This is a genomic window from Hyphomicrobiales bacterium (assembly GCA_016125495.1).
GTDB lineage: Bacteria > Pseudomonadota > Alphaproteobacteria > Rhizobiales > RI-29 > RI-29.
In genome coordinates this window covers 228,731-342,142 of record WGLQ01000007.1, presented here as the reverse complement: position 1 = coordinate 342,142, position 113,412 = coordinate 228,731, and the positions used below count along the sequence as shown (strand labels likewise).

Annotated in this window: 106 protein-coding genes (2 of these 106 only partly in view); 70 read left to right on the top strand and 36 right to left on the bottom strand. The window is 67.5% G+C overall.

Translation table 11 applies throughout. From position 1 onward, the window contains the following. A protein-coding gene (gene petA, locus GC150_06995; protein ID MBI1384640.1) for a ubiquinol-cytochrome c reductase iron-sulfur subunit crosses the window boundary here: on the bottom strand, positions 1-510 show its 5' portion. The gene continues 63 nt to the left of window position 1, outside the view; 510 of the gene's 573 nt are visible here — the first part of the coding sequence; it begins with the start codon at positions 508-510; the stop codon falls past the left edge of the window. A gap of 210 nt (positions 511-720) precedes the next feature. Between petA and GC150_06990 the strand changes: the two genes are divergently transcribed. The 3 genes from GC150_06990 to GC150_06980 all read left to right on the top strand — a co-directional run bounded on the left by GC150_06990 (position 721) and on the right by GC150_06980 (position 2,937). Continuing rightward, a complete protein-coding gene (locus GC150_06990; GenBank protein MBI1384639.1) occupies positions 721-1,194 on the top strand; it encodes a tRNA methyltransferase in 474 nt (157 codons plus the stop codon). A gap of 2 nt (positions 1,195-1,196) precedes the next feature. Continuing rightward, a complete protein-coding gene (locus GC150_06985; protein MBI1384638.1) occupies positions 1,197-2,432 on the top strand; it encodes a winged helix-turn-helix domain-containing protein in 1,236 nt (411 codons plus the stop codon). 106 nt (positions 2,433-2,538) lie between these two features. Next, complete coding sequence (locus GC150_06980) at positions 2,539-2,937, top strand: DUF2177 family protein (protein ID MBI1384637.1); 399 nt, start codon at positions 2,539-2,541, stop codon at positions 2,935-2,937. A 24-nt stretch (positions 2,938-2,961) separates the two neighbouring features. Here GC150_06980 and GC150_06975 read toward each other — a convergent pair whose 3' ends face one another. The 6 genes from GC150_06975 to GC150_06950 all read right to left on the bottom strand — a co-directional run bounded on the left by GC150_06975 (position 2,962) and on the right by GC150_06950 (position 9,876). After that, complete coding sequence (locus GC150_06975) at positions 2,962-3,267, bottom strand: c-type cytochrome (GenBank protein ID MBI1384636.1); 306 nt, start codon at positions 3,265-3,267, stop codon at positions 2,962-2,964. Between the two features lie 196 nt (positions 3,268-3,463). Continuing rightward, on the bottom strand, positions 3,464-4,537 hold the full coding sequence (potA, locus tag GC150_06970; protein ID MBI1384635.1) for a polyamine ABC transporter ATP-binding protein: 1,074 nt from the start codon (positions 4,535-4,537) through the stop codon (positions 3,464-3,466). A gap of 85 nt (positions 4,538-4,622) precedes the next feature. Next, complete coding sequence (locus tag GC150_06965; GenBank protein MBI1384634.1) at positions 4,623-5,522, bottom strand: ABC transporter permease subunit; 900 nt, start codon at positions 5,520-5,522, stop codon at positions 4,623-4,625. A gap of 5 nt (positions 5,523-5,527) precedes the next feature. After that, on the bottom strand, positions 5,528-6,415 hold the full coding sequence (locus GC150_06960) for an ABC transporter permease subunit (protein MBI1384633.1): 888 nt from the start codon (positions 6,413-6,415) through the stop codon (positions 5,528-5,530). 356 nt (positions 6,416-6,771) lie between these two features. Further along, a complete protein-coding gene (locus GC150_06955; GenBank protein MBI1384632.1) occupies positions 6,772-7,851 on the bottom strand; it encodes an extracellular solute-binding protein in 1,080 nt (359 codons plus the stop codon). A gap of 171 nt (positions 7,852-8,022) precedes the next feature. Beyond that, positions 8,023-9,876, bottom strand: a complete 1,854-nt coding sequence (locus GC150_06950; GenBank protein MBI1384631.1) for an ATP-binding cassette domain-containing protein — start codon at positions 9,874-9,876, stop codon at positions 8,023-8,025. Between the two features lie 293 nt (positions 9,877-10,169). On the opposite strand from GC150_06950, the gene hemF reads away from it, so the two are divergent. The 18 genes from hemF (at position 10,170) to GC150_06860 (ending at position 33,213) form a co-directional block, all read left to right on the top strand. After that, the gene (hemF, locus tag GC150_06945; protein ID MBI1384630.1) at positions 10,170-11,108 is read left to right on the top strand and encodes an oxygen-dependent coproporphyrinogen oxidase; all 939 of its coding nucleotides are present in this window, start codon (positions 10,170-10,172) and stop codon (positions 11,106-11,108) included. 146 nt (positions 11,109-11,254) lie between these two features. After that, the gene (locus tag GC150_06940; GenBank protein MBI1384629.1) at positions 11,255-11,563 is read left to right on the top strand and encodes a hypothetical protein; all 309 of its coding nucleotides are present in this window, start codon (positions 11,255-11,257) and stop codon (positions 11,561-11,563) included. Positions 11,564-11,716: 153 nt separating this feature from the next. After that, positions 11,717-12,535 carry a pyrroline-5-carboxylate reductase gene (locus GC150_06935; protein MBI1384628.1) on the top strand — a complete coding sequence of 273 codons (819 nt, stop codon included), beginning with the start codon at positions 11,717-11,719 and terminating at the stop codon, positions 12,533-12,535. Between the two features lie 106 nt (positions 12,536-12,641). Then, positions 12,642-13,352, top strand: a complete 711-nt coding sequence (locus GC150_06930; protein ID MBI1384627.1) for a TetR/AcrR family transcriptional regulator — start codon at positions 12,642-12,644, stop codon at positions 13,350-13,352. A gap of 51 nt (positions 13,353-13,403) precedes the next feature. Beyond that, complete coding sequence (locus GC150_06925; GenBank protein MBI1384626.1) at positions 13,404-13,766, top strand: tRNA-binding protein; 363 nt, start codon at positions 13,404-13,406, stop codon at positions 13,764-13,766. Between the two features lie 117 nt (positions 13,767-13,883). After that, on the top strand, positions 13,884-18,086 hold the full coding sequence (locus GC150_06920) for a BON domain-containing protein (protein ID MBI1384625.1): 4,203 nt from the start codon (positions 13,884-13,886) through the stop codon (positions 18,084-18,086). 343 nt (positions 18,087-18,429) lie between these two features. After that, entirely contained in the window at positions 18,430-21,291 is a 2,862-nt protein-coding gene (locus tag GC150_06915; protein MBI1384624.1) for a hypothetical protein, read from the top strand. 201 nt (positions 21,292-21,492) lie between these two features. Next, positions 21,493-22,800 carry a serine hydroxymethyltransferase gene (locus tag GC150_06910; protein ID MBI1384623.1) on the top strand — a complete coding sequence of 436 codons (1,308 nt, stop codon included), beginning with the start codon at positions 21,493-21,495 and terminating at the stop codon, positions 22,798-22,800. Positions 22,801-22,863: 63 nt separating this feature from the next. Continuing rightward, on the top strand, positions 22,864-23,394 hold the full coding sequence (gene nrdR / locus GC150_06905) for a transcriptional repressor NrdR (protein ID MBI1384622.1): 531 nt from the start codon (positions 22,864-22,866) through the stop codon (positions 23,392-23,394). Between the two features lie 61 nt (positions 23,395-23,455). Continuing rightward, positions 23,456-24,628: a bifunctional diaminohydroxyphosphoribosylaminopyrimidine deaminase/5-amino-6-(5-phosphoribosylamino)uracil reductase RibD gene (ribD, locus tag GC150_06900; GenBank protein MBI1384621.1), complete on the top strand. Its 1,173-nt coding sequence runs from the start codon at positions 23,456-23,458 to the stop codon at positions 24,626-24,628. 42 nt (positions 24,629-24,670) lie between these two features. Beyond that, positions 24,671-25,285 (top strand): riboflavin synthase, encoded by a 615-nt coding sequence (locus GC150_06895; GenBank protein MBI1384620.1) that lies wholly within the window; start codon positions 24,671-24,673, stop codon positions 25,283-25,285. Positions 25,286-25,335: 50 nt separating this feature from the next. Further along, complete coding sequence (locus tag GC150_06890) at positions 25,336-25,809, top strand: 6,7-dimethyl-8-ribityllumazine synthase (GenBank protein MBI1384619.1); 474 nt, start codon at positions 25,336-25,338, stop codon at positions 25,807-25,809. Positions 25,810-25,812: 3 nt separating this feature from the next. Further along, entirely contained in the window at positions 25,813-26,346 is a 534-nt protein-coding gene (gene nusB, locus GC150_06885; GenBank protein ID MBI1384618.1) for a transcription antitermination factor NusB, read from the top strand. Positions 26,347-26,369: 23 nt separating this feature from the next. Further along, positions 26,370-27,407, top strand: a complete 1,038-nt coding sequence (thiL, locus tag GC150_06880; GenBank protein ID MBI1384617.1) for a thiamine-phosphate kinase — start codon at positions 26,370-26,372, stop codon at positions 27,405-27,407. A gap of 36 nt (positions 27,408-27,443) precedes the next feature. Further along, the gene (locus GC150_06875; protein ID MBI1384616.1) at positions 27,444-28,808 is read left to right on the top strand and encodes an MFS transporter; all 1,365 of its coding nucleotides are present in this window, start codon (positions 27,444-27,446) and stop codon (positions 28,806-28,808) included. A 237-nt stretch (positions 28,809-29,045) separates the two neighbouring features. Next, positions 29,046-31,175 (top strand): sodium-translocating pyrophosphatase, encoded by a 2,130-nt coding sequence (locus tag GC150_06870; protein MBI1384615.1) that lies wholly within the window; start codon positions 29,046-29,048, stop codon positions 31,173-31,175. 242 nt (positions 31,176-31,417) lie between these two features. Then, positions 31,418-31,942 carry a hypothetical protein gene (locus GC150_06865; protein MBI1384614.1) on the top strand — a complete coding sequence of 175 codons (525 nt, stop codon included), beginning with the start codon at positions 31,418-31,420 and terminating at the stop codon, positions 31,940-31,942. Positions 31,943-32,337: 395 nt separating this feature from the next. Continuing rightward, the gene (locus GC150_06860; protein MBI1384613.1) at positions 32,338-33,213 is read left to right on the top strand and encodes an amidinotransferase; all 876 of its coding nucleotides are present in this window, start codon (positions 32,338-32,340) and stop codon (positions 33,211-33,213) included. Positions 33,214-33,324: 111 nt separating this feature from the next. On the opposite strand, the gene GC150_06855 is transcribed toward GC150_06860, so the two are convergent. From GC150_06855 to GC150_06805, 11 genes are all read right to left on the bottom strand, one after another. Continuing rightward, positions 33,325-34,596: an NAD(P)/FAD-dependent oxidoreductase gene (locus GC150_06855; GenBank protein ID MBI1384612.1), complete on the bottom strand. Its 1,272-nt coding sequence runs from the start codon at positions 34,594-34,596 to the stop codon at positions 33,325-33,327. A gap of 33 nt (positions 34,597-34,629) precedes the next feature. Further along, on the bottom strand, positions 34,630-35,370 hold the full coding sequence (locus GC150_06850; protein ID MBI1384611.1) for a c-type cytochrome: 741 nt from the start codon (positions 35,368-35,370) through the stop codon (positions 34,630-34,632). After that, positions 35,367-36,554: a c-type cytochrome gene (locus tag GC150_06845; protein ID MBI1384610.1), complete on the bottom strand. Its 1,188-nt coding sequence runs from the start codon at positions 36,552-36,554 to the stop codon at positions 35,367-35,369. Before GC150_06845 ends, GC150_06850 begins: the two co-directional genes overlap by 4 nt. Beyond that, complete coding sequence (soxC, locus tag GC150_06840; GenBank protein ID MBI1384609.1) at positions 36,538-37,830, bottom strand: sulfite dehydrogenase; 1,293 nt, start codon at positions 37,828-37,830, stop codon at positions 36,538-36,540. Before soxC ends, GC150_06845 begins: the two co-directional genes overlap by 17 nt. Positions 37,831-37,960: 130 nt before the next feature. Then, positions 37,961-39,655, bottom strand: coding sequence for a thiosulfohydrolase SoxB (soxB, locus tag GC150_06835; GenBank protein ID MBI1384608.1), 1,695 nt, complete (start codon positions 39,653-39,655; stop codon positions 37,961-37,963). A gap of 157 nt (positions 39,656-39,812) precedes the next feature. Further along, on the bottom strand, positions 39,813-40,427 hold the full coding sequence (gene soxX / locus GC150_06830; protein ID MBI1384607.1) for a sulfur oxidation c-type cytochrome SoxX: 615 nt from the start codon (positions 40,425-40,427) through the stop codon (positions 39,813-39,815). A 17-nt stretch (positions 40,428-40,444) separates the two neighbouring features. Next, positions 40,445-41,254, bottom strand: coding sequence for a sulfur oxidation c-type cytochrome SoxA (gene soxA / locus GC150_06825; protein ID MBI1384606.1), 810 nt, complete (start codon positions 41,252-41,254; stop codon positions 40,445-40,447). An 83-nt stretch (positions 41,255-41,337) separates the two neighbouring features. Further along, positions 41,338-41,661, bottom strand: a complete 324-nt coding sequence (gene soxZ, locus GC150_06820; protein MBI1384605.1) for a thiosulfate oxidation carrier complex protein SoxZ — start codon at positions 41,659-41,661, stop codon at positions 41,338-41,340. Positions 41,662-41,682: 21 nt separating this feature from the next. Further along, a complete protein-coding gene (gene soxY / locus GC150_06815) occupies positions 41,683-42,138 on the bottom strand; it encodes a thiosulfate oxidation carrier protein SoxY (GenBank protein ID MBI1384604.1) in 456 nt (151 codons plus the stop codon). A 273-nt stretch (positions 42,139-42,411) separates the two neighbouring features. Beyond that, entirely contained in the window at positions 42,412-43,047 is a 636-nt protein-coding gene (locus GC150_06810; protein ID MBI1384603.1) for a thioredoxin fold domain-containing protein, read from the bottom strand. Between the two features lie 68 nt (positions 43,048-43,115). Further along, entirely contained in the window at positions 43,116-43,847 is a 732-nt protein-coding gene (locus GC150_06805) for a cytochrome c biogenesis protein CcdA (protein ID MBI1384602.1), read from the bottom strand. 237 nt (positions 43,848-44,084) lie between these two features. Between GC150_06805 and GC150_06800 the strand changes: the two genes are divergently transcribed. The 3 genes from GC150_06800 (at position 44,085) to GC150_06790 (ending at position 46,172) form a co-directional block, all read left to right on the top strand. Next, positions 44,085-44,423, top strand: coding sequence for a transcriptional regulator (locus GC150_06800; protein ID MBI1384601.1), 339 nt, complete (start codon positions 44,085-44,087; stop codon positions 44,421-44,423). A gap of 150 nt (positions 44,424-44,573) precedes the next feature. Then, on the top strand, positions 44,574-44,942 hold the full coding sequence (locus GC150_06795) for a metalloregulator ArsR/SmtB family transcription factor (GenBank protein ID MBI1384600.1): 369 nt from the start codon (positions 44,574-44,576) through the stop codon (positions 44,940-44,942). Positions 44,943-45,074: 132 nt separating this feature from the next. Then, entirely contained in the window at positions 45,075-46,172 is a 1,098-nt protein-coding gene (locus GC150_06790) for a YeeE/YedE family protein (protein ID MBI1384599.1), read from the top strand. 56 nt (positions 46,173-46,228) lie between these two features. On the opposite strand, the gene GC150_06785 is transcribed toward GC150_06790, so the two are convergent. Next, the gene (locus GC150_06785; GenBank protein ID MBI1384598.1) at positions 46,229-47,260 is read right to left on the bottom strand and encodes an MBL fold metallo-hydrolase; all 1,032 of its coding nucleotides are present in this window, start codon (positions 47,258-47,260) and stop codon (positions 46,229-46,231) included. Positions 47,261-47,443: 183 nt separating this feature from the next. Between GC150_06785 and GC150_06780 the strand changes: the two genes are divergently transcribed. The 5 genes from GC150_06780 to GC150_06760 all read left to right on the top strand — a co-directional run bounded on the left by GC150_06780 (position 47,444) and on the right by GC150_06760 (position 51,105). Continuing rightward, the gene (locus tag GC150_06780) at positions 47,444-48,196 is read left to right on the top strand and encodes a methyltransferase domain-containing protein (GenBank protein ID MBI1384597.1); all 753 of its coding nucleotides are present in this window, start codon (positions 47,444-47,446) and stop codon (positions 48,194-48,196) included. Positions 48,197-48,318: 122 nt separating this feature from the next. After that, complete coding sequence (locus GC150_06775) at positions 48,319-48,627, top strand: DUF2282 domain-containing protein (GenBank protein ID MBI1384596.1); 309 nt, start codon at positions 48,319-48,321, stop codon at positions 48,625-48,627. Positions 48,628-48,760: 133 nt separating this feature from the next. Continuing rightward, the gene (locus GC150_06770) at positions 48,761-49,684 is read left to right on the top strand and encodes a DUF692 family protein (GenBank protein ID MBI1384595.1); all 924 of its coding nucleotides are present in this window, start codon (positions 48,761-48,763) and stop codon (positions 49,682-49,684) included. After that, positions 49,671-50,495, top strand: a complete 825-nt coding sequence (locus GC150_06765) for a DUF2063 domain-containing protein (protein MBI1384594.1) — start codon at positions 49,671-49,673, stop codon at positions 50,493-50,495. The genes GC150_06770 and GC150_06765 overlap by 14 nt, the downstream gene beginning before the upstream one ends. Before the next feature lie 34 nt (positions 50,496-50,529). Then, a complete protein-coding gene (locus tag GC150_06760) occupies positions 50,530-51,105 on the top strand; it encodes a DoxX family membrane protein (GenBank protein MBI1384593.1) in 576 nt (191 codons plus the stop codon). Between the two features lie 61 nt (positions 51,106-51,166). Here the strand turns inward: GC150_06760 and GC150_06755 are convergent, their stop codons facing one another. After that, positions 51,167-51,859, bottom strand: coding sequence for a hypothetical protein (locus tag GC150_06755; protein MBI1384592.1), 693 nt, complete (start codon positions 51,857-51,859; stop codon positions 51,167-51,169). 162 nt (positions 51,860-52,021) lie between these two features. On the opposite strand from GC150_06755, the gene GC150_06750 reads away from it, so the two are divergent. Next, positions 52,022-52,972: a DUF459 domain-containing protein gene (locus tag GC150_06750; protein MBI1384591.1), complete on the top strand. Its 951-nt coding sequence runs from the start codon at positions 52,022-52,024 to the stop codon at positions 52,970-52,972. Between the two features lie 195 nt (positions 52,973-53,167). Further along, a complete protein-coding gene (locus tag GC150_06745) occupies positions 53,168-54,850 on the top strand; it encodes a hypothetical protein (protein MBI1384590.1) in 1,683 nt (560 codons plus the stop codon). Positions 54,851-54,918: 68 nt separating this feature from the next. Here GC150_06745 and GC150_06740 read toward each other — a convergent pair whose 3' ends face one another. After that, a complete protein-coding gene (locus GC150_06740; protein ID MBI1384589.1) occupies positions 54,919-55,818 on the bottom strand; it encodes a LysR family transcriptional regulator in 900 nt (299 codons plus the stop codon). 166 nt (positions 55,819-55,984) lie between these two features. Between GC150_06740 and GC150_06735 the strand changes: the two genes are divergently transcribed. The 7 genes from GC150_06735 to GC150_06705 all read left to right on the top strand — a co-directional run bounded on the left by GC150_06735 (position 55,985) and on the right by GC150_06705 (position 63,845). Next, the gene (locus GC150_06735; GenBank protein MBI1384588.1) at positions 55,985-57,328 is read left to right on the top strand and encodes an FAD-dependent oxidoreductase; all 1,344 of its coding nucleotides are present in this window, start codon (positions 55,985-55,987) and stop codon (positions 57,326-57,328) included. A 136-nt stretch (positions 57,329-57,464) separates the two neighbouring features. After that, complete coding sequence (locus tag GC150_06730; GenBank protein MBI1384587.1) at positions 57,465-58,505, top strand: extracellular solute-binding protein; 1,041 nt, start codon at positions 57,465-57,467, stop codon at positions 58,503-58,505. A 54-nt stretch (positions 58,506-58,559) separates the two neighbouring features. Beyond that, positions 58,560-59,693: a polyamine ABC transporter ATP-binding protein gene (gene potA / locus GC150_06725; GenBank protein ID MBI1384586.1), complete on the top strand. Its 1,134-nt coding sequence runs from the start codon at positions 58,560-58,562 to the stop codon at positions 59,691-59,693. Between the two features lie 38 nt (positions 59,694-59,731). Further along, entirely contained in the window at positions 59,732-60,613 is an 882-nt protein-coding gene (locus GC150_06720; GenBank protein MBI1384585.1) for an ABC transporter permease subunit, read from the top strand. Continuing rightward, positions 60,613-61,428 carry an ABC transporter permease subunit gene (locus GC150_06715; GenBank protein ID MBI1384584.1) on the top strand — a complete coding sequence of 272 codons (816 nt, stop codon included), beginning with the start codon at positions 60,613-60,615 and terminating at the stop codon, positions 61,426-61,428. Before GC150_06720 ends, GC150_06715 begins: the two co-directional genes overlap by 1 nt. A 21-nt stretch (positions 61,429-61,449) precedes the next feature. Beyond that, on the top strand, positions 61,450-62,619 hold the full coding sequence (gene argE / locus GC150_06710) for an acetylornithine deacetylase (GenBank protein ID MBI1384583.1): 1,170 nt from the start codon (positions 61,450-61,452) through the stop codon (positions 62,617-62,619). 26 nt (positions 62,620-62,645) lie between these two features. Next, positions 62,646-63,845: an aminoacetone oxidase family FAD-binding enzyme gene (locus GC150_06705; GenBank protein MBI1384582.1), complete on the top strand. Its 1,200-nt coding sequence runs from the start codon at positions 62,646-62,648 to the stop codon at positions 63,843-63,845. A gap of 24 nt (positions 63,846-63,869) precedes the next feature. Here the strand turns inward: GC150_06705 and GC150_06700 are convergent, their stop codons facing one another. Continuing rightward, positions 63,870-65,048, bottom strand: coding sequence for a TIR domain-containing protein (locus GC150_06700; GenBank protein ID MBI1384581.1), 1,179 nt, complete (start codon positions 65,046-65,048; stop codon positions 63,870-63,872). Between the two features lie 97 nt (positions 65,049-65,145). On the opposite strand from GC150_06700, the gene GC150_06695 reads away from it, so the two are divergent. The 6 genes from GC150_06695 to chrA all read left to right on the top strand — a co-directional run bounded on the left by GC150_06695 (position 65,146) and on the right by chrA (position 74,310). Beyond that, positions 65,146-67,191, top strand: a complete 2,046-nt coding sequence (locus GC150_06695; protein ID MBI1384580.1) for a hypothetical protein — start codon at positions 65,146-65,148, stop codon at positions 67,189-67,191. Continuing rightward, positions 66,701-69,358: a hypothetical protein gene (locus GC150_06690; protein ID MBI1384579.1), complete on the top strand. Its 2,658-nt coding sequence runs from the start codon at positions 66,701-66,703 to the stop codon at positions 69,356-69,358. Before GC150_06695 ends, GC150_06690 begins: the two co-directional genes overlap by 491 nt. Before the next feature lie 195 nt (positions 69,359-69,553). Continuing rightward, positions 69,554-71,014, top strand: coding sequence for a YcjX family protein (locus tag GC150_06685; GenBank protein MBI1384578.1), 1,461 nt, complete (start codon positions 69,554-69,556; stop codon positions 71,012-71,014). Continuing rightward, positions 71,011-72,105 carry a TIGR01620 family protein gene (locus tag GC150_06680; protein MBI1384577.1) on the top strand — a complete coding sequence of 365 codons (1,095 nt, stop codon included), beginning with the start codon at positions 71,011-71,013 and terminating at the stop codon, positions 72,103-72,105. Before GC150_06685 ends, GC150_06680 begins: the two co-directional genes overlap by 4 nt. A 76-nt stretch (positions 72,106-72,181) precedes the next feature. Next, the gene (locus tag GC150_06675; protein ID MBI1384576.1) at positions 72,182-72,706 is read left to right on the top strand and encodes a hypothetical protein; all 525 of its coding nucleotides are present in this window, start codon (positions 72,182-72,184) and stop codon (positions 72,704-72,706) included. A 284-nt stretch (positions 72,707-72,990) separates the two neighbouring features. Beyond that, positions 72,991-74,310 (top strand): chromate efflux transporter, encoded by a 1,320-nt coding sequence (gene chrA / locus GC150_06670; GenBank protein MBI1384575.1) that lies wholly within the window; start codon positions 72,991-72,993, stop codon positions 74,308-74,310. Between the two features lie 8 nt (positions 74,311-74,318). Here chrA and GC150_06665 read toward each other — a convergent pair whose 3' ends face one another. After that, positions 74,319-75,737 carry an amidase gene (locus tag GC150_06665; GenBank protein MBI1384574.1) on the bottom strand — a complete coding sequence of 473 codons (1,419 nt, stop codon included), beginning with the start codon at positions 75,735-75,737 and terminating at the stop codon, positions 74,319-74,321. 423 nt (positions 75,738-76,160) lie between these two features. Between GC150_06665 and mraZ the strand changes: the two genes are divergently transcribed. The 5 genes from mraZ (at position 76,161) to GC150_06640 (ending at position 81,603) form a co-directional block, all read left to right on the top strand. Then, a complete protein-coding gene (gene mraZ / locus GC150_06660) occupies positions 76,161-76,658 on the top strand; it encodes a division/cell wall cluster transcriptional repressor MraZ (GenBank protein MBI1384573.1) in 498 nt (165 codons plus the stop codon). Beyond that, positions 76,655-77,689: a 16S rRNA (cytosine(1402)-N(4))-methyltransferase RsmH gene (gene rsmH / locus GC150_06655; GenBank protein ID MBI1384572.1), complete on the top strand. Its 1,035-nt coding sequence runs from the start codon at positions 76,655-76,657 to the stop codon at positions 77,687-77,689. The genes mraZ and rsmH overlap by 4 nt, the downstream gene beginning before the upstream one ends. A gap of 36 nt (positions 77,690-77,725) precedes the next feature. After that, the gene (locus GC150_06650; GenBank protein ID MBI1384571.1) at positions 77,726-78,088 is read left to right on the top strand and encodes a hypothetical protein; all 363 of its coding nucleotides are present in this window, start codon (positions 77,726-77,728) and stop codon (positions 78,086-78,088) included. After that, positions 78,085-79,839 (top strand): penicillin-binding protein 2, encoded by a 1,755-nt coding sequence (locus GC150_06645; protein ID MBI1384570.1) that lies wholly within the window; start codon positions 78,085-78,087, stop codon positions 79,837-79,839. The genes GC150_06650 and GC150_06645 overlap by 4 nt, the downstream gene beginning before the upstream one ends. Before the next feature lie 255 nt (positions 79,840-80,094). Further along, complete coding sequence (locus tag GC150_06640; protein MBI1384569.1) at positions 80,095-81,603, top strand: L,D-transpeptidase family protein; 1,509 nt, start codon at positions 80,095-80,097, stop codon at positions 81,601-81,603. 68 nt (positions 81,604-81,671) lie between these two features. On the opposite strand, the gene GC150_06635 is transcribed toward GC150_06640, so the two are convergent. After that, positions 81,672-82,394 carry a polysaccharide export protein gene (locus GC150_06635; protein ID MBI1384568.1) on the bottom strand — a complete coding sequence of 241 codons (723 nt, stop codon included), beginning with the start codon at positions 82,392-82,394 and terminating at the stop codon, positions 81,672-81,674. Between the two features lie 151 nt (positions 82,395-82,545). On the opposite strand from GC150_06635, the gene GC150_06630 reads away from it, so the two are divergent. Further along, a complete protein-coding gene (locus GC150_06630; protein ID MBI1384567.1) occupies positions 82,546-84,924 on the top strand; it encodes a hypothetical protein in 2,379 nt (792 codons plus the stop codon). Between the two features lie 182 nt (positions 84,925-85,106). After that, positions 85,107-86,162 (top strand): polysaccharide deacetylase family protein, encoded by a 1,056-nt coding sequence (locus GC150_06625; GenBank protein MBI1384566.1) that lies wholly within the window; start codon positions 85,107-85,109, stop codon positions 86,160-86,162. Positions 86,163-86,215: 53 nt separating this feature from the next. Here GC150_06625 and GC150_06620 read toward each other — a convergent pair whose 3' ends face one another. Then, positions 86,216-86,461, bottom strand: coding sequence for a DUF2842 domain-containing protein (locus tag GC150_06620; protein ID MBI1384565.1), 246 nt, complete (start codon positions 86,459-86,461; stop codon positions 86,216-86,218). A 246-nt stretch (positions 86,462-86,707) separates the two neighbouring features. On the opposite strand from GC150_06620, the gene GC150_06615 reads away from it, so the two are divergent. Continuing rightward, a complete protein-coding gene (locus GC150_06615) occupies positions 86,708-87,862 on the top strand; it encodes a heme A synthase (GenBank protein ID MBI1384564.1) in 1,155 nt (384 codons plus the stop codon). Positions 87,863-87,884: 22 nt separating this feature from the next. On the opposite strand, the gene GC150_06610 is transcribed toward GC150_06615, so the two are convergent. After that, on the bottom strand, positions 87,885-88,934 hold the full coding sequence (locus tag GC150_06610) for an N-acetyl-gamma-glutamyl-phosphate reductase (protein MBI1384563.1): 1,050 nt from the start codon (positions 88,932-88,934) through the stop codon (positions 87,885-87,887). A 255-nt stretch (positions 88,935-89,189) separates the two neighbouring features. Here GC150_06610 and GC150_06605 point away from each other — a divergent pair, with 255 nt between their 5' ends. Further along, positions 89,190-90,491, top strand: a complete 1,302-nt coding sequence (locus tag GC150_06605; protein ID MBI1384562.1) for a glycosyltransferase — start codon at positions 89,190-89,192, stop codon at positions 90,489-90,491. Between the two features lie 43 nt (positions 90,492-90,534). On the opposite strand, the gene GC150_06600 is transcribed toward GC150_06605, so the two are convergent. The 4 genes from GC150_06600 to GC150_06585 all read right to left on the bottom strand — a co-directional run bounded on the left by GC150_06600 (position 90,535) and on the right by GC150_06585 (position 93,023). Beyond that, a complete protein-coding gene (locus tag GC150_06600) occupies positions 90,535-91,203 on the bottom strand; it encodes a methyltransferase (protein ID MBI1384561.1) in 669 nt (222 codons plus the stop codon). A gap of 172 nt (positions 91,204-91,375) precedes the next feature. Further along, positions 91,376-91,861 (bottom strand): 30S ribosomal protein S9, encoded by a 486-nt coding sequence (gene rpsI, locus GC150_06595; protein MBI1384560.1) that lies wholly within the window; start codon positions 91,859-91,861, stop codon positions 91,376-91,378. 49 nt (positions 91,862-91,910) lie between these two features. Beyond that, positions 91,911-92,378, bottom strand: coding sequence for a 50S ribosomal protein L13 (gene rplM, locus GC150_06590; protein MBI1384559.1), 468 nt, complete (start codon positions 92,376-92,378; stop codon positions 91,911-91,913). Between the two features lie 189 nt (positions 92,379-92,567). After that, positions 92,568-93,023 carry a phenylacetic acid degradation protein gene (locus tag GC150_06585; protein MBI1384558.1) on the bottom strand — a complete coding sequence of 152 codons (456 nt, stop codon included), beginning with the start codon at positions 93,021-93,023 and terminating at the stop codon, positions 92,568-92,570. A 146-nt stretch (positions 93,024-93,169) separates the two neighbouring features. Between GC150_06585 and GC150_06580 the strand changes: the two genes are divergently transcribed. From GC150_06580 to GC150_06570, 3 genes are all read left to right on the top strand, one after another. Beyond that, positions 93,170-93,898, top strand: a complete 729-nt coding sequence (locus GC150_06580; GenBank protein ID MBI1384557.1) for a hypothetical protein — start codon at positions 93,170-93,172, stop codon at positions 93,896-93,898. A 77-nt stretch (positions 93,899-93,975) separates the two neighbouring features. Then, positions 93,976-94,797, top strand: a complete 822-nt coding sequence (locus GC150_06575; protein MBI1384556.1) for an enoyl-CoA hydratase — start codon at positions 93,976-93,978, stop codon at positions 94,795-94,797. Between the two features lie 10 nt (positions 94,798-94,807). Then, entirely contained in the window at positions 94,808-95,335 is a 528-nt protein-coding gene (locus GC150_06570; protein ID MBI1384555.1) for a CoA-binding protein, read from the top strand. A 25-nt stretch (positions 95,336-95,360) separates the two neighbouring features. Here GC150_06570 and GC150_06565 read toward each other — a convergent pair whose 3' ends face one another. Further along, complete coding sequence (locus GC150_06565; GenBank protein ID MBI1384554.1) at positions 95,361-96,065, bottom strand: hypothetical protein; 705 nt, start codon at positions 96,063-96,065, stop codon at positions 95,361-95,363. Further along, a complete protein-coding gene (locus GC150_06560; GenBank protein ID MBI1384553.1) occupies positions 95,965-96,900 on the bottom strand; it encodes an N-carbamoyl-D-amino-acid hydrolase in 936 nt (311 codons plus the stop codon). The genes GC150_06565 and GC150_06560 overlap by 101 nt, the downstream gene beginning before the upstream one ends. A gap of 84 nt (positions 96,901-96,984) precedes the next feature. On the opposite strand from GC150_06560, the gene GC150_06555 reads away from it, so the two are divergent. From GC150_06555 to smpB, 5 genes are all read left to right on the top strand, one after another. Next, complete coding sequence (locus GC150_06555; protein MBI1384552.1) at positions 96,985-98,376, top strand: aminotransferase class III-fold pyridoxal phosphate-dependent enzyme; 1,392 nt, start codon at positions 96,985-96,987, stop codon at positions 98,374-98,376. A gap of 121 nt (positions 98,377-98,497) precedes the next feature. Beyond that, positions 98,498-99,676, top strand: a complete 1,179-nt coding sequence (nuoE, locus tag GC150_06550; GenBank protein ID MBI1384551.1) for an NADH-quinone oxidoreductase subunit NuoE — start codon at positions 98,498-98,500, stop codon at positions 99,674-99,676. Between the two features lie 138 nt (positions 99,677-99,814). Then, positions 99,815-100,132 (top strand): hypothetical protein, encoded by a 318-nt coding sequence (locus GC150_06545; GenBank protein ID MBI1384550.1) that lies wholly within the window; start codon positions 99,815-99,817, stop codon positions 100,130-100,132. Positions 100,133-100,373: 241 nt separating this feature from the next. Next, positions 100,374-101,255: a 4-hydroxy-tetrahydrodipicolinate synthase gene (locus tag GC150_06540; GenBank protein MBI1384549.1), complete on the top strand. Its 882-nt coding sequence runs from the start codon at positions 100,374-100,376 to the stop codon at positions 101,253-101,255. Positions 101,256-101,313: 58 nt separating this feature from the next. Further along, positions 101,314-101,787, top strand: coding sequence for an SsrA-binding protein SmpB (smpB, locus tag GC150_06535; GenBank protein ID MBI1384548.1), 474 nt, complete (start codon positions 101,314-101,316; stop codon positions 101,785-101,787). 51 nt (positions 101,788-101,838) lie between these two features. Here smpB and GC150_06530 read toward each other — a convergent pair whose 3' ends face one another. From GC150_06530 to GC150_06520, 3 genes are read right to left on the bottom strand one after another with little or no spacing between them, the layout of a single operon-like run. After that, the gene (locus GC150_06530) at positions 101,839-102,627 is read right to left on the bottom strand and encodes a hypothetical protein (protein MBI1384547.1); all 789 of its coding nucleotides are present in this window, start codon (positions 102,625-102,627) and stop codon (positions 101,839-101,841) included. After that, complete coding sequence (locus GC150_06525) at positions 102,624-103,331, bottom strand: uracil-DNA glycosylase (GenBank protein ID MBI1384546.1); 708 nt, start codon at positions 103,329-103,331, stop codon at positions 102,624-102,626. The genes GC150_06530 and GC150_06525 overlap by 4 nt, the downstream gene beginning before the upstream one ends. 32 nt (positions 103,332-103,363) lie before the next feature. Beyond that, a complete protein-coding gene (locus GC150_06520) occupies positions 103,364-103,972 on the bottom strand; it encodes an NYN domain-containing protein (protein ID MBI1384545.1) in 609 nt (202 codons plus the stop codon). Positions 103,973-104,271: 299 nt separating this feature from the next. Here GC150_06520 and folK point away from each other — a divergent pair, with 299 nt between their 5' ends. The 9 genes from folK (at position 104,272) to GC150_06475 (ending at position 112,884) form a co-directional block, all read left to right on the top strand. Then, positions 104,272-104,802, top strand: a complete 531-nt coding sequence (gene folK / locus GC150_06515; GenBank protein ID MBI1384544.1) for a 2-amino-4-hydroxy-6-hydroxymethyldihydropteridine diphosphokinase — start codon at positions 104,272-104,274, stop codon at positions 104,800-104,802. A gap of 145 nt (positions 104,803-104,947) precedes the next feature. Continuing rightward, positions 104,948-105,352, top strand: a complete 405-nt coding sequence (locus GC150_06510) for a DNA-directed RNA polymerase subunit omega (GenBank protein ID MBI1384543.1) — start codon at positions 104,948-104,950, stop codon at positions 105,350-105,352. A gap of 175 nt (positions 105,353-105,527) precedes the next feature. Continuing rightward, positions 105,528-107,909, top strand: a complete 2,382-nt coding sequence (locus GC150_06505) for a RelA/SpoT family protein (GenBank protein MBI1384542.1) — start codon at positions 105,528-105,530, stop codon at positions 107,907-107,909. A 364-nt stretch (positions 107,910-108,273) separates the two neighbouring features. After that, positions 108,274-109,005: a DUF2062 domain-containing protein gene (locus GC150_06500; GenBank protein ID MBI1384541.1), complete on the top strand. Its 732-nt coding sequence runs from the start codon at positions 108,274-108,276 to the stop codon at positions 109,003-109,005. Continuing rightward, entirely contained in the window at positions 108,998-109,804 is an 807-nt protein-coding gene (locus GC150_06495) for a pyridoxine 5'-phosphate synthase (GenBank protein MBI1384540.1), read from the top strand. The genes GC150_06500 and GC150_06495 overlap by 8 nt, the downstream gene beginning before the upstream one ends. Continuing rightward, a complete protein-coding gene (locus GC150_06490) occupies positions 109,801-110,214 on the top strand; it encodes a holo-ACP synthase (protein MBI1384539.1) in 414 nt (137 codons plus the stop codon). The genes GC150_06495 and GC150_06490 overlap by 4 nt, the downstream gene beginning before the upstream one ends. 164 nt (positions 110,215-110,378) lie before the next feature. Then, the gene (lepB, locus tag GC150_06485) at positions 110,379-111,137 is read left to right on the top strand and encodes a signal peptidase I (GenBank protein ID MBI1384538.1); all 759 of its coding nucleotides are present in this window, start codon (positions 110,379-110,381) and stop codon (positions 111,135-111,137) included. Between the two features lie 3 nt (positions 111,138-111,140). After that, a complete protein-coding gene (gene rnc / locus GC150_06480; GenBank protein ID MBI1384537.1) occupies positions 111,141-111,857 on the top strand; it encodes a ribonuclease III in 717 nt (238 codons plus the stop codon). Continuing rightward, positions 111,850-112,884 carry a GTPase Era gene (locus GC150_06475; protein ID MBI1384536.1) on the top strand — a complete coding sequence of 345 codons (1,035 nt, stop codon included), beginning with the start codon at positions 111,850-111,852 and terminating at the stop codon, positions 112,882-112,884. Before rnc ends, GC150_06475 begins: the two co-directional genes overlap by 8 nt. A gap of 49 nt (positions 112,885-112,933) precedes the next feature. On the opposite strand, the gene GC150_06470 is transcribed toward GC150_06475, so the two are convergent. Further along, positions 112,934-113,412 carry the end of a 2Fe-2S iron-sulfur cluster binding domain-containing protein gene (locus GC150_06470; GenBank protein MBI1384535.1) on the bottom strand. Its footprint extends 1,234 nt past the window's final position, so only the last 479 of its 1,713 coding nucleotides appear in the window; its start codon lies beyond the right edge, outside the window — the gene reads right to left on this strand; it ends in the stop codon at positions 112,934-112,936.

The following is a 113,412-nucleotide window of genomic DNA, read 5'->3' as shown; positions in this document are numbered from 1 at the left end:
CGCGGGGCCTTTGCGGATCCGCCCCGAAGTGTCGTAGTGCGAGCCGTGGCACGGGCAGAACCAGCCCTTGAACTCGCCGCGGTTGTCACCGAGGCGCTGGCCCTTGGGGATGCAGCCGAGATGCGTGCAGATGCCGATCAGCACCAGCCACTTTTCCTCGCCTGATTTGACCCGGTTCTCGTCGGAGGCAGGTGCGTCGTCGTCAGCGAAGGCGCTGCGGGCATAGCCATCCGGCAGTTCGTCGAGCGACACCGTTCGGGCCGCCTCGATCTCGGCGGTGGTGCGGTGGCGGATGAAAACCGGCTTGCCGCGCCACATCACGGTCATGGCCGCGCCTTCGGCCAGGGAACTCACGTCGACGTCGATGGAGGCGAGCGCCTGGGCGCCGGCATCGGGGTTCATCTGATCGATCAGCGGCCAGAGCGCGGCAGCGCCGCCAACCGCCAGGAACGCGCCGCTCGCGACCATCAGGAAATCGCGGCGGTTCGCATCGCCCGCATCGTGTGCCAAGGTTCAGCCTCCATTCGCGCTCCATCGTCACCGACCGACCGGGCAACGATGGGAGTGCCAGCTTTATAGGATTCTCGACTAGGACATATCGCCACGCGCGTGTTTAATTGCGGCGGGCCGTGCGTTCAACCCCATATCAATCGGCCGACGAGCGCAAGTGTGCGTAGTCCGCGGACAAGTGTGACCGCCGGACCGCGCGGCGGGGGCGAAATGGTACGTGTCGCGCTCTTTCAGCCGGACATCCCTCAGAACGCTGGCACCATCCTGCGGATGGGCGCCTGCCTCGGCGTCGGCGTAGACATCATCGAGCCGGCGGGCTTTCGCTTGAGCGATGCCGCGTTCCGAAGGGCGGGTCTCGACTATCTTACCGCTGCCGACTGGCGGCGGCACGGCTCGTTCGAAGCGTTCGAGGCGGTGCGCCGCGCGGAGGGCCGTCGGCTGGTCCTGCTGAGTACCACCGCCGAGACGACCTACACCGATTTCGAATTCGGCCGGTCCGATACGCTGATGGTCGGGCGCGAGAGCTCGGGGGTACCGCCCCATGTGCATGCTGCCGCCGATGCGCGCGTGCGCATCGCGCTCGCCCCCGGCATGCGCTCACTCAACGTGGCGGTGGCGCTGGCCATGGTGCTCGGTGAGGCCTTGCGCGTGACGCGGGCGGTGGCGACGGGGGGCGGGCATTGAAGGTGCGGCGTCTCGATGCGGGCGCGGCGCGCCGGCTGGCACTGCGGGCAACCGGTCTCGATCGCGGGCGGCGCGGCGAGGTCGGGCTCGCGGATGTGTGTCGCCTCGTCCGGCGTCTCGGGGTGCTCCAGATCGACAGCGTCAACGTCCTCGTCAGGGCGCACTACCTGCCGCTCTTTTCCCGCCTCGGAGCCTACGACATGGGGCTTCTCGACAAGGCCGCCTCAGGGCGCCGCCGTGCGCTGTTCGAATACTGGGGGCACGAATGCTCGCTGCTGCCGGTCGAGAGCCAGCCGCTGTTTCGCTGGCGCATGGCGGACGCGGCGCAGGGCAAGGGCATCTATCGCGAACTCGCACGCTTCGGGAGGGAACGGGCGGATGTCGTGGCGCGCACGCTCGAGCGGGTGCGGACCGAGGGGCCCCTCAGTGCGGGCGCATTCGCGGAGGACGACAGGGGGCCCGGCGGCTGGTGGGGCTGGGGCGAGGCCAAACATGCTCTCGAGCTGCTGTTCTGGCGCGGCGAGCTGACGACCCGGGAACGGCTCGGTGCGGGATTTGCTCGGGTTTACGACCTTTCCGAGCGTGTCCTGCCGGCAGCGGTGATGGCGGCGCCGACGCCGGAGCGCCGCGATGCGATACGCGCCCTCGCGACGTCGGCGGTGCGCGCGCTCGGTGTGGCGAGCGTCGCGGACGTCGCGAACTATTATCGGCTTGCCTCGAGTGAGGCGGGGGCCGCGCTCGAGGAGGCGCGCGAGGAAGGCTCGATCGTGCCGGCCGAGGTCGCGGACTGGTCTGGTCCCGTCTACATCGACGGCAGCGATACGCGGGTGCCGCGCGCGGTCGAGGCACGGGCCCTACTGGCGCCATTCGATCCGCTGGTCTGGGATCGGGCGCGCGCCGAGCGCTTGTTCGGCTTTCACTACCGCATCGAGATCTACACCCCCGCCGAGCGCCGCAGGCACGGCTACTACGTGCTGCCCTTCCTGCTCGGCGACCGGCTGGTGGCGCGGGTTTGCCTCAAGGCCGATCGCAAGGTGAACGTGCTGAAAGTCAATGCCGCCTTCCACGAGCCCGGGGAGTTGGCGGCGGCCCTGGCGCGGCCCCTCGCCGAGGAACTCGAGCAACTGGCCGGCTGGCTCGACCTCGAAATGATCTCGGTCGGGGATGGTCCGGCGCGTGGGCGCGAGGACACAGTACATCTCACGGACGATCTCGCATCACGCATGATAGCCGCATGATCAGCTTGGCGCCCCCGTGCGTAGTCGCATTGGTCGGCAAGCGGAACGGGTGGCCGTCGGTCGCTGGCCGCGACACCAACGAGCGAAAGGGAGGGGGAAGGTCGGGATGCAGAGTGTGACGGCATATCTCGCCACGGCGGCGGTGTTCCTCGCCATCGACCTCATCTGGCTCTCCGCCGTCGCGACGGAGTTCTACCGGCGCCAGATCGGTCATCTCCTGGCGGGTGAGTTCAATCTGCCGGCGGCGGGCATCTTCTATCTCTTCTATGTCGCCGGCATCGTGTTTTTCGCCGTGGCTCCGGCGCTCGCGGCGGGCGACTGGACGACGGCGGCGATCAATGGCGCGCTCTTCGGGTTCTTTTGCTATGCGACCTACGATTTCACCAACCTGGCGACGCTGCGGGACTGGCCGGTTGCCATGGTGGTGGTGGACGTGGCGTGGGGCACGACGCTCACCGGCCTCTCGGCGACCCTCGGCTACCTGTTGACGAGGCTCGTCTACTGAACGCCGCCGCGTGCGCGCAACCGGCTATCGTGTGAGATCGTCGAGGTAGGTCAGGAGATCGGTGATCTCCTCGGGTGGCAGGACGAACTCCGGCATCGCCGGGTGCCCGACCGTGATGCCTTCCGCGAACGCCTCGGCCAGCCCCTCGACGGGATAGCGCGCGACGATCTCGTGGAAGGGCGGCGCCTCGGGGAACGGGCTCGCGCCGTCGCGCCCGACGGCATGACAGCGTGCACAGCGCTCCTCGACCAGCAGCCGGCCACGCTCCACGGCGTCTTCGTACTCATCGGACAATGCCATCGAGGGGGCTGCGAGCAACGCCAACAGCATCACGAAAAGCGCCGCTGCCGTACCGGTGACGAGTGACGGTCGGCGGGCCTTCGGGTTCGCTGCCGGATCGGTCATGGTCGTTACTCCTGGTGGCGGCGGGCGGGGGCCATGGTGCCCGGCCAGTTGTGCCGTTGATAACGGACACGTCCTTGACCAAGGTCAATCGGAGCGGTTTGGCGAAACGAGGGCGTGCCGCCTACTCGGTCAGGATCAGCGCGTCGTTCGGGCTCCAGGCGAGCCAGACCTCGTCGCCGATGTCGATCGAGTTCATGGTCTCGCGCGTCTCGTTCTGGAGGGTGACCGCGAGACGCACACCGCCAGGATCGGAGGCGATGTACATGTGGCTGACGTCGCCATAGTAGGCCCAATCGGTCACCCGGCCGTGGGCACTGAGGACATCGCCGGCGGGCTTGGTCTTGCTGATCTGGATCTTCTCCGGCCGGACCGCGAGTGCGACCTTGCCGCTCGCCCTGCCCTCGAAGGGGACCGCCATGCGTCCGAGCCCTGCGACATCGAGCGCCACCTTGCCACCCTCGACCCCTTTGACCTCGCCGTCGAGCAAATTCACCTTGCCGATGAAGTCGGCGACGAAACGGTTCGCCGGCCGCTCGTAGAGGTGGCCGGGGCTGGCGATCTGGCGGACCTTGCCGCGCTCCATGACGGCAATGCGATCAGCCATGGAGAGGGCCTCGTCCTGGTCGTGGGTGACGATCACGAAGGTGATGCCGACGCGCTGCTGGAGGTGGGCGAGCTCCAGCTGCATCTGTTCGCGCAACTTGGCATCTAGGGCGGACAATGGCTCGTCGAGCAGCAGCACCTTGGGACGCTTGACGAGGGCGCGGGCGAGGGCGACGCGCTGGCGCTGGCCGCCCGAGAGCTGGTGTGGCTTGCGATGCGCGAATTCGGCGAGCTGGACCATGTCGAGGCCGGTTCGGACCGCTTCCTCGATCTCGGAGCGCGGCCGCCCGACGACCTTGAGGCCATAGGCGATGTTCTCGGCCACGGTCATGTGTGGAAAGACCGCGTAGGACTGGAACACCATGTTCACGGGGCGGCGGTTGGCGGGAACGGCGGTGACGTCCTGCCCGTCGATGAAGATCGCGCCCTCGGTCGGCACCTCGAGGCCCGCGATCATGCGCAGGAGCGTCGTCTTGCCGCAGCCGGACGGGCCGAGGAGGGCGAAGAACTCGTTCTGGCGGATTTCGAAGTTGACGTCGTCGACGGCGGAAAACGAGCCGAAACGCTTCGATACGGCGGAAATGGCCACCATCGGATTGGCGGATGTCTTGCTGGTCTCCTGCACGAGCACTCTCCGGTTGGGGCGACCGCCGCGCGCGGGGGCGCGGCGGCAGCGCTCAGGTCTTGTCGGGCGCCTGGAAGCGCATGGCGATGAGGGTGGCGATCATGGTGATCACGATCAGAATGGTCGAGGCGGCATTGACCTCGGGCGTCACCGAGAAGCGCACCATCGAGTAGACCTTGACCGGGAAGGTCACCGTCTCCGGCCCCGAGGTGAAGAAGGTGATGACGAAGTCGTCCAGCGAGAGCGTGAAGGCGAGGAGCGCGCCGGCGATGAGCCCCGGGCGCATGTAGGGCAGGATGACGTTCACGAAAGTCTGCCATTCCGAGGCCCCGAGATCGCGGGAGGCCTCCTCGAGTTCGCGGTTGAAGCCCATCATGCGCGAGCGCACGACGACGGCGACGAACGGGAAGGCAAAGGCGATGTGGGCAATTGTGATGGCCGAGAGGTTGAGCGGCCAGGGCAATCCCGAGGGCCAGCCGATGCGGGCAAAAAAGACGAGCATGGCGACGCCCATGCAGATCTCGGGGATGACGATCGGCAGGGCCATGAAGCCCTCATAGGCGCCCTTGAAGGGAAAGCGGAAGCGCCAGAGCAGGAGACCGACGGTGGCGCCGAGGATGGTCGCGACGATGGTGGTCATGACCGCGATGGTCAGCGAATTCACGAAGGCCTGAAAGAGCGCTTCGTTGTTCCAGGCCTGCACGTAGTACTTGGTCGTGAAGCCGCGCCAGACGATGTTGCGCTTGGAATCGTTGAAGCTGAAGACCATCAGCGTGATGATGGGAGCATATAGCAGGATGAAAGTGATCGCGAGGAAGGCGCGCATCCAGAGCCGCTTGGAATAGGCGAGGGGCTCGACGAGGCGCTTTGGACCGAACAGGCCGGAGGGGCTGCGGCGCGGGGCGATGGTATGGTTCGACGGTGCGGTCCCGGGGCTGGTCTGCTGGGTCATGGCGGTCAGATCTCCATGCCTTGCTTGCGGCCGGCGAACACGGCGCGCAGGGCGAGCGCGCCGAACGTCACATACATCAGCAGGAACGAGAGCGCGGCCCCGAACGGCCAATCGTTGGCCGCCTTGAACTGTCGCTCGATGACGTTGCCGATCATGATCGCATTGGTGCCGCCGAGGAGGTCCGGCGTCAGGAACGATCCGAGGCAGGGAATGAAAACGAGGATGATGCCCGAGACGATGCCGGGCATGGTGAGCGGCACCGTGACCTTGAAGAAGGTCGTCCACTGCGAGGCACCGAGATCGAGGCTCGCCTCGAGGTAGGATTTATCGAGCCGTTCGACCGTCGCATAGAGCGGCAGCACCATGAACGGCATGAAGACATAGACCAGCCCGACGATCACCGCGAAGTCGTTGTAGAGGAGCTGCAGCGGCTGGAAGGGCCCGAAAAGATGATGGAGCCCGAAGGTGGTGTAGAGCCATTCGAGGCCGAAATTGGCGAAGCCGCGCGTGCGGAACACCGCGATGAGCGCATAGGTGCGGATCAGCAGGTTGATCCAGAACGGCAGGATGATCGCAACGAGGAGGAGCGATTTCCAGCGCGGGCTCGCGAACGAGATCGCGAATGCGACGGGGTAGGCGATCACCAGGCAGAGGAAGGTGGCGATGGCCGAAACCCAGATCGATTTCCAGATGATCTGCAGGTAGATCGGATCGGCGGCGCGCAGGTAGTTCGAGAGGGTCCCGGTGATCTCGATGTCGACCAGGGACGTCTTTGTGCCGAACGACAGGATCCAGATGAGCGCGAGCGGTGCGATGAAGAACACGACCAGCCAGAACGTGCCCGGCAGCGCGAGAATGAGGAAGGCCAGGCGGTTCTTGGTCCAGTTCTCCATCTCGCCACGTCCTTCCTGGTCCACTCGTTCGATGGCCGGCTGACCGATCGTCGCGCCTCGGCCGGTCCCCCGACGCCGCCGGCGTGCCGGTATGCCGGCATCTGACGGACCAATCGATGGGTGCGCCGGCTCGCCGGTTGGAGAAGGCCCGCAGGCGGTTCGCCAGACGGGAGGTTCCCTCGGATCGGATCGCGGACGGACTGGCCGTTCGAGAAAACAATCGCGCGTCGGCCTGCTCAGCCCGGGCGGGTGTTGCCGGTTCGCGCTCGGGGTGTCGCACCTCGCCGCGCGAACCTTTTCGTCCGCTGAGAGCCGGCGAGCGCACAGGGCGTGCCGGCTCCCAGGTTCTGTGGTTGTCAGGCGGCCTGCACGCGGGTCCAGGCCTCGTCGACCATGCGGACCCGGTCCTCGCCGAGGTAGAGCTGCGGCTCGGACTTGGCGAGCGCCTCGTCGGACGGGAAGATCGCAGGGTTGTTGTTGTACTCGTCCGAAAGGAGCTTGCGGGCGGCGCCGTTCGCCGTCGCGTACTGGATCGTGTCGGCGATGTGCGCGCCGGCCTCGCCGTCCAGGACGAAGTTGAGGAAGGCGTGCGCATTCTTGGGATGCGGGGCGCCCTTGGGGATGCACATGCAGTCCTGCCAGAGGAGGCCGCCTTCCTTGGGCAGCGCGTAGCCGACATCCTCGTCCTCGCCGGCGACCTGGAGGATGTCGCCGTTCCACTCCTGCGCGAGGTCGACCTCGCCCGAGGCGAGCAGGTCCTGGCCATTGTCGTCGGCAAAGACCTTGATCGACTTCTTGTTGGCGATGAGCAGTTCCTCGGCCTGCTTGATCTGGGCGGCGTCGGTGGAGTTCAGCGAGTAGCCGAGATACTTCAGCGCCATGCCGATGACGACCTGACCGTCGCCGAGGAGCGCGATGCGGCCGGCCATGCCCGGGTTCTCATAGACGGCCTTCCAGCTGTCGGGCGCGGGCGTGACCTTGCTCTTGCGATAGCCGATGCCGATGGTGCCCCACATGTAGGGGATCGAGTGCTTGCGGCCCGGATCGAAGGTCGCATCCTGGAAAGCAGGTGAGATGTTCGACATGTTCGGGATGAGGGCGTGGTCGAGCGGCTCGAGCATCTTGGCCGTCAGCATGCGTTCGACATAGTCGTTCGTCGGCACGATCACATCGTAGCCGGGATTACCTTCCTTCAGCTTGGCGAACAACTCGTCGTTGTCGGCAAAGAGGTCCATCTTGGCCTCGATGCCGGTCGCCGTCTGGAAGTCGGCGAGGGTCGTTTCGCCGATGTAAGTGTCCCAGTTGTAGAAATTCAGCTTCTTCTCCTCGTCGGCGAGGAGGCCGCGCGGCATGAACGTCAGGCCCACGGCGAGAGCGCTGGCGCCCCCGAGGAACTGGCGCCGCGATGCGAGCATGCGAAAACTGCGTGCAGCCATTGCAGGTAACCCTCCGAATTGTAACGCGCATTTACCAGCGCTTTTGGTATTCCCCGGCGCCGATGCAGCGATCGCTGCCGGTTCGCCGAGCCTCCAGCAGCGAAGGGACCACAAGATGGTGGCCGCGACAAGGGTGTTTGCTGGCGAAGGGCGGGCGAGGCGTGGACGGTGCTATTGCGCCGCCTCGGCGCCGAGATCGAGGAAGCCGCCGGACTGGCGCTGCCAGAGGCTGGCATAGAGGCCGCCGCCCGAGATCAGTTCCTCGTGAGTGCCCTGCTCGACGATGCGGCCGGCATCCATCACCACGAGACGATCCATGGCCGCGATGGTCGAGAGGCGGTGGGCAATGGCGATCACGGTCTTGCCGGCCATCAGATTGTAGAGCTGCTCCTGGATCGCGGCTTCGACCTCGCTGTCGAGGGCGCTCGTCGCCTCGTCGAGCACCAGGATGGGGGCGTCCTTCAAGAGCACCCGGGCAATGGCGATGCGCTGGCGCTGGCCACCCGAGAGCTTGACGCCGCGCTCGCCGACATGGGCGCCATAGCCGGTGCGGCCCTTGAGGTCCTCGAGCTTCTCGATGAACTCGTGGGCGTGGGCCTTGCGGGCGGCGGCCATGGCTTCCTCGAGGGTCGCACCCTGGCGCCCGTAGACGAGGTTGGCGAGCACGGAGCGATGCAGCAGGGAGGTGTCCTGTGTCACCATGCCGATGTTGGCGCGCAGGCTTTCCTGTGAGACGGCCGCGATGTCCTGGCCGTCGATCAGGATGCGGCCGCGCTCGACGTCGTGGAACCGCAAGAGCAGGTTGACCACGGTCGACTTGCCGGCGCCCGAGCGCCCGACGAGGCCGACCTTCTCGCCGGGCCGGATGTCCAGGGTGAAATCCTCGATGACGCCCTTCTCCTTGCCGTAGTGGAAGGTGACCGCCTCATAGCGGATCGCGCCCTGGCGAACGACGAGAGCCGGCGCGCTCGGGCGATCGACCACGGCGCGGTCGCGCGAGATCGTCTCGATGCCATCTTGGATGACGCCGATGTTCTCGAAAATCGCCGCGACCTCCCAGAGGATCCATTGGGACATGCCCTGGAGGCGGATGACGAGCCCGAGTGAGAAGGCGACCGCGCCGGCCGTCACCGCCTCGATCTGCCAAAGCCAGATGCCGAGGGCGCCGACCGAAAAGACGAGCAGGCTGTTCATGATGGCGAGGATGGTGACCATCCAGGTCACCTGGCGCATCTGGCGGTTCACCGTTTCGAGGAAGCGCGTCATGCCGCCGTGGGCATAGCGGTCCTCGCGATCGGCGTGGGCGAACATCTTTACAGTGGCGATGTTGGTGTAGCTGTCGACGATGCGGCCGGTGACGACGCTGCGCGCTTCGGACTGCTCCTGCGAAACCTTGGCGAGGCGTGGAACGTAGTGGCGCAGGACGAGTCCGTAACAGGCGAGCCAGCCAAAGAGAGGTGCCGAGAGGCGGATGTCGCTCGCCGCGAACATGACGAGTGCCGCGGTGAAATAGACCAGCACGTAGACCATCACGTCCATCAGCTTCATCACCGTCTCGCGAACGGCGATGGCCGATTGCATCACCTTGGTGGCGATGCGGCCGGCGAAGTCGTTCTGAAAGAAGCTCATGGACTGGCGCAGGACGTAACGGTGCGCGCGCCAGCGGTTGGCCATCGCGAAATTACCGAGCAGTCCTTGATGGACCACGGTCTCGTAGGAGAACTTGAGCAGCGGCAGGATGATGACGACCAACACGCCCATGGCCATGAGGACGTCGGCGTGCGCCTGCCAGAAGTCCTCGCGGCGCCCGGTATTCAGCCAGTCGATGATGTCCCCGACGAAGGAGAAGACCAGGACCTCGAGAACCGCGATCACGGCGGCGAGGACGGCCGACGTCAGGAGCAGCCAGCGGAATGGCCAAGCGTAATGGCGAATGAACGCGAACAGCCCCTGTGGCGGCTTCACCGGCTCCTCGAGCGGGAAGGGATCGGTCAGTTGCTCGATGCGCTCGAAGAGATTCGTCAGCACGGTTACTGCTCCTGGCGGCGCGGTCGCGACCCGCAAGGCCGTTCTCGGCCATGGGCGCGCGCACGGGTCGGGGGGACGCGGCGGCGTCCTTGCGGTACGCTCGCGGCTCCGTCGCCGATGACGCGGTCAGCGCTCCGAGGGCCGCAAGCCATCGGGCGGAGCCGGCGCCGCGGTTCGGGACGGCAAGCTTTCCAAGTCCGGTCGGGCTCCTCTATACCCCAGCCGGGTCGGCGAAACAGCGCCAGCGCGAACGCTTTTTCGGGCGTCTGCGGGCGAACGGAGGCGAGGACGTGACGGGATTGGAGCAGCCAGACACCGGGCGGCCAGCGGCCGGCACCGTCGACGCGGCGGCCATCGAGCAGCGCAAGGGGCGCGCGGAGCAATGGTTCCGCGCATTGCGCGACGATATCTGCGCGGCATTCGAGACGCTCGAAGACGAACTCGACGGTCCGCTCGCGGGCGGTCGGCCAGCCGGCCGGTTCGAGCGCCGTCCCTGGGAGCGCACGGACCACACCGGCGCCAAGGGTGGCGGTGGCACCATGGGGATGCTGCGCGGCGGGCGCGTCTTCGAAAAGGTCGGTGTGCACACGTCGACGGTGCACGGCGAGTTCTCGCCGGAATTCCGCGGCCAGATCCCCGGTGCGGCGGAGGACCCGCGCTTCTGGGCCTCGGGCATCTCGCTCATCGCGCACATGCAGAACCCGCACGTGCCGGCGGTGCACATGAACACGCGCTTCGTCGTTACAACCAAGGCTTGGTTCGGCGGTGGTGCCGATCTCACGCCCGTGCTCGATCGCCGACGCACGCAGGACGATCCCGATACGATCGCGTTCCACGCCGCGATGGCGAGCGCCTGCCGACCGCACGCTGTCGCCGACTACGACCGCTACAAGGCCTGGTGCGACGAGTACTTTTTTCTCAAGCATCGCAGCGAGCCGCGCGGCATCGGGGGCATCTTCTACGATTATCTCGAGAGCGGCGACTGGGAGGCGGATTTCGCCTTCACGCGGGACGTCGGGCGCCAGTTCCTGGCGATCTATCCGCAACTCGTGCGGGCCAATTTCCGCACGCCGTGGAGCGAGGCCGACCGCGAGGAGCAGCTCGTGCGACGCGGTCGCTACGTCGAGTACAACCTGCTCTACGATCGCGGCACCATCTTCGGCCTCAAGACCGGCGGCAACGTCGACAGCATCCTGTCGTCCATGCCGCCGATCGTCAAATGGCCGTGAGCCGCCGCAGGCTGCCCGTACGCCGCGACGCGTGCTTGGAAGGCAACAGGTGCGCGGTGGCGTCCACCTTGCGGCCAGCAAGGCATTGCAGTGGTGGCTCGATGCGCTGACACTGTCGCCAACTCGAGGCAGGATGGGAGACGAGGATGCGGGGGCTCCGTTCGGCAGGTCTCTTGGCGATCGCGGTGGCGTTCGTTGCTGCGAGCCTCTCTGCGGCCATGCCGACGGGTGCATCGGCCGACGTCGGCGCACCGGTGCAGATTGCCACGAAGAACTGCCAGACGGTCCTGCAGTGCAATTTCAGGCGCAACGGCCGGCCTCGGGGCTGCACGTCCAGCTACGCCTGTCGCGCCTGCAGCTTCGTTCGCGAGTGCCGGCGCGAGGACGGTCGGCGGGTCTGCGAGCGCGTGATGCGTTGCTTCTGGGGCGGTCCACCCGATCCGGGCGTCAGCTGAACCAGAACGCCCGCTCCGAACGGCCTGGGACGGCGAGGTGGCATCTCCGGTGAAGGGAGATGCCCGATGGATCTTGACCCGTGCCGCCGGCAGGGCGATCGTCCGGCGCGACAAGCGCGCGGCACGGCGCTCGCGCCCGGAGGAGCCTTCCCAATGACGAACGGATTTCCGCGCAGCCTGGCGCTCATCGGATGCGGCAAGATGGGGGGAGCGCTGCTGTCCGGCTGGCTCGGTGCCGGGCTTGCGCCACAGCATGTCGCCGCCGTCGATCCGGCACCGCCGGCCGACGTCGCGGCGGTGCTCGAGGGGGCCGGCATCGTGGCGAGCGATCGCTATGGGGGCGGTCCCGCCGAGGTCGTGGTCCTCGCCGTCAAGCCGCAGATCATGGACGCCGTCCTCCCATCGACCGTCCCGGCCGTGGGCGCCGGCAGCCTCGTCATCTCGGTTGCGGCCGGACGAACGCTGGCCAGTCTCGCGGCCGGTTTGCCAGCCGGCACCGCGATCGTTCGGGTGATGCCGAACACGCCCTCCTCGGTCGGGCGCGGCATGTCGGTGCTCGCGGCCAATGCCCACGTCACGCCTGCGCAGCGCGAGCAGGCCTCGCGTCTGCTGGCGGCGGTCGGTGCGGTCGCCTGGGTCGAGGACGAGGGGCTGATGGACGCGGTCACCGGCGTCTCGGGATCGGGGCCGGCTTACGTATTCTACATGGTCGAGTGCCTCGAGAGGGCGGGTATCGCGGCAGGTCTGCCGGCCGAGCTGGCGGGTGTCCTGGCGCGCCAGACGGTGGCGGGGGCCGGGGAACTCCTCTATCAGAGCCCGGAGCCGGCGGCAGTTCTGCGCCAGAACGTCACCTCGCCGAACGGCACGACGGCGGCCGGGTTGGCCGTGCTGATGGCGGACGACGGGCTCGACGGGCTCGTCGAGCGCACCGTGGCGGCCGCGACGCGGCGGTCCCGCGAACTCGCGGGCTGAGGTGATCCGGCGGCCGGGCGGCGCGTCGTACCAGGGAGCATCCGACGAGCCGGTCGCAGTGACGGGCGAGGGCATGCCGTTGCGGCAACCATTTCCGGAGGACCCGATGAGTGAACTCGAAGACGTTCGGCGGCGTGTCGTCAACGAACTGCTCGTGCAAGCCGAGCAGCGGGACTGGTCGGAGCTGACGCTCGCCGAACTGGCGCGTGGCGCTGGCATCGACCTTGCCACCATGCGCCGCGCGTTCCCGAGCATGGCGGCCGTGCTCAAGGCCTATGTGCGCCGGATCGACGACACGGTGCTCGAGCGGGCGAGCCGGGAACTGGATGCGAGTGCGGAGCCCCGCGAGCGGCTCTTCGACGTCGTCATGATGCGGTTCGAGGCGATGGCCGGGGATCGCGCGGCGATCGGGCGCATCGTGCGAACGGCCGGACTGCAGACGGACCTCGTCAAGCCGCTGCTGAATTCGCAGCGCTGGATGCTGGCGGCGGCGGGGTTTCCGGTGGACGGCCCCGGCGGGCTCGCGCGCACGCTCGGACTGGCGGCCATTTACAGCGATGCCTTCGGCTGCTGGCTCGACGACGACGATCCCGGCATGGCCCGGACGATGGCGCGCCTCGACAAACGCCTGCGGCGCAGCGAGCAGCTGGTGCGCAATACCTGTGATGCGGCCGGAGGCCTCGTGCGGTTGGCGTGCGAGGCCTTGGGCGGGGCACGGCGCGCGCGCCGGGCGAGCGAGGCCGGCGATGGCGGGCCGACGGGCGAGGCCGCGGGCGGCGGCGAGGGGCCGACCGGCGCTGCCGGGGCGGCTGCGTGAACACGGTCGGGTCGCAACATCGGCGCCGGCGCAACGGATCGAGGGGATGGCATGAGCAGCGACAGTAAAGGCCGGAGCGGCACGATCGATTTCGAGACCTTCCTTTCAGTCGACGTGCGTGTCGGCACCGTGGTCGAGGTCGAGGCGTTCCCGCAAGCCCGCAAGCCCGCCTACAAGCTCCGGATCGATTTCGGTCCCGAGATCGGCGTCAAACGCTCTAGTGCGCAGATCACCGTCCACTACACGCCCGAGATGCTGGTCGGTATGCAGGTCGCGGCGGTGGTCAATTTTCCACCACGCCAGATCGGTCCGTTCATTTCCGAAGTGCTCACACTGGGCTTTGCCGACTCGGCCGGCGCCGTCGTGCTCGTGCGCCCGGAACGGCCGGTTCCGAACGGTTCGCGGCTCCACTGACGGGCGATCGCCAGGGACGTTCAGAGGGGCATCTGGCGTAACTTCTTGGCACGATTGGACGCTATGAAAAGACCAATGCTACCCCTATAGTCCGACCGCGTTCGGGCCAGCCGAACGATGTCACATGCCATTGGGCCGACGGTGCTATCGAGGTCCTGTTCACCCTCGCGGCCGCCGGTCCGGGGGCGGCGTGATGCTCGGGCTGGTCAGGACGCTCGGGAAGTTCGAGGGAGCACTGACATGCGTTGGAGACCGTCCCGGCTACTGTGGGGTGTCCTGCCGCTGCTGCTGGTCTACGGCATCGTCAACATCGCCGAGCGGCCACGTATCGAACAGGAGCTGACGGTCCGCATCAAACAGACGCTCGATCAGGCCGGGCTCGGTTGGGCCGAGCCGGGCTTCGAAGGGCGAGACGGTCGCCTCGGCGGGCGGGCGGTCAGCGAGGCGGAACGCCGGCGCGCGGTCACCATGGCCGAGCGCTTGCACGGCGTGCGCATCGTCGAGGATCGGGCCGAGCTCATTCCGGAACGTTCGCCCTATGGTGTCACGCTCAGCCGGGACGAGAATCGCATCAAGCTGAAGGGCTCGGTGCCCGACGAGGCGACCCGGAACGACATCATCGGCATGGTGCGGGCGGCCTTTCCGAGTTTCGCGATCAACGATCGCATGGAACTCGCCCGCGGTGCCCCGCCGCGCGATGTCTGGCTCGGGGGCATCAGCTTCGGCGTGCGCCAGCTCGGTGGTCTGACGGAAGGCGAGGTGTCACTCACCGACGCCTCGATCGCGATTCACGGTCGGGCTCGCGACAGCGCGAGCTACACCGGCATCCGACGCGACTTCGAAGGTGGCTTGCCAGCCGGCGTCCAGCGGGGATCGGTCTCGATCCTACCACCGCGAATCAAGCCGTTCCCCTGGAGCGCGCGTTGGCGCGACGGCAGGTTGGTGTTGAGCGGCTATGTTCCCGACGACGAGGCGCGGCTCGCGGTCATCGAAGCCGCGCGCGCGGCCTTCGCTGGGGCCGAGATCGTCGATCAGATGGCGGACGGGGACGGCGCGCCGCGCGGCTGGGTGGAGGCGGTGGGCCGAGCGCTCGCCGAGCTGGGGCGGCTCAACGCGGGCAGCCTCGACTTCGCCGATACGGCCATCACATTCGAGGGTATCGCACAGACCGAGGAGACGGCGAAAGACATACGCGGCAATCTGCCGAGGCGACTGCCGGAGCGCTACGCCGTGGGCGCGAACGTCCAGTTCGTCGAGCGCGAGATCGCGACGGCAAAGCCGTTCACGCTCGCTATCGAGAGCGCCGGTGATGCCGTGGTGCTGTCGGGGCACGTACCCGACGAGGCGACGCGTGAACGGCTTCGAAGCGAGGCGGCGCGGCTCTTTGCCGGACGTCGGATCGATGACCGCATGGCGCTGGCGCGCGGCGCGCCAGAGGGTTGGGCAGTGGCCGTCGAGCGCGGGCTGGCCGGCCTTGCATTGCTCGAGGGGGGGCGGCTCGCGTTTTCGGATCGGCAGGTCTCGCTCGAAGGGGAAGCGGTGAAGGAAGCGACGGCGCGTGATCTCGAAGCACGGTTCGGCGCCGAAATGCCCGGCGGGTTCGGCGCAAGGACGCGCATCGCGTTTCGCGAGCCGATCATTCCGACGGTGGTTCCCTATGCCTGGGATGCCTTTTTCGATGGTGGCCGGTTCGTGTTGCGCGGCCACGTGCCCGACGAGGCGACGCGTGGGCGCCTGCTCGCGGCGGCGCGCGCGGCGCGGCCGGGTGTCACGATCGTCGACGAGATGACCTTGGCGAACGGTGCTCCGGAGGGTTTCGAGGCGGCGGCCGATGGGCTGCTCGCGCGCCTCGGCCTTCTGGAAAGCGGGCGCGCGGTGCTGACCGACAAGAGCGTCGATTTCAGTGGGCGCGCGCGCGGGGAGGCGACGGCGCGTGAGTTGCGCGAGGGTGCCGGTGTCGGTCTGCCCTCGGGCTTTGCGGTCGCCGCCGACGTCGACTTCATCGAGCCCGAGGTGCCGACCGTCTCGCCGTTCGAATTCGCCGTGTTCTTCGATGGTAAGCGCTTGCGCATGGCCGGGCACGTGCCGAGCGAGGAGGCGCGCGGGCGGGTGCTCGAGGCGCTGGCGACGCAGTTCCCCGGGGCCCGGATCGAGGACACCGCAACGGTGGCGCGTGGTGCCCCGGAGGGCTGGGAAGGCGCGCTGCGGATCGCGCTGGCGCAACTCGCCCGCCTCAACGAAGGAGCGCTCTCGATGCGCGACGGCGCGCTCGATCTCGTCGGGAGGGCGCAGAGCGAGGCGACGGCGCGTGACGTCGGGACCGCGATCGGCGGCCTCCTGCCGGCGGGCTTTTCGGCGCAACCCGAAATCGGTTTCGTCGAGGCGGACCTGCCGGTCGCCGACCCCTTCACGTGGCAAGCCGAACTCACGGGTGACGAGTTGGTGTTGAGCGGTCATGTCCCCAGCGAGGAGGCGCGCGACCTCGCGCTCAGTCTGGCGCGTGGCGCGCATCCCGGCCGCCGGATCGTCGACCGCATGGTGCTGGCGCGCGGTGTGCCCGCGACGGGGGATTGGGCGACCGCCATGCGCTATGCGATCGCGCGCCTCGGTGACCTCGAGATGGGATCGGTCTCCCTCACCGATCTCAGCCTCAGCATCTTCGGGCGTTCGCGCGACGGCGATGCGGACGCAGCGCTCCGTGGGGCCCTCGGCTCGAGCCTGCCCGGCGGCCTCGAACTGGCGGTGAACAACGTCGAGCCACCTCTCGCCGATCCGTTCCGCTGGTCGGCCAGGATGGCGGGCGACACCATCCTGCTCGACGGCTTCGTGCCGAGCGAGCGGGCACGAGGTGACGCGCTCGGGGAGTTGGCGCAGCTCTTTCCGGGCTTTCGCATCAACGATCGCATGCGCCTCGCATCCGGTATGACCGGGGGCGAGGACACCTGGCTCGCCATGGTCTGGGGCGCGCTCGGGGCGTTGGACGAGATCGGCAACGGCAGTGCCGAATTGAACGGGGCCGAACTCACCGTGACAGGGCGGGCCGCGCGCGAGGCGGATCGCTCGCGGGCGCTCGAGCGGGTGCGCGAGATCGCCGGCCTCGGGCTCGCCACGCGCGATGAGATCGAGGTCGAGACGCCGCCCGAGCCGCGCTTCAAGTGGCGTGCGGCGCTCAGCGAAGGCGGCGTAGAATTGACCGGAGGCGTGCCGGACGAGAGGAGCCGCGATGCGCTGGTCGCCGAGGCGCGCCGGCTCTTTCCCGGGCGCAAGCTCAGCGTGTCGCTCGACGTGCGCGGTGGGCGGGCGGACAACTGGCTGGCAAGCGCCAGGGCAGGCCTTTCTGCGCTGGCCAGATTGAGCGAGGGCGAGGCCGTGCTCGACGATCAGCAACTCGCGGTGCGCGGGACGGCGAGCGACAGCGCGGCGGCCGAGGCCGCGCGAGGCTTCACTTCGGCCGCGCTGGGCGCCGGTTACAGAGGTCGCGACGAAATCGCCCTGAGGCCGCCGGCACCGGTGGTCGAGGCGCTGCCCGTCGCCGCTCCCTACCGGTTGACGGCCGAGCACCGCGACGGCCGGGTCATCCTCGAGGGCGTGGTGCCGAGCGAAGTCGTGCGCAATGCCCTGGTCGATCTCAGCCGGCGGCGGTTTCCCGCGAGCGAGGTGGTCGACCGGCTGACGCTCGCGCGCGGCGAACCGGAGCAGTATCTGCGCGCCGCCAGCGTCGCCATCGGCCAGCTCTCGCGCTTGCAGAACGGGGTGGCGACCATCGAGGGGACCAAGGTCACGCTGAGCGGCGTCAGCCCCTCGCGCGAGGCGAGCGACAAGGTGCGCACCGCGATCGACAATGCCATGCCGCTCTCTTACCGGGCGAACACGGCCGATATCGTCGAACCCCAGCGGGTGCTTCCGAAGGTGAACGTCGAGGAGGTCCTGGCGAGCACGGGTGTCATCGCGAACGACGTCTGCGAGGTCGTGCTCAACACCGCGGCGCGCGAGGGGACCATCAACTTCGCCAAGAACAGCGCCGTTCTCGAGGCCGAAAGCGAACCGACCTTGCGCACTCTCGCCGACGTCGCGAAACGCTGTCCGGACGCCACCATCGAGATTTCGGGCCATACCGACTCGGACGGGGAGGAGCGCTACAACAGGCGCCTATCGGACGAGCGCGCGGATTCCGTCGTGCGCTATCTGGCGAACGCGGGGATCGAGCGTGAGCGCATGGTCGCCCGGGGCTATGGCGAGACGCGGCCCGTGGCTCCCAATACGACGGCCGCGAACAAGCGGCTCAACCGGCGGATCGAATTCACGGTGTTGCTGGAATAGGCACCGTGTGTCGTTCGCGGGCGCGGCGACCGGTCGTGCCCGCGTGGCGCCGAGCCGCCATCGCCCCGAGGCATGGGTGGCGGCCGGGCCCCGGTTCCAAGGTGAGGTGGTGCAATGGTCTATCTGATCGAGCAACTGGCGCCATACGTTGCGCTCGTTTTCGTGATCGGACTGGTGCTCGGCTGGTATGCCGGCTCGCCCCGCCGCGACGACCGCTGAGGCCGCAGGCTGGCGATCCGGCCGTGGCAGGGGAGCGGTCTTCATGCCAATGATGGGGCGCCGGTCGCGGTTCCGGGGAGGGCCGCGCGCTGAGCGATGGTGATCGTTAACAGGGGCTAGGGCCATGACGTACTACGCGTTCCAGACTGCCATCATTCTGCTGGCCGTGTTTCTCGTCGGCGCGCTCATCGGGCTCATGCTCCGGTTGTGGTTCTTTCCCGCGCGGCAAGATGCACTCGAAGCGGCGGCCGATCCGCGTGGTCGCGCCTATACGCCCGAGGCACGTCGGCTCCAGCGCCAGCAGCACGATACGGCTCGCGCGGGAGGTGTCGGGGAGGCGTCGGCTGCGGTGGCCGCAGGGGCGGCAGTCGTGGCGGGTACGGCCAGCGCGCTGCGGGACGACGGTGCCATCGACCGCGTCTCCGCCTCGACGGAGCGTTCGGTCAGCGAGGTCGTGGCGAGGGCGCAGGATGGTGTCGAGGCGGCCGGCGCGCAGGCCCGTGCGTCCCTGGAGCAGATGGAGTCGGGGCTCGGAGGCGCCACTCCCTCTCGGGGCGTCGACGAGGCCCCGGCTCCGCAGGCCGTGGTTCCGTCCGATCGCGATGTGCAGATGGCCGAGGTCGATCTAGCCACCGGCCGAAGCGCGGCTGCGGGCGGCGCCGACGTCGCTGGCGGGGCCGAGGAAGTCGACGACATGGCACATGCCCGGGCCTTGGCGGCAGCGGCCGATGCCGCGCGCGCGGCCGGAGCTGGCGTGAACCAGGGCGCAGGCCCCGTGATCGAGAGTCGGCCGACGCTGTCGGAGGTGATCCCGGCGACCATCGCCACGGTCGCGACCGTTGGCGGTGAACGCAGCCACGAGGGGATCGGTGGCGACGACGCGGCCGTTGCGCTCGCGGCTGCCGCCGCCGCTGCCGCCGCGATGCGGCCCGCTGCAAACGTCTTGGCCGCCGATGTGTCCTGGATCGGCGATGTGCCGCAGGTGACGCCCGCGAGCGGGCGAACCGACGATCTCACACGAATTCGCGGTATCGATGCCGACACCGCCCGCCGCCTCGCGGAGTTGGGGGTGACTGGTTTCGATCAGATCGCTGGTCTCGATGCGGTTCAGGTCGACGGCCTCGACCGCGTCTTCGGCCATGGCCGCATCTCGCGCGAAGGCTGGATCGAGCAGGCTGCCGTGCTCGAGAGGGGTGGCACGACGCACTTCGTGCGCCGGCGTGATCTCGGTGCGCTGAAGATCGCGGAAGTCGAGCAGGGCGCAGCGCATGCAGGCAGCGCGCCGCGCGGGGCGAGCGTGCTGGCTGCGGCCGCGGCGGCCGCGGTCGCGCGCGGCTTCGAGGGAACCCCATCGGTGGCCGAGGCCGAGAGCGTCGCCACCGTTGAGTCGACCGCCGAGATCACCAGCTTCGAAGACGTTCGAGAGGCCAATGGCAACGAGGCGCCCGGCTGGGATGTCGGTCCGGCGCCCATTCCGATGCCCGACGAACAGGATGGAGACGACGACGTCGCCGTCGACGAGGAGGGCAGTGCGGGAGAGCCCTTGGACGAGACGCACGAGCCTCTGCGTGGCCACGTGGTCGCAGATGCCGACGACGATTATGACGATGAGGACGAGGGCGACGACGAAGAAGACGAGGACGAGGACGACGAAGACGACGAAGACGACGATCGGGACGATGAGGACGAGCCGGACAGCGACGACGACGAAGAAGAAGACGAAGACGAAGACGAAGACGAAGACGACGACGATGATGATCATGACGATGACGACGATGACGACGAGGACGATGGCGTCTTTCGGCATCGCGACCGGATGCGCTCGAACGCCGATGACGATCTGATCCGCGAAGAGGTGCTGCAGGGCGCTGACGACGACGAGGATGCGGAAGTGGTCGACGAGGCGATCGCCCGCATCGATTCCGCGGAACCGGACGCGGCCCCGATCGAGGATTGGCGCGCGCGGACCGCGGGTCGGGAAGAAGCCGATCTCGACGCGACCGTCGAGGATGAAGGGACGAGCGGCGGGACCGACATTTCCGATACGGCGCTGGCCATAGCGGCGGCGGCGGCCGGATCAGGCGTCGCCGTCGCCACCCAGCAGGGTTCCGCTTCGGCCGGCCCCGCCATGGCACCGGGCGAGGATGATCTCACCCTCGTTGCCGGTATCGATGCCTGGACGGCTTCGATGCTGGGTGGGCATGGCATCACCACCTATGCCGATATCGCCGGCCTCGAAGCCGAGCATGTGCGCGCGCTCAATGCGGCGCTGGGCGAACGTGGCCGCGTCGAGCGTCAGAACTGGATCGAGCAGGCGGCCGTATTGGCGAGAGGCGGGCAGACGCTCTATGCGCGGCGCGTGCTTGCCACGAGACACCAGGAAGCTGGCGCGGCGTCGCCGCCGGCGGACGAAGCGGCGATGCAGAGCGCAAGCGCGGCCGCTGCACTGGCCGCAGCAGCCGCCGTCGCGGCCACGAGCGAGACAGCCGACTCGAGCGAGACGAGGCTGAAAGGGGCGGCGCGCGAGGTCCTGACCGAGGTGGAACCGGCGTTGTCGAGCGGTGCCCATGTCGAGCCAGAGGACGGCGAAGGGGGCGACGATGCCGATCGTTCGGGGGAGGCAGGAGCGGGGCGGGTGCGGCGCAATTTCGCCGGACTGCGCTCAGTTCGCTCGGAGGCTCTTCGTGGCGAACAGGGTTCGGGCCGCCGGGTCATCGGGCAGCGGGCGCCGTCCGCGCCGGACGACCTCAAGCGGATCCGCGGTATCGGCGTGGTGATCGAGCGCAAGCTCTTCCAGATGGGGATCACCCAGTATCGCCAGATCGCCGACTTCACGGAAGCCGACATCGAATCGATCAGCGAGCAGCTCGATTTCAAGGGTCGGATCGAGCGCGAGAACTGGGTGGGGCAGGCCCGCATTCTGGCCGGTGGCGGCATCACCGATTTCGCACGGCGATTCGACCGCGGCGAATCCGAGGGCCGTTGAGGTCGCGAGGCGAGGCGGCTCACGCGGCGCCGCCTCGGTTTTGCGGAAATTGTTTCCGAAATCTCCCTCGAGGCCATTGGCAAGGGCGCGGCGAGCCGTTATCAGCGGCGGCAACCTCGCCCGGATCCGCTGGCGCGCGCCGCCGTCGCGCCGAGCCGGCGGAGCCGCGCGAGCAAATCCCGCTATCTGGAGGTCAATTCGATGACGAAGAGTGCCGCGCCGGCCAGCCGTCACATGGTCCCGTCCTTCTTTTCGGCGTCGGTCTGCGAGACCGATCCCGAGATCGCAAAGGCCATCGGTCTCGAACTCGGCCGCCAGCAAAACGAGATCGAACTCATCGCCTCCGAGAATATCGTCTCGCGCGCGGTGCTCGAGACGGCGGGCAGTGTGCTGACCAACAAGTACGCCGAAGGTTATCCCGGCAAGCGCTACTACGGCGGCTGCCAGTTCGTGGACATCGCCGAGCAACTCGCCATCGACCGGGCCTGCAAGCTTTTCAATTGCAGCTATGCGAACGTGCAACCGCATTCGGGGTCACAGGCCAACCAGGCCGTGGCGCTCGCGCTCCTGAAGCCCGGTGACACCATCCTCGGCCTCAGCCTCGATGCCGGCGGCCACCTGACCCACGGCGCCAAGCCCAATCTCTCGGGCAAGTGGTTCGACGCCGTGCAGTACGGCGTCGATCCGACGACCCAGCAGATCGATTTCGACCAGGTCCGCAAGCTCGCCCACGAACACAAGCCCAAGCTCATCATCACTGGCGGCTCGGCCTATCCGCGCCAGATCGATTTCGCCACTTTCCGCCAGATCGCCGACGAGGTTGGGGCCTACTTCCAGGTGGACATGGCCCATTTCGCCGGCCTCGTGGCCGCCGGCCTGCACCCGAGCCCGTTCCCGCACGCGCACGTCGCCACCACCACGACCCACAAGACATTGCGCGGTCCGCGCGGTGGAATGATCCTTTCCAACGACGAAGACCTCGGCAAGCAGTTCAACTCGGCGATCTTTCCGGGTCTCCAGGGGGGCCCGCTGATGCACATCATCGCGGCCAAGGCGGTGGCGTTCGGCGAGGCACTCCAGCCCTCCTTCAAGGCCTACATGCAGGCGGTGGCGGAAAACGCCAAGGCGCTCGGCGAGGAGATCACGAAGGCGGGCTATGCGCTGGTGACCGGCGGCACCGACACGCATGTGCTGCTCGTCGACCTTCGTCCCAAGGGGCTCAAGGGCAGTGATTCGGAAAAGGCCCTCGGTCGTGCTCACATCACCTGCAACAAGAACGGCGTGCCGTTCGATCCGGAAAAGCCGACGGTCACCTCCGGTATCCGTCTCGGCTCGCCGGCCGCCACCTCGCGCGGCTTCGGGGCCGAGGAATTCCGCGAGGTCGGGCGCATGATCAGCGTGGTACTCGACGGGTTGGTGAGCAACGGGCCGGCCGGCAATGGCCAGGTCGAGGAGCGCGTCAAGGGCGAGGTCAAGACGCTCTGCGATCGTTTCCCGATCTATTCCTGATCGGCTATAGAGGGTGGGGGCGGCGCGGCCGTCCCCGTTCCCTCGATGGCCGAGAACCGTTCCATGCGTTGTCCGTTCTGCTCGAGCACCGACACCCAGGTGCGGGATTCGCGTCCGACGGACGATCATGCCGCCATCCGTCGGCGCCGTGTGTGCACCGACTGCGGCGGGCGGTTCACGACCTTCGAGCGGGTCCAGCTGCGCGAATTGATGGTCGTCAAATCGTCCGGGCGGCGGGTGCCTTTCGATCGCGACAAATTGCAGCGCTCCGTCGACATCGCGTTGCGCAAGCGCCCGGTCGCGGCGGACCGGGTCGAGCGCATGGTGAGCACGATCGTGCGCGACCTCGAGGCGAGCAGCGAGGGCGAAGTATCGTCTCAGCAGATCGGCGAGATGGTCATGGATTCGCTGAAGGAGCTGGACGGTATCGCCTACGTCCGCTTCGCCTCGGTCTATCGTAACTTCCGCGAAGCGAGCGACTTCGGGGCCTTGCTGAGTGAGCTTTCCGAGGCGCCGGGGGGCGCTGACGGGTCGGCAAGTGGTGAGGCGAGCCGAGCCGCCACGAGGCCGGACGAGGACGCCAGTGGACGGTGAGGCGGGAGCGCCCGCACAAGTGGCATGCCCGGCCGTTGCAGGGTGCCCGGGTGGGACCAGCATGAAGAACGAGGAGGATCGGGTCTGGCTTGCCGGCGCGCTCCGGCTCGCTACAAGAGGGCTCGGTTCGACGTCTCCCAATCCGGCGGTCGGCGCGGTGCTCGTCAAGGACGGTGTGCTGCTCGGGCGCGGCGCGACCGAGGCTGGCGGACGGCCGCATGCCGAGGCGGTGGCGATCGCGATGGCGGGCGTGGGGTCGGCGGTCGACGCGACGCTCTACGTGACGCTCGAGCCCTGCGCCCATCTCGGGCGTTCGGGCCCATGTGCGGGGCGCATCATCGAGGCGGGCATCGCACGGGTGGTGACGCTGGCCCGCGATCCCGACCCGCGAACGCGTGGGCGGGGCATCGCCTGGCTGCGAGCGGCCGGTGTCGAGGTGGCGCTCGAGGCGCAAGGGGCGCTGGCCGAGGCGGCGCGCTGGCAACTGGCGGGCCATGTGCTCGCTACGGTGCGTGGTGGGCGCGGTTTCACGCAGGCCAAGATCGCCGTTTCGGCGGACGGACGCTTTCTCGCCGGCGACGCGGGGCCGGTCTGGGTGACAGGACCCGAGGCGCGCATGCACGGTCACCTGATGCGTGCGCGCGCCGATGCGATCGTGATCGGGGCCGGGACGCTGAGGATCGACGATCCGGCGCTGACGGTCCGTGTGCCCGGGCTCGAGGCGCGGTCACCGCGACGCGTGGTGGTGGCCGGCCGGCGTGCGATCGACCCGGCAGCCCGTCTCTTCGTGGATGGCGCAGGGCCGGTGGCGATCGTGCGTACGGCGGCAGCCGCCACGGCGTGCTTGCCCGGGGTGGGCCTGGATGAGATCGTGCTGGCGGACCTCACGGATGCCAGCGGCGCGGTCGATCCCGGAGGGTTGGCGAGCGCGCTCAGGGCGCGCTACGGGGCGACGCGGCTGTTGATCGAGGGTGGACCGAAGCTCGTTGCGAGCATGATCGAGCGCGGACTCGTCGATGAATTGCTGGTCTACCGGAGTGGTTCGGTACTCGGTGAACGGGGCTGCGAGCCGCCTGCCCCTCTCGGCTCGATGCTTTCGGATCGGTCGGGAGCGGACTGGTATGTCGCGGGGCGGCGCCAGCTCGGAAAGGACGAATTGACAGTGCTGCGTTCGCTGGAGACCGCGCGCGTCATCAGAGAGGCGACGGTGCCGGACGGTTTTGCGGCGCAATGATCGAACGGGCCGTCGGCGACGACCGTATTGGAGCGTAATGATATGTTCACGGGCATCGTCACGGACGTCGGTCAGGTCGTCGGTCGCACGTTGACGCACGAGGGCGGGACATTCTCGATCGCGAGCCGGTTCGAGGCTGGCGGGATCGCGCTCGGCGCCTCGATCGCCTGCGCCGGCTGCTGCCTTACGGTGACGCGCGTTGTGCCGGCAAGCACGGGCGGTGCCGTGTTCGACGTCGATATTTCGAACGAGACCCTGTCGCGTACCACGCTCGGGGGCTGGCGCGAGGGCACGCGGATCAATCTCGAGCGCTCGCTGACGCTCGGCACCGAACTCGGCGGGCATATCGTCACGGGCCACGTCGACGGCCTTGCCGAGATCCTCGCGCGGCGCGAGGATGGAAACTCCGAGCGCTTCTCGTTCGCCTGCTCGGACGAACTGGCGCGCTATGTCGCAACGAAGGGCTCAGTGACGCTCGACGGCACGTCACTCACTGTCAACGAGGTGGCGGGAACGACTTTCGGCGTCAATCTGATACCCCATACGCTCTCGGTCACGACATGGGGCGAGCGGCGCGTCGGGGACCGCGTGAACCTTGAAGTGGACCTGCTCGCCCGGTATGTCGCACGCATCCTCGGTCGCGAGGAAACGCGCTGAGGCGCCGGGGCAGGCACGACGGCTCGAACACCAAAACGGAGTGAGGCGCAATGCCGGCTAGCAGCAAGAACCGCATCCTCATCGTCGAGGCGCGGTTCTATCAGGACATTTCAGACGAACTGGCACGGGGCGCGATCGCGGCGCTCGATGAGGCGGGCTATGGATACGACCGTTTGGCCGTGCCGGGCGCGCTCGAGATCCCGCCGGCGATCGCCATGGCGGTCGATGCCGGGCTGTTGCCGTTCGGCGCGGCACGCTACCGCTACGACGGGGCGGTGGCGCTCGGCTGCGTGATCCGGGGCGAGACGACGCACTATGAGACGGTTGCCAACGAATCGGCGCGCTGGCTGATGCAGATCGCAACGACCAGCCTTGTGCCGATCGGCAACGGCATCCTCACGGTCGAGAACAGCAAGCAGGCCTGGGCCCGAGCCGAGGGCGGTACGGCGAGCAAGGGCGCGGATGCGGCCCGTGCCTGCATCCGTCTCGCCGAGCTGATGCGCCAATTCCACAAGCAGGCCTGAGCGATGGTGAACGATCTGCCAGAGGGCGGCGGAGAGAACGGCCGTGAGGGCAACCCGGCAGCGCGCACCGGTGGGCCGCGCAGCGTGGCGCGTCTGGCGGCCGTGCAGGCGCTCTATCAGATGGAGATGACTGGGGCGGACCTCAACGCGGTGATCGAGGAGTTTTTCGTCCATCGCTTTCCGAGCGAGGGGGCACGTGACACCTACGAAGGCGCCGACAAGGCCTATTTCGCCAGCCTCGTGCGCGGCGTCGTCGAGCGCCAGAGAGAGATCGATCCGCTGATCAACGGCCTGCTCGCGCAAGGCTGGCGGCTCGCGCGATTGGACAGCATCCTGCGGGCCATCCTGCGGGCCGGAACGCTGGAACTCCTCGGCCACCGCAGCGTGCCCGCGCCGATCGTGATCGACGAATGGATCAACGTCGCGCACGCGTTCTTTTCGGGCGAGGAGCCGAAGGTGGTGAACGGCATCATCGACAAGCTGGCGCGCCGGCTGCGGGCCGAGGAAATGGTGCCGGCGCCGGTGCGTGAAGGCTGACGTCGACACGAAGCGGAACCGCAATGGAAACGTCCGCGAATGCGAGCGATCCGATCGGCTCGGAGGACGAGCTGATCGCGGACTACCTGCGCCCACTCGCCCATCCGGGCGCGCTGGGGTTCCGGGACGACGCCGCCGTGTTGGCTCCGCCCGAGGGGTGCGACCTCGTCATCACCACGGATGCCATCGTCGCGGGTGTCCATTTCTTTCCAGAAGACCGGCCCCAGGACATCGCCGCAAAGGCCGTCGCGGTCAACCTCTCGGACCTCGTCGCCAAGGGCGCCTGGCCGGTCCTCGGATATCAGATGGTGCTGGCACTGCCGAAGGGTACGACGCGCCAGTGGATCGCAGGCTTCGTCGAGGGGCTGTCGGAGTGGATGGCGCCCGGGGAGAACTTCGGGCTGCTCGGTGGCGACATCGTCTCGACGCCCGGACCGCTCACGATCACCATCACCGCCATCGGCCGCATACCCAAGGGGCGGACGGTGCGGCGCACCGGGGCGCGACCGGGCGACCGGATTTTCCTCTTCGGGCAACTCGGCGGCTCCTCCCTCGGGCTGCGCTATTTCCGTGATCCCGCTGCCGCCAAGCGGCACGGGCTCGTCGCGGGCGAACTGAGGGAACTCGTTCGCCTCTACATGGCGCCACCGGTCGTCTTTCCGGACATCCTCGCTGCCGCGATCCGTGAGTTCGCGAGCGCGTCGCTCGATCTTTCCGATGGATTCGTGCGTGACCTCGGCCGGCTCTGCCGCGCTTCGGGGGTCGGTGCGGAAATCGACGCCTCGCGTGTCCGGCTCCATCCGGTTGTCGCGCGGTTGGTCGAACAGGGGCACGTGCCGCTCATGGACGTCCTGACCGGCGGTGATGACTATACCCCCCTCTGTACCGTGCCCGAGGAGCGGATGGCGGCATTCCTGGCACACCGGCAAGCCAATCCGCTGGGATTTTCCGCCAGTGACGAGATCGGGCGGATAACGGAGCCGGAGGCGGGACTGAGGCTCCTCGATGCCGACGGCGCCGTGATCGCCCTTCCCGAGCGCACAGGCTGGGACCATTTCTGAACGATCGATGCCGGTATCGACGGTTGATGTCGATCAATGAAAGGGCGCCATGCGGCCGCTATCAATCACCGATTGCAGGTCGCGGAGATGGCCATGTGTCACACCCTGGAGCCCGTGGCCGCGGCGCCGTTGACAGGAAGCGGCTCTCGGGTCCATTGCGACGCGATGCAGAAGATGACGGCGGAGACCGCGACGGCCGCGGGTCACGACTGGTTGGCCCGGCGCAACGCCGTGTTGCTCGCCCTGGCGCAGGCCTGCGTCGGCATCTCCGTGATGACGGTCGTCATGATCGGCGGGCTTGCGGGCAACGTGCTCGCGGACAACCCGATCTATGCAACCCTTCCGGTGACGTTCGCGGTCGTCGGCAGCTTCCTCGCATCGGCACCGGCCTCGCTCCTCATGCAGCGCTTCGGCCGGCGGCCGATCTTCATGCTCGGTGTCGGGATCGGGGCGATCGGCGGGTTGGTCGCGGCCAAGGGCGTGTTGGATGGCAGCTTCTTCCTGTTGTGCCTCGGTACGGGTCTGGCCGGCATCGCGCAGGGGACGGCGACCTATTTCCGGTTCGCGGCCGCAGACAACGTGCCGCCGTCGTTCCGGCCGAAGGCGATCTCCTGGGTGCTGGCGGGCGGCGTGCTGGCGGCGCTACTGACGCCCGAGATCATCGGGGTGACCAAGGAGTGGCTGGCGCCCGCTTTCCATGCCGGCATCTTCCTCGGCAACGCGCTGGTGCTGGCGGTCGGGGTGATCATCCTCGCGTTCGTGCGCATTCCGCGGCCAGCCTCCGTGGCGGAGGGCGGCGTCGGGCCGCGTCCGCTCTCGGTGATCCTCGCCCAGCCGCGCCTGCTCGCGGCCATCGCCTCGGGGGCGATCGCCTATGCCATGATGTCGCTGGTGATGACCGCGACGCCGCTCGCCATGGTCGCCTGCAGCTATTCCGATCTCGAGGCGGCCGACACCATCCGCTGGCATGTGCTCGCCATGTACGGGCCGAGCTTTTTCACGGGCAATCTCATTGCCTGGATCGGGCGCGAACGAATCGTGTTGATCGGCCTGGTGATGCTGCTGGCCTGTGCCGGGGTCGCGCTCGCCGGCATCGATCTCGCCAACTTCAAGATCGCGCTCGTCCTGCTCGGGCTCGGCTGGAACTTCGGCTACATCGGGGCCACGACAATCGTCGCCGAGTGCCATACGCCCGCCGAGCGGGGCAAGGTGCAGGGGCTGAACGATGCGACAGTGTTCGGCTGTGTCGCCCTGGCCTCGTTCCTTTCGGGCAACCTGCATGCGACGCTCGGTTGGGACGGCATCCACCATGTCCTCATCCCGGTCACCGGGGCGGCGATCGTGCTCGTCGTCCTGCTGATGCGCCAAGCGGTCCGCAAGGATGCGGTCACCGCAAGCTGACCGGCGGTGTCGCGGAACGCCGGCGCCGCAATGGGGCCCGGCGGTCAACCATGGCCACCGCAAGCTGGTGATTGAACCAAAGAAACGCTGCCTCCTTATTGCCACGGTTTGGCAATTGCGGCATGGTCCGCGCGCTTTTCCACGGCTTGGGCAGGGGGCTACGGGGGGTCGGCATCGTCCGGCGGGGTCCTTTCGTGCTCCGAGCGCTCAGCGGAACAACGAGAGGAACGTTCGACCATGGACCTCAATACGGTACTCTGGGCGATCATCGGCGGTGGGGCACTCTCCATCGTCTACGGCATCTGGGCCGTGCGCTCGGTCATGGCGGCCGATGCCGGCAACGCACGCATGCAGGAGATCGCCGCGGCTATTCAGGAGGGGGCACAGGCCTACCTGACGCGGCAGTACACCACGATCGCCATCGTCGGCGTCGTGATCTTCGTGCTGGTCGCCTACCTGCTCGGCATTCTGGTGGCCGTCGGCTTCCTGGTGGGCGCGGTGCTTTCGGGGCTTGCCGGCTTCATCGGTATGCTGGTGTCGGTGCGCGCCAATGTGCGCACGGCGCAGGCCTCGAGCCAGAGCCTCGCCGAAGGGCTCGGCATCGCGTTCAAGTCGGGTGCGGTGACGGGGCTGCTCGTTGCCGGCCTCGCGCTGCTCGGCGTTGCGGTCTACTTCGGGATCCTGACGCGCGGCCTCGGGCTCGCGCCGACCGATCGCACGGTGATCGACGCGCTCGTCGCGCTCGGCTTCGGCGCTTCGCTGATCTCGATCTTCGCGCGCCTCGGCGGCGGCATCTTCACCAAGGGTGCGGACGTCGGTGGTGACCTCGTCGGCAAGGTCGAGGCGGGCATTCCCGAGGACGATCCGCGCAACCCGGCAACCATCGCGGACAACGTCGGCGACAACGTCGGTGACTGCGCCGGCATGGCGGCCGACCTCTTCGAGACCTACGCCGTGACCGTTGTCGCCACCATGGTGCTGGCCTCGATCTACTTCTCGGGCCAAGGCATCGTCGAGAACCTGATGCTCTATCCGCTCGCGATCGGCGCGGTCTGCGTTGCGACCTCGATCGTCGGCACGTTCTTCGTGCGTCTCGGCTCCAACAACTCGATCATGGGTGCCCTCTATCAGGGCTTCATCGCCACGGGCGTCCTCTCGCTCGCCGCGCTCTGGCCACTCACCGACCGGCTCATCGGCATGGACACGGTGATGACCGGGCGGACGGGTGCGACGTTCACCGGCCAGGACCTCTTCTGGTGCGGTGTCGTCGGCCTCGTGGTCACGACCCTCATCATCATGATCACGGAGTATTACACCGGCACGGGCTATCGACCGGTCAAGTCGATTGCACGTTCCTCGCAGACCGGTCACGGCACGAACGTGATCCAGGGCCTCGCGATCTCGCTCGAGGCGACGGCGTTGCCGGCCCTCGTCATCATCGCCGGCATCATCGTCACCTTCCAGCTCGCTGGCCTCTTCGGCATCGCGATCGCGGTTTCGACCATGCTGGCGCTGGCCGGCTTCGTCGTCGCCCTCGACGCCTTCGGTCCGGTGACGGACAACGCAGGCGGCATCGCCGAGATGAGCGATCTGCCGGCCGACGTTCGCAAGACGACCGACGCGCTCGATGCGGTCGGCAATACCACGAAGGCGGTCACCAAGGGCTATGCCATCGGCTCGGCCGGCCTCGGTGCGCTGGTGCTGTTCGCGGCCTACTCGGAGGACCTCAAGTTCTTCATCTCGCAGGCTCAGCCAGGCACCACCTTCCACAACCTGCAAATCGACTTCGCCCTCTCCAACCCCTACGTCGTCGTCGGCCTGCTGTTCGGCGGCCTGCTGCCTTATCTCTTCGGCGGCATTGCCATGACCGCGGTCGGGCGCGCGGGTTCGGCGGTGGTCGAGGAGGTGCGCCGTCAGTTCCGGGAAAAGCCCGGCATCATGGCGGGCACCGAGCGTCCGGACTACGGCGCGGCCGTCGACATGCTGACCAAGGCGGCGATCAAGGAGATGATCGTGCCGTCGCTCTTGCCGGTGCTTTCCCCGATCGTGTGCTTTTATGCGGTCACCGCGATCGCCGGCACGGAGAACGGCTTTGCCGCGCTTGGCGCCATGCTGCTCGGCGTGATCGTCACGGGCATGTTCGTTGCCGTCTCGATGACGGCGGGGGGCGGGGCCTGGGACAACGCCAAGAAGTACATCGAGGACGGCAACTACGGCGGCAAGGGCTCGGAGGCCCACAAGGCGGCCGTGACGGGTGATACGGTGGGTGACCCCTACAAGGACACCGCCGGCCCGGCCGTGAACCCGATGATCAAGATCACCAACATCGTGGCGTTGCTGCTGCTGGCGGTGCTGGCGCACGGCTAGGCGAAATCGCCCACCATCTTTGGTGCGACAATGGGGTCCGGCGGCAACGCCGGGCCCCTCTTTGCTTCGTCGGCGGGTGGCGGCGCAGCGAAAGCCTATGCTTTGCCCCGCTTCGACGACGGTCTTCCACCGGCTTTCCTCTGAGCGTTCCACTGTTCAGATCGAAGTCATTTTGTCCTGCTAATCTCCGGCGATGGAATCCGAGGGGCGAGCAGGGCAACGACCCGGAGGGGAGAAGCGAGATGTCGATCATCATGGGATTGCTGGCGGCGGCTGGTGTGGTCATCGGCCTGCTTTGGCGGCTCGAGGTTGCCGCGCGTGCTTCGCGCGAGGTGATCGGCGTGGCCGATGACGCGCGCGGGATGTTCCGGCGCTGGCGCTGGCAAAAGAAGTTTGCCGCCGATCGTCTCAGCCTGATGGAAGACCCCCGCGAGGGTGCCGCCGCGCTCATGGTGGCGCTCGCCCAGTCCGATGGACCGATGACGGGGCGTGAACACGAGGCGATGACCACGGCCCTGACGGGCGTGATGGAGATCCCCGCAGGCAAGTCCGAGGAGATGATCGCGCATGCGCGCTGGATGGCCGGCGAGCATATCGATGCCTCCGAGGTCGTGCGCCGGATCGCGCCGAAGCTGCGCGAGGCATGCACACGTGAGCAGCTCGCCGACATCGTTGCCATGGTCGAAAGCGTGGCCGGTGCGGAGGGCGAGATCGGGCTCGCCGAAAGGGATGCCATCGAGCGGCTGAAGCGCGCGTTGAAGGCCTGACGGTCGGGATGACGAGCGCCGCCCTACACCGCGCCGCACTCTCGTGAACCCGGAAGTACTCACTTGAAAGCCCGCCCGGCGCGCCGTGGCGGGCTTTCGGTTCTCGGGCACTGCGATGCCTGCCAGCGCGCCTGCCCCACCTTCCTCGACCCGAACGCACGTCCCCTTGCAGGTCGCTGTTGCCTGCCGGACGGGCCTGGCCCAAAGATGGACCGTGGATCGATGGTCCGTCGCCCGATGGAGCGGGCCGCTGCCGTTCGGCACGACCGACGAGGGCAGCTGCGGACCGGAGTGAGAGGGAGGTTCTTTTGGCGACACGCAAGACCAAGCAGGTGAATGGCAAGGCAGGCACCGTACCGCTCCGGGCTCGGCACGAGGGCGGCGGAACGCCGCGAATGGAAAACTGGGGCATCAAGTCGGAGGCAGGCGTGCTCACCGACGTGCTGCTCGGCCCGGCGGAAGGCTTTCGCTGGATGGGGGAGGAGAATGCCGCCTGGTCGTCGCTGGTGCGCGATACCATGCGCAAGGGGCTCGTCTTCGACAAGCAACTCGCGATGCGCCAGCACCGCGAGATGGTCGAGGCCTATGGGGAGGCGGGCGTCAAGACGCACTTCCTGCCGCTCGACGAATACAACCCGTACCAGGTCTATGCCCGCGACAGCTCGTTCATGACGCCCTACGGCGCCGTCATCTGCCAGATGGCGAATCCACGGCGGCGCGGGGAGTACGCGGCCTGCATGCGCTTCTATATGGAAGCCGGCATTCCGATCTATGATCTCGTCTCCTCCGGCAACTTCGAAGGCGGGGACTTCAATCCCATCGCCGAGGACTGTGTGCTGCTCGGCTATACGGATCATCGCAGCGAACTGGTGGCGGCCCAACAGATCGCGGGCTGGTTCGAGGCGGAAGGCTGGGAGATCAAGTGGGCGCCGATCGATCAGTTCTACGTGCACATCGATCTCATGGTGTGCATGCTGAACGAGCGCTGCGCGGCGGTGTGCCTCGACACGACGGAGGATGATATCATCGACTGGCTCAAGGCCAAGAAGATCGAGATCATCCCGGTGAGCTTCAAGGAAACGATGGCCCTCGGCTGCAATGTCGTGGCGCTCGGGCGCGACCGCATCCTCTCGACGGCCGGCGCCAAGGATCTCAACAAGAAGCTCCGGGCAGCGGGGTTCTCCGTCTACGATCCGGAAATGACCATGTTCACGTGGGCGGGGGGCGGCGTGCACTGCATGGCGCAACCGCTGCGCCGCGAGGCGGCCTGAAAACGGGTTGCCCGGCCCTCGGAGAAGGCGGCACGAAAAAGCCCCGGCGGACACGATCCCGCCGGGGTCCATCATCGGGGGACGCGGCCATGCGCGCCCCCGGTCATGGCGTCATGCGCCGAACATGTCGGCCGTGATGCCGGCGTACCAGCCGAGGCTTTCCTCGAAAGTCGCCTTGCGCAGGGCCGCGTCCTCGCCCGTCTTGGAAATGAAGCTCGAGGACGAGGCGATCTTTTCGTCCGTCGGCTCATAGCTCGCACCAACCTTGATGCCGTCCTCCGTCTCGATGAGGCTCCAGCAGGTGTTGGAGTACTTCGCCGGAAAGACACGGCTGCCGGTCAGCGCACCACGGATCGCCATGGCCGCCACCTTGGCCTGGCTGTTGGCGGAATAGCCCGACTTCGGCATGTCGCCGGCGATGCAGGCGTCGCCGATGACGTAGATGTTCTCATCCATGCGGCTCTGCATGGAGGCCGGTACGATCGGGCAGAAGCCGCTGTCGTCGGCAAGGCCCGCCGAAAGCGCGATGCTGCCCGCCGACTGAGCCGGGATGATGTTGCCGAGCCCGGCCTTGAATGTGTCGAGCGAGGTGGTGACGGTACCAGCGGCCGGGTCGACGCTCTCGATGCCGCCGTGGATGGACGCGGGGATCCACTCGACCATGCCCGGATAGTGCTTCTCCCACCCCTCGGCAAAGAGGCCTTGCTTCGAGTACTTCTCCTTCGGGTCGAGGACGATCACCTTGGAGCGCGTGCGCCCGCTCGCCTTCAGAACGTGGGCCATCATCGAAACGCGCTCGTAGGGTCCGGGCGGGCAGCGGTAGGGGTTCGGCGGCGCCACCATGACGATGTTCTCGCCGTCCGCCAGGGCGTCGAGCTTGGCCTTGAGGAGCTGGGTCTGCGGACCTGCCTTCCAGGCGTGCGGCATGATCTCGCTGGCGGCTTCGGAATAGCCCGGAACGCTCTCCCACTTGAGGTCGATGCCGGGAGAGACCACGAGCCGGTCGTAGCCGAGGCTCGAGCCGTCGGAGAGTGCGACCGTGCGGGCGTCGCGGTCGATGGCGCTCGCCATGGCGTGCACGACCTTGATGCCGAAGGTGCCCTCGAGCGTCTTGTAGTCGTGTGTGATCGATTCGAACGTGCGGTAGCCCCCGAGATAGAGGTTGGAGAAGAAGCACGTGGTGAACTGCGGTTCGGGCGTCACCAGCGTGACATCGAGGGCGCCTTTGGAGTCCTTGGCGAGATAGCGTGCGGCCGTTGCCCCGCCCGCGCCGCCGCCGATGACGACGACGCGCGGATTGGCGCCGCGAACGATGGACGGCAGTGCCAGGGTTGCGGCAGCTGCGCTGGCCGAGGCCAGCAGGCTGCGTCTGGTCAATCGCATGTCAGTCCTCCCAACTGGGCACCGAAGGCCGGCCTACGGTTTGCCCTTTTCAAAGTAGGCGGCGAGCGCGGCGATTTCTTCCGGGCTCAACCGTCCGGCGATCATCTGCATGACGGGATGCTCGCGCTGGTTCGTTCGATAGGCATAGAGGGCGCGCGCGAAGTCCGCGACCGGCCAGCCGACAATGGAGGGAATTCCCTTGTCGGCACCGGAGGCCTGGTGACACGTGAGGCATTCGCTCGAGAGGTATTCCCCGAACTCGGCATCACCGACGAGGCCGATGAATTCGGCGGGGAGATCGGGATCACGCACGGCCGCCTGGCCAGGCTGCGGCGGTGTCTCTGGAATGTTGCTGGGGCCGGGCGAAAAGGCCTGGAGGTAGGCGATGACCGCCTGGCGGTCGGCTGGATCCGTGATGCCGCGAAAACTCATGCGCACACCGGGGATGAAAGCGTCCGGATCGGCTATGAGGGCCTCGAGGGTCTCGCGGTTCCAGACGAGACCGAAATTGCCCTGCTCGCGCAGCGCGCTCGAATAGCGCGGCCAATCGAGAGTTCCGGCGGTGCGTCCGAAAATCTCATTGAGGTGCGGTCCGATGCGGTTCGTCGCGCCGTCGCCGATCTGATGGCAGGCCGTGCAGCGGCGAAAAACCTCTCCACCCCGGCGCACGAGATCGCTCTCCTCGGAAGCCATTGCGCTCGGGCACGAGGCCGCGATGTGGCTCAGTGCGAGAAAAGCGATCGCCGACAAGGAGAGGGCAAATCGTCGCGTCATTCGATTGCGCCCTGTCCCGCTCCGTCGTCATCGGGCGTGACGTCGAGAACCCGGGCCCGCCCGATGACCTCCGCCGTGCCCGGACGGCAATTCTCCATGCAGGGATCGCGCGGTTTGGCGAATGGCTCCGAATCGCGGTCGTCCATGTAGAAGCTGGCTTCGTTGGGGAGGCGAACGGTAGCGAAATTCTCGTGATTGAGCTCGAAGTTCTCGTCCGTGACGACGTCGTTCATGTAGAGCAGGTAGGCGGTGACCGCGTAGACCTCGTCGTCGGTCAGGGATTGGGCGTCCCCGAACGGCATCGAACGGTGAATATAATCCCAAACCGTCGAGAGATATGGCCAGAACGAGCCGACCGTCTTTTCGGGTCGCTCGGATTTGAGGGTGTCCTGGCCGCCGGCGAGGACGGGCCAGCGGTCGACGCCTTCGCCGAAGTCGCCGTGGCAGACGGCGCAACGCTCGGCGAAGATCACTTCGCCGTCGGCCACCGTACCGCGTCCCTCGGGCAGTCCCGCGCCATCCGGGCGCACGTCGATGTCCCATGCGGCGATCTCGGCAGGTGTCGCGAGTCGCCCGAGCCGCATCGGGCCGGTACTCAGGGGCATGGCGGGCGCGGAATCCGTCGGAGCGCTCGCCGGCGGCGTCTCGACCGCAGCGGTCGCAGTGGTGGTGCTGGCTCCGGTTCCGTTGGACGAAGAACCGGTGGATCCGCCCGAGGCCGGGGCCGGCGCATCCTGTTGGGCGGGTGCCGCTGCCGAGCCGGGAGAGAATGTCGCGAGATAGGCGATGACGTCGGCGAGTTCTTCCGGTTTCTTCAGGCCGACGAAGGACATGCGATTGCCCTTCATGTAGCCGCGCGGATCCGCAAGGTAGCCCGAGAGTGTTTCCGTGGTCCAGACGAGGCCGCCTGCACCGGCTTCCTTCATCGCGTTCGAGAACTTGAAGCCTTCGAGCGAACCGCTGGTGCGCCCGAAGATGTCATTGAGGTGCGGACCGACCCGGTTCTTTGCTCCTTCGCCGACCATGTGGCAGGCGGAGCATTTCTTGAAGACCGTGGCGCCCTTCGCCGCATCACCGGCAACAGCGACGGATGGCAGGCTCGAACCGAGGCCCAGGGACAGGGCGAACGTTGCAGCGCACAGCGCCAGCCGGAGCCGCCGGACGCGTTCAGGAGATCTCGACATTTTCCACGCTCCCGTCGGATTTCACGGCCCAGGTCTGAATGCCGTTGTTGTGGTAGATCGAGTTGACGCCACGCACGGCGCGCAACTCCTCCTTGGTCGGCTGCACGTAGCCCGTCTCGTCGATCGCGCGGGACTGGAGGTAGAGTGGGGAGCCGTCCCAGTCGAAATCGAGGTAGAAGCGGTGCAGCGCCCGGTCGAGGCTCGGACCGTCGAGCCGAGCGGTGCGCCAGTTCCGGCCGCCATCGAGGGAGACGTCCACCCTCTTTATCTTTCCGTGTCCGGACCAGGCGAGCCCGGTGACGACGGTGCGGCCGCGGCCGTGGGTGATCGGTGCCTGAGGTGACGGGCTGGTAATGACGGATTTGCAGTCCATTACCCATGTGAAGCGGCGCGAGCGCCCGTCGGCGAGGAGGTCGGTGTACTTCGAGGTCTCCTCGCGCGCGTGCCACGGCTCGTCACCGACTTCGATGCGGCGGATCCACTTCACCCACATGTTCCCTTCCCAGCCCGGCACGACGAGGCGGAGCGGATAACCCTGCTCTGGCCGCAACGCCTCGCCGTTCATCTTGAAGGCGAGGAGACAATCGCCGAGCGCCTTTTCCATCGGGATGGAACGGTTCATGGCGGCGGCGTCGGCGCCTTCCGGCATGATCCATTTCGCATTGGTCTTGAGGCCGGCCTCCTCGAGGACGTGGGCGAGGCGCACGCCGGTGTACATGACACAGTGCACCATGCCGTGCGTGAACTGGCAGCCGTTGAGCTGAGCGCCGCGCCATTCCATTCCCGAATTGGCGGCGCACTCGAGGAAGTATACGTGGTTCTCGCGCGGGAAGCGTTTCAAGTCCGCCATGGTGAAGACCAGGGGCCGGTCGACCAGGCCATTGATCATCAAGCGGTAGTTGGCCGGATCGACCGCGGCGACGCCCGAGTGGTGGCGCTCGAAGCAGAGGCCGTTCGGGGTGATGATGCCGTCCAACTCGTGGAGGGGGGTGAAATTCACGGAACTCTCGCGCGAAGCCGTCAGCCATTCGACGTCGCGGCGCACGACATGGCTCTCGTGCTCGGAGGGCTTGCCGTAAGGCGCGGCGGCAACGCCATCGCCAAGGGCCGTGCTCCAGCTCGGCAGCTCGAGAATGGCGGGATCGCCTTGCGCGGCCCCGGCATGGCCTGCGGCAGCCGCGACGCCGAGCGCCGCACCCGCGCCGAGGCCCGCCTTCAGCACCTGTCGGCGGGTGGTGTGACGGCCCGTGGCCGCGTCATCATGACCTTTGCTCATCGAAGTCTCCCGGCTCTGGTCTCACCGTGGGGAACGGGCGTGGAGTGGAATGCCGCGCCGCGCACCCGCTATTCATCGTGCTTTGTGGACCGGTCTCCTCGTGGGACCCGATCCATGTGGTCCGCCCGTTTCAGGGTGCCAATCGAACGGAGGTGTTCTCGGGGAGGCGCACGACCGGGTTCTTGGCGAGATGTTTCTCGACGAGTTCCCAGACGGGCGGTCCCTCCACCCCTTCGTTCACCGAGGCCCAACCCGCGACGACGTACTCGCCCAATGGTTCGATCGCAGCGCCGGTCGACAACAGCGTCATCTCGGAAATGCGCGAGCCGATCTCGGCCCCGACGTCGATCCGGTAGCCCATGCCGCCGATGCGGACCATGTCGCCGCCCTGCTGATAGTATGGGTCGGGGTTGAAAAGGTTGTCGGCCACGTCCTCGATGATGTCCTTGAGCTGCTGGCCGGTGAACGTGAGACGATAGACGCTCGGATAGCTCATCGCGCACGCGTTGAAGACGTCCTCGCGCGTGATCGGCTGGCCAGCCGGAAGTGACGTGCCCCAGCGAAAGCCCGGGGAAAGGGCGATCTGGGCATCGCGCTCGGCGAGCAGCGCTTGGCAGATGAGATCGTCGAAGGTGCCGTTGAAGTTGCCGCGGCGATAGAGGAGGGATTCGGTGTCGGCGAGTTTTTCACCGAGGAACGCCTCGTGCGGTGCGCGCACGCGATCAATCAGCGCGGCCATCTCCGGATCGGGTGCGATGATGTCGGAGAAGATCGGAATGAGGCGATAGCGGTAGCCGCGCAGCGCCCCATCCGCGATGTCGAGGTCGAGGCGAGAGAGGAATTTTCCGTTGGAGCCGCTCGCGATGACAAGGGTCTTGCCGACCAGAACGGGTTCGGGCAGGGCGTCGTGGGTGTGGCCGGTGAGGATGACATCGATGCCCGGGACGCGGGCGGCGAGCTTGCGGTCGACGTCGAAGCCGTTGTGGGAAAGGAGGACCACCACCTCGGCGCCATCCGAGCGCGCGATCTCGACATGCTTGGCAATCTGCTCCTCGCGGATGCCGAACGACCATTTCGGGAACATCCAGCGCGGGTTGGCGATCGGCGTATAGGGAAACGCCTGGCCGATGACGGCGATCTTGGCGCCTCCGCGCTCGATCATGCGCGTCGCCTCGAAGGCGGGCTCCTCCCACTCGCTGTCGAAGATGTTGCTGCCGAGGAAGGGGAAAGAAAGTCCCTCGATGATCTCCTGGACGCGCTCGGCGCCGAGGGTGAATTCCCAGTGACCGGTCATCGCGTCGGGCGCGAGAAGCTCGAAGGCCTCGACCATGTCGGCTCCGGCGGACTTCATGGCCGTGTAGCTGCCCTGCCAGGTGTCGCCACCGTCGAGGAGGACGACGCGATCCGGACGCTCGGCGCGGATGCGCCGGACGACCCTGGCGATGAGGTCGAGGCCGCCCATACGCCCGTAGCTTGCGGCGAGTGCCTCGAAGTCCTCGGAGGTGAGGGCATAGGCCTCCCGGCTGCCGGGGGCGATGCCGTAGAGCTTCAGGAAGTCGGCGCCGGTGATGTGTGGTGGAAGGCCGGCGGCTTCGCCGACCCCGAGATTGATCGAGGGCTCGCGAAAGAAAATCGGCTTCAGCTGGGCGTGCACGTCGGTGATGTGGAGCAGCGTGACGTTGCCGAAATCCTCCGCGCCGAGCAACTGATCCTCGGTGAGCGCCTGCTGGGCGGCGAGCCGTGATATATTGCCGCTGGCGCCCATGGCGGCGGAGAGCGCGAGGCCGGCGGCAACGAATTCGCGACGGGTGAAGTGGGTGGCCATGGGCTGCTGATCCAATTCTCGATGCTGTTCCGGCACCTCGGCTGGGCCGGCCGAGCGGCCGGCGACCCAGGCGGTCGGCATGGCGGATCAGTGTCCGCGCGCCGCCGCTCCGGCTCGCCGTCTCGCGCGCTTCGTGTGCCCGGTTGCGCCGGATGCCCTACTTGTTCACCGGGCTGTCCGGATGCAGGAGCATGGCGACATAGTCGCGGATCTGCTCCGGCGTCAGGTAGCCGTTGTGACCGAGGCGTGGCATCTGGGAGCAGGCGAGAACCGCCTGGGGATTGTAAATCTTGTCGTAGGTCGCCTTGATGATCTCGGCGTCGATGGTGCGGTCCTTGCCGTAGCCGGTCAGACTCGGACCGAGGTTGCCGTAGGCGACTTCGTCGGGCGCCAGCTGGTGGCAGGCATAGCAGTTGCCGCCGACGACGCGCTCGGCCTTGTCGCGCATGCGCCAGCCGTAGCCGTTGTTGGCCTCCTTCAAGGCAACCTGCCAGTCGCCCATCAGATTTCCGTCCGCCGGGTAGACGATGCTCGCCATTTCCCTGGCGACGATTGCGTCGGCGACGTCGGCGGGTGGATTGTCGCGGTATTTCGAGCACTCGGCCTGCGTCTGGTCCTGGTCCACCCGCTTCTGCAACTCCGGCGGCAGGTTCGGGAAGGCGGCCGCGACGATGGCATCGATCTTTGCCTGATCGACGTCCTGCGACAGTGCGGACGTGCCGGCGGCGGCAACGAGGCCGATGACGGCAGCGATTCTGACGATGTTCCTCATGTGCGCTCTCCCCGTGCTCAACGCTTCAACCCGGGAGACGCCATTGCCGTGCCGGAGGCGTTCCGCGAAAGGTAAGTGACGAGCGCGATCGTGGCGTCCGAACCGAAGGCGATGTCGGGCATGCGCATCTGCCACTGACAGTCCCACATTCTGTGCTGCATCGTGCGCACGCTCTCGTGGCTGACGCGGTAGGTCGGCCAGGAGGCCATGACGGGGCCTGCTTCGGCGGATTCGGTCAGATTCGAGAGCTCTTGAAGGCGGATGCGCGCGCCGGTGTTCCCGTGGCAGGTCGCGCAGGAATAATCCAGCATGGACGACCGCCGGTAGAACAACGCTTCACCGATCGCGTAGGCCTCGAGTTCCTTCGGGTGCGACATCGGCGTTGCGATCTCGACGCCTTCGGACTTGGAAGCCACGTAGACGGTCAGTTGCTCCATCTCGGATTTTTTGCCGCGCTTGGAGAAGGCGGTCTTGGCCGTGTCCGCAAAGGGAATGCCCTGCAGGGTCTCGCGGCACCAGGCGATGCGGGTGTCGGCGTCCATCACCCGATCGGCGTCGGCGAAATAGCGCGGGAGCTGCGCATAGGCGCCTTCAACGACGCCGGCCCCGAGGCCGAGATCACATTGCTCGAGCGAAGCATTCTTGGGCCCCGCCGGCGTATTCCAGAGTGCCTCGCCCTCGTCGGCGTAGAGCCAGCCGGGGTTGGCGAAAGGATCGGCCAGCATCCTCTTGTAGGTCTCGAGTTCATCGGCGATCGCCGGAGCGAGCCAACACGTCATCGCGATCGCCGCGGTGGCGAGGCGGATTCCCCACGTTGAACGTCCCATTCCCATCCTCCCAGGACTTTCGTTGTCTTCTCGTTGCCGCTGCTCGGCCGCATGGCGCTCGGCGGTCGCGGTTCAGCTCCCTGTTACTTGACCTCGATCGCATGCTCGGACGTGGTCACGGTCGAATCGTCGTCGACCCACGTGAACTTGAATGTTCCGCTCTCGGTCACCTTTGCGGTGAACTCGAGATAGGGGTTCGCTGAAACGGCCGGCTCGATGTCGCAGGAGAAGATGAGCTGGCCGTTGAACTCGCAAGAGAACTTGTTGATGATCTGGCGGGGGATGGTGTTCCCGGCGCCGTCCTTGCGCTGTCCCGACTCCATGGGATGGGAAATCAGGGTCTTGATGGTGATGACCTCGCCCGCCGCTGCGGTCTTGGGCACCTTGACACGTGGCTTGGCTGCCATTTCGAATTCCTCCTTCGCCGATCAGCCGCCGCAGCCGCCGATGGTCACTTTCACATTCTTGGTGTCGATGAAGACCGAGCCGTCGTTCATTCTTGCGATGGCGACGACGTCTTGCGTCCTTGCAAGGCGAATGCGCGTCGTGGCGCTGGCCTGGCCGCTTGCCGGAGAGAAATGGAAGGTCGCGACGCCCGGACGCGGGTTTCCGGCGGCGAGCAGCATGACTGCGGCGACATGGGATTCAGCCGTCATCGGGCTCTCGACGGCGATGGCGACCGGAACGGAATTACCGTTCTCGGCGATCTCGGGCGCGGTCAGCGCGATGCGACCGGATTCGGGCTTCTTGCCGCCAGTGAATTCGGCGATCAGCTTGTCGACCTCCGCCTGATCGGCGAGCGCCTCGAAGCCCGGCAGGCCGATCAGCGTCAGGGCAGCTGCGCCGGCTCCGAGCTTTAGGGCGCTCCGTCTCGTTACCTGCATCTCGATAATCCTCCTCCTGTCGTCGTGCGCGGCTGCCATGCCATCCCTGGCTGGCGAGCCGCGCTCATGCTCGCCTGTCGGTGGGCCGCCAGGGCCGATGACGCGTTCTGCAATGCGGTGGTCGGGCCACCTGCCCACAAGGCTACTCTCAACGACGAGCGCCGATCAATAGATAAATTCGATTATGTGCATGTGTATGGCGGTCGTGGCCTTTCGGGGGCTCGGGTCGGCGGCCTCGTGTGCCCGCCGTGCCGCTGCGCGGCGAGCAGAGCTTCAATCCGTGCTCCCGTTCGCGGGCCGCTCCTCGAGCTTGCGGGCATGGTACTTCTGGAAGTGCTCCTCGCCCTCGTAGCCTCTCTCGCGCACCCACTGGAACATGTGCAGGAACGTCTGCTTGCCGAAGGCGCCCGGCATGGTGGCGACGGCGGCGTCGAGCAGCGAGCCTTCGGCAGGGGCGGTCTCGGGCAGGAAGATGACGGTCGGCGTGTAGACGACGCGCCAACGCCGCGCCGCGGTCTTTTCGGTCAGCGCCTTGCCGTCGAGATCGGTGACCTCCTCGTCGCCGAAGAGATTATATTGCACGATCATGAAGTTGTCGCGCACGTAGTCGCGAATGGCCGGGTCGGCGAGCAACTCCTCGTGCAGCTTGCGGCAGTAGATGCAACCGCGCTGCTCGAAGACGATGGCGAGGCGCTTGCCCTGGGCCGCGGCACTCTCGATGTCTTCCCTCATGTCCCGGAAGGTGATGGCGAACCAGGACTGCTTGTGGAGGCCGTCCTCGCCGATGGTGGATTCGCTCGCTCGGGCCGCAGGCGCGGCGATCGGGGCGGCGAGAATGGCGATCAATCCGAGCGCGGTGGCGATGGCGCGGGCGGCGGTCACGCCTCGCTCGATGCTGGACTTGGGCATGGCTCCCGGTCTCCTCTTGCTTGTGGTCCGGTGTGGCAGGCTTGGCCCGATCCGCCACTCCGTTCCCGTCATCCGAATGTACCGAGGCCGGGGAAGGCCTCGAGCAACCAGTAGGCAATCGTCTTCATCTGGCCAGTCATGAACAGGAGCCCGGTTACCACCAGGAGCGCGCCGCTCACCTTCTCGATGGTGCCGAGATGGCGGCGCATACCCTTCGACCAGCGCATGAAGGGGCCCGTGAACGCGGCGGCGACGAGGAAGGGAATGCCGATGCCGAGCGAATAGGTCGCTAGCAGCGCCGCGCCGCGCAGGGCTGTCTCCTCGGCCCCCGCCACGAAGACGATGGCGGCGAGAACCGGGCCGGCGCAGGGCGTCCAGCCGAAGGCGAAGGCAAGCCCGATGAGATAGGCACCGATGAGCCCCGGGGGCTTGCGGGCAATGTGCACCCGGGCCTCGCGGTAGAAGAGGCCGATGCGCAGGAGGCCGAGAAAATGAAGGCCGAACAGCAGGATTATGGCTCCGGCGATGACGGCGAGCGTATCCATGTGATCGACGAGCGCCTGGCCGAGTGCGCTCGCGGTCGCGCCCAGCAGGACGAACACCGTGGTGAAGCCGAGCACGAAGGCGATGGCCGCGCCCATGATCCGCCGGCTGGGCCCCGACGAGGAGCCCGGTCCCGTCATCTCTTCGGCCGAGAGCCCGGCAAGGAAGGCCAGATACGGGGGAACGATGGGAAGCACGCACGGCGAGACGAAGGACAGCAGTCCGGCGATGAAGGCAGCTCCGAATGTCGCGTCCATCGATCGGTTCCGGTATTGTGCGGCCGATTGAAGAGCGCCGCGACGCCGGGCCGTTTGAAGCGTGATGGCGTGGCGCCTATATGGTAATATGCGCATATGTGGATGTGTGTCGCAACACCCGTTGCCCGGATCGTCGACGATCGATCGGGAGCGGGGGAGACGGATGGAGGCTCCATGAGGCGGTTCGGCGTGGTCGGTCGCTGGCAAGCCGTGCGGATCGGCGCCGCGCTGATCTGCATGCTGTCGGCGGCGGTTGCGATGCCGGCGTCGGCGCGTGCGGCGGAGCTGGTGATGCTCGAGTCCTATGGGTGCGGCTGGTGTCTTCGCTGGCATGCCGAGATCGGTCCGATCTATCCGCGCACCAGCGAGGGTGCGCTCGCCCCGCTGCGCCGGGTGGACCTTGCTCTGCCCTGGCCGGACGATCTCGCGGGGGTCGCCAAGGAGCGGTTCACGCCGACCTTCATACTGATGGACGAGGGGAGGGAAGTCGGCCGCATTCGCGGCTATCCCGGGGAAAGCTTCTTTTGGGAGTTGCTCGGCGAGCTGATGCAGCGGATGGCCAAGGAGGGTGGGTGAATAGCGCAAGCGAAAAACCGATATCCGGGGTAAGCTCGCGGTTCCTCGTGAACCGCGTTAGAATGCCCCGATTTGCCGGCGCTTTCGCGCTGCCGAATGCGTTCCGAGCGTGACGACTGCAACGCTGAACACAGCACCGGACGACGATCAATGAACGATCAGCAGCCGCTCAGGCTGGCCAACCCGGCCGACGGCATCGACATGGCGACGCTCGCGCAGCATGCACGGCGCACGAGCGACATCCTCAAGGCGCTGGCCCATGAAAGCCGGCTGATGATCCTCTGCATCCTGAGCGGTGGGGAGCGCTCTGTGAGCGACATCGAGGCGATGATCGACCTGCCGCAGCCAACGGTCTCCCAGCAGCTCGCGCGGCTCAGGGTCGACGGATTGGTGACGACGCGCCGAGACGGGCGGATGATCTATTATGCGATCGCCGACGACGAGATCTCCGGGATCATCCAAGCGCTGCACGATCTCTTCTGCAAGAACGTGAAGGACGGCGGCGGCAAGGGCGAATGAGCGTCCAGTACCGGGCGATCTGACGAAATCCGTTGCGCCAGCAGCCATGGCGGCGATAGCCTCGGTTGCACATTGGGCACCCTGCACGCACCGCTGCGTCGTGCAGCGTGGCGGGCTGTCCGAGGGCACGACATGATCGCACTCGATGAACCCCTGCTGCTGCCGCTTTCCGGCCTCGCGGTCGGTGCCATCATCGGCTTTGCCGCGCGCTCGGCACGATTCTGCACGCTCGCCGCGATCGAGCGCTACTGGTATGGGGGCGACAGCGGTGGCCTAAGGGGTTGGGCGCTGCTGACCGCGACGGCGACGCTGGCGACGATGGCGCTCGCGCTGTCCGGTGTCATCGATATCACCAGCACGCATTTCGCGTCGGCGCCGTTCAATCCCATTGCCGTCCTCGTCGGGGCAACGGCATTCGGCTTCGGCATGGCGTTGGTCGGGACTTGCGGCTTCGGGGCGGCGGTGCAGCTCGGCGGCGGCAGTCTGCGGCATCTGGTGGTGATCGTGATCATCGCTCTCGCCGGGCTGTCCATGCAGTTCGGGGCGCTCGCCAACATGCGTTTGGCGCTGTTCGAGCCATTGGCGATCACCGGCGGTGGCATGGGCGGGCTCGTGGACTGGCTCGAGCCGGTCGTGGGGCGGACGGGCGGGCTGGTCGTCGGGCTCGTGATCGCGGCGGCGGTTGCGGTCTGGGCTTTGTCGGGGCGGGCTTTGAGGGAGCAGCCGAGACTGCTCGCGGCCTCGCTGGTCATCGGGTTCGCCGTCGCCGCGGGTTGGTGGATCACGACGTTCCTCGCCGATCGTTCGATGCATCCACAGCCGATGGAGTCGGCCTCCTTCATCGCGCCCTTCGGCGAACTCGTGATGAGCCTCGCTCTGACGATCGGGCGGGCGCCGGGTTATGCCGCCGGGTTGGCGCTCGGCGTGGTGGTCGGGGCGGCGATCGCGGCGGTCAGATGGGACGACGTGCGCTGGGAAGCGTGCGACGATGCGCGCGAACTCGGGCGGCATCTGGTCGGGGCGAGCCTGATGGGGGCGGGCGGCGTGCTGGCGCTCGGTTGCACCATCGGGCAGGGGGTCACCGGCTTCACCGTGCTCGCGATTTCGGCGCCGATCGCGCTCGCGGGGTTCATCATCGGGGCGCGAATGGGGCTGGCGATGCTGATCGAAGGCTCGGTGTTCCAGGCCTTCGCCGCGACGCGCCGACGCGAGCCGCAGGCGGGCGAGTGAGCCCGCGGCGGGTCCTTCGATGACCGTTCGGCCGGAAGTCCCCGCGCCGGCTGGGCTCAATCCACGACGAAGCGGTAGGCGCCTGCGCTCTTTTCAACGCGTCCGAGGCCCGGGAACGGCAGGTGGAAGCCGAGCAGCGCCGCCTTTTCGAGGGAGAGTTTGTCGAGCAGGGCCAGGCGGCTGGCTATGCCGGCATCGGCGTCGGTGTCGGTGCCGCTGCGCCATCGTGGGTGGGCAAAGGACACGAACGGGTTCGTCAAGACGTCGCCGCCGATGACCAGGCCACCGCTGGCGCCCGCGAGCTCGTAGGAGAGGTGGCCGGGCGTGTGACCGCTGGTGTCGATGGCCATGATGCCGGGCAGGACCTCCTCGCCGGGCTGGACCGTGCGGATGCGATCGCCGAGTGCCTCGAAACGGGCGCGGGCACCGACGACGAAGACTTCACGGTCGGCACCAACGGCCGCCATGGCCTGGTCGGAGCGCCAGAAGTCGATCTCCGCCGCCGCGATGAGGTGCTCGGCATTCGGGAACATGAGTTCGTCGAACTCGTCGATGGCGCCCCAGATGTGGTCGGGGTGAGCGTGGGTGAAGAGCACGTGGGTGACGGCCTCCCGGTCGATGCCGGCGGCTTCGAGGTTGGCGGGCAGGCGGCCGGTCGAGGCCATGAAGTTGCTCCCGGCCCCCGCGTCGAACACGGCCAGCGTCTCGCCACGGCGCAGCACGGGCAGGTTGCAGGCGGCGGTGAAGGCCTCCGTCGACTGGCCGTTGGCCGTGAGGAAGGCATTCAGTTCCTCGATCGGCACGTCGGGCAGAACGAAGCGCAACGGCAGCGTCAGGCCGCCGTCCGAGACGATTTCGAGGCTGCCGTCGGCGAGGGCGACGGTTGCCGCATGGACGGGCGCGGCAGGAAGACCGATTGCGGCCACGGTGATGGCGCCGGCGGCGAGTCGGATCAGCGCGCGGCGCGACGGTGTCGCCAATTCCGCTGCGAGAGGATTATCGGTCAACGGTGCCTGCGGCATTGGGGTTCCCCCTGATCGAATTGATGCGAGCCACGGCGCCATCCTCGCGGGCGAGGCTGGCGGCATGGATTGGGCCCGCCGGGCGGTCTCCAGCCCAACATATAACGAAACACGAATGTATGACAGGCCAACTTCGCTTCACCGCGATGGTCGTTGGGCGGCAGGCGGCCCGCAGTCGCCTTAAGGCAATGCTCATCCTGCCGCGATAGTTTCCCGGGGCCCGATCCGCGGGCGGAGGAGCTGTCGGACATGCAGCAGGGGAACGTGGGTGTAGTCGCGCGCCAGGCACATTCGACATCGCGACCGGCTGGGCGTCCGCCGGTTGGCGCGGAGCGCCCGGAGCACGTGCTGGCGGCGGATTATGCGGGCAAGAGCGATGCCTACTTCGTCGGCGCCCGGCGCGACTTCATCATGGCCCTCGAGCGCAACCCCGAGGCGCGGATCCTCGAAGTCGGCTGCGGCAGCGGCGAGACGGCAGCGATCGCCTTCGAAATGGAGCGTTGCGGCAGCTACATCGGCATCGAGCTCGATCCGGCCGCGGCCGAGCGGGCCCGCCGCTTCATTCCCGATGTCCGGGTCGGCAACGTCGAGACGATGGCGATCGACATTCCTGCGGCGAGCCTCGATGCGGTCATCCTCTCGGAGGTGCTCGAGCACCTCGTCGATCCTTGGTGCGTGGTCGCGCGGCTGGCGGAGCTCCTGCGGCCGGGTGGGGTCATGCTCGCCAGTTCGCCGAACGTGGCGCACTACGGCTTCGTGCTGCAGTTGCTGCGCGGTGAATGGCGGCTCGCGGACAGCGGGCCGCACGACCGCACACATCTGCGCTGGTTCACGCCGGTCTCCTATCGGGCGATGTTCGAGGAGGCTGGCCTCTCGGTGCGACGCCTCGGCCCCGTTGCCCCGCCCGGGCCAAAGGCGCGCATCCTGTCGCGGCTGTCGGCTGGCCGACTGGATCATCTCCTGATGCGCCAGATCGCCGTCGAGGCGGTTCGCGGCGGCTGAAGAGACGGACAAAAACCGCTAACGGCGATGTGAACGGGCGTGTTTTGCCGCATGCGCCGGAATGGGCTTCTATACCTCCTGCGGGTGGCGCGCATCACCCGGCACAATGGAGGATTATCCGAATGAGCAGATCTCTGACGTCCGCCGCCCTCGTGGCGGGTGCCCTCGCGGTCGCTGCGACCTGTTTCGCATCCACGCCCTCGACGGCCGCCGACGGCGAAAAGTGCTATGGCATCGCACTCGCCGGAAAGAACGACTGCAAGGCCGGCGCCGGCACGACGTGCGCGGGCACCTCGAAGGTCGACTACCAGGGCAACGCCTGGACGATCGTTCCGGCCGGCTCCTGCGAAGGTCTCGCCTGGGACAAGGTTCTGCCGGATGGCCGCAAGGGCAGCCTGACCGAACTCGACCGCGATCTGCCGAAGGCCTGAGGCCCCGACATCCTCGTGGCACCGCAGCGGGCCCGAAGCGGTTTGCTGCGGTGTCGTCGTTTGCGATTGATGATTTTTCCCAATGGGATATCCGTCAGTCCGGCAGTCGAGATGGGCGTGGAAAGGAATTCGGATGAAGGCTCCGGAAAGGAATGATGCGAGGAATTCACGCAAGAGGGAGGGTGGGGATCGATACTCTCTGCCAGCCCGTGCGGGTGTCAGCCTCAAGCCGGACCACTACGAGATCATCCTTGCCGGGGCGCCCGACGTCGGCTTTTTCGAGGTGCATCCCGAGAACTACATGGGCGATGGCGGGCCACCGCACCATTTCCTCTCGCGCGTGCGCGAGCGCTACAGTCTTTCGCTGCACGGAGTGGGACTTTCCATCGGTGGCGCGCGCGATCTCGACCGCGACCACCTGGCAAGGTTGAAGACCCTCATCGCGCGGTATCGGCCGGCGCAGCTCTCGGAGCACCTGGCCTGGTCGACGCACGACACCGGCTTCATGAACGATCTTCTCCCCCTGCCCTATACCGAGGAGACGCTCGCCATCGTCTGTCGCCACATCGACGAGGTGCAGGATGTCACCGGTGTGCGCATGCTGCTCGAGAACCCCTCGACCTATGTCGCGTTCCGCGAGAGCGACATGGACGAGATCGACTTCCTCGAGGAGGTTGTGCGGCGCACGGGCTGCGGCCTCCTGCTCGACGTCAGCAACGTTTTCGTCTCCTCGACGAACCGGGGCATCGACCCACAGGCCTATCTCGAGCGCTTCCCGCTCGCGCATGTCGGGGAGGTCCATCTCGCGGGACATGCCGAGGATGTCGACGACGACGGCGCGCGGCTGCTGATCGATTCGCACGACCGCAGTGTGATCGACGCCGTCTGGGAGCTTTATGGCGGCGTCGTCACGCGCATGGGCCCGGTCCCGACATTGATCGAGTGGGACGAGGAGATTCCCTCCTGGGAGGTGCTTTTCAGCGAGGCGCGCACGGCCGAAGCGGTGATGCGAGAACGCGCCGCACCTGCATCGGAGACGCTCGATGCCGTGGCTTGATGAGCAGGCTCACTTTGGGCGCGCGGTGCGCGATCCGGCGGCCGGTGTGCCGGGGAGTGTCGCCGCGACACGTGGCGGGCGCCGGGCGGACAAGCGTTTTGCTGTCTATCGCAACAACCACGCCGTCGGCCTCGTCGATGCGCTCGCAGCCCGCTTCGAAGTGTCGGCGCAATTGGTGGGGGATCGATTTTTTGCCGCCGCCGCACGGGCCTTCGTTGCCGAACACATTCCGCAGAGCCCGGTCCTCCTGCACTACGGTCGCGGTTTTCCGAGCTTCCTCGCGGGGCTGCCGGGAGCCGAGAAGTTGCCGTTCCTCGCCGCTGTGGCGGAACTCGAGTGGCGGATCGGGGAGGCTTATCATGCCGCTGACGCGGCACCGATCGGAGTCGCCGAACTCGGTGCATGCGATCCGGAGCTGCTGACCCGGGCGGCGCTGTGCATGCATCCCTCCCTCCGCCTCATCAAGTCGGAATGGCCGGTCCTGTCGATCTGGAAGGCGCACAAGACGTGCGATGTCAGGGGTGCGCTCGAGGCCATTTCCTGGCATGGTGAAGTCGGAATGGTCATTCGCCCGCGTCTCGATGTCGAGGTGATACGGCTGGCCCCCACGGCGTTCGAGTTCATCGCGGCGCTGGTCGAGGGGGCAACGCTCGATGCAGCGGCTGGGCGGGCCGGCATCGCGCAAGCAAGCGAACTCGGGCAACTCGTCGGCTTCGTCCTCCAGGCCGGGGTCGTGGTCGGTCTCGAGGGCGGCAGTTCGCGGGCCGCCGCCGACCCGGAGCCCGGAGTGGAGAAAACCAATCCTCGATGAAAACAAAAGCCAAGCAGGAGCATGGGGCAGGGAGATGATCAGGGGACTTGCGAACCTCCACGACGCGGTGTTCGGCGGCATCGAGCGGGCGACCGCCGGTTGGCTGCCGGGGCTCGTGATGCGGCTCGGGCTGGCGAGCGTACTGCTCGTTTATCTCCTCAATTCGGCGGCAACGAAGGTCGGGAGCGGATTTCCGGGCTCGCTCGTGCCGACCATCAGCGCCTATGCCCAGATGCTGCCGCCGGTGGCCGAGCAGGCCGGCTACAACGCCGACAAGATCGCGTTCCTGCCGCATGGGCTCATCGTCTATGCGGGAACCTATGGCGAGGTGCTGCTGCCGCTGCTGGTGGTGGTCGGGCTCTTCACGAGGATCGCGAGCCTCGGCATGCTCGCCTTCATCGCGGTGATGACCTACGTCGACATCAACTTCCACGGGGTCGACGCCAAGACGATCGGCGACTTCTTCGATGTGGTGCAGGACAGCCCGATCGCCGATCAGCGGTTGCTCTGGGCGCTGCCGCTCATTTATCTCGTCCTGCGCGGGCCCGGGGCGATCTCGCTCGACGGGCTGCTCGGCGGGCTCGTCAAGCGTAACGCGTGGGAGCGTTGAGGACGGGGCACGATTGGCAGCGTCCGTGCGCTGCCAGTGATGGCGGGGGGCAGGCCGGTCGTCACCTGGTGGTGACGGTCGCCGCGTAGGGGGCCTCGGCACGGATCTTGGCCCAGAGATAGCGGTAGCCTTTCGGCTTGAAATGCTCCCCGTCGCCCGTGCGCATCGCGCGACTGCAGATCGTATCGTCCCGCAAGCTGACATACTGGATCGCCGAGGCCCCGAGGCGCTCGGTGAGATAGGCATCGATGCGCTCGGCGGCGGCGTCCCACTTCTTCAACACGCACGGCAGGCCCATCCAGACGACGCGGTGGCCGGACGCCTCGAGGTGGCCGATCGCGCGCTCGAGGAACGGCTTCAAGTGGGCGACGGGCGCTGCGCCGTCGTTGAGGCCGGCGCTGACGATGACGACGTGGCCGGCGGGCACTTGCTCGAGCTGGCGGCGAATGTCGTGGCGGCGGACGCTGAAGCTGGTGCGCGCGACGGTCCTCAGACCGACGGTCTTGGCCATGTCGTCGCCGATGCTGTCACCGATCACCGTCGCCTCTCCGGCGTTGGCGGGTCTTGCGGCCAGCGGGCCCGCGAGGAGTGCGGCGAGCGTGAGGAGCACGGCCGCGAGGCAGGCGATGCCCGAGCGGCTCGCAACGGGGGTCGGGCGTGCGGCGCAGTGTGATCGTTGGCCACTGGTGTGTGGTGGGACCGCCAGATCGTGTCGGGCGCGCGCGACAGGAACTTGGCTGAAACGAAGAGACATGCTGCCCGCATCTCGTTCGTGTGATCCGGCGCCTGCGGCCGATTTGCCATTCCGTCGATCGGATCGCCGATCTCGAGCAGATGGAATGCTTAAACTCACGGTAAAGTATTCTATGACGAATTGAGAGGGTTGGGATCGGTTTCGTTGTGGTGAGGAGACAGCGTGTTGCTTGATGGGCACAAATTGCGCAAGGCCACTGCCGTGGCGGCGCGTTGCGTTGCACTGTCGCTGTCGCTCTGGGTCGCCACGCTCGGTCTCCTGCTGGTCGGCGGTGGCTTCCTGGCACTTGCACCATCGGGCGGTGTGGTCTTTGCAAGCGAGGCCGATCCGGGCGGCGAGGCGGGGCCGCGCCGGATCCTCATCATCGGGGATTCGCTCGGCGGGCAGCTCTACATCGGGCTCTATGAGGCCTATCGCGGCGACAAGACGGTCAAGATCGATCGGCTGACCAAGATCTCCAGCGGCATGGTCCGCGACGACTTCTACGACTGGAACAAGGCCGCCGAGGAGATCGCCGAGCGCGAACGGGCCGACATCGTCATCATGATGCTGGGTGGAAACGACAACCAGCCGATCCGTGTCGAGGGGCAGCGCTACCGCGAGAAGCTGCTGACCGATCTCTGGAAAGAGACGTATGCAGCTCGCGTCGAGGCGCTCATCCGGTCGTTCACCTCGCGCGGGGCACGGTTCTACTGGGTCGGGATGCCAATTCAGAAGAACGCCCGCGACGACGCCGTCGGGCAGGCGATCAACGGCATTTTCAGCGCCGAGAGTGCGAAGGCGGGCAGTGGCTACATCGACACCTACGAGCTCTTTTCCGGTCCGGGCGGGACCTATGTCACACACCTCACGGACGATCAGGGCAATCGCAAGCTGATGCGCGAGAGCGACGGCATGCACTTTTCCAATTCGGGCGTGAAGTGGCTCGGTCGGGTCGTGAAAGCGATCATCGCGCGTGACGACGCGGCCCTTGCCGCAGCGGTAACGGAGCCCGCGACCGAACCACAGGCTGGCGACAGCGATGGCGCGGATCCCGCAGTGGCACAAAAGCCGGCGGGAGGGACCGGACAGAGTGCGGCTGCGCCACGAGCCGGTGGCACCTCCACCCCGTAGGTCGTGATGGCACCGGCGGAACCCGCCGTTGCCCTCCACTCGAGGCGATCCGCCGAAGGGGCGTTCCAGTCAAGAGCGCCCGTAAGCGCCACATTAACGGTCGTTTCCTAAGCTAGCTGCCTCGAGCGCGGTGTCTCGCGGTGCCGGCTTCGACGAAGTTCCGGCGGAACCCGGGGGCTTGGAAAGGGTGGAGCGATGGGAGGGGCGAGGTGCCGTCTGGCGATGACAGCCGTCGTTGCCCTCGCGCTCGCCGCCGTCGGCGGATGCAACCTCGAGGTCGCCAGCCCACGCGATGACGACCGGTCCGGCCGGATTGTCGATCGCAACGGCAGCTCGCGCGCTGAGAGCCCGAGCCATTTCGAGGTCAGCAACAGTGCGGCGAAGTCCGCACGGCTGGACTGGCGCGGGCCCGTGGCTGCTCCGGCACAAGCGGCCAGGGTGGGGCTTACCGGACCGACCTTCGAGGGGCTTTTCGATGTACCGGAGCCGCGCCCTGCGAGCGCGCTCGCATCGGCCGAGGCGCGCCATGCGCCGGTCGGGCTCAGCGCGGTGCGCCGGGAACCTGGCTTCGACATTCCGCCCGGCTCGACGGCCGAGCGCATCGCCGAAGCGTTCGACGTGCCGACACCGGTTCTCTTTGCGCGCCCGCCGCTGCCTCTGCGACTCGCACGGGCGGAGCCGGCGACACTCGGCGAACCGTTCGGAGAGAGCGCGGCGCGGCCCGACCGGCGGTCGATCGGGGCGCTACGGTCGTTCCATGCGGCGCTGCGCGATCTCGAGAGCGGGGTGCGCACGCGGCCGCTGCGAATCCTCCACATGGGTGACAGCCATATCGCCAGCGACCTCTTTCCGGATGCCCTCCGGCGGCGCCTCCAGGAGCGGTTCGGGGACGCGGGGCGCGGCCTCATGCAGCCGCCCAAGGCGTTCCGGTGGCACCGTGTTGCGGGCATGGAGACGAGCGCGAGCGATGGCTGGCATTTCGCCAACAGCCTCACGGAAAAATCGGGGGCCTATGGGCTCACCGGCGTTAGGGCGACGAGCGATCGCGACGGTGCGGTCCTCGCGATCGACGCCAAGGGCGAGCGTTTCGAGCGTGCGAGCGTGCACTATCTGAGGCGACCGGGCGGTGGGCGTTTCGAGGTCACGCTCGGCGGTGCGGGGGCAAGCGTTGCGACATCCGACGGCGATGGCCCGGTCGGAATCGTCAGCGTCGAAGGGTCGTCTTCGTTACTCAAGCTGCGCACACTCGGTGGTGGACCGGTGACGGTGCTCGGATGGTCCCTGGAGAAGGCCCGAGCCGGCATCCAATACGTCAACCTCGGCATACCCGGCGCGGCGGTCTACAGCGCGCGGGTCTGGACACCCGAGGTCATCGCCGCCGACGTCCGAGCCCTCGAGCCCGACCTCGTCATCCTCGGCTACGGATCGAACGATGCCTTCAACAGCGGGCTCTCGCGAGAGGGCTACGAGGGCCACGTCCGCCATCTGCTCGACCAGCTCGTGGCGGCGGCGCCGCAGGCTTCCGTTCTCGTGCTCGGACCGCCCGACGGGGCGCGACGTGCCGGCAGCGGGCCGCATGCGGAAAGCCGCTGTCCGAGCCGTGTCGGTGGCACCTGGCATCCGTTGCCGCGCATGGGACTGGTGCGCGAGGTGTTGCGCCAGGTCGCACGCGATCTCGATGCCGCCTACTGGGACTGGGCCGATGCGATGGGCGGTGCCTGCTCGATCGGCCAGTGGGCGTCGCTCAATCCGCCGCTCGCAGCACGCGACCATCTGCATCTGACGACGGCCGGCTATCAACGCAGCGCCGCCGCGCTCTTCGGCCATCTGATGCGCGGCTACGAAGCGTCGCAGGTGGTCGCCTACGGCGCCGATTGAGCCACCACCGCGTCGATCGGATGCCGGGACCGGTGCTCCGCCGGCGCCATCCACGCCTGTCGCGATGCTCAGTTCTGGTCGACGAACGTCTTCAGGCGCATGCACAAGAGATCGAGGAAGCGGGCGACCGAGGGCGGCATCTCCGCATTCCTCAGATAAACGATGGCGAACTCGAAAATAATGGTCGGCTCGAACGGGCGCGCGACGACATCGTCGCCGAGTTCGGGGCGCGCGTTCACCCGATCGATGATCGCGATGCCGGCACCCGCCCGCGCCATGTTGCGCGCAATGGCGAAGTAGGAGCAGGTGATCCGCCGCTCGAACAACACATCGGCATCGAAGAAGGCCTGCTCCATCTGGCGGTCGACGCTGTGATCTCCGGTGATGCCGATCATCGTGCGCCCCTCGAGGAGTTTCGGAGTCAGCACGGGGTGGGCCGCCAGCGGGTCGTCGGCGCGCAAGAGCACTTCGCAGGGGATTCGGAAGGTTTCGACCTCGAGTCCCGCGACCGGGGCGGGCGCATCGATGAGCCCGAGATCGACGACACGCTCGCCGACCCAACTCGCGATGGTGCGTGTGTCGCGCAGCTTCAGATCGATGGTGACGTGGGGGTGGGCGGCGGTGAACTCGGCGATCACCCATGGCAACAGGTTGATGGCGACAGCGCCGTTGCTCGCCATGGTGACGGCGCCGATCGTGCCGGCGCGGATGCTGCGGGCGCGGCTCTCGAGCCGGTTGAGTGAAAGCAGGCTCTGCTCGGCCTCCGCATAGAGCAGGACCGCCTCGTTGGTCGGCGCGAAGAAGCCCTTCGAGCGGTGGAAGAGCTTGAAGCCGACCTCCTGCTCGAGGTTGGCCAAGGCGACGCTGACGGCCGGTTGCGAGAGGTTCAGCCGCTCGGCGGCCTGCGAGACCGAACCCGCCTTCATCAGCGTGTGGAAGACCTCGATCTGGCGGAGCTTGAGATGCATGCCGGTGGCCTCCGGGGGGGTGTCGGTTGCCCCTATCCATAAAAACTTTGAAAGAATCGATTGCAAGATTTCAATTGATCTAATTCACGGCCGGCCCCGATGATGCGCTCGGCGATGATCTGCAGGCCGACGGCTGGCCTCGAGGTTGGCGGGGCGCGGGAGAGACGTGGCGCAAGTGCTCGACAGAACCCCGGTCTGGTGGACCGATACGGTCTTTCCGAAAGTGCCCGAGGTGACACCTTCGGGTGCGTACGACGTCGTCGTGATCGGTGCCGGGTATACCGGGCTCAACGCCGCCCTCGAGACCGCACGGGCAGGACGCTCGACGCTCGTGCTCGAGGCCAAGACCATCGGGACCGGGTGCAGCAGCCGTAACGGTGGGCAGATCGGGACCAGCCTCAAGCCGGACTATGCGACACTGGCAAAGCGCTATGGCATCGCGCGGGCAAACGCCATCACGGAGGTGCCGCACGAGGCGCTCGACTGGCTCGAGGGCTTCCTCGCGCGTGAGGCGATCGCCTGCGATTTCGCGCGCGTCGGACGGTTCCACGCGGCGCACACGCCGCGGCACTTCGATTGGCTGGTCGACAAGGCGCTGGGGCGGTCCCTGCCGGCCGGTGCCGAGGTGCGCAAGGAGGGGGTGGAGGTCGTCGCCCGCAAGGACCAGGATGGCTACATCGCGACACGCGCCTACTTCGGTGGCGTGCTCTTGAAGCGCCATGCGAGTCTACAGCCGGGGCAATACCTCGCCGGCCTCCTCGGGCGGGCGCTCGCGGCGGGTGTCGCCGTCAAGGAGGGGGTGGCGGCGCGGGGGATCGAGCGAAGCGGCGACGGGTTCCTGGTTCGCACCGGGGCCGGCGACATCCGGGCACGTGACGTGCTCGTTGCAACGAACGGCTATTCCGGCAATCTGGTGCCATGGCTCGCCCGGCGCATCATTCCCATCGGCAGCTACATGATGGCGACCGAGCCGATCGCGGCCGACGTCATGGACCGCCTGATGCCGCGCGCCTACGTCTTCACCGACACGCGCAAGGTGGTCTATTATTATCGTCCCTCGCCCGACCGGCGGCGCATCGTGTTCGGCGGCCGTGTCTCGTCGGGTGAGGTCGATCCGGCGGTCACGGGGCCGTTGCTGCGAGCCGAGATGGTGCGGCTCTTTCCGGAACTCGCCGGCATCGGGCTCGCGCATTCCTGGATGGGGACGGTCGCCTACACGTTCGATGCGCTGCCACATACCGGGGTCATCGGCGGCATCCATTATGCGCTCGGCTACTGTGGCTCGGGCGTCTCGATGGCGAGCTATCTCGGCATGCGCGCCGGCCAGCGCATCCTCGGCAAGGCCGAGGCGCGCACCGCGTTCGACGATCTGCCCTTCCCGACACGGCCACTTTATTCGGGCAAGCCTTGGTTTCTGCCGGCGGTCGTGGCGTACTACCGCATGCGGGACCGCCACGAGACCCGGCAGGCCTCGGTGGCCGAGAGGCAGGACGGAGCAATCTCGCCATAGCCGGCGGGAGCAACGGGGTCGAGGCTCGCGACCGCGCCGGGTGCAGTGAGAGGGAGCGAAATCCGCGCGCCGAGCGAGCCGGCGGACAAACCAGCAGGGACCTCAAAAGCAGGTCGCAACACAGGGAGAGGACGTAATGAAGCTCAAGTACATGCTGGCTGCGGCAGCGATCGCTGCCTGGCCGGGGGCGGCACTCGCCGATGGGCAGATCACCATCGCCTCGTGGGGCGGTGCCTATCAGGACGCCCAGAGCAAGGCGCTGTTCGTGCCGGCGGCCAAGGCCATGGGCATCACCGTCAACGAGCAGACCTACGGCGGCATGTCCGACGTACGCCTGCAGGTGCAGACGGGAGCGGTCACGTTCGACATCGTCGTCAGCGGCTCGGGCAGCGCCGCGCGCGCCGCTGCAGAAGGACTCCTCGAGCCCCTCGACTACAACGTCATCGATGTCTCGACGTTCTATCCAGGCCTCTACATTCCGCATTGCGTCGGCGGCGACGTGTTCTCGGTGGTGGCCGCCTGGAACACCAAAACCTACGGCGAGAACGGTCCGCGCGGCTGGGCCGATTTCTTCAACGTCGAGAAATTCCCGGGCAAGCGCGCTTACCGCGCCAAGGTCGCCGGCGCTCTCGAGCCGGCGATCATGGCCGACGGCGTGCCGCCGGAAGAGGTCTACAAGGTGCTCGACAGCGAAGAGGGCATCAAGCGCGCGATCGACGTGATCCGCCGCCTCAAGCCGCACATCGCGGTCTTCTGGACCTCGGGCGCGCAGCAGGCCCAGCTCATGAAGGACGGCGAGGTCGACATGACCACCGGCTGGAACGGGCGCTTCGACGTCGCCAAGAAGGACGGCGCGAACGTCTCCTATCACTTCGACCAGGGCCTGCTCGACTACGACTGCTTCGCCATCCCGAAGGGTGCGCCGAACCGTGATCTCGCCATGAAGTTCCTCGCCGAGATCTCGAAGCCCGAGTACCAGGCCAACCTGCCGCTGCACATCACCTATGGGCCGACCAACAAGAAGGCCTACGAGATCGGCCAGATCGAGGATGCGCTTTCGCGCGCGCTGCCCTCGCACCCCGACAACGCCGCAAAGCAGCTGCCGATCAACATCGAGTGGTATGCCAAGTGGGAGACGCGGGCCCAGGAACTCTATCAGGAAATGCTGACGGAGTAGTCGTCAGCGCCTGTCAAAATCGGCGCCGGGCGAAGGTTCGCCCGGCGCAGCCATATGGAGGGGTGGAGAAGAGCATTGGAAGCACGCAAGGGCACGAGCGCGGCGCAGGCCATCACCATCCGCGGGATGACCAAGACCTACGGTCGGGTGCATGCCCTCGATCATGTCGACCTGGATATCCGGAGCGGTGAATTCCTCACCCTTCTCGGGCCCTCCGGCTCGGGCAAGACGACACTGCTCATGGTGCTCGCCGGCTTCACGCGACCCGACCATGGCAGTCTTCGGATCGGCGACGACGAGATGATCCGCACGCCGCCGCACGCCCGCAACATCGGCATGGTGTTCCAGAGCTACGCGCTCTTTCCGCACATGACGGTGGCCGGCAACATCGGCTATCCGCTCCGCCTGCGGCGCTTGGCGAAGGCCGAAATCACGGCGCGCGTCGAGCAGGCGCTCGAGACCGTGCAACTCGCCGGATATGGCGAGAGGCGGGTCGACCAGCTCTCGGGCGGCCAGAAGCAGCGGGTCGCGCTCGCGCGCGCCATCGTCTTCGAACCGCGCATCCTGCTGATGGACGAACCGCTCTCGGCGCTCGACAAGAAACTGCGCGAGCGCATGCAGATCGAATTGCGCCACCTGCACGACAAGCTCGGGATGACAACGGTCTACGTCACGCACGACCAGCGCGAAGCACTGACCATGTCGGACCGCATCGCCGTCATCAATTTCGGCCGCGTCATGCAACTCGGCGTGCCTGAGACGATCTACAACCGACCGGCGAACCGGTTCGTTGCCGATTTCATCGGAGAATCGACCTTCCTGCCGGTGCGCCGCGAGGCGGGGCGGCTCGTTGCCGCGGATGTCGCGCTCGAGGTCGCGGGGGAGGTTCCGGCGGGCGACCGTCTGCTGCTCGTCGTGCGCCCCGAGCGGCTGCACCTCCTGGCGCCCGGTGAGGGGGCCGGCATGAACCGCCTCGAGGCGCGCGTGCGCGACGTCGTCTATCAGGGCGACAGCTTCCTGCTCTATGCCGTGCTCGCCGATGGCACCGAGATCGCCAAGCGCGGCGTCGTGCGCGCCGAGACGATCGCCAGTCTTCCGCGGCCCGGTGAGACGGCCGCATTCGGCCTGGAGCCGCGCGATACCGTCCTCATCGTCGACGACGGCACGGGCGGGGAGGACGGGCGATGAGCGCTGTTGCAGGCGATGTCCGCGCCAGTGAAGGGGCGATGCTGGGGGCACCGAACGCGGCATCGCTGAAGCGCGATGCGTTGCTCGAGCGGCTTTCCCTCTTCGGTCTCGCCTCGCCGGCGCTCCTGCTCGTTCTCGTCCTCCTCGTGCTGCCGGTCGGCTGGCTGAGCTATGTCTCGTTCATCGGCGCCGATGGCGGCTATTCGCTCGAGAATTATGCGCGCATGCTGGAGACGAAATCGTATGTGCGCATCTTCAAGACGACCTTCTGGGTCAGCTTCCTGACGACGGTCATCTGCGTGGCGATCGGCTATCCGCTCGCCTATTTCTTTTCCCAGCTGCCGACGAGGGTCGCCAACCTCTGCCTCATCACCGTGCTGCTGCCGTTCTGGACTTCGCTGCTGGTGCGCACCTACGCCTGGCTCGTCCTCCTCCAGCGCAACGGCCTCGTCAACAACTGGGGGATCGAGCTCGGCCTCTGGAGCGAGCCGATCAAGTTCGTGCACAACATCGAGGGCACGCTCATCGGCATGGTGCACATCATGCTGCCGTTCCTGGTGCTGCCGCTGCTCTCGTCGATGCGTGCGATCGACCGCGACTACCTCAAGGCCGCCTCCAACCTCGGAGCAGGGCCGGTCAGGGCGTTCTGGACGGTCTTCTTTCCCCTCTCCATGCCGGGGCTGATCGCCGGGGCGCTGATCGTCTTCGTGCTCTGCCTCGGTTTCTACGTGACACCGGCGGTGCTCGGCGGCGGACGCGTCATCCTCGTTTCGATGCAGATCGCCAACAACATCGAGCTGTTCGTCAACTGGGGGGCGGCAAGCGCGCTCGGCGTCGTGCTGCTGGTGCTGACCGTCTTTTTCCTTTGGATCGCGGCGCGCTTCGTCAGCCTCGAGACCCTGACGCGGGGAGGCCACTGATGATCGGTTGGCTGAAGCAGCCGGCGAGCGAGACCCAGGTGACGCACCTGGACCGGCTCTGGCTCTATGCATTGAGCGGCCTCATCATGCTGTTCCTGGTGGCGCCGACCCTGATCGTCATTCCGATGTCGTTCTCGGATTCCCAGTATCTCGAGTTCCCGCCGCGAAACTGGTCGCTGCGCTGGTACGAGAATTATTTCGGGTCCGTCGCCTGGCAGAAGGCGACGATCGCCTCGTTCACGGCGGCGTTCCTCACGATGCTCGTCGCCACCCCCATCGGCGTCATGGCGGCCTACGGGCTGCATGCCTCCAACGTGCCGTTCGCACGCATGGTCTACGTCGTTCTCATCACGCCGATGATGGTTCCGCTCATCCTCATCGCGATCGGCGCCTTCTACGTCTACGTGAAGATGAAGGTTCTCTACACCATGGCGGGCCTCGTCCTGGCGCACAGCCTGCTCGCGTTGCCGCTCGTGCTGATCGTCGTTGCCTCCGGCCTCAAGAGCTACGACATGAATCAGGAGATGGCGGCGCGCAGCCTCGGGGCGAATCGGGCGACGGCCTTCTTCACGGTCACGCTGCCGCAGATCCGCTTTTCCGTCGTCACCGCCGCGCTGCTGGCGTTCCTGACCTCGTTCGACGAGGTGGTGGTGGCCATGTTCCTTTCCGGCGGCGAGAACGCTACGCTGACGCGCAACATGTTCAACGCGCTGCGTGACCAGATCGACCCGACGATCGCGGCGATCTCGACCATCATGATCGCGGTGACGACGCTGCTGATGGTGCTCGCGCAGGTGCTCGGGCGCTCGCGCTGACGCGGCCGAGAGGGTGGTCCCATGGTTGACTCGAGCGGGCACGCGATCGCGATCCTCGAGCGGCTCGTCGCGTTCGAGACGATTTCCGGGCGCACGAATCTCGATTTCATCGCCTACGTCTCGGACTATCTCGCGGGCCACGGCATTGCCGTGCGCCTCAGCCATGACGAGACCGGCGAGCGGGCGAACCTGCACGCCATCATCGGGCCGGGCGTCGACGGCGGCGTCCTGCTCAACGGCCATACGGACGTGGTGCCCGTCGACGGGCAGGTCTGGAGCAGCGATCCCTTCCGCCTCGCCCGGCGCGGTGACCGGCTCTACGGGCGCGGGGCCGTCGACATGAAGGGCTTCCTCGCGGCGATGCTGGCGATGGTGCCGTCCTGGCAGCGGCGCCAGCTGGTCAGACCGATCCACATCAGCATGTGCTACGACGAGGAGATCGGCGGCTACGGCGCGCCAGTGCTGGTCGAAGAGGTGTGCGGGACAGGGCCGCGCCCGGCGATCGCGCTCGTCGGCGAGCCGACCGGCATGCGCATCGTCACCGGGCACAAGGGTGGCATCGAGTTGACGACGCGGATCACCGGCCTTGCGGCGCACGCTTCGGACCCCCGCAAGGGCGCCAATGCCATACTCGCGGCCGCGCGCCTCTTGACGCACATGGAGGAGGTCGGGCGCGGGCTGGCGGCGCGGCCGCTCGAGGCGAGCCCGTTCGATCCGGCCTTTGCGACGCTCAACGTCGGCACGATCGCGGGCGGGGCGGCACGCAACATCGTCGCCGGCGACTGCGCGTTCGACTGGGAGGTCCGGCCCGTGCCTGGCACCGACGGGGAGGCGATCGTCGCCGGCATCCTCGCGCATGCGCGCGAGGTGGTTCTGCCGGAACTGCGCGCGAGCCATCCGACGGCCGACATCGCGACGGAGGTCACCGCGCTGGTGCCCTCGCTCGATCCGTCCGGCTCGGGTCCGGCGGTCGCGCTCCTAACCGAACTCTCCGGACGCAACGACACCGAAGTCGTCTCCTTCGGCACGGATGCCGGGTTTTTCGCCCGGGCCGGGATGTCGAGTGCGGTATTCGGGCCCGGCAACATCAGCGAGGCGCACAAGCCGGACGAGTTCATCGAGATCGTCGAGATCGAGCGCTGCCTCGACTTCCTCGATCGCCTCGGGGCGCGCCTCGAGCGGGCGCTTTGACATCCGCCGGAGGGGCGGGCATGGCGATGGAGAATTACGACGTCATCGTGCTCGGGGCGGGCGCGGCAGGCATGATGTGCGCCATCGAGGCGGGCCGGCGCGGACGTCGTGTCGTCGTCCTCGACCACGCACAGGCGATCGGAGAGAAAATCCGGATCTCCGGTGGTGGGCGCTGCAACTTCACGAACCTCCACTGCGCTCCGGATCGTTTCATTTCCGAGAACCCGCGATTTGCGGTCTCCGCGCTTTCGCGCTTCACGCCCGAGGATTTCATCGCGCGGCTCGACGCGCATGCCATCGCATTTCACGAAAAGACGCTCGGCCAGCTCTTTTGCGACGGCTCGGCGCGCGAGGTGATCGCAATGCTGGCGCGCGATGCGGCGGCGGCGGGCGTTTCGGTCCGGCTCGGCACGGCGGTCGGCGAGGTCGCGGCGGGGGCCGGGGGCTATGAGGTGACGACGCCGGTGGGCGTTTTTTCCGCGCCCTCGCTGGTCGTTGCGACCGGCGGCAAATCCATCCCCAAGATGGGCGCGACGGGGATCGGGTATGCGATCGCCGAGCGCTTCGGGCTTCGTGTCGTGGCGCCGCGCCCGGGGCTCGTGCCGCTCACCTTCGAGGGCGCGCTGAAGAACATGGCGGCAGGGCTGGCGGGGCTCTCACTGGATGCCGTCGTCACGCACGGGGCGACGCGCTTTCGAGAGGGATTGCTTTTCACGCACCGCGGGCTCTCGGGCCCCTCCATCCTGCAGATTTCCTCCTTCTGGCGCGAGGGCGAGGCGATCGCGATCGACCTTGCGCCGGGGCATGACGTCGCGGCGACGATCGGCGAGGCACGAGGCGCGGGGGCCGGGCGCCAGAAGGTGGTGACCGCGCTCGGGGCGCTGATGCCGCGGCGGCTCGCCGAGCAGATCGCCGCCGAAGCAGGGGCCGCGCTGAGCAACCTCGCCGATCTCACATCCCGCCAGATCGTGGGCCTCGGAACAGCCACCAACCATTGGCGCGTGACCCCCTCGGGCTCGGAAGGCTGGCGCACGGCGGAAGTCACGGTCGGGGGCGTTGCAACGAGCGAACTCGATCAGCGCACCATGGCAGCGCGCGCGAGGCCGCACGGGCCCGGTTTCGGGCTCTACTTCATCGGCGAGGTGGTGGATGTCACCGGCTGGCTTGGCGGCTACAACTTCCAGTGGGCGTGGTCGTCGGGCTGGGCGGCGGGGCAGGTGGTCTGACGGGCGGTTGCCGCGTCGATCGGACTAACTGAGCGCGATCTCGACGTAGAGGTCGCCGATCTCCTCGCTTCGAAGTTTGGGCATGCCGCGACCGCGCACGCGGAATTGCTTGCCGTCCGTGGTGCCGGCCGGCAGTTTCATGCGCAGGGAATCCCCGGTGAGGGTGACGATATCGACTTCGCCGCCGTGCTCGGCGAGTTCGCGAGAGACCGAAACTCGGCGCAGGAGATCGGCACCGTCGCGAGTGAAAACCGGATCCGGCGCAACGCTGACGCGAATGAAGAGATCGCCTGTGACGCCCGTCGCCGGGTCGTGCTCGCCTTCGCCGGCGAGGCGGATGCGGGTGCCGCTTTCGATCCCCTTGGGAATGTTCACCTTGAAGGTGCGTTTCACCATGCGCACACCGTTGCCCTGGCAATCCTCGCACGTCTGGCTGCGCGGCGGCAACTTGCCGTTGCCGAAGCACGTCGGGCAGGCCTTCTCGATATTGAAGAAGCCCTGCTTGTCTACGATGCGCCCGGTTCCCGCGCACGTCTGGCAGGTGAGTTGTTCCGGCTTGCTCGCGCCACGGCCGTTGCAGGTTCGACAGAGGCTTCTGAGCGGCACCGTCATGTCGGCCGTCTTGCCGGAATGGGCTTCGGCGAGCGTGATCTCGAGGCCTATCTCGGCTGCTGTCGATGCTTCGGCGGACTTCTTGCCGAAGAAGCTGTCGAACATTGCGTTCAGGTCCTGCCCGTCGGCGCCCTTCGTGGCCGGAGCTTGCGGTGTCAGGCCGCAATCGGCGAGAAAGCTCGCGGCGTCCGCCATCACATCGCCGTAGCGCAGCGTGTGATAGCTCCTGAAACCGATCGGCAATGGACTGTCGTCGAGGCTGATGGGCAGCAGCTTGTCGTGCTGGCGGGCGAGGTCGGCCTCGTCGCGCACCCAGACCGAGGTGATGGAGGCTGCCGACCAGAGCACCACGACCTTGCGCGCAGCGACCAGTTCGCGCTCGATTTCCTGGTGGAATGCGGCGCCGCCCTTCAAGCGACGGTCCCACCAGACGGTGAGGCCGTGGCGCTCGGCGAGTGCGGCAACCGCCTCGGCCCGCTCCCGGTCCTCGCGTGCGTAGCTGATGAAGATATCCGCCATGATCCGCTCTCTCGATCTTTCGCCGACCATTGCCGTGATTTGCCGGCGTGGCAACCGGTGCCTGGACTGCATTCCAATGAGTGTTACAATGATGCGCTAATTCACTCATTCATCGGTGAGCGGGCTCTGCCGCGGAGCGGAACTTGGGGTCCATTGCGGAGACTTGGGGATGGCTGAAAGACGCATGTTCGCGACGTTCATTCGGATGCTCGCGGCTGTGGTGGTCGCGGGCTGGCAGGGGGCGGCCTGCGGTGCGGCTTACGCGGGCGAGCGTTTCGCGGTCCTCGTCGTCAACAAGGAGTATCGCCACGCCAGCCCCGTCGCATTCGCCGATCGCGATGCGCAGGCGGTCGAGGAACTGCTCACCACCGTCTACGGGGTGCCGCGCCGCAACATCGAGCGCATCGACAATGCCACGCTCGGCGACCTGCGCACGCTCTTCGGCAGTGGTCAGGGTCAGCGCCTCGGGCGGGTCGCCGGCATGGTGCGGGGCGGGACGGCCGAGCTCTTCGTCTACGTCGTCGGGCATGGTTCGCGCGAGAGCCGGGTCGGGGGCGTGTCGGTGCCCTATCTGATCGCGGCCGACACCGATCCGAGCCAGCTCGAGGATTCCGGCTACTCCGTCGACCTCCTCGTCTCGCAGCTCGAGCGCGTCAAACGAGAGGTCCTGCCCGAGGGCAAGGTGACGCTCGTGCTCGAGAGTTGCTTTTCGGGGCGCAGCAACGCGGGCGACCTCCTCGGCAACCGCAGCGCGCCGCTCCACGGCGCGCCCGTCGTATTGTCGCACCGGCTCGGTGCCGGAGCCCCTGTCGGGGTCCGGGTGCTCGCGGCGGCGCAAGGCGACCAATACGCGGTCTGGGATGGCCAGCACGAGATGAGCGTCTTCACGGATGCGCTGGTCTCCGGCCTTTTCGGTGAGGCGGACGATGCGAACCTCGGTGGGGATGGCGACGGCAACGTGACGGCGGGCGAACTCGGGAACTTCCTCGAGCGGCGCATGGCGCGGCGCCTCGCGCGCATCGAGGCCGGTGTCGTGCAGACGCCCGACCTCGTCGGTCTTTCCAGTGACGAAGTGCTCGCGAACGTGCAGGGCCAGCTCTCCTGGATCGCCGCCGAGGAGCGCCGGCACGGCGAGCGTCTGCGTTCGGCGCTGCTTCTGGCCAAGCCCGACGAAGGGGCCATGAGGCGGTACCTCGAGGACTGCCTCTATTGCCCCAACCAGGACGAGGTTCGCCAAAGGGTGCAGTCGATGCGGCGCAGCGCCCGCATGTGCGAGTTGGAGGCGCCGACCTCGCAGTCGCTGGTCACCGAAGGCAGTGTCGATTCCATCAAGGCGTTTCTCGGCACGTGCGAGTGCTGCGCCGAGCGTGCGGCGCTCGAAGCGCGCGCCGCCGAGCTGGAGCGGGTGCGCACGGCGGCGCTGAGCTTTGTCGGAAATATCTCGGCGGCGGCCCTCGGCGCGCCGAGTGGCGTCGACGGATCGGGGGCGCGAGGCGTCGGCATTGGGGTGTCGGCGAATGTTCCGCTTCCGGTGCCGGGCGCTGATGGTGCGCCAGTCAGGGGCAATTCGCTCGCGGGCCGGGAGCTGATCGCCCGCATTCAGAGTGCGTTGATCGAGCGCAAGTGCCTCTCCGGTCGAGCCGACGGCTCCTGGGGGCCTGCGAGCCGGAGGGCGATTGAGCGATTTGCCGAAATGCACCGTGACCGCGGCGATATCGAGATCGATGTGGACGCGGGCCCGGTGCCTGCCCTGCTCGATCTCATCGAGGCTTCAGCGCAGCCCTGTGCACCGGCCAACGTCGCTACGACCACCCCGGCCACCACGGCGGAGGAGCCTCGCAACCGGACGGCGCCGCCGCCCCGCACGACCCCGCGCAAACAAGAGCGGGTGGAATGCGCGGCGGGCCAGAAGCGAAATTCGCGCGGCGCCTGCTACACGCCAGCCGAGCCGCGAAAGCCGCAGACGGCAGCCCCCAAGAAGACCTCACCGGCGCCGACGCGCCAGGCGACGCCCAACGCCTCGGCGGCAAAGAAGCGAACCGCATCCACGGGCAACTGCCCGGCCAATGCGACGGCGGCGAGCCTTTCCGTCTGGGGGAGGGGCAGCATCTCGACGGGTGACTCGGTCTCGGGACGCCATCCTTGCGGGCGCCGTCTCTCGTGTACAGGTGGATCGACGAGGACAGGGCGGCCGCGCACGTGCTCGTGGCTTTAGACGTCCGACAGTGGCAGGCCGGGCACGCGCGAGAATTAGCGCACGGGGCAGGGGTCGCCCACGGCCCGTCCGGCACGGGGCATGCACGGATCGCTCTGGCGCTTCCACAAGTAGAGGGCAGGGCCTAGGATTGTTCTACTGCGGCCGGTTGGCCTGCCGGCCCGGGTTGGAGGACGAGATGAGCAGGACATCCCGACTGTCGTTCGCCGGCATGATGCTCGCGGCATTCGCTGCCGGGCTCGGAGGGCTCGTCACGATGGCGGCCTCGGCGAGCGCCAAGGAGCGCTTCGCCATCATCGTCGCCAACAAGGACTATCGCTACGCCAGCGAAATCCAGTTCGCCGAGCGCGATGCCCAGGCCATCGAGGAACTGCTGACCACGGTCTATGAAATCCCGCGCCGCAACATCGAGCGCGTCGACAATGCCTCGCTCGCCGACCTCAAGGTGCTGTTCGGCGGTGGCAACAGTCTCGGGCGGTTGACCGGTCTGGTGCGCGGCAAGGATGCCGAGCTGTTCGTCTATTTCGTCGGGCACGGCTCGCGCGAGACGGCCCAGGGTAGCAACCAGTCGATCCCGTATCTGATGGCGACCGATTCCGAGCCGAGCCAGCTCGCCGTTTCGGGCTATTCCGTCGACACGCTGATCTCGCAGCTCGAGCGACTCAAGAATGAACAGATGCCCGAAGGCAAGGTGACGCTCGTGCTCGAAAGCTGCTTTTCGGGTCGCAGCAATGCCGGCGATCTCGTCAAGAACCGGAGCGCGCCGTTGCATGGCGCGCCGGTCGTCCTGGCGAGCCGCACCGCGTTGACGTCGTCCTCCATTCGCGTCCTGGCCGCGGCCCAGGGCGACCAGTTCGCGGTCTGGGATACCGGCCACCGCATGAGCATCTTCACCGATGCGCTGGTTTCCGGCCTCTTCGGGGAGGCGGACGAAGCCGACTTCGGCGGCGATGGGGACGGTGCGATCACGGCCGGCGAACTCGAGCGGTTCCTCGAAACCCGCATGTCGCGCCGTCTCAAGGCTGTCGAGCCGGGCGCTGTGCAGCGTGCCGAACTGGTCGGCGCCGAGCCGGGTGAGGTGCTCGCGAACCCCGGCGGTCGCCTGCCCTGGATCATCGCCGAGGACCGCAAGCACGACGAGCGGCTGCGCTCGGCGCTGCTGCTGGCCGAGCCCGACGAGACCAAGGTTTCGGGCTACCTCGAAAGCTGCCTCTATTGCCCCAACCGCACGGAGCTGCAGGACCGTCTGCGGCAGGACCGGCTCAATGCCCGCATCTGCGCGCGCGAGCGGGAGACGGCCGACGTCATCCTATCGAGCCGCAGCGCAGCGGCCGCCGACGCCTATCTCGGCAGCTGCACGTGCTGCTCCAAGCGCAGCGAACTCGAGGCCATGCTGAAGGAGCTGGAGGAGGCCGCCAAGGTCGCGGCGCTCCCGGCCGCCAGCGCACCGAGCCAGAGCTCGGCCCCGACCGCGCCCTCACTCGGGCAGGCGCCGACGCTTCCGAGTGTTCCGGGCGCGCCCGCGACGGCTGAGCCGACGGTTCCAGCCACGCCGACCCAAAAGGTGGCGTCCGCCGATCCGACCCAGGTGGAGAACGAGCAGCCGGCCCTCAGCTCCTACCAGATCATCACGCGCCTGCAGCAGGCGCTGATCGAGAAATCCTGCCTCTCAGGACGGGCGGACGGGATCTGGGGCCGCAACAGTGCCGGGGCGCTCGAGCGCTTTGCCGAGTACAGCAACGAGGCGCTGGACGACCAGGAGCCGAGCGCAGACCTGCTCGAGGCGATCGAGACGTCGAAAGTGGTGTGCGACACCGAGCCGTCCGTCGCCCGGCGCACGAGCCCGCAGGCCAGCGAGCCGCGCCGCGCCGAGTGCGCCGAGGGCCAGAAGCGCAACTCGCGCGGCAAGTGCTACACCCCGCGCAGCACCCGTACGGTCAAGACGGCGCCGAGCGAGGCGACACCGACGCGGACCCGGAGCACGCCGTCCCGGACCACGACCACCCGGCGGACGACCACCCGGACGAGTTCGCCGAAACCGAAACCCGTCGTTCGGGCGGCGCCGAAGAGAACGCCGACGCGCAGCGCAACGCGCACGGGTGGACGCAAGCCCAAGTCCAACTGCTCGGAGGCGATCACGACCTCGTCGCCCTGGCCGGGCTGCTGAGTGCCGGGTCCGCGCTCCGCGCGGACCTGTTCCCTCAGGTGCGGCGTGGGCTACGGCTTTGCCCGGTCGCGTTCGGTTGCACTGCGGACCCGGCCCCAAATTGGCGCTTGGACGTAGCCTCGGCTTGTCGCACCTTGCGGCCGCGTCTATCTCACAGCCATCCGCCGACGGGGCGGCAGGGAGGCGCGGCGGCGGATGGGGCTCGCAAGCTGGACGGCAGAGCGGCTCGAGACCGCGCGTGATCTGGTGCGCCCCACGGTGCGACTCGGCGTGACCGGGCTTTCGCGCTCGGGCAAGACGGTCTTCATCACCGCGCTGGTGCACAACCTCCTGGACGGTGGCTGGCTGCCCTTCTTCGAGCCGGTGGCACAGGGGCGCCTCAAGGCGGTCGTCCTGATGCCGCCACCCTATTACGACGATCTCTTTGCCTACGAGCGCTATATCCGGGCCCTGACGGGGCGCCCCGCGGGCTGGCCGGAGCGCACCGACAGCGTCAGCGAACTGCGCTTGCGCTTGACGTACGAGCCGCGCGCGGGTCTCCTCGCCTTCCTCGGCGAACGCACGCTGGACGTCGAGATCGTCGATTATCCCGGTGAATGGCTGCTCGATCTGGCGCTGCTGGAGCGCGATTATCTCACCTGGTCGCGCGAGGCGTTCATTCTCGCCGCCGGCCCGGCCCGGCGCAGCCTGGCGGCGCGCTTTCTCGCCTTCATAGAGTCGATCGAGCCGGACGGACCCTTTTCCAGTGATACCGCCTACACTGGAAGCGCGCTCTTTCGCGATTACCTCAAGGCCTGCCGGGAGGATCGCCACGCGCTCTCGACCTTGCCGCCCGGCCGCTTCCTCGAGCCGGGGCGGGATGCGGAAAAGCCGCTCATGAATTTCTTTCCTCTGCCGCTGCCGAATGACGAGCGGCCGCGGCCGGCGCGCGGGGGGGCGGTGACGCTGCGGGATCAGCTCGACGCCTGGTACGAGGCCTACAAACGCGAATACGTCAAACCCTTCTTTCGGGACCATTTCTCGCGGCTCGACCGCCAGATCGTGCTGGTCGACGTCTTGAAGGCGCTCAACGCGGGGCCGGATGCGATCGAGGATCTCGAACGGGCCGTCAGCTCGATCCTTCCGGCATTCAGGCAGGGGAGCGGAAACTGGCTGACCCGGCTGTTCAGCCCCCGCATCGACCGTGTCATGTTCGCTGCCACGAAGGCCGACCATCTGCACGCCACCGGATATGATCGGCTGGAGCGGATCATGGGGCGGATCGTGGAGCGGGCCCGCGCACGCGCGAGGGATGCCGGCGCCGAGGTCGGGGCGCTCGCCATCGCCTCGGTCCGGGCGACGCGACAGGCGGTCGTGACGCGCGACGGCGAGACACTGCGCTGCATCGCGGGCGTGCCGATGGCGGGTGAAACGATCGATGGAAAACGCTACGATGGCCGCACCGAGGCCGTGATCTATCCGGGCACGCTGCCGGAGGACCCCGACGAGGCACTGCGCAGCCGGCGCAACATCCGCTTCGTGCGCTTCCTGCCGCCGCCGCTCGAGCCGGGCGCAGGTGAGACGGGCGGAGCGGGCGGGCGCGGCGGTGGCGCGACGCTGCCGCACATCCGCCTCGACAGGGCGCTCCAGTTCCTCATCGGGGACAAGTTGGCATGACGGGACGGGGGGACGATCGCGACCGGGAGCGCGGGGGAGGGGATCCGAAACCGACCGCGTTCGCGCCGGGCGATGCGGGCGTGCGCTTCGAGGACGAGCGGCGGGACGGACCTTTTGGTTTGACGGACGATACGCCGGGCGATGCGCTGCCCGCTGGCGCCAGATCGCCGCGGGGCGTCGCCGAGAAGGGCGCAGTCTGGATCGCGTTGTTGTTCGCCGCGCTCGGCTCGCTCGTCGCGCTCGCCACCGGCGTCTGGCTCACCGATTTCGTCGCCGATCTGATGCGCCGGGAGGGCTGGCTCGGCTGGACGGCGCTTTCACTCGTGCTTCTCGCGGGGCTCGCCGCCGTCGGGATCGCTGTCCGCGAAATCGCCGGGCTCTGGCATCTGCGCCGACTCGGGCGCGTGCGTCAGGATGCCGAGGAGGCGCTCCGGCAGGACGACGGCAAGGCCGCGCGGCGCGCGCTCAACGGACTGCGCACACTCTATCGCGAGCGCGAGGACATGCGCTGGGCGCTGACGATGCTCGCGCGCCAGGACGGGGGCGTGCTGTCCGCCGGAGAAGTGCTGGTGCTCGCCGATCGCGAGCTTGCGCAGGCGCTCGATGGGCGGGCGCGCTCGATCGTTGCCGATGCGGCCAAGCGCGTCTCGGTTCTGACGGCGCTTTCGCCGAGCCCCCTGCTCGACATGGCTTTCGTTGCGGCCCAGACGCTCGGCATGCTGCGGCGCCTCGCCGAACTCTACGGCGGGCGGCCGGGGTTTTTCGCCTCGCTTCGGCTGGTGCGCAAGGTCGTCACGCACGTCGTGGTCACCGGCGGGATCGCATTCACACTCGATCTCGCGCAGGATATGATCGGCAAGCGGCTCGTCGGGTTGGTTGCCGGTCGGCTCGGGGAGGGCGTCTTCAACGGGACGCTGACCGCGCGGCTCGGGTTGGCGGCGATCGCGGTCTGCCGGCCGCTGCCGCACATCGAGAGCAAGCCGGCGAGCCTACGTGCGATCATCGCTGAACTCGTCGGCGGCGCGCGGGTGCGCGGCGGGGCGAGGGAGGAAGGTTCGCCCGGGCAAGAGGGGACGGGCAGGAAGGCGTGAGTGTCGCATCGGGGCCGCAGTGACGACTGTCCCCGGGCACGGCGCCGGGATCGGCGGGAAGAAGGAGGAAAATCTCATGAAGCGTTCGCCGTTGTCATCAGTCGGAATGCGGTCCGCACGTGACTTCCGGCTGCGGCGCCTCTTCGTGGCCGTGCTCGGCCTCCTTCTTGTCGTGGTCGCGGGCCCAGGTGTTCGGGCCGACCAGCCGCCGCGCGATGCCCAGGACTGGAACGGGGCCGAGATCGTCTGGCACGACTACGCGTCGGGGCTGGCGCAAGCCGAGCGCACCGGCAAGCCCGTGCTCACCGTCTTTCATGCCAACTGGTGTCCGCACTGCCGCACCTTTCGCGCGGTGTTCAAATCGCCCGACATCGTCTCGCTCGCCAAGTCGTTCGTGCTCGTGATCGTCAACATCGACGACGAGCCGGCCATCAATCGCAAGTATGCGATCGATGGCGGATACGTTCCCCGCACGATGGTGCTCGACGCCAAGGGCGTGGTGCGCACGGCTCTGCGCGACCAGCAGGCGCGCGAATACCAGTACTTCGTCGACCCGAGGTCGCCGGACGCGCTGCTCGAGCTCATGTTGCGGGCGATGTAGGCCGGCAAACAGCAGGCGCAGATGCGCGGCTTCGGCGCGCGGCGTTGGCGTGTGCTTGCGATCGAAAACTCGGTGCGGGTATTGTCTTCCTCACCGGCAGGGGCCCCACGCGATTGCCCCTCGAGGCGACAGCCCAAACATCGCGTCCTCGATCCTGTCCACGATGTATTCCATTGCTGGGCGCGCGATGTCTTCGGCGAGACACACGACTGGCCCCATGATGCGGGCCTGGCCTCGGGATCCGGTCTCGGGCTGGAATCGCGGATCGGCAGTGGAGGCGGGGCATGACGGTGGGGCAGGAAGTGCCGGTTCGCGAGGGGCCGAGCTTTCGCGAGGCGCTCGGTGTCTGGGCGCGGATCGGGTTGCTGAGCTTCGGGGGGCCGGCGGCGCAGATCGCGCTCATGCACCGGATGCTGGTGGATGAAAAACGCTGGCTCGACGAGGGGCGCTTTCTCAACGCCCTCAGTTTCTGCATGCTGCTGCCGGGGCCGGAGGCGATGCAACTCGCGACCTACGCCGGCTGGCGGCTGCATGGCATCGCCGGTGGTCTCGCGGCAGGGCTCCTCTTCGTGCTGCCGGGGGCACTGGTCGTTCTTTTCCTTTCCATGCTCTACGTGGCGCTCGGTGACGTGCCCGTGGTCGAGGGCTTGTTCCTCGGCGTCAAGGCGGCGGTATTGGCGATCGTCGTCGAAGCACTCGGGCGTATCGCACGGCGGGCGCTCGTCGGCGGTCTCCAGCTTTCGATCGCGGCTGCGGCGTTCGTTGCGATTTTCCTCTTCAACACGCCGTTTCCGATGATCGTCGTCGTGGCCGCTCTCGCCGGGTTCCTGACGCCCGGGGCATTGACCGGGAAAAGGGCAACCGGGGCGGACGCCGACGTGGCGCGTCTAGCGGCGGGGCATGTCGGGGCGAGCCTGCGCACCGCGGTTGTCTGGCTCGCCATCTGGCTCCTGCCGCTCATCGTCCTCGAGTGGGGGAGCGCAGGGGGATTGTTGGCAGACCTCGGTTGGTATTTTTCCAAGCTGGCGGTGGTCACCTTCGGTGGGGCCTACGCCGTGCTTGCCTATATGACGCAGGAGGTCGTGGCGGTGCGGGGCTGGCTGACGACCGGCCAGATGATGGACGGCCTCGGGCTTGCCGAGACGACGCCCGGCCCGCTCATCCTGGTGACCGAGTTCGTCGCCTTCGTTGCGGCCGCCGGGCGAGAGGGCAATCTGTGGCTCGGCGCGGCGGGAGCCGTCATCGCGCTCTGGGCGACATTCGCTCCCTGTTTCCTCTGGATCTTCGTCGGTGCGCCCTACGTCGAATGGCTCAACGGCCAGCCGCGTCTCAAGGGCGCGCTCGCGGCGATAACGGCGGCCGTCGTCGGTGTCATCGCCAACCTCGCGATCTGGTTCGCGCTGCACGTGATTTTCCGTTCGATCGTGCCTGTCGAGGTCGGGCCGGTTCGTTTCGGGGTTCCGGAGTTGTCGAGCATCGACCCGCTGGCGGGCGGGCTGGCGCTGATCTGCGGCGTGCTGCTGTTGGCGCTGCATCGCAGCGTGCCCGAGGTGCTCGCCGTTGCCGTCGCGCTGGCGGCCGGGGCGACGCTGGCCGGTTTCTGAAATTCGCCTCAGCCGGCCGTTGCCAGGACCTGCTCGATCGCGGCGGCGTGGCGGAACAGCTCGACCTCGCCATGCGGGCGCCCGACGAGCTGGAGCGCGAAGCCCTCGCCGTTCGCGCGCGGGCCGACGGGAAGGGTGACGACGGGTAGCGTCGTCATGGTGATGGCGTAGGCGATTGCCAGCCAGCGATAATATTCCGCGTAAGGCACGCCGTGGCCGTAGCCTAGATAACGCTCTGCGAGGGGCAGGTGCGTGACGATGGCGGCTGGCACGACGAGGAGGTCGTAATCCTGCATGAAGGCGGCGGCGAGCCGGAAGCAGTGGCCGTGCCAGGCGATGGCATGACGGATGTCCTCGCCCGTGAGTGAAAGGCCGCGCTCGATGTTCCAGACCACCTCGGGTTTCAGAACGTCACGATGACGCTCCAGCGTTGCCTCGTGGCCCGTCGCATAGCCGAGGGCGCGAAGGACGTCGAAGGCATGGTGGACACCGGCAAAATCGGGGTGCGCGGGCTCGACGATGGCACCGGCCCGCTCGATTGCGAGGAGCGCGGTCTCGAGGCGATCGCGAACCTCGGCGGTGGTCTCCGTTATCCCGAGGTCCGGCGAAAAGGCGATGCGGGCGGGCAGGGCCGGTCGGCGGACGGCCTCGACAAGGCCGGCCTGCTGGCGCGGTTTTGCGAGGGGGGCCCGGGCGTCGAGCCCGCTCATGGCGTCGGCGAGGAGTGCGAGATCGGCGATGTCGCGCGCCATCGGACCGTTCTGCGCCAGGACGTCGAAGGCATTGGCACCGGGGCTGGTTGCAATGAGGCCGGGCGAGGGACGCAGGCTGGTGACGCCGCAGAACGCGGCCGGGGTGCGCAGCGAGCCGGCAAGGTCCGATCCATGCGCCACCCAGGCCATGCCCGCCGCGATCGCCGCCGCCGCGCCGCCGGACGAGCCGCCCGCCGAAAGGTGCGGCGCGGCCGGGTTCCGGGTCGGTCCGAAGACATCGTTGAAGGTGTTGCCGCCGGCGCCGAGCTCGGGCGTGTTCGACTTGGCATAGACGATGGCGCCCTCCGCCTCGAGCCGCTCGACGAGGAGATCGGAGTCGACGGGGATGTGCCCTGAAAAGGCCAGAGAGCCGAACGTCGTGCGCACGCCCGCGACCTCGGTCAGATCCTTGATCGGGATGGGCAGGCCGGCGAGCACGCCCCTTTCGCCTGGGGACCGGCTCAGGAGATCGTCGGCAAAGGTCCGCGCCCGCTCGAAGCAGAGCGTCGGCAGGGCGTTGATCTCGCCATTGCGCGCCGCGATGGCGGCTTCGAGCGCATCGAGGCAGTCGTGCGGAGTGACGGTGCCCTCCCGCAAATGACCGACGACATCGCGGGCGGGCAGCGCGAGTAGGCTCTCGGTGGTCATGGTGATCCCGTCAATCGACTGAGGCATTTGCCGCGGGCGTGATGATGCGGCGTTCCCCGTCAATCTACCACGATCCTGGCAACGTGGCGCGCCCCCTTCGGCTTGGCGCTCGCGTGTCGGCGGTTGCTCCCGGCACCATCCAGATCAAGTTCGATCCCAAAGAAATCGTTAAATTTCCGTTGACTCCCATAACTTCCCATGTAATCCCATGAGTGCCCGTCCGTAACGGGGCGCGTCGAGGGGGCCGACAGAGCGAACACGCTCGAGGCCACGAGCGATGATCGCCGCGGCTCCCTCGCCCCACACGGGGCAATGGCAGGACACGGCGGCCAGGTCGGCGGGGAATGCGCAAGATACGGGCTTTGGCGCGGGAGTCCGGCCGCGCCAGTCGGCAAGCACAGAAGGCCCCGTGCAAGCAGGATGAGGGAACCGAGGCGCTCGGAAGGTGGGATGGATCGCTTTGTCTCGACGTTCACCAACAAGGTCGACGCCAAGGGACGGGTTTCCATTCCGGCCAGCTTCCGCGAGGTCCTGGCTCGGGATGGCTATGAAGGCGGCATCTACTGTTACCCCGCGCTCGATCGTCCGGCCCTCGATGCTGGCGGCGAAGTGCTTGCGAAGAAGATCGATGCCCTGCTCGCGGGTCTCGACGACTATTCGGACGAGCGGGACGAACTCTCTGTCGCGCTCTATGGCGACGTCCAGGTGCTCAAGATCGACGGGGACGGCCGCATCGTCCTTCCTTCGGAATTGCGCGAGCATGCGGCCATCGAAGGGATGGTCACGTTCGTGGGGCTCGGACAGAAATTTCAAATGTGGGAGCCCGGCCGCTTCGAGGCTCATCGCGCGGCGGCACGAGAAAAGGCGCGCGACCACAAACGGCTGTTCGGCGCGGGGGGCCGTCCGGAAGAGGGCCCGGACGGCAACGAGGGAGCACGGGGACGATGACGGGTGGCGGCGAACCCCAGTCCGCGGGTGCCGCAAGCGGACACACGCGTCACGTTCCCGTGCTGCTTCGCGAAGTGCTGGAGGCGCTCGCGCCCGCCGACGGTGAAACCTACATCGACGGCACCCTCGGGGCGGGCGGCTATACGCGGGCGATCCTGGAGGCGGCCAATTGCCGGGTGCTCGCCATCGACCAGGATCCGGACGCGGTCGCGGAGGCGGCGATACTCGTTGCGCGCTTTGCTCCAAGGCTGATCGTCGAGCAGGGCAATTTCCGCAGTCTCGATCTCATTGCCGGCGCGCACGGCCTCGGACCCGGTTCCCTCGACGGTGTGGTGCTCGACGTCGGGGTCTCGTCGATGCAACTCGACGACGGCCGCCGGGGCTTTTCCTTCATGCGCGACGGACCGCTCGACATGCGCATGTCGCAGGCCGGCGAGAGCGCGGCCGAGTTGGTCGCGACGGCGGGTGAAGGGGCGATCGCGACGATCCTCAGGTCGTTCGGCGAGGAGCGGCGGGCCGGCGCCATTGCGCGTGCCATCCTGCGGGAGCGACAGGCAGCGCCGATTTCGACGACCGGTGAGCTCGCCGCGCTCGTCGAGCGCACCATCGGGCGGCCGCCCGGCGACGACAAGCACCCGGCGACCCGGACCTTCCAGGCGCTGCGGCTCTATGTGAACCACGAACTCGATGCGCTCGCCGAGGCGCTCTGTGCGGCGGAGCGGGTGCTGCGCCCGGGTGGCCGCCTCGCGGTCGTCAGCTTCCATTCGCTCGAGGATCGCATCGTCAAGCGTTTCATGCGGGCCCGCGCCGGTCGCCAGGCCCGTCCATCGCGGCATCTGCCGGAGCGTTCGGAGCAATTCGACGAGCCCGGTTTCCGGATCGTTAACCCTCGCCCTTTACACCCTGGTAACGACGAGATCCGCGCCAACCCGCGCGCCCGCTCGGCCAGCTTGAGGATCGCGGTGCGAACCGCGGCCCCGGCCAGGGCGATGAGCCCGCAGGAGCTGGGGGTGCCGACGGTGCGGCGCTGATCTCGAGACCCATTCCGGATCGGAAGGTTGCAACCCGTGCGTCGTCTCCTGACCCTCATCATCGTGCCGGCGACCCTGGCTATGGTCTTCGCGCTCTATGCGATCAAGAACGACACGCGCCTCCTCGACGAGCGCGTCGGGGAGCTGGCGCGAATGATCGAGCGCACCCGCGCGGAGGTGGCGACACTCAGAGCCGACTGGGGCTATCTCACCGAGCCGGCGCGGATCGAGCGGCTCGCCCGCGAGCATCTCGGCTATCGCCCGATGCAGCCGGACCAGATCGTCAGCCTCGAGGAGGCCGGACGCCGGCTCGGTCGGGGCAATTCCCACGGCGGAACCTCCGAACGCCGGCCCGATGGGCGGCTCTCGGCGGTGATCGATGGGAGCGTTCGGCCATGAGCGGACGCTCTGCCTCCGCGGCCGACCGGGTGCGAAAGGTCGTGCATGGCGCGCCACCGCCGCCGCCCCGACCCGTGGGCGCGGAGGCCGACACGAGCCGTCCCGGACGCGGCCGTGGGGTTGGTGGTGGGGCCGTCTCGCGGCGCCGGCTGGCGGCATTCACACTCGTCATCATCGGTGCCTTTTGCGCTGTCGCGCTCCAGCTCGGGCGGCTCGGGCTCATTTCGCAGGATCGCCCCTCGCTCAGCGTCGCGCGCGCCGGCGAGCGCTCGTTCGCCCGGCCCGATATCGTCGACCGCCAGGGCCGGGTGCTCGCGACCGACATCGTTTCACCGGGGCTCTTTGCCGATCCGCTGCACGTCACGGATCCCGATGCCGTGGCGCTCGAACTCGCCAACCATATCGATGGTCTCGACATCGAACGGCTGCGTGGCGAACTGGCGGATCGCTCGCGGCGGTTCGTCTGGATCCGCCGGGGTCTGACTCCGGCCAAGGCGCAGGAGATCCACGATCTCGGCCTGCCGGGCCTCGCCTTCCGTCCGGAGCTGCGCCGCGTCTATCCCGCCGGGCGGTTCGCCGCTCACGTTCTCGGAACGGTCAGCATCGACAACCTCGGAACCCTCGCGATCGAACGTCACATCGACCAGACGGTCGGCATCGACGCTGTCGAGCCGCCGGGACGATCGCCCAAGGCGCCGGTGGCGCTCTCGTTGGATCTGGCGGCTCAGCATGCGCTGCGCAGCGAACTCGAGCTGGCGATGGCGGAGAACCAGGCGGTGGCGGCGGCCGGCCTGGTGCTCGATGCCACCACCGGAGAGGTCGTGGCGATGAGTTCGCTGCCGGATTTCGATCCGAACCATTCGGGCGGTGCGCTGGTCCCGGAGGCGATCGACCGGCTGACGCGGGAGCGTTTCGAACTCGGCTCGGTGCTGAAGCTGGTGACGGTCGCCGCCGTCCTCGATGGCAGCCATGGCGGGCTCGAGACGTTCTACGACGCCAGCGCGCCGATCGAGATCGCCGGGCGCGTGATCCGCGACGACCATCCGCAGAACCGGCCTCTGACGCTGCAGGAGGTGTTCCTCAAGTCCTCCAACATCGGAGCAGCCCGAATGGCCGAGGCGGTGGGGCCCGAGGCACTGCGGGACTTCATGGATCGGATCGGGCTTTTGCGGCCACTGACCAGTGAACTCGGGGCGATGGCCGAACCTCTGCCGCCTGTGCGTTGGGACGATCTCCATGCCATGACGAGCGCCTACGGTCATGGCATCGCACTCGCTCCCATGCATTTCGCGGCGGTGGCGGGAACCCTCCTCAACGGTGGGCATCCGATCTATCCGACGTTCCTCAAGGTGCCGGAAGGGCGTATCGACTATCGCGCGCGGCCGGTCATCTCGCCCGAGACGAGCGCGCGCCTCAGGGCCCTGATGCGGCTCAACGTGACGTCGCCACAAGGCACCGGACGGCGGGCCGACGTGCCGGGGCTCGATGTCGGCGGCAAGACAGGCACCGCCGAAATCCCGACGCCCGAGGGCTACAGCAAGGAGCGGGTCATCGCGAGTTTCGTTGGCGCGTTCCCGGCCCACGAGCCGCGTTACATCACCTACGTGATGCTGTTCGAGCCCAAGCACACCGACGCCAATGGCGCCTCGAGAGGTGGCGGCAGGACGGCAGCGCCCGCCACCGCACGTCTTATCTCGCGGCTCGCTCCGATCCTCGGCGTCACGCCGCGACCGCTCATGGCGGATTTCTGAGCAGACGTCTCGGCTTGCGCCGTTCGAGCCAAGCTGTTGCGGTGAAGTCACGGTTCGCTCCCCGGGACGAGCCTCGCTGGCCTGTGCGGTGTGATCGGAGGGGGCGGTGCCGTGTTCCTGCCGCCTTTGCAGCCGACATCTCAGAATCATGGGTCAGCATCCGATCGAAATTGCTATAAGGCCAGCAACTCTGTCGGAACCGGCGGCATTGCGGGCGCGGTCGTCACGAGTGCGGTGGCGTTCACGGGGTCGGCAATGCCAGCCGATCTCTCACAAGTGATCGTTCTTCGGTCGCGAGGGTGGCGCAATCGGACGCGCAGGTCTTGCATGCATCGATGGCGTCACACACCTGGGCAGCGAAGTCCTCGAGGAGGGGATGTCAGGGACATGGGAATTGGGATGCAGGGACACCGCAGGGTAGGCCTACGTCTGGCGGCGGCAGCCATCACCGTGCTCTGCCTCGCTGCGAGCGGTGCCTCGCCGGCCGCCGCGCAAGGACGGGACTCGGGCGACTGGATCCAGCAATGGCTGAGCGGTGGGCGGCCGCAGTCGACGAGCCACTCCTCGGGTGCCTCGACAACCGCCGAAGAGCGCGCGCGCGAAGCAGCCCGCCTCGATGCGTTCCTGGTCAACGAAACGACGTTGCTCAGCCACGATACGATCATGGCGCTCGATGCCGCGATCGAACACCATCGGCGGATCGTCGCGGATGGCGGCTGGCCGGCGATGCCGCGCCACAAGGGCGCGTGGCTGCGTCCAGGGGCCCGCGACGAACGCGTGCCGCTGCTGCGCAGGCGGCTGGCGATCTCGGGCGATTTCCGTGGCCGGCGCGATGACGGCTGGCAGTTCGACGACGAACTCGAGGCGGCGCTGAAGAGGTTCCAGGTGCGGCATGGGCTGCGGCCGAACGGGGTCGTGGACGTTGCGACGCACAACGCCCTCAACGTGCCGGCGGACGAGCGGCTGGCGACGCTGCAAGTCAACTCGCTGCGCATCCGCACATTCTACGAGCGCGTGCGGGACATGCCTCGCTATGTCATCGTCAACGTGCCCTCGTTCGACCTGCAGGCCGTGCGGGGCGGACGCGTCGAACTCTATTCCAAGGTCATCGCCGGCCGCGAGGCGGCGCAGACCCCGACGGTCGAGGCGAAGATCCGTGGCCTGAATTTCTTTCCCTACTGGCACGTGCCGGACAGCATCGCGCGGCGCGATCTCATCCCTGCGGTGATGAAGGATCCGGAGTATCTGCGCCGCGAGCACATCCGCGCCCTCACGGATTGGAAGGGTGAGGAACTCGATACCACCTACATCGACTGGTCTATGGTCGACACCGAGAAGGTCAAGTTTCGTCAGGATCCGGGCGATCACAACGCGCTCGGCCTCGTTCGCATCGACATGCCCAACGAGCACATCGTCTACCTGCACGACACGCCGCTGAAGAAGCTTTTCGGGCGCAGTTCACGTTCGTTCAGTGCCGGGTGCGTGCGGGTCGAGCGGATCATCGATCTTGCGACCTGGCTGGTCGCGGACGACCCGACTTGGAACCGTGCCCGAGTGGACAGCATCCTGGCCGGTGGCATTGCGGAGGATGTCGTGCTGACGGAGCCGGTGCCGGTGCATTTCGTCTATCTGACCGCCTGGGCGAATGGCGGTGGCGAGGCGCATTTCCGGCCCGACCTCTATCGCCGTGACGGCACCGGCGAAGTGGTGATCGCCGAATACGAGGACGAGCCGTCCGAGCCGCGGGTCCAGATCACGCCCTGAGCGGGGTGGTTGCGTCGTCGCCGTCGGGTCTCCTTCTTCGACCCGTCCGACAGCCTACGGCCACCGCCTCAGAACCAGCGCTCGCCGACGGTGATCACGTCGCCAGGCAGGAGGTCTTCGTCGAGCCGCAGTTCGTGCGTCTCGCGGTTGCCCTCGATGACGCGCGTCACCCGCAGCCCGAGCTTGTCGGCACGCGGCGTGAAGCCACCCGCGAGCGCCACGAGGCGGCGCGCCGTGAGACCCGCCGAGTAAGGGAATTGACCGGCGCTGCGGACCTCGCCGAGCACGTAGACCGGGCGATGCGCGGCAATCTCGATGCTCACCTTGGGATCGCGGATGTATTCCACGGAGAGGCGGGCCGCGATGCGGGCTTCGAGTTCGAACGTGGTCAGGCCGCGCGCCTTCACCGCGCTGATGAGCGGTACGGAAATGAATCCCTCGCCGTCGAGCGTATAGACCCGCGACAGATTTGGCTGGCCGTAAACGAAGACGCGGACCTGGTCGCCGGTGTCCAGACGGTAGTTGAGTGCTTGGACCGGCTCGATGGCGGTGGTCGTGGTCCGGCGATCGATGTGGACGGGTTCGCCATAGGCGTGCTCGACCGGCTCGGAGTAGGTATCGTCGGACGCGGGTTCGGGTTCGGCATGCGAACGGTGGGAGGCGATCGCCACCGCGATGACGGCCTCCTCGTCGCTGAGAGCGACGTCCTTCACCGAGGTCTGGCCCATGTGGCTGCAGCCAGCGAGAAGAGCGGCAAGCAGCAACACAATGCTCCCAACGCGTACCGACATGACACGTCTCCGTACAACAACGTTCCGGGGACGGTTCTAGGCGCTCATGGTTAAGAAACTCTGATCGCTCGTGTTTTTCTCGGACACGTTAAAGCTTTGCTTACCGGTCGAGCGCGATTCTCCGAATGAATGTGATTTGGAGGCAAGCGACATGGAGCGGGAAACGCATGCGGCTCCCGGCCCATCGGCTGGTGTCATCGACCTGTGGGGCGCCGTGAAGCGCAACCGCGTGCGCCTCGGTGTGGCGGTGCTTCTGGCCGGGGTCGGCACGTATGGAATCCTGACCCAGGTCACGCCCCTGTACCTGTCCACCAGCCTGATTTCGGTCGCCGCCGACGACGCGGGCAATGCGGCAGTCCTGGCCGTTGCCGCGCGGGCACGTGAACCGGAGACGCAGGCAGCCGTAATCGCTGCCCTCTCGGACGCGCAGCGACGGGCACTCGATCCCGCGATGCATGCGCCCCGCCGGCTCGACCCCCTGGTCGGGCGATTCACCGGTGGACCGCGTGAATATGTGGGGGGCGCGCTCGAGGAACCGGAGCGACTGCGGATCGCCCTCACCCGAGGTCTCGTGGTCAAGGCGAGTGCGGCCAACGGCTCGTTGCGCATCGGCTTCCTCGGCCGCGACCCTCAGCTGGCTGCCGATGTGGCGAATGCGGTCTCCAGCGTGCTCGCCGCGAGCGGGACAAGCGCGGGGCGGCCTAATTCCGCGGCCGCCGCAGTGGTGACGGCTGCGAGCAATTCGCCCGAAATCGCCGCCCTGGAACTCGAGATCAGAGGGCTCGAGTCCCAGATCGCAAGGGCCGAATCCGATCTTGTCGCGGCCACCAGTGTGCGGGAGCAGGCGGGTGCCGCGCTCGAGCGCGCGTCGGCACCAGCTCCGACGGCGACGGCGCCGAGGTTGCGCGGCACGGGTCAAGAGCCCGCGACAACGGCGGAGATCGAAGCGGCACGGGCGGCCAGCCGTGAGATGTCGGAGCGCATCAAGCGGCTCGCGGTTATGCTGCAGGATGGAACCGCGGAGACTTCGCCCGAGGTGCTGCGCTCGCCGGTCGTTCGCCGTCTCATCGCGCAGCGGCTGGCGGCCGAAGAAAAGGTGAGCGAGCTTGCCGCCACGTTGCTTTCACGCCATCCGCGCATGCAGCAGGCCAATGCCGAGCTCGAGGGCGTCCGTCGTCAGATCCGCGAGGAGATTCGTGGCCTGCAGAGGGCCATGGAGAGCGAGCTTGCCGGACTCGTTGCGCGCCAAAAGGTGCTCGAGGAGGAGGCGCGTCTCACGCCGCCGCCAAGTGCGCCTCGCGCAGAGGCCGGCGTCGGCACGCGCGGCGCTGCAACCGGTGCGGCCGGCGACGAGGACCCCGGCGGCCGGTTGGCGATGATGGACGCCGAGATCGCGCTCAAGAAGCGCGGCCTGGCCGCCCTCGGTGAGCAATTGGCCATTCTCGAAGCCCGGTTGACGGGGCTCCGTGCAGCGGCGCTCGGCGGCGATGACGTCGCCAACCCGAGCGTGGCCGGAGCGACTGCGTCGGACGGCGGGCGGGTCGTGATCGTCAACCGGGCCGATCCAGCGGCGAGTTCCGTGCTGCCACGCAAGGCCGCATGGTCGCTGCTCGCGATGGCGCTGACCCTGCTGATCGGTCTCGGTGTCGTGCTGCTGACCATCGTGCGCGGGGGCGGTCGGGCAGCGCGGCGGATGCGGCGTGGCCTGACGGTGGCGAGCGGCGGGCCGGAGAGCGGCGAACGTGGCGAACCGGCCCAGCCGCGTCCCGCGGCCGGCGGGCTTCGCGCGGCCGCGCAAGGCCCTGTGGTGAGCCGGGACGAGATGGCAGCACCGGACGACGCGGAGGGAGCAAAGAGAGTGTTCGCCGCGACCGGCAAGGAGCCAACCGGCGGCGAGCGAACCACCCAACTCGACGATTTCGCCTGCGTCGTCGGTCAAGTCGACCGTCTCGCCAGCGAGGGGCCGGGCCTCAGGGTGATGGTGAGCGCCTACGAACGGGCGGCGGACGGAGCGAGTGAAGCGGTTGGTCTGGCGGTCGCCTGCGCGAGGTCGGGACGGCAGTCGCTGGTGGTCGGGTGGGGCTCGGCGGGCGAGGTGCTGGCGCGCCGTCTCGGCGTTTCGGCAGCGCCTGGTATCCACGAGATCCTCGAGGGCACGATCGGCTTCGAGGAGGCGCTCTGTGTCGACCCGCGCAGTGGGCTTTTCATCCTGGTGATGGGCGGGTCCGCCAACGGCCGTCCCGCGGCGTACCCGCGCGATCAGATCGAGATGCTTTTCGATGCCCTCGACGAGAGCTTCGATACCATCACGATCCTCGCGGGACAGGACAGCGGACGAAGATTGCTCGAGGCGCTCGACGGGCGCATCGACGCCGGTGTTGTCGTGGTCGACGAGCGACGGCGCGGCGGCCGGGCGGTGGAAGCCGGCTTTCTCGGCTACGATGTTGCCGACCTGCCGGTGTTCCGGGTTGCGGCTGGCAGCGGGCGAGCGCTGGTTCCGAGCGTCGAGCGCGAACTCATGGCTTCCTGAGCCCGCTCGAGACCTGCTCACCAGGGCCGGTTGCTCGAGGCGGCATCGCTGCGTGACGCGCGAGAGACATCTGTGGCCGCAACGCACATATCACGCGGCAGCTGTCGGCAATCGACGCGACGGCGTTGCGCCACGCGGAACGAGGTGTCTTAACTCCTCCTCGCGGGTAGGAGCGGGAACCGATGATGGCATCGCGTGGCGGGGTGTTGGATCGCACCGTCGGGGCATTGGCCGCGGGTGCGAGGGCGAGGACGGCGGGTATGCTTGCGGGCGGCCTCGGCGCGATCCTTCAGGTGGACTACGTGCGGCCCGATGATGGCCGGACGTTCGTCGCCCCGACGCATGCCGCCCTGACACCGCGCCAGCTCAAGCTCGCCATCGACGCGATCCGAGCCGCCGACATCGACATCATTTCGCTCGACGAGGCGCACTGGCGGCTCGTGGAGGGCGATTTCGAGCGGCGCTTCGTCTGTTTCACGCTCGACTGCGGATATCGCGACAGCATCATACATGCCTATCAGGTGTTGCGGGACAACGACGTGCCGCTGGCGGTCGCGTTCGCCACCGATTTCGGCAGCGGGGCGGGCGAACTCTGGTGGGTGGCGCTCGAGCGGGTCATCGACGAGGTCGCCGAACTCAAGGTGCGGATCGACGGCGAACTCAGGGGCTTCATCTGCGATTCGCTGGCCCAGAAGCGGGCCACCTTTTTCGCCATCTTCAATTGGTTGCGCACCATCGAGGAGGAGTCGGCGCGCCGGTTCGTGCGCGAAATCTGCCGTGGCATCGGTCTCGACGTCGCCGCGCTCTCGCAGGACGCCACCATGAACTGGCAGGAGGTCCGCATGCTCATCGGCGATCCGCTGATGAGCCTCGTGGCGCAAGGCGTGCGCCATGTCGCGCTCGCCAGTCTGCCGCAGGCGCAGGCGGAATTCGAGATCGGCGAAGCACTCGCGCGCATCGAGACGGCGACGGGCGTGCGCCCGCGCCATTTCGCCTATCCGTTCGGCGATGCGACCTCGTTCGGGCCGCGCGACCAACGGCTGGTGCGCGAGATGGGGCTCAAGACCGGGCTCACCCGCATCGCGGCGCCGCTCGGACCCGAGCACGTCGGCAACGTCTTTGCCCTGCCGCGTCTGCCGCTCGACAAGCGCTTTGCGAACGAGAGCTTTGCGGCAACGTTCCTGGCAACGGCCGGGCATGCCGTGCGGCGGCTGGCGAGCGGCGGGCGGGCGGCCTGACACGCTGCGGCCCGCGGCTCGCGGTCGCCAGGTGACCACTCCGGCAACGCCGCTCAGGGCGTCGCGCTGCCGTCGCGGCGCCGCCGGGCCGGCAGGAAACGCCCGGTCTCCATCCACGTGACGAGGAGCCCCGCGATCGGCACCCAGGCGAGCCCCGCGACCATGTAATAGAGGAACTCCACGGCGCCCGAGGCGCCTTCGAGTACGCGCGCGCCAACGACCATCGCGAGGAGCGCGTAGATGGTTATGTAGACGAGCAGCACGATTGTGCCGATCAGCTTGCGAAGACGTGCGGGCATTTGGGCCTTCTTGCTCGTTCGGGCGGACAGGGTCATCGGAGCATACCGCGTTGCGGGTCGGTTGCCACGAGTAACCTCAGAGGGGCGCAAGACGCGGATCGGCTTGACCTTGCGGTCGGATGGCGGCAGGCGGTTGTGGCGGTGATCCGGCGCCCCGGCGTGCGCCGTTCGCTTGTCGGGTGCGGCGTTCGCGTCGTCGTGCCGGGTATTGGCGAACGTGATACGGAGCCGGCGAGGAGGCGAAGAATGAGCGCGACCGATGCGGACGTGGCGGCCAGCTCAGACGACCGCGAAGGGCGCCAGGAGCGGCGAGCATGGCCCGGCTTCGTTCGCCTCTGGCTCTACCTCGTGGCGGCGCTGGTGCTGGCCGTCGCCGTGGTCGGCGGGGCGACCCGGCTCACCGACTCCGGGCTCTCGATCACCGAATGGAAGCCGATCCTGGGTGCCATCCCACCGCTCGATGAGGCCGATTGGCACGACGCCTTCGAGAAATACCGGCAGATCCCGCAGTACCAGCAGATCAACAAGGGTATGAGCCTCGAGGAGTTCAAATTCATCTACTGGTGGGAGTGGGGGCATCGTCAGCTCGCCCGCTTCGTCGGCCTCGCCTTCGGGTTGCCGCTGCTCGTTCTGCTGGTGCTCCGGCGGATACCGGCGGGTCTCGCCGGGCGCCTCTGCCTGATCCTGGCGCTCGGCGGCCTGCAGGGCGTCATGGGTTGGTACATGGTGCAGAGCGGGCTCAGCGATCGGGTCGACGTCAGCCAGTATCGCCTCGCCGCGCACCTCGGGCTCGCCACCGTCATCTTCGCGGCACTGGTCTGGACGGCACTCGGGTTGCGGCCCCGCTCGGATCCGCTCGGCGGTGTGGGGGCCTGGCAGGGTGGCGTGCCGCTCTGGCTCCGCGTTTCGAGCGTCGCCCTGGTTGTCGGCATCATCCTGCAGATCCTGCTCGGTGCACTGGTTGCCGGGATGAATGCGGGCCTCTCGCACAACACGTGGCCGCTCATGGACGGGGCCTTCATTCCGGACGGGCTGCTGGCCATGCAGCCGGCCTGGCTCAACGTCTTCGAGAACGCGCTGACGGTGCAGTTCAACCACCGCATGGCGGCCTATGTGCTCCTCGCCTTCGGCCTCGCGCACGTCGTCGCCGTCCGGCGCAACATCGGCGATTCACAACGGGTGCGGTTCGCGGCTGGCGCGCTGGCGGTTGGGCTCGTCGTACAGGCGGGGTTCGGGGTTTGGACGCTGCTGGAGGCCGTGCCGCTCTGGTTGGGGCTCGTGCACCAGGCGGGGGCCTTCGTGGTGCTGGCGCTCGCGCTCTGGAACCTGCACGCGGTGTTGCGTGAGCCGGGTGGCGGCATCGTCGCGGGCGCGGGTGCGGCCGCCGAGGAACGCGATTGACAACGACGTCCCGCGAGCCGGTTCAGGGAAAGAGCGCGATCTGCTCGAGGCCCATCGTCTCCGGCAGGTCGAACATCAGATTGAAGTTCTGGATGGCCTGACCGGCCGAGCCCTTGACGAGGTTGTCGATGGTCGCGACCACGATGGCGCGACCCGGAATGCGGTCGGCAAAGACGTTGATGTGGCAGGCGTTCGAGCCGCGCACATTCTGCGTTGCCGGGATGACGCCCTTGGCCAGCACGTGCACGAACGGCTCGCCGCGATAGCTCGTCTCGAGCGCGGCGCGCAGGTCCTCGGCCCGCGCGCCCGGCGCGAGGCGCACGTGGCAGGTAACGAGTTCACCGCGCGACATCGGCACGAGGTGGGGCGTGAAATTGACGCGCACGTCGCCGCCGGTGACGCGGGCGATCTCCTGCTCGATCTCGGGGGCATGGCGATGCTTGGCGATGCCGTAGGGCGAGAGGCCCTCGCCGGCCTCGCAAAAGAGCACGTTCTGTTTCAGGCTCCGGCCGGCCCCCGAAACCCCCGACTTGGCGTCGATGATGAGATCGTCCGGGGCGATGACGCCAGCGGCGAGGCCCGGCAGAAGGGCGAGCAGCGTCGCGGTCGGATAACAACCCGGGCAGGCGACGAGCCGGGTGGCAGCGATCGCCTCGCGGTAGTGCTCGGTGAGGCCGTAGACGGCATCGGCCAAGAGATGCGGCGCGGGGTGGGCCACGCCGTACCACTCCTCGTAGACGGCCGGGTCCTTCAGGCGGAAGTCGGCGGACATGTCGACGACCTTCACGCGCGCCGGCAGGCCGGCGATGATCTCGTGGGCGGTGGCGTGCGGCAGGCCGCAGAAGGCGGCGTCGACGGCGCTGAAATCGACATCCTCGACGGAAACGAGATCGGGAAGGTCGAGGCCCGCGAAATGGGGGAAGGCCTCGGCGAGGGGACGGCCGGCATTGCTCTTGGCCGCGAGAGCGACGATCTCGATCGCCGGGTGGCGGGCGGCGCGACGCACGAGGTCGGCCCCGGTGTAGCCGGAGGCGCCGATGACGGCGATGCGGATGGTTTTGCGGTTGGCCATCATAACCTCTTCAAGTGCGGCTCTTGCCCCCTCGCGGCACGACTGATCGATTTCACGCCGCGTCGCGTAGCGCGTCCTGAGGACGCTTCTGTCTGGACCGGGTGAGCGGGTGCGGGTTGTCCGACGACGACACGTAACCACAGGGTCTCCCGACGGGGTCGGTCGATCCGCTCTCGAGGGTTAGCCCCAGTCCCGGAAAAGCTCTAGAACGGGCGTGCTGCCGCGTCGAGGCACGATTGATCGGGGAAGGAGCGATTGTTGCCTGGCAGGACCGCTCCCCTCGTCGTCATCCTCGTCACGGGCTCCCTCGGGGACGTCGCCCCGGCACTGAACCTCGCCGTACGGCTCCGCGATCGCGGCTTCAGGCTCCGGATCGGCGCTCCCGCCAACTTCGAGGAGATGGTGACCCGGCGCGGAATCGACTTCGCGCGCACGGGTGACGACATCCGCCTGCTGTTGAAGGATCCCGTCGCGCGAACCATCATCGAGCGCGGTGCCTTCGCGAACCTCAAAGGCCAGCTCCGTGTCGCCCGGACCTGGCACGAGACCACAGCCCGCATGGCGGTCGCCGCGTGCGAGGGCGCCGACCTCGTCGTCTTCCATCCCAAGGTCACCTTCGCGAGTTCGATCGCCGAAGCGCTCGGTGTGCCGTCCGCGATGCTCGCCTACCAGCCGCTGACGCCGACGGGGGATTTCCCGATCTTCCCCATCTCGACCCGTTCGTTCGGCCGCACCCTGAACCGGGCGAGCTATGCGATGCTCGGCGCCGAGCACCTCTTCCTCGGCGGCATCACGCGCCGGCTGCGGCGCGAACTGCTCGGTCTGCCGTCGGCGCGGAGCCACGCGAGCCTTCGCAGCCGTCCGGACGGCTCACCCCTGCCGATCATTTATGCGTTCAGTGAGGCCGTTCAGCCGCGGCCAGCGGATTGGCCGGCGCACGTGCATGTGACCGGCTATGTCTGGGACACGGCTCCTGCCAGCACCGAATGGCAGCCCGATGCGCGGCTCGCCCGCTTTCTCGCAGCCGGCCCACCGCCGGTCTACATCGGCTTCGGTTCCATGCCGCTCGGCGAGCCGGGCAAGGCACTCGACCTCTGGCTTTCTGCCCTCGCGGCCAACGGGCTTCGCGCGATCATCGCCGGCGGCTGGGGTGGGCTCGACGAGGCGGCTTCGGGGCGGGCCCTTCCGGAGAACGTGCATGTCATCACGGGAGCCCCGCACGACCGGCTCTTTCCGCTCGTTGCGGCCGTCGTCCACCATGGCGGCGCGGGCACGACGGCCATGGGGTTACGCTGCGGGCGCCCGACCCTCGTCTGTCCGTTCCTGATCGATCAGCCCTATTGGGCCGCGCGTGTCGAAGCGCTGGGGGCGGGCATTGCGGGGCCGAGCCCGGGCAAGTGGACGGGCGAGCGGCTGACGGCCGACCTCCGGCGCCTCGTTGGCAATCCGGACTTTGCGCGGGCGGCGGGCACGGTGGCAGCGCAGCTTGCGGCCGAGGACGGCGCCCGGCGGGCGTGCGACATCCTCGAAGGGTTGTTGGCGGGTCCGGCATCGTAGTGATCGAGCGCCGGACAAGAGGGAGTGGTCAGGCGCTTATTGCTCAGGCGCCCCGCTTGAGGACGAGCGTCAGGCCATCGCCGCACGAGAGGGGCGCTGCCTCGATGCGCGGATCGGCGGCGATGCGGGCGTTGAGCGCACGGATGCCCTCGGTCGCCTTCGAGGTGTCGGAGGGATCGATCACCTGGCCGCTCCAGAGCGTGTTGTCGACGGCGATGAGGCCACCGGGGCGGACCAGTTCCAGGCAGAGTTCGTAGTATTTCGGGTAGTTCTTCTTGTCGGCGTCGATGAAGGCCATGTCGAAGCTGCCGGGGCCACCCTCGGCGATGAGGCTGGGCAGGGCCTCGAGCGCAGGGGCGATGCGCAGATCGATGCGGCCTGTAACTCCCGCCGCCTCCCAGAACGGGCGGCCGACGGCGGGGTATTCGTCCATGATGTCGAAGGTGACGATGCGGCCGTCCGCAGGCAGGGCGCTCGCGATCCAGAGTGTCGAATAGCCGACGAACGTTCCGATCTCGAGGCAGCGCCGGGCCCCCATCAGCCGAACCAGGAGGGCGAGAAGGCGCGCCTCGGCCGACGAGGCGCGCCAGTTGGCGTGCTCGAGCTGGTCGGCCGCGCTCGCCAATGCGGCCATCGGTGCGGGTTCGGCCGGCGAGATGCGCTCGAGGTAGGCGAGCAGTTCGGGGGTGAGGGGGGTCTGGTGCCGGGACATGGGCACTCCTCGTTGCGTGGGGCGGGGCAAGGGAACTCCGGAACGGCCGGGGCCACCTCGTGCTCGGGCCAGCTTGATACGGGCGCGCGCAAAGAAAAAGGCCCGGTTCGCACCGGGCCCTGCAACAATCGTGTTCGCCGTGGCGCGCGGGCGTCGTGCGCCGACGCCAGGATCAGCGCTTGGAGAACTGGAAGCTGCGGCGGGCCTTGGCCTTGCCGTACTTCTTGCGCTCGACGACGCGGCTGTCGCGCGTCAGGAAGCCGGCCCGCTTCAGCACCGGACGCAATTCCGGCTCATAGAGCGTCAACGCCTTGGCGAGACCGTGCCGGACGGCGCCGGCCTGGCCCGAGAGGCCGCCACCGGCGACGGTGCAGATCACGTCGAACTGGGTGGTGCGGTCCGCAACCACCAGCGGCTGGCGCAGGATCATCTGCAGCACCGGGCGGGCAAAATACTGCACGACGTCCTTCTTGTTGACGGTGATCTTGCCGCTGCCCGGCTTCACCCAGACGCGGGCGACGGCATCCTTGCGCTTGCCGGTGGCGTAGGCACGGCCGTGCGCATCGAGCTTCTGCTGGTAGATCGGGGCGGTCTGGGCGCTCTCGACGCCGGCGAGCTGGCCGAGGGCTTCGAGGGAGCTGGACGGGGTGTCTGCCATTGGGGATCACTTTCGGCGTAACGGGGGTCGGGCGGCGATGCGGACTCGGTCAGCTCTCGCGAATGGTGTTTTTGGGGTTCAGCGCCGCGACGTCGAGCGTCGTCGGCGTCTGGGCCTGATGGGGATGGTCCGGACCGGCGTAGATCTTGAGGTTGCGCATCTGCTGGCGCGACAGCGGGCCGCCCGGAAGCATCCGCTCGACGGCCTTCTCGATCACGCGCTCGGGAAAGCGGCCGTCCAGGATCTGGTGCGCCTTGCGCTCCTTGATGCCGCCCGGATAGCCGGTGTGCCAATGATAGGTCTTGTCGGTGCGCTTGGCTCCGGTGAAGACGACCTTCTCGGCATTGACGACGATGACATTGTCGCCGCAATCGACGTGCGGCGTGAAAATCGCCAGGTGCTTGCCGCGCAGACGCCGGGCAATGAGGGCGGCGAGGCGACCGACGACGAGGCCCTCGGCGTCGATCAGCACCCATTTCTTCTCGATCTCGGCGGGTTTGGCCGAATAGGTCTTCATGCGGGAGGCTCCGCTTGCTGGACCCCGCAGCGGGGGCGCGATGGTCACGAATTGGGGGAGGCGGAGACATCCGTCCGCCGACGGGCTCTTCTAGCGGGCGACGCACGCGTTTGTCAAACAAAAGCGAAAAAAAGAATGCTTTGAAATCAGTTATATAGACGTGGGGTATTCATTTACCTCAGCTTTCTCCTATCCGCCGACCCGCTTGGAGGGCGGTGGGATGGAATAGGTCGCCGTGGCGTGCGCGGCGGGCTCGGAGACACCCTCCCCGAACAATGACACCTCGCCGATGGCGAGGCGCTGGCCGAGCTTCAGCAAGCGCACGTCGGCGATCATGTCGCGGGCGGGGGGTTTGCGCAGGAAATTGATGTTGAGGTTGGTGGTGACGGCGAGCGGAACCGGACCGATCGCGCCGAGCACGGCGGCGTACATGGCAAGATCGGCGAGGGTGAACATGGCGGGGCCCGAAATCGTGCCTCCCGGCCTCAGGTTACGAGGATGGTAGCGCATGCGCAGAGAGGCGCCGAGTGGGCGGATCGCCTCGACCTCGAAGATGCGGCCGGCGTCGTGGATTTCGGGAAAGACCTCGTCGAGCAGCCGGGCCACCTCGCTCGCCGTCATCACGGCGCGGGCCGGCGGGTTCATGTCATCGCTCACCAATCGGGCTCCTCGCGCTCGCGCAATCGTGCTCTCCGCGGCGCAGCTGGCCCCGGCCGACGGCGCGGCGGGGCCTTGCGAGCGGGCGGGGCTCGGCTATGTTCGGTGCTTCGAATGAAGCGGGTGGGTGCAAGATGGTCAAGGCGGTCGTCGAGCAGGTGCGGTGGCGAGGTGGGTCGGGGCGGACCTGCCAGTTCCTGGTCATGTTGGCGCTGCTGACAGCGGCCGCGATCGGCGGGCCAGGCGAGGCCGAGGCCTCCGCAGTGGTTTCCGCGCCCGATGCGCCCGTCGTGGCGCAGTACGGCACGGGCCGGGTGGCGGCCGGCGAGGGTGTCGAGACGGCGGACGAGGAGGGTGACGAGGCCTTCCAGGAGGATGACGCCAGCCCGTCCGATGCCTTCTTCGACGACGTTCGCCTCGTCGATCTGACACCGGCGTACATCGAGGCCTTCATACTGGCGCGGCCCAAGATGATGGCCGTCGTGATGGGCGCGGTTGAGGCCGATGAAGGCTCCAACGCCGCGCCGGTTCTGGCCGATGCGGATAACGAGCGGCGTCTCGAGGAAATCGCGCGCGAGGCCGGGTTCGAGAGCTTTGCGCACATGATCGAGGTGGAGAACACGATCGGCCTCTATTTCACGGCGATCGATCCGGCGACCGGGGAGTTCACGGACCCGCGCGACAAGCTGCGCGAACAGATGGAGGAGGTGAGCAAGGAGCCGGGCATCGACGAAGAGGCGCGCAAGGAATTGATCGAGATCTACGAAGACATGCTCTCGACACAGCCGGCGCTCGACAATGCCGAGAACATCAGGCTCGTGCGCGAGTATTACGAGCGCATCCTCGAGGCTGCGCGGCAATAGGTGGGTGCGGGACGGGATCGCCGGCCGCACGGGTCGTTCCGGCGGCGGCAGGTGGTTTGCCAAGGAGGCCTGTCATGATGCCAGACAAGACGATCGAGAACGGAACGGAGAGCCAGCCGGCGGTCCTGTCACGGCTCGTGGACGGCGTTCTCGAGCTCACGCTCAACCGCCCGAAGCAGCGCAACTCGCTCTCGCTGGCGATGATCGGGGAATTGCAGCGCACGATCGATCTCGCCGCCGACGACAGGCAGACGCGGGTCATCGTGCTCGCGGCCGAGGGGCCGGTGTTCTGTGCCGGGCACGACCTCAAGGAGTTGACCGCGCATCGCTCCGACCCGGACGGTGGGCGGGAGTTCTTCGCGCAGACAATGCGGCTCTGCGCGCGGCTCATGCAGACGGTGGTGCGTTCACCCAAGCCCGTGGTCGCCGCGGTGCACGCGACGGCGACGGCCGCCGGCTGCCAGCTGGTTGCGAGCTGCGATCTCGCAGTGGCGGCCCGCTCCGCCAGCTTCTGCACGCCGGGCGTCAACATCGGGCTCTTCTGCTCGACGCCGATGGTTGCGCTTTCGCGCAATGTCTCGCGTAAGCGGGCGATGGAGATGCTGCTGCTCGGGGAGATGATTTCGGCGGAGGATGCGGTGGACTGGGGGCTGGTCAACCGAGTGGTCGATGACGGTGGTGCGCGCGATGCCGCGTTCGCGATGGCGCGGCGGATCGCCTCTAAGTCCGCAGCGACCGTGAAGATCGGCAAGGAGGCCTTCTACCGGCAGGTCGAGATGCCGCTCGGGAACGCCTACGATTTCGCCGCCGACGTGATGGTACGCAATATGATGGAGCACGATGCCGCCGAGGGGATCGAGGCATTCATCGGGAAACGCGCGCCGATCTGGCGTGACTGAGGCGGTGGGCATGTCCGATGAAACCTATGACGACGACGAGATCCGGGCGATCCTGGCGAGCGTGAAACGGATCGCGATCGTCGGGGCGAGCGGCAATGCCGTCCGCCCGAGCTATTTCGTCCTCAAGTACCTTCTGTCGAAGGGCTACGAGGTGTTCCCGGTCAATCCGGGACTCGCCGGTCAGGAGATTCTTGGCCGCAAGGTCTATGCAACTCTCGCCGAAGTGCCGCCTCCGGTCGACATGGTCGATATCTTCCGCAACAGTGAGGCGGCGGACGCCATCACCGACGAGGCCATCGCAATCGGGGCCAAGGTCGTGTGGATGCAACTCGGTGTGAGCAACCCGGCGGCGGCGGCTCGCGCGCGGGCGGCCGGCCTCACCGTCGTCATGAACCGCTGCCCGAAGATCGAATACGCCCGCCTCTGCGGCGAGATCGCCTGGGCGGGTGTCAATCCGGGCCGCATCTCCTCCAAGAAGCCCAAGCTGATGAAGGGTTTCCAGCACCTCGGCATCGTCGCGCCGGGCAAGGAAGAATAGTCCGGCGCGGTTCGACACCGCGCCCTCAACGTTGCTCGAAACGCGAGGTCTGGCGCATGTCGCCGCCCTGCCAGATGTAGAAGACGGCAAGCGGCTCGTCGGTGGTGCGAAAACCGTGGCGGCGACCCGAGGCGACGAACACCGGTTCGCCCGCCACGCGCCGGGACGAAGGCAGACCCTCGAAGGTGAATTCCATGGCGCCGGCGAGGACGACATAGACCTCCTCGGGCTGGTGATCGTGGATCGGGTATTCGATCCCCGGCCCCCAGACACCGACGCCGGCCCGCACGCGCTCGCTCATGAATGGGCCGCGCTTGCCGACGACCTCGGCAAAGCCGTAGCCGCCGAGCATGTCGTCGCCGACGAGACCCATGGCTTTCGTATAGCTCTGCTCCCAGAGGCGGGTTCCGCGCTCGGCGATGAACATGTCGACCAGCCGGCGGGTCGAGGGCACGGCCATCGAGGCCATGCGCGAAAGGGTGTCGCTCGCCGCCAGGTGGCGGGGCTCGACCGGCTGCCACTCCCCTCCCCAATTCGCCACGTTGTCGCGAAAGCGCGCGACGGCGGGATCCGGGTGGTGGGAGACGAAATCCTGGATGGCGTCGAGGAGGCGCTCGTCGGCCTCGCGATCAGGACGGCTGGCCATAGCGGGGATCCGTGATGAGGCCGTAGCAGGACGGCCGGCGGTAGGTGGTGAACTCGAAGAAGCGCTTGTACTCGGCCGTCGCATCGAGGTCGATCCGGTAGGGGAGCAATTCGTCGCCGACGCCGCTCGCGAGCGCCACGACTTCGCCCGAGGGCGCGATGACGCAGGAGTGCCCCATCATGTCGCAGCCCTCCTCCGGGCCCGCCTTGGCGGCCGCGATGATCCAGAGGCCGTTCTGGTAGGCGGCCGACTGCATCGGCAGGAGGTGGTGCATCTTGCGCAGCGCGTTCTGGCGCGGGTTGTCGGGGAGCTGGGCGGGGGAATTGTAGCCGAGCGCGACGAGTTCGGCGCCCTGCAGTCCCAGCATCCGCCAGGTTTCCGGCCATCGCCGGTCGTTGCAGATGAGCTGGCCGAATTTTCCATCGAGCATCTCCGAGACCGGAAAGCCGAGGTCGCCATTGAGGAAATACCATGGCTCGAGGTGCTGCAGCTTGAGCGCGGGATCGTAGACCGCGTTGCCCGGTACGTGGACCTTGCGATACTTGCCGACGATGCTGCCCTCGGGTGAAACGAGGATCGAGGTGTTGTAGCCGAGGTGGTCGGCGCCGTCGCGGCCGGCAAGGCGCTCGCAGTATCCGAGATAAAAGCCGATGCCGTGACGGCGGGCGGCGGCAAAGAGGGGCTCGGTCGCCGGGCCCGGCATTTCGGCCTCGAAGAACGACTGCACCTCCTGGGCATCCTCGATCAGCCAGCGCGGAAAGAAGGTGGTCAGCGCCATCTCGGGAAAGACCACGAAGCGGCAGCCGGCCGCCTTGGCTTCCTCGATGAGGACGATCATCCGATCGACGACACTCTCGCGCGGTTCGGCGCGCTCGATCGGGCCGAGCTGGGCGGCGGCGGCGGTGAAGATGCGGGGCATGGGCTTTCGGCTCCGGGTGGAGGGCGCTAGGTTGGAAGCGCTGGATGGTGGCGCGCCGGATGGCGCTCTGTAAAGGAAAAGCGGATGGGCGAGCGGTCGGTGTCGGCGGGTCACAACGTCGCGGGCGGGATCGAGGCGGCATACCGGGCGCGCACGGGGGCCTCGGAGCGGCTCGCCGGTCGGGCGCGGGGTGTGCTGCCGAGCGGTGTGGTGCACGATTCCCGGCACATGAAGCCCTATGGCCTCTACTGCGAGCGCGCGAGCGGCGCCACGAAGTGGGATGCCGATGGCAATCGCTACATCGACTTCTACGGCGGGCACGGAGCGCTGATGCTCGGACACAATCCGCCCGAAGTGGTGGCCGCCGCCAAGGCGCAGCTCGATCGCGGCACGCATTTCGCCGCGAGCAACGAACTGGAAATCCGCTGGGCCGAGCAGATCCGAGCCATGGTGCCGTCGGCCGAGTGCGTGCGCTTCCATTCCTCCGGCACCGAGGCAACGGCCATGGCCGTGCGCCTGGCGCGCGCCTTTACCGGACGCAACAAGCTGCTGCGGATGCAGGGGCACTACCACGGCTGGCAGGACGACATGACGAGCGGCTATGCCAGCCATTTCGACGGCAGCCCGGTCATCGGTGTTCCGGGACCGGTGGCCGCACAGACGCTGGCGGTCGATCCCTATGATGAAGCCCGCCTCGAGGAGGTGATCGGGACGGACCGCGACATCGCGGCCGTTATCCTCGAGCCACTCGGGGCGGCGACCGGCAAGATCCCGATCGAGCGGGCCCTTTTGGCGCGTATCCGGGAGTGGACCCGGGCGGCCGGCGTCGTGCTCATTTTCGATGAGGTCGTCACCGGGTTCCGCGTCGCGCCGGGCGGCATGCAGACGGTGGCGGGCGTGACGCCAGACCTGACGACGCTCGCCAAGGTCGTCGCAGGAGGCCTGCCGGGCGGCGCGGTGGCAGGGCGGCGGGACATCCTCGATGGCCTCGATTTCGAGGCGAGCGCACGCCAGGGCCGCGAGAAGGTCTATCATCCCGGCACGTTCAACGCCTGTCCGGTTTCGGCGGCAGCGGGGATCACGGCGCTCGAGATCATCGCGAAGGGCGACGCTTGCGCGCGGGCCTCCGCGCTCGCGGCGCAATTGCGCGCGGGCTTCAACCGGGAACTCGAGACGGCGGGGGTGCCCTGGATCGTCTACGGGGAGTTCTCGGCCTTCCACATCTTCATGGGCGAGCGTGCGCCTGGCGAGACCGCGGCGAGCTTTGCACCACGCCGGCATGGCCGTGACGGGCTCCAGAAGCAGCCAGCCGATGCTTCCCGGCTCCTGAGACTCGCGATGAACCTCAACGGCGTCGATCTTTCGGCCTGGCCCGGGGGATTGCTTTCGGCGGCACACAGCGAGGCCGACGTCGCGGAAGCGACGGCGGCGTTCGCGGCGAGCCTCGCCATGCTGCGTGAGGAAGGCGTGATCTGAAGCCGGCCTGTCGCGCCGGCGGTGGATGGTGGGAGGGTGCGCCGACCTCGGCCGTTCGACCGGGTGGACGCGACGGGCCCGATGGCACTAGAACGCGGCGAGCCCAGAAAGGGAGCATCGCATGTCCGTCCGCCGTCTCCATCCGATCCAGCCCGACAGTTTCGAATTCACGGCCGACAACCTCGCCTTCGCCGAGACGCTCATTGCGCGCTATCCCGAAGGAAAGCAGGCCTCGGCCGTCATCCCGCTGCTCTGGCGGGCGCAAGAGCAGAATGGCGGTTGGACGAGCGAGCCGGCCATCCGCTGCGTCGCCGACATGCTCGCCATGCCCTATATCCGGGTACTGGAGGTGGCGACCTTCTACACCATGTTCCAGCTCTCACCGGTCGGGCGCAAGGCGCACATCCAGGTCTGCGGCACGACGCCGTGCATGCTGCGGGGCGCCGAGGAGCTGAAGGCGGTTTGCCGCAAGCGCATCGCGCCGGAGCCGTTCGCGGTCTCGGCGGATGGCGATTTCTCCTGGGAAGAGGTCGAATGCCTCGGGGCGTGCGTCAACGCGCCGATGGTGCAGGTCTGGAAGGACACCTACGAGGACCTGACGCCGGAAAGCCTCGAAGCTCTCATCGAAGCCTTCGCGCAGGGTCGGCCGCCGGCGCCGGGACCGCAGAACGGGCGGCACTTTTCGGCACCGATCGGCGGGGCAACGACGCTCAACGAGGTGCCGGTGCGCGGTTCGGGCGCGAGCGGGGTGATCGAGGCGGTCGCCAAGTCTGGCTCTGTCGCCACCGCCGCCGCCTTGGGGGGCGCGGCTGCGGGCGGTAGTGCGGTGGTGCCGGGCCTGGGTGGAGCCGCGAGCATGGCTGCATCGGCTTCGACAAGTCCGAGCGGGCTCGCTTCCGGCGCCGATGAGGCGGTCGACCCCGATGCCGAGAGCGCGGCCATTGCCGCACGGCTCGCCGAATTGCCCGCGGACGCCACGCCCGAGCAAAAGGCCAACGCCGTCGGCGCCCGTCCTCTCGGGCTCGCCTCGCCGGAGGCGGGCCGAGCGGACGACCTCAAGCGCATCAAAGGCATCGGCAAGGTGAACGAGGACCGGCTCAATGGTCTCGGCATCTACCACTTCCACCAGATCGCCGCCTGGACGCGGCCGGAAATCCGCTGGGTGACGACCTATCTGGCCTTCCCGGGCCGCATCGACCGCGAGGACTGGGTGGGCCAGGCGCGACTGCTCGCCGAGGGGCGCGCAACGGAATTCTCCAAGCGGGTCGATGCCGGCGAGGTCGAGAGCAGTAAGGGCTGACGGAGGGTACGCCAGCCGAACGGGCCGCATGATCGGTGCGGTCTGATTATAACGCAGGCGAGAAAATCAGTTTGCGCCTTATCGCCGGGTGTGAAACTATCCCCGAGGGGAGGATCGACAACTCGGAGAGTGCCGCTCATGCGTTACCTGATCATCGTGCTTGGTCTTGTCTTGTTTTCGGCGCCCGCCAGTGCCGGCTGTGCCTATGGCCAGAAGAACCTCGCCGGCAGCCTCGGGCCCGGTCAGACGGACTGGAGCCGCTCCTTCACCGTGAACGGTTCGGCGAACTTCGTCGTGCAGGTAACCCGCAACGGGCCGATCACGGCCAACCTCGGTTGCGGCTGGAAGACCGGGCGTTACCATTCCTGCCGCGTCTACGGGAACGGCGAGATCAACGTCGGCCTGCAGAACAACACCGGCAAGCAGATCACCTACCGTTGGATCTGCAAGCACTGACCGGGCAAACCGAGAAGCTCTCGAGGCTTCGCCGTGCTCTGATCCACTGACGACGCGCGCGGCCCACTCCGCCGGTTTCGGCCCGGTGGGTCGCTGCCGCGCGTTGCTTGCCGATTGAGCGCATGCCGTGCCGCCTTTTCCCGTGCGCGCGGGAGCCGGGCGGGCACTGTGGCTTGCGGGCGGAATCGGCTCTCACTATGGTCCGGTCGAGACACTGCACCAGCAGGTGAGGAACGCGGCAATGTTCAAGGGCTCGATACCGGCGCTGATCACGCCACTGCGCGACGGCGCCGTCGACGGCGAAGCGTTCCAAGCGTTCGTCGAGTGGCAGATCGCGGAAGGGTCGCACGGGGTCGTTCCCGTCGGCACGACCGGAGAGAGCCCGACGCTGACGCACGACGAGCACAAGCGCGTCGTCGAAATGTGCGTCGAGGCCGTGGCGGGACGCGTCCCGGTGATCGCGGGCACAGGCTCCAACGCCACCGCCGAGGCGATCGATTTCACGCAGCACGCCAAAGCGGCGGGCGCCGATGCCGCGCTGGTCGCTGCCCCCTACTACAACAAGCCGACCCAGGAGGGGCTCTACCAGCACTTCAAGGCCGTGGCCGAGAGCGCGGACCTGCCGATTTTCATCTACAACGTGCCGGGCCGAAGCGTCGCCGACGTGCAGCCGGAAACCATGGCGCGGCTCTTTCGCGACTGCAGCAACATCGTCGGGATCAAGGACGCGACCGCCGACCTGACGCGCCCGAGTGTGCACCGCCATCTGATGGGGCCCGATCTCATCATGCTGTCGGGCGAGGATGGCACGGCGCTCGGCTTCAATGCGCACGGTGGGGTCGGCTGCATTTCTGTGACGGCGAACGTCGCGCCGCGACTCTGCTCCGAGTTCCAGGAAGCGACGCTGGCGGGGGACTATGCCAAGGCCCTTGCGATCCAGGACCGCCTGATGCCGCTGCACAAGGCGTTGTTCTGCGAGACCAGCCCGTCGCCGGTGAAGTATGCCGCCGCCGTTCTCGGGCGGGCGCCTGACGAGGTTCGTCTGCCGCTGGTCGTGGCGAGCGCCAGTGCGCGCAAGCAGGTCGACGAGGCCTTGCGATTCGCGGGTCTGATGAACATCTAACGTTGCTCGAGACGCGCGGACGCAGTCGGCGCGCGAAGTCGAAAAGGAGACCGGTGCCATGGCGAAGAAGGGCGATGGCCGCAAGGTTGTCGCCGAGAACCGCAGGGCCCGGTACAACTTTGCGATCGAGGAAGTCATCGAGGCAGGCTTGATGCTGAAGGGCAGCGAGGTGAAATCGCTGCGTTCGGGCAAGGCCAATGTCGCCGAGAGCTATGCCGCGGTCGAGGGCGGCGAACTCTTCCTCATCAATTCCTACATTCCCGAACTCGAGAACGCCAACCGCTACGACAACCACGAGCCCCGGCGTCACCGCAAGCTCTTGCTCAACCGGCGCGAGATCGACCGGTTGGCGATCGCGGTGATGCGCGACGGCATGACGATGGTGCCGCTCAAGATCTACTTCAACGAGCGGGGTATGGCGAAGCTCGAACTGGGCCTGGCGCGCGGCAAGAAGCTGCACGACAAGCGCGAGAGCGAGAAGGAGCGCGATTGGCAGCGCCAGCGCTCGCGGCTGATGCGTGAGCGTGGTTGATCGGGCAAGACCCTTCGCCCGACGATCGGGCGGGCGGCGGGGACTTGACGGTCAGTGGCCGACCTTGGCCGCCGCTTCTTCGATCCGGTGGCGCTCTGCGATCGCAAGTTGGCGCCCGTCGAGGTGCAGCGCCTCGTGGGTGCCATCAGGGGCTTCGATGAAGGCGAGGATGGTGCCATCGGCACGGGTCGCCGTGCCCTTCAGATCATCGTGCGGGATGGCCAATTCCACGATGCGGCGCCCGTCCGGGCTCGCGATGGCCAGTTCCGCCACATCGCTCTCGGAGAGATAGCCGTCGCCATTCGTATCGCGGCGTACGAGGCGTACCAGGATCGCCACCGGCTGCTCCCTGGCTTCGTCGCCCGGCAGATAATGGTGCGTGGCCGACAGGACGAGGGCCGTGTCGTCGGCGAGCAACTCGTGGGTCGCGCCGGTCGCGGGATCGTAGAATACGTAGTTGCGCACACTCCAGGCGGACTTGCCGCCAGAGGCATATCGCTCCTCGTGCTGGACGAGGGAGCGGGCCGCCCAGAACAGGTCCGTACGCCCGATTTCGGTGAAGTTGTTCAGCTCGAGGCGGGGCGCGCGCGTACCGGTCGGGTCGACCCTGGCGACCGCCTCGACATGACGAATTCGCAGGAAATCGTAGCCGACCGCGGCCAGGGCGATCAGCCCGAGGAGGCCGGCGATGACCGCGACCCCGGCGATGGCGAGGGCATTGAAGCGCCAGATCCATCGAAAGGCGGTCTGCAGGCGGCTCTCCAGGGCCGTCGTCTCGCCAGGACCGGCAGGTTCTTCGCCCGGGGGAATCGGGCGTCCATCGGCGTCCTCGGTCGTCATCGCGGCTCCGGATCGTCACTCGCAAGGAAGACCCTGATGGCATCGAAAACCGCCCGGAACATGTCCGGGGTGAGGACGCGTGTGCTCGTGTTGTAGCGCGAGCAGTGGTAGCTGTCGAAGAGGCGCAGCGGCGTTGCGCGACCGATCTCGGTCGCTCGCGGGGTGTCGAGGACGTGGCAGGCGCCATGGGCGAAGGGGTAGGCGGATTTGCGGGCGCCGAGGCTGGTCAGTGCTTGGTCGTGTGCGATGCGGCCGAGCGCAAGAATGGCGCGCAGGCGCGGCAGCGCGTCGATGCGTGCGGTGAGGAAGCCTCGGCAGGCGGCAATTTCGGTCGTGGCCGGCTTGTTCTGTGGCGGCACGCAGCGCACCGCATTCGAGATCATGACGTCGACGAGTTCGAGGCCATCGTCGGCGTGGGCGGCGTAATCACCGCGCGCAAAGTCCTTTGCGATCAGCGTCGCATAGAGCAGGTCGCCGGCATAATCGCCGGTGAACGGGCGGCCGGTTCGATTTGCACCCTTCAATCCCGGCGCCAGGCCGAGCACAAGAAGACGGGCGTTCGGGTCGCCGAAGGACGGCACCGGCGCATTGAACCATGTCGGGTTGTCGCGGCGCTGATCGTGGCGGAATTGAACGAGGCGAGGGCAGGCCGGGCAATCGGCCGGGGGCTCCGAGGGGCTGCGGATCGGGTCGGAAGTGGACATTGCGGGTGCACCCTCAGCCGCCCCGACGGAGGTCAGACCTCCTCGAAGTCGTCGCCCTCGTCCTGGTCGAACGAGCGACGCTGCTGCTCGCGTTGCTGACGGATGGAGGGATCGCGGGCGATGGTGCCACGGAGCTCGGAAAGCTCTATGAACTGATCGGCCTGGCGGCGCAATTCGTCGGCGATCATGGGCGGGCTCGTCACGAGGGTCGAGACGACGCTGACGCGTTTGCCCTTGTTCTGAAGTGCCTCCACCAGTGAGCGGAAATCACCGTCGCCGCTGAAAAGCACGATATGATCGAGGTGGTCGGCCAATTCCATCGCCTGTACGGCCAGCTCGATGTCCATGTTGCCCTTGACCTTGCGGCGTCCGGTGCTGTCCGTGAACTCTTTCAAGGGCTTGGTGACCATGGTGTAGCCGTTGTAGTCGAGCCAATCAATCAGTGGTCGGATCGAGGAATACTCTTGATCGTCGGCGACTGCCGTATAATAGAGGGCACGTATCAGACGACCCTTGGTGCTGAAATGCTTAAGTAGATTCTTATAATCTATATCGAAGTTCAGTGATTTCGCGGTGCTGTAAAGATTTGCACCGTCGATGAACAGTGCAATGCGTTCGGATTGGTAGAAAAGCGCGCTCATTTCATTGTGCTCATGATAGGTTTTTTGCAGAATCGTTAGGACCTACATGTAGCAACTCGTTGTCTTCATGTCGATGTCTCGGGCTGCGAATTGAGACCTTCTGCGCAGCAAGGTGGTCCGCCACGTCGTTTGCGGCAGGGCCCGCGGCGGTGCAGGTGCCTGCGTTCGAGTTGCGCATTCGACACTTCCGGTCGATCGAAATCGTTGTCGGTCGTGGCGCTTTGCCGTAGTCGCCTTGGTTCCCCTGTCGCCCGGCTCGACGCTCGGGGTTCGGCAGGCAATACGTTGGAACACCCGCCTTGGCTCACTCGATCATAGCACTCGGGAGCAATCTCGTCGGACGCTGGGGGACACCGCGCGAGGCACTGCGCGAGGCCGTTCGCCAGTTGGCGCGGCGCGGCGTCGGGCCAGTGGCCATTTCGAACGCATACGAAACGCCACCGTTCGGGCCGGGACGGCAGGCGCCCTATGTGAACGCCGCATTGAAGGTGACCACTGCGCGCTCGCCGCAGGCGCTGCTGATGCTGGTCAAACGGCTCGAGCGTCTCGCAGGCAGGCGTGGCGGACGACGTTGGGGGCCGAGGCCGCTCGATATCGACATCATCGATCACAAGGGACGGGTGGCGCGCCTGCAGGGCAAGAGTGTCGGGATGCGACCAATGGCGCTCGATCTGCCCCACGCGGGGGTGCGCGGGCGGGCCTTCGTGCTGCGTCCGCTACGGGACGTGGCACCGCGCTGGCGCCATCCGGTGACGCGCGAAGGGGTGGGACGGCTCCTGGCGCGCAACCGCGCCGACGACCGCAAGATCGTCCCGCTCGGGCCGCTCTGACGGCGCCGGCCGTGGTGTGCCACCCGAATGGGGATCGGTCCGGAAGGCCTGCCTGCGAAACGCGGCTTCGATGCAGCATCTTGCCTCGGTGCCCGGTAGCCGCTATACGGATCGGCTGATCCCAAAAATAATCCGAGGAGTGATCATGGCTCGCGTCACCGTCGAGGACTGCGTCGAGAAAGTCGCCAATCGCTTCGATCTGGTGCTGATGTCGGCCAACCGGGCCCGGGCCATCGCGGGCGGGCTGCCGATCACCATCGATCGCGACAACGACAAGAATCCGGTGGTTGCGCTACGCGAAATCGCCGAGGGCACGGTGGCGCCCGACGACCTGCGCGAAGATCTCATCCACTCGCTGCAGAAATTCGTCGAAGTGGACGAGCCCGACGTGCAGTCGGGTGGTGACCAGCGCCTGCCGGTGCTCGGACAGGACGACCAGTCGAGCGACAGCCAGATCGACCGCATCACGATGTCGGAAGAGGAACTGCTGCGCGGGCTGGAGAGCCTGGCGCCGGCCGAGTCGCCCGGTGCCAACGGACGCAACGGCTGACGCGAGGCGGACTGCCCGGCCCGCCCCTGGCGCGACACATCGGGAGTTCTTGCCGAGGGCGTCGACCGGCTTGGGCGCGCCCGCTTTGCCTGCTATCATGGCTGCGACGAGGTGAAAGCCGATAACGTCCCCGCCACGTCGGGCGCGGGCGGCGCGGGTCCGATTGATTAAGGCCATGAGACAGTTCGAGCTCGTCGAGAGGGTGCAGAGCTACCATCCGGGCGCCGATATCGCGACCATCAACAAGGCGTATGTCTTTGCGATGCGCGCCCACAAGGATCAAAAACGCGCCTCGGGCGAAGCCTATTTCACGCATCCCCAGGCTGTTGCCGCTATCTTGACCGACCTCAGGCTCGACGATGCGACGATCGCCGCCGCCCTGCTGCACGACGTCGTCGAGGATACACCCACCACGGTCGCCGACATCGCCGACGAATTCGGCGAGGAGATCGCCGGCATCGTCGAGGGGCTGACGAAGCTCAAGCAGCTCGATCTTGCGACCAAACGCGCCGAGCAGGCGGAGAATTTCCGCAAGCTGCTGATCGCGATTTCGAGCGATGTCAGGGTGTTGCTGATCAAGCTCGCCGATCGGCTGCACAACATGCGCACGCTCGAATCGATGCGCGACGACAAGCGCCGGCGGATTTCCGAGGAAACGATCGAGATTTATGCTCCGCTCGCCGGGCGGATGGGGATGCAGGGGCTGCGCGAGGAACTGGAGGAGTTGGCCTTCAGGTGGATGGAGCCGGAGGCCTTCCGGATCGTCAGCGCCAAGCTTGCGGAGATGCGCGAGCGCAATGCCGGCCTCATCGAGGAGATCAAGGGATCGCTCGAGGAAAACCTCCGTTCGGACGGCCTCGTCCCGGTCGTCCACGGGCGCGAGAAGAAGCCCTTTTCCATTTGGCGCAAGATGGAGCATCGCCAGCTCTCGCTGGAGCAGCTCTGCGACATCTACGCGTTCCGCGTCATCGTCGCCAACGTGCAGGACTGCTATCGCATCCTCGGGCGCATCCACACCACCTGGCCCGCGGTTCCGGACCGTTTCAAGGATTTCATCTCCACGCCCAAGCACAACGGCTATCGCTCGCTGCACACGACAGTGCTCGGGCCACGTCATCAGCCGGTCGAGCTGCAAATCCGCACCGGTCGGATGCACCAGATCGCCGAATACGGCATCGCCGCACATTCGTTCTACAAGGACGCTTCGTATGCGGGCGAGGAGGTGGACTCGACGATCCTCTCCACTGGCGTGCGTGTCTCGGGGCCCGTATCGCCGCACGACAGTGAGCCCTACAGCTGGTTGCGCCGGCATGTCGAAACGCTGCTCAGCGGCGACAGTCCGGAGGAATTCCTCGAGCACACCAAGCTCGAGCTGTTCCAGGACCAGGTCTTCGCGTTCACGCCCAAGGGTCGGCTCATCGCGCTGCCGCGCGGGGCGACGCTGCTCGACTTCGCCTATGCCGTGCACACCGACGTCGGTGACCATTGCGTCGGTGCGCGTGTCAACGGGCGCTCCACGCCGCTCATGGAAAAGGTGCAGAACGGCGTGCAGGTGGAGATCATCACTTCCGAGGCACAGACGCCGACGGCGGCCTGGGAGAAGCTGGTGATCACCGGCAAGGCGCGCTCGGCGATCCGGCGCGCTTCGCGCGAGGCGCTCCGGCGCCAGTATGGTGACCTCGGGCGACAGATCGTGGCGGCGGCTTTCGCGCGGGTCGGTCATTCGTTCAGCGACGGGCGGCTTGCCCAGGCGCTCTGGCGGCTATCGCTGAAAACGGTCGATGATGCCTATGTCGCGGTGGCGCGAGGTGAATTGACCTCCGGGGCTGTCTTGAAGGCGGTGTTCCCCGATCTCCAGGAGGCGCGCCCGGCATCGCCCGAGCGCACGGCGCGAAACCGTCACGAGCAGGGCGATCCCTCGCTCGAGGGCTGGTTCAACCTCCGGCATATTCCGGGCTTCAAGTTTCGGATCGGCGATGACGAGGCCGAGCGGCGTCTGCTGCAGATGCTGCCGCGCGTCGCCCCGTCGCAGAGTGGCGCGAGCGAGCAACTCGGCCTCGTTTTCGGCGAACTCGGTGCCGTGCCCGGCGACCGGATCGTCGGTATTCTGATGCCCGAACAGGCGATGATCGCGATCTATCCCATCGCGTCGCCGGCGCTCGAGGCGTTCCAGGCGCTGCCGCGCGAGCGCTGGATCGACGTGACGTGGGACGTGGACAGCGACGCGCCGCGCCGGTTCCTCGGTCAGATCGAGACGACGGCGCTCAACGAGCCGGGGGCACTCGCCCGTATCGCCACCGTCATCGGCGAACGCGACGGCAACATCGACAACCTCAGGATGTTGCACCGCGCGGCGGATTTCACGCGCATGCACATCGACGTCGAGGTCTGGAACGCAAAGCATCTCAACGAGCTTTTGCGCGACCTACGAATGCTCGACGTGGTCTACAAGGTCGAGCGCTGCTTCACGCCCTCCGTTCGCGCGAGGGATGACTCCGTGCCACAGGGGCACGTCAATGGCGCTTTGGCGCCGAGTCCCGGCGCCAACACCATTTGACTTGAATCGGGCGTGCCGCAACGATCGCTCGAGGTTGAGAAAAGTCGCATCGACCGAGCACGAACGGTGACCGACGGCGCCGTATGTCCGGAGGCTGGAGCCGGGCGGGAGGCGCCGGTTCATACAGTCCTGGTTACCGAACGGAAATCCTGCTGGTCCATTGTCACAATTCAGAAATCGGCCGCACTCTCGAAGGAGCATGTCGCACGACATGGAAGCGTACTTTCATAGGGTTGCGGTCGTGCCGGCGCCCGCTCCGCGTGCGAACACCCCTTGCGATCGGGGGGGGCGGCATCCAGATGAGAGTGGCCGCGACGCGGGCGGCGATCGCGATTGCGGTATGGCTTGGTGAGGACGTCGAGCGATGCTGTTCTCGCGGCGTAAGCCGGAAGGAATTCTTGCCCGGGTCCGGGTCGCGCTCTGGCCGCGCCGCAGCTGGTCGCGCTCGATGCGCTACGTGCTGAAGCGGGTTCGCCGGTTGCGGGGCTCGCCTTACTTCATCGCTTTCGGCTTTGCCTGCGGGGCGTTCGTGTCCTGCACGCCCTTCGTCGGGTTCCATTTCATCATCGCGGCGGCCCTCGCCTACATCGGGCGGGGGAGCATGATCGCCTCGGCGTTCGGCACGGCGGTTGGCAACCCGCTGACGTTTCCTTTCATCTGGGTGTCGACCTACCAGCTCGGGAATGCGATCCTCGGTGGCACCGGTCGCTTTTCCGACGAGCAGTTGAAGCATGGTTTCGCGACGCTCTGGGAGTCGATGACGGCCTTCTCCAGCGAGGCGTTCGTTGCGGCCGCGAACGTGCTCTGGCCACTGATGAAGCCGATGCTGGTTGGTAGCGTGCCGATCGGGCTCGCGGTCGCCAGCGTGATCTACCTGGTCATGTATCGCGCCCTGCTGCTGGCGGCACGGCGGGCCGAGGAGGCCGAAATCGAGGAAGCCATGGAAGCGGCCATCCACAACGAGCCCTACGAGGTCGTCGACGGGACAGCCGCCGCGGAGGCAGGCGGCGAAGCGCAGTGCGCAAGCGGCGACGGTGGGGCGGGCGAGCCATCGAGTCCGTCGGTGGCACGGGCAAGGGTCGAGGTACATGCCTGACAGTGCGGGGCGTGAGGGAATTGGCGCATTCGGGCGCAGGGCGCGGCTCGGTGTGAACATCGACCATGTCGCGACACTGCGCAACGCGCGCGGAGTCGCCTATCCCGATCCGGTGCGAGCGGCGCTGCTCGCCATCGCGGCCGGCGCCGACGGCATCACGGCGCATCTGCGTGAGGACCGCAGGCACATCCGCGATGGCGATATCACGCGGTTGATGGCGGCGATCGACCGGCCGCTCAACTTCGAGATGGCGGTGACGGACGAGATGATCGCGATCGCGATCGCCAACCGGCCGCATGCGGCGTGCCTCGTGCCGGAACGGCGTGAAGAGGTGACGACCGAGGGCGGTCTCGACGTCGCGGGGCAGGCCAATCGGGTCCGCGATGCCGTGGCGCGGCTCGGCGATGCCGGCATCCGCGTCTCGCTCTTCATCGATCCCGAGCCTGTCCAGGTCGAGGCGGCAACGCGAGTCGGCGCTCCGGTGGTCGAACTGCACACCGGCGCCTATTGCGAGATGGTCGAGGTGGGTGACGAGGCGGGCGCGGCGCGTGAACTCGCCCGCCTCGCCGCAAGCGCGAAGGAGTCGCACACGGCGGGCATCGAGGTGCACGCGGGCCATGGCATCACGTTCGCGAGTGTCGGCCCGGTCGCCGCCATCCCTGAGTTCGCCGAGCTCAACATCGGGCATTTCCTCGTCGGCGAAGCGGTGTTCCAGGGGCTCGGCGGTGCGATCGCGGAGATGCTCTGCCAGATGGAATTGGCGCGGCTCGCCGGAGGCGTCGGCGGAGCAGGTCGATGATCCTCGGGATCGGCAACGACATCATCGACATTCGCCGCATCGAACGCTCGCTGGAGCGGTTCGGTGAGCGCTTCATCGAGCGGATATTCACCGACATCGAGCGCGCCAAGTCGGAAGGGCGGGCCCAGCGTGCCGCCTCTTACGCCAAACGCTTCGCGGCCAAGGAAGCGTGCTCGAAGGCTCTTGGAACGGGCTTTCGGCGCGGCGTCTATTGGCGTGACATGGGCGTGGTCAACCTGCCGTCTGGCCGCCCGACGTTGGTGCTGACCGGCGGCGCGGCGCGGATCCTCGCGGAGCTGACGCCCGAGGGCCACGAGGCCCGGGTGGCTCTCACGATCACGGACGATTTCCCGCTCGCCCAAGCCATCGTCATCATCTCGGCGCTGCCGGCCAAGATGCCGGGGCGGTGAGGACTGCGGGACCGCGGCCGGCGGCGTCATTCGTTGCCGCATCGGGAACAAGCGTCTATGAGGGGGGCGGGAGGCTGCCCGGGGTCGCTCAGGGGGATGGGCCTCGCGGGCAGGACTTGCGCCGGCTATCGTCGGTGCGGCCAAATCGAGCAAGCGGAGACGACATGAGCGCTGGTCTTGAAGCCGACAAGTCCTCGAGCAGCGGAACGATCGAGTTCCTCAAGGTGATCATCCATGCGTTGATCCTCGCATTCCTCGTGCGGATTTTTCTTTATCAGCCGTTCAACATTCCGTCCGGTTCGATGAAAGAGACGCTTCTCGTCGGCGACTACCTGTTCGTTTCCAAGTTCAGTTACGGCTATTCGCGCTACTCCTTCCCGTTCGGCTACAGGATCTGGGATGGCCGGGTGCTTTCGGGTGAACCGGAGCGCGGCGATGTGGTCGTCTTCAAGCTGCCGCGCGACAACGAGACGGACTACATCAAGCGTGTCATCGGCCTGCCGAACGACAGGATCCAGGTGCGGCGCGGTCAGGTCTTCATCAACGGGGAACCGGTCGAGAAGGTGGCCGACGGTACCTTCGAGACGGTCGATGAGACAGGGCGGAAGGTCACTGTGCCGCGGTATCGCGAGACGCTGCCCAACGGGGTCAGCTATCACGTGCTCGACGTGGTCGCGAACGGCACGTTCGACAACACCTCCGAGTATCAGGTGCCGGAAGGTCATTATTTCATGATGGGCGACAACCGGGACCAGTCGCTCGATTCGCGCGCCACATACCGGGTGGGATACGTTCCGCACGAAAATCTCATCGGCCGGGCGCAGGTCATCTTCTTTTCGGCAACCGAACAGTGGTCGGTCTTCGAGCCCTGGAAGTGGGGCTCGACGATCCGCTGGTCGCGCTTCTTCGATCTCGTCGACTAGGCCGTGGGTGAGGCGGTCTCACTCGAGCAGATCGCCGAGCGTCTCGGCTACCGGTTCCGGGACGAGCGTCTCCTTCAGCGCGCGCTGACGCACGCGAGTGCGCGCTCCGGCAGTTCCACCGAAACCGACAACGAGCGCCTCGAGTTCCTCGGCGACCGGGTCCTCGGGCTGGCGGTCGCCGAACTCCTCATGGCGCGCTTTCCCCACGCGGCCGAGGGCGATCTCGCCAAGCGGCTGAACCGTCTGGTGCGGCGCGAGACGTGCGCGCGGGTGGCGTACGCCATCGATCTCGGCAATGCCCTGAGGCTCGGGGGCAGCGAGATGTCGACGGGTGGCCGGCGCAAGGAGACGATCGTGGCGGATGCCTGCGAGGCGGTTCTCGGTGCGGTGTTCATCGATGGCGGCTATGGACCGGCGCGTGATATCGTGGCGCGGTTCTGGGTCGACCTCATCGACGAGATGACCGAGACGCCAGCGGACGCCAAGTCGGAACTCCAGGAATGGGCGCAGGGGCTCGGGCGCCCGCTGCCATCCTATCGGGCGATCGGGCGAAGCGGACCGGACCATGCGCCGCAATTCGTCACGGAGGTCAGGGTCGAGGGAGTCGAGCCAGCGCGCGGCAGCGGTCGCAGCAAGCGGATCGCCGAGCACGAGGCAGCGGCGGCCCTGCTGATGCGGGAGGGCGTTTGGCCATCCGGAAAGGACATTCCCGATGAATGACGGGGCGAACGGGGATCAGGACGCGAACGCGGCGGGGACGGCAGCCGGGCAGGAACCAGCGGCCGCGCCCGAGCAGGCGGCGGGCGACGACATCTCCCTCAGGGGCGTCGGGCGCACGAGCCTCGAGGGGGTGGCGACGCGCGCCGGCTTTGCGGCGCTGATCGGGGCGCCGAACGCCGGCAAATCGACGCTCGTCAACCAACTCGTCGGTGCCAAGGTCAGCATCGTCAGCCGCAAGGTGCAGACCACGCGGAGCCGAATCCGCGGCATCTATCTCGACGGGGCCGCGCAGGTCGTGCTGGTCGACACGCCTGGAATTTTCGCCCCCAAGCGGCGGCTCGACCGGGCGATGGTGGAGGCGGCCTGGAGCGGGGCGCGGGAGGCCGACGTCGTCGCGCTCCTCATCGATGCCGCGCGCGGCGTCGACGGGGACGTCGAGCGCATCCTCGCCAATCTCGGGCGCATCGGCGCGCCGGTTCTCCTGGTGCTCAACAAGGTCGACCGCATCGAGAAGGAGCGCCTGCTGAGCCTTGCCGCCGATCTCAATGCGCGCACGCGCTTCGAGGAGACCTTCATGATCTCGGCGCTCACCGGCAGCGGGGTCGGCGAACTGCGCGAACGGTTTTCCAGCCTGATGCCGTTCGGGCCGTGGCTCTATCCCGAGGATGAACTCTCGGACGCGCCGATGCGCCAGCTGGCCGCGGAGGTGACGCGCGAGAAGCTCTATCACCGGCTGCACCAGGAACTGCCGTACGTGTCGACGGTGGAGACCACGCTCTGGAAGGAGCTGCGGGGCGGGGCGGTGCGCATCGAGCAGACGATCTTCGTCGAGCGCGAGAGCCAGCGCGAGATCGTGCTCGGCAAGGGGGGGCGGACGATCAAGCAGATTTCGATGGACGCGCGCGCGGAGATCAAGGAGATCATCGGCGCGGAGGCTCACCTTTTCCTTTTCGTCAAGGTTCGCGAGAATTGGGGAGACGATCCCGAGCGCTACCGGGAGATGGGGCTCGAGTTTCCGAAGGATTGAAATCCGTATGGTCCGGCGGGAACGGTGGCGCGTCCTCCTGGCCCGCCGGTCAGCCGGCGGCTTCTGCGGTCTCGGCGGGGGTATCGTCGCGCAATTGGATCTGGCGGCCCTTGGGGATGAGCAGGACGTCGAGGGTGTCGCTGAGGCCGCGCACCTCGGTCGTGCGGTGTTCGAGGCCGTCCGTGACGAGGCTGGTGCGGGCGGCGAGCGCGTTCGAGACGACGATCTGGCAGCCGAATTCCTTGGTCAGCGCCTCGAGGCGGCTCGCCGCGTTCACGGTCTTGCCGATGACGGTGACGGCCGAGGAGGCGGGGTGGCCGAGGCGCCCGAGGACGACGGGCCCGACGTGAATGCCGATGCCGATGCGCAGCGGCTCGGCAAGTTCGCCACTGAAGCGGTCGTTGAGGAGATCGAGCGCGAGGTCGATGGCGCGCGCGGCCGCGAGCGCCTCCCGGCAGCCGGCCGTGGTGCCGCTCTCACGGCCGAAAATGGCCATGAGCCCGTCACCGAGATACTTGTCGATCCAGC

Coding starts and splice junctions, on each gene's coding strand:
- GC150_06990 (MBI1384639.1), top strand. CDS start 721: ATGGTACGTGTCGCGCTCTTTCAGCCGGACATCCCTCAGAACGCTGGC.
- GC150_06980 (MBI1384637.1), top strand. CDS start 2,539: ATGCAGAGTGTGACGGCATATCTCGCCACGGCGGCGGTGTTCCTCGCC.
- GC150_06975 (MBI1384636.1), bottom strand. CDS start 3,267: ATGCTGTTGGCGTTGCTCGCAGCCCCCTCGATGGCATTGTCCGATGAG.
- potA (MBI1384635.1), bottom strand. CDS start 4,537: ATGGTGGCCATTTCCGCCGTATCGAAGCGTTTCGGCTCGTTTTCCGCC.
- GC150_06965 (MBI1384634.1), bottom strand. CDS start 5,522: ATGACCCAGCAGACCAGCCCCGGGACCGCACCGTCGAACCATACCATC.
- GC150_06960 (MBI1384633.1), bottom strand. CDS start 6,415: ATGGAGAACTGGACCAAGAACCGCCTGGCCTTCCTCATTCTCGCGCTG.
- GC150_06955 (MBI1384632.1), bottom strand. CDS start 7,851: ATGGCTGCACGCAGTTTTCGCATGCTCGCATCGCGGCGCCAGTTCCTC.
- GC150_06940 (MBI1384629.1), top strand. CDS start 11,255: ATGCGGGGGCTCCGTTCGGCAGGTCTCTTGGCGATCGCGGTGGCGTTC.
- GC150_06935 (MBI1384628.1), top strand. CDS start 11,717: ATGACGAACGGATTTCCGCGCAGCCTGGCGCTCATCGGATGCGGCAAG.
- GC150_06930 (MBI1384627.1), top strand. CDS start 12,642: ATGAGTGAACTCGAAGACGTTCGGCGGCGTGTCGTCAACGAACTGCTC.
- GC150_06925 (MBI1384626.1), top strand. CDS start 13,404: ATGAGCAGCGACAGTAAAGGCCGGAGCGGCACGATCGATTTCGAGACC.
- GC150_06920 (MBI1384625.1), top strand. CDS start 13,884: ATGTCACATGCCATTGGGCCGACGGTGCTATCGAGGTCCTGTTCACCC.
- GC150_06915 (MBI1384624.1), top strand. CDS start 18,430: ATGACGTACTACGCGTTCCAGACTGCCATCATTCTGCTGGCCGTGTTT.
- GC150_06910 (MBI1384623.1), top strand. CDS start 21,493: ATGACGAAGAGTGCCGCGCCGGCCAGCCGTCACATGGTCCCGTCCTTC.
- nrdR (MBI1384622.1), top strand. CDS start 22,864: ATGCGTTGTCCGTTCTGCTCGAGCACCGACACCCAGGTGCGGGATTCG.
- ribD (MBI1384621.1), top strand. CDS start 23,456: ATGAAGAACGAGGAGGATCGGGTCTGGCTTGCCGGCGCGCTCCGGCTC.
- GC150_06895 (MBI1384620.1), top strand. CDS start 24,671: ATGTTCACGGGCATCGTCACGGACGTCGGTCAGGTCGTCGGTCGCACG.
- GC150_06890 (MBI1384619.1), top strand. CDS start 25,336: ATGCCGGCTAGCAGCAAGAACCGCATCCTCATCGTCGAGGCGCGGTTC.
- nusB (MBI1384618.1), top strand. CDS start 25,813: ATGGTGAACGATCTGCCAGAGGGCGGCGGAGAGAACGGCCGTGAGGGC.
- thiL (MBI1384617.1), top strand. CDS start 26,370: ATGGAAACGTCCGCGAATGCGAGCGATCCGATCGGCTCGGAGGACGAG.
- GC150_06875 (MBI1384616.1), top strand. CDS start 27,444: ATGAAAGGGCGCCATGCGGCCGCTATCAATCACCGATTGCAGGTCGCG.
- GC150_06870 (MBI1384615.1), top strand. CDS start 29,046: ATGGACCTCAATACGGTACTCTGGGCGATCATCGGCGGTGGGGCACTC.
- GC150_06865 (MBI1384614.1), top strand. CDS start 31,418: ATGTCGATCATCATGGGATTGCTGGCGGCGGCTGGTGTGGTCATCGGC.
- GC150_06860 (MBI1384613.1), top strand. CDS start 32,338: ATGGAAAACTGGGGCATCAAGTCGGAGGCAGGCGTGCTCACCGACGTG.
- GC150_06855 (MBI1384612.1), bottom strand. CDS start 34,596: ATGCGATTGACCAGACGCAGCCTGCTGGCCTCGGCCAGCGCAGCTGCC.
- GC150_06850 (MBI1384611.1), bottom strand. CDS start 35,370: ATGACGCGACGATTTGCCCTCTCCTTGTCGGCGATCGCTTTTCTCGCA.
- GC150_06845 (MBI1384610.1), bottom strand. CDS start 36,554: ATGTCGAGATCTCCTGAACGCGTCCGGCGGCTCCGGCTGGCGCTGTGC.
- soxC (MBI1384609.1), bottom strand. CDS start 37,830: ATGAGCAAAGGTCATGATGACGCGGCCACGGGCCGTCACACCACCCGC.
- soxB (MBI1384608.1), bottom strand. CDS start 39,655: ATGGCCACCCACTTCACCCGTCGCGAATTCGTTGCCGCCGGCCTCGCG.
- soxX (MBI1384607.1), bottom strand. CDS start 40,427: ATGAGGAACATCGTCAGAATCGCTGCCGTCATCGGCCTCGTTGCCGCC.
- soxA (MBI1384606.1), bottom strand. CDS start 41,254: ATGGGACGTTCAACGTGGGGAATCCGCCTCGCCACCGCGGCGATCGCG.
- soxZ (MBI1384605.1), bottom strand. CDS start 41,661: ATGGCAGCCAAGCCACGTGTCAAGGTGCCCAAGACCGCAGCGGCGGGC.
- soxY (MBI1384604.1), bottom strand. CDS start 42,138: ATGCAGGTAACGAGACGGAGCGCCCTAAAGCTCGGAGCCGGCGCAGCT.
- GC150_06810 (MBI1384603.1), bottom strand. CDS start 43,047: ATGCCCAAGTCCAGCATCGAGCGAGGCGTGACCGCCGCCCGCGCCATC.
- GC150_06805 (MBI1384602.1), bottom strand. CDS start 43,847: ATGGACGCGACATTCGGAGCTGCCTTCATCGCCGGACTGCTGTCCTTC.
- GC150_06800 (MBI1384601.1), top strand. CDS start 44,085: ATGCTGTCGGCGGCGGTTGCGATGCCGGCGTCGGCGCGTGCGGCGGAG.
- GC150_06795 (MBI1384600.1), top strand. CDS start 44,574: ATGAACGATCAGCAGCCGCTCAGGCTGGCCAACCCGGCCGACGGCATC.
- GC150_06790 (MBI1384599.1), top strand. CDS start 45,075: ATGATCGCACTCGATGAACCCCTGCTGCTGCCGCTTTCCGGCCTCGCG.
- GC150_06785 (MBI1384598.1), bottom strand. CDS start 47,260: ATGCCGCCAGCCTCGCCCGCGAGGATGGCGCCGTGGCTCGCATCAATT.
- GC150_06780 (MBI1384597.1), top strand. CDS start 47,444: ATGCAGCAGGGGAACGTGGGTGTAGTCGCGCGCCAGGCACATTCGACA.
- GC150_06775 (MBI1384596.1), top strand. CDS start 48,319: ATGAGCAGATCTCTGACGTCCGCCGCCCTCGTGGCGGGTGCCCTCGCG.
- GC150_06770 (MBI1384595.1), top strand. CDS start 48,761: ATGAAGGCTCCGGAAAGGAATGATGCGAGGAATTCACGCAAGAGGGAG.
- GC150_06765 (MBI1384594.1), top strand. CDS start 49,671: ATGCCGTGGCTTGATGAGCAGGCTCACTTTGGGCGCGCGGTGCGCGAT.
- GC150_06760 (MBI1384593.1), top strand. CDS start 50,530: ATGATCAGGGGACTTGCGAACCTCCACGACGCGGTGTTCGGCGGCATC.
- GC150_06755 (MBI1384592.1), bottom strand. CDS start 51,859: ATGTCTCTTCGTTTCAGCCAAGTTCCTGTCGCGCGCGCCCGACACGAT.
- GC150_06745 (MBI1384590.1), top strand. CDS start 53,168: ATGGGAGGGGCGAGGTGCCGTCTGGCGATGACAGCCGTCGTTGCCCTC.
- GC150_06740 (MBI1384589.1), bottom strand. CDS start 55,818: ATGCATCTCAAGCTCCGCCAGATCGAGGTCTTCCACACGCTGATGAAG.
- GC150_06730 (MBI1384587.1), top strand. CDS start 57,465: ATGAAGCTCAAGTACATGCTGGCTGCGGCAGCGATCGCTGCCTGGCCG.
- potA (MBI1384586.1), top strand. CDS start 58,560: ATGGAGGGGTGGAGAAGAGCATTGGAAGCACGCAAGGGCACGAGCGCG.
- GC150_06720 (MBI1384585.1), top strand. CDS start 59,732: ATGCTGGGGGCACCGAACGCGGCATCGCTGAAGCGCGATGCGTTGCTC.
- GC150_06715 (MBI1384584.1), top strand. CDS start 60,613: ATGATCGGTTGGCTGAAGCAGCCGGCGAGCGAGACCCAGGTGACGCAC.
- argE (MBI1384583.1), top strand. CDS start 61,450: ATGGTTGACTCGAGCGGGCACGCGATCGCGATCCTCGAGCGGCTCGTC.
- GC150_06705 (MBI1384582.1), top strand. CDS start 62,646: ATGGAGAATTACGACGTCATCGTGCTCGGGGCGGGCGCGGCAGGCATG.
- GC150_06700 (MBI1384581.1), bottom strand. CDS start 65,048: ATGCAGTCCAGGCACCGGTTGCCACGCCGGCAAATCACGGCAATGGTC.
- GC150_06695 (MBI1384580.1), top strand. CDS start 65,146: ATGGCTGAAAGACGCATGTTCGCGACGTTCATTCGGATGCTCGCGGCT.
- GC150_06690 (MBI1384579.1), top strand. CDS start 66,701: ATGTGGACGCGGGCCCGGTGCCTGCCCTGCTCGATCTCATCGAGGCTT.
- GC150_06685 (MBI1384578.1), top strand. CDS start 69,554: ATGGGGCTCGCAAGCTGGACGGCAGAGCGGCTCGAGACCGCGCGTGAT.
- GC150_06680 (MBI1384577.1), top strand. CDS start 71,011: ATGACGGGACGGGGGGACGATCGCGACCGGGAGCGCGGGGGAGGGGAT.
- GC150_06675 (MBI1384576.1), top strand. CDS start 72,182: ATGAAGCGTTCGCCGTTGTCATCAGTCGGAATGCGGTCCGCACGTGAC.
- chrA (MBI1384575.1), top strand. CDS start 72,991: ATGACGGTGGGGCAGGAAGTGCCGGTTCGCGAGGGGCCGAGCTTTCGC.
- GC150_06665 (MBI1384574.1), bottom strand. CDS start 75,737: ATGCCTCAGTCGATTGACGGGATCACCATGACCACCGAGAGCCTACTC.
- mraZ (MBI1384573.1), top strand. CDS start 76,161: ATGGATCGCTTTGTCTCGACGTTCACCAACAAGGTCGACGCCAAGGGA.
- rsmH (MBI1384572.1), top strand. CDS start 76,655: ATGACGGGTGGCGGCGAACCCCAGTCCGCGGGTGCCGCAAGCGGACAC.
- GC150_06645 (MBI1384570.1), top strand. CDS start 78,085: ATGAGCGGACGCTCTGCCTCCGCGGCCGACCGGGTGCGAAAGGTCGTG.
- GC150_06640 (MBI1384569.1), top strand. CDS start 80,095: ATGCCAGCCGATCTCTCACAAGTGATCGTTCTTCGGTCGCGAGGGTGG.
- GC150_06635 (MBI1384568.1), bottom strand. CDS start 82,394: ATGTCGGTACGCGTTGGGAGCATTGTGTTGCTGCTTGCCGCTCTTCTC.
- GC150_06630 (MBI1384567.1), top strand. CDS start 82,546: ATGGAGCGGGAAACGCATGCGGCTCCCGGCCCATCGGCTGGTGTCATC.
- GC150_06625 (MBI1384566.1), top strand. CDS start 85,107: ATGATGGCATCGCGTGGCGGGGTGTTGGATCGCACCGTCGGGGCATTG.
- GC150_06620 (MBI1384565.1), bottom strand. CDS start 86,461: ATGCCCGCACGTCTTCGCAAGCTGATCGGCACAATCGTGCTGCTCGTC.
- GC150_06615 (MBI1384564.1), top strand. CDS start 86,708: ATGAGCGCGACCGATGCGGACGTGGCGGCCAGCTCAGACGACCGCGAA.
- GC150_06610 (MBI1384563.1), bottom strand. CDS start 88,934: ATGGCCAACCGCAAAACCATCCGCATCGCCGTCATCGGCGCCTCCGGC.
- GC150_06600 (MBI1384561.1), bottom strand. CDS start 91,203: ATGTCCCGGCACCAGACCCCCCTCACCCCCGAACTGCTCGCCTACCTC.
- rpsI (MBI1384560.1), bottom strand. CDS start 91,861: ATGGCAGACACCCCGTCCAGCTCCCTCGAAGCCCTCGGCCAGCTCGCC.
- rplM (MBI1384559.1), bottom strand. CDS start 92,378: ATGAAGACCTATTCGGCCAAACCCGCCGAGATCGAGAAGAAATGGGTG.
- GC150_06585 (MBI1384558.1), bottom strand. CDS start 93,023: ATGAACCCGCCGGCCCGCGCCGTGATGACGGCGAGCGAGGTGGCCCGG.
- GC150_06580 (MBI1384557.1), top strand. CDS start 93,170: ATGGTCAAGGCGGTCGTCGAGCAGGTGCGGTGGCGAGGTGGGTCGGGG.
- GC150_06575 (MBI1384556.1), top strand. CDS start 93,976: ATGCCAGACAAGACGATCGAGAACGGAACGGAGAGCCAGCCGGCGGTC.
- GC150_06570 (MBI1384555.1), top strand. CDS start 94,808: ATGTCCGATGAAACCTATGACGACGACGAGATCCGGGCGATCCTGGCG.
- GC150_06565 (MBI1384554.1), bottom strand. CDS start 96,065: ATGCGACGGCCGAGTACAAGCGCTTCTTCGAGTTCACCACCTACCGCC.
- GC150_06560 (MBI1384553.1), bottom strand. CDS start 96,900: ATGCCCCGCATCTTCACCGCCGCCGCCGCCCAGCTCGGCCCGATCGAG.
- GC150_06555 (MBI1384552.1), top strand. CDS start 96,985: ATGGGCGAGCGGTCGGTGTCGGCGGGTCACAACGTCGCGGGCGGGATC.
- nuoE (MBI1384551.1), top strand. CDS start 98,498: ATGTCCGTCCGCCGTCTCCATCCGATCCAGCCCGACAGTTTCGAATTC.
- GC150_06545 (MBI1384550.1), top strand. CDS start 99,815: ATGCGTTACCTGATCATCGTGCTTGGTCTTGTCTTGTTTTCGGCGCCC.
- GC150_06540 (MBI1384549.1), top strand. CDS start 100,374: ATGTTCAAGGGCTCGATACCGGCGCTGATCACGCCACTGCGCGACGGC.
- smpB (MBI1384548.1), top strand. CDS start 101,314: ATGGCGAAGAAGGGCGATGGCCGCAAGGTTGTCGCCGAGAACCGCAGG.
- GC150_06530 (MBI1384547.1), bottom strand. CDS start 102,627: ATGACGACCGAGGACGCCGATGGACGCCCGATTCCCCCGGGCGAAGAA.
- GC150_06525 (MBI1384546.1), bottom strand. CDS start 103,331: ATGTCCACTTCCGACCCGATCCGCAGCCCCTCGGAGCCCCCGGCCGAT.
- GC150_06520 (MBI1384545.1), bottom strand. CDS start 103,972: ATGAGCGCGCTTTTCTACCAATCCGAACGCATTGCACTGTTCATCGAC.
- GC150_06510 (MBI1384543.1), top strand. CDS start 104,948: ATGGCTCGCGTCACCGTCGAGGACTGCGTCGAGAAAGTCGCCAATCGC.
- GC150_06505 (MBI1384542.1), top strand. CDS start 105,528: ATGAGACAGTTCGAGCTCGTCGAGAGGGTGCAGAGCTACCATCCGGGC.
- GC150_06500 (MBI1384541.1), top strand. CDS start 108,274: ATGCTGTTCTCGCGGCGTAAGCCGGAAGGAATTCTTGCCCGGGTCCGG.
- GC150_06495 (MBI1384540.1), top strand. CDS start 108,998: ATGCCTGACAGTGCGGGGCGTGAGGGAATTGGCGCATTCGGGCGCAGG.
- GC150_06490 (MBI1384539.1), top strand. CDS start 109,801: ATGATCCTCGGGATCGGCAACGACATCATCGACATTCGCCGCATCGAA.
- lepB (MBI1384538.1), top strand. CDS start 110,379: ATGAGCGCTGGTCTTGAAGCCGACAAGTCCTCGAGCAGCGGAACGATC.
- GC150_06475 (MBI1384536.1), top strand. CDS start 111,850: ATGAATGACGGGGCGAACGGGGATCAGGACGCGAACGCGGCGGGGACG.